The organism is Brooklawnia propionicigenes (genome assembly GCF_030297015.1).
GTDB classification, from domain to species: Bacteria; Actinomycetota; Actinomycetes; order Propionibacteriales; family Propionibacteriaceae; genus Brooklawnia; species Brooklawnia propionicigenes.
Genome location: NZ_AP028056.1, coordinates 1785594 through 1899244, shown reverse-complemented (window position 1 = coordinate 1899244; position 113651 = coordinate 1785594). Strand labels below are relative to the sequence as shown.

Here is a 113651-nt window from a genome sequence, read left to right as displayed (position 1 = left end):
CGCGCGGGAAGGTCGGCGTCCTCGTCTCCTGCGGCGCGGCGGTGATCTGCGGCGCGAGCGTGACGCTCATCAACTTCTTCTGGAACGTCGGCCAGTCCGTCTGACCCACCCTGTCGTCGAGAGTGCTGGTGTTCGTAATGGGCGTGTGCGATGTTCCCGTGATCTCCTCGGTCTGCGATGCCGTCGGCGAAGGAGCCGCGTCTCTGGTCGCGGCCCCGTTCGACTGGCTCGCCCAGGCGATGGGCGCCGCCGCCGGGTGGCTGTTCGAGGCGGTCTGGTCGGTCTTCGACACCACGACCCTGGTGGATGTCACCAAGCCCGGCTACATCGCCGTCTACAACCTGCTGTTCGGCATCGCGGTCTTCGTGATGCTGATCTTCTTCTGCCTCCAACTCATTACCGGTCTGATCCGCCGCGACCCCACCGCCCTCACCCGCGCCGCCCTGGGGCTGGCGAAGTCGGTCCTCGGGTCGTTCGTGGTCATCACGCTCACGGCGCTGCTGCTGGAAGTGATCGATCAGTTGTGCATCGGGATCGTGCAGGCAGCCGGCGAGACCACTGAGTCGATGGGCGACAAGATCGCCCTCCTCGCCGCAGGCCTGGTCGGCATCAATACCGCCGCTCCCGGCGTCGGTGCGATCATCACGATCTTCATGGCCGGGCTTGCGATCACCGCCGCCGCGATTGTGTGGCTGTCCCTCCTCGTCAGGAAAGCTCTCTTGCTGGTGGCGGTCGTGTTCGCGCCGCTTGCGTTCAGCGGCGCATCCTGGGATGCCTCGCGGGGGTGGATCGGGAAGTGGGCGATGTTCGTCGTCGCGCTGATCTGTTCCAAGCTCGTGCTCGTCGTGATGTTCCTCGTCGCGATCACCCAGGTCTCTGCACCGATCGATGCTGACCTCGCCTCGGTCAGCGATCCCATCGCGGGGATCGTGCTGATGGCGATGGCCGCATTCGCGCCCTATCTCACCTACAAGTTCATCGCGTTCGTCGGGTTCGACATGTACCACGCAATCGGCTCCGAGCAGGACGCCAAGAGCGCACTCAACCGGCCAATCCCGGTCCCGACCAAGCCGCAAGGTGGCGGTGACCCGAAGAAGGTACTCGACGGAACCAGCAGCGGCGGGAACGCGGGCGGAGGCTCCGGTGGAGGAAGTAGCACACCGCCACCGCCGAAGACCCCAGCGCCGGCACCCGCCGCGAGCGGCGGAGGCGCCGCCGGTGGTGGAGCAGCAGCAGGCGGGAGCAGTGCAGCCGCAGCCGGTCCCGTGGCAGCAGGGGTGGTGATCGGAGCGAGTGTCGCCAAGGGTGCCGCGACCGCCGGGCCGAAGGCCGGAACCGCGCTGGGTGTCCAGGGCGAGCACGCCGCCGACGCCGCCGCGCAGACACCGCCACCGCCCGCAGCCTCACCTGCGGCACCACCGTCGAGCCTGGCACCACGACCGCCGAGCACCGACCCGTCACCGCCGCCGAAGCAGCCCCCTGCGCCCGCGCCACGCCCACCGAAGGAGTAGACGATGAGCAGCACGAACCACGACCACCCGACCGCGGGCGAACTCGTGCCGGTGAAGTTCTCCCGCCTCACCCGCCGTGGTGTCCTTCTCGGCCTGTCGCTGACCCAGCTCATCACGCTTGCCATCGGCGGAGCCACGCTCATCGGCGCGTTCTACGCCGGCGGCGGGATGCTCCTCGCCTACACCGCGCCCATCTGGGTACTTGCCGCAGCCCTGACCTGGATACCCATCGCAGGCCGTCCCATCGTGGAGTGGCTACCCATCGCCTGCTGGTGGCTGTGGCGCACCACCGGCGGCCAACTGCTGTACCGGCTCAGGATCGTCGTCCCGCGCCCTGTCGGCACCCTCGCACTGCCCGGCGACATGGCGCGACTGCGCGAGTACACCGACCCCGACACCAGCGCCGGCATGATCCACGACCCCCACGCCGCCACGTTGACCGTCGTGTGCGAGGTCACCCATCCCGCGTTCGTGCTCCTCGATCCCGGCGAGCAGGAACGCCGCGTCAGCTCCTGGGGCCGCGTCCTGGCCACCGTCTGCCGTTCCGGGCGGATCGCGACGCTGCAAGTCCTCGAACGCACCCTCCCGGACTCCGGCACCGGACTGGCCGAATGGTGGGCCACCCACGGCACCCCGGACGGCTCGTGGGCGGCCGACACCTACGCCGAACTCATCGACCGCGCCGGGCCCGCCGGCGAACGACACGCCACCACGCTCTCGCTGTCACTGGACATGAAGACCAGTGCCCGTCAGATCAGGACCGCTGGCGGCGGGATACGCGGTGCCGCCGCCGTGCTGCGCCAGGAGATGAACACCCTCGTCGCCGCGCTCCGCTCCGCCGACCTCTCGCCGTCCGGGTGGCTGACACCGGGGCAGATCGCGGTGATGCTGCGCTCGGCCTACGACCCCGCCATCGCCGCCACGCTGGAACGCCACGGGAGGCTCGGCCAGTCGCTTGCGACTGCGGGGCCGGTTGCCGTCACCGAGACCTGGGGCAGGTTGCGCACCGACTCCGCTCACCATGCGGTGCTCTGGGTCAGCGAGTGGCCGCGGTCGCTGGTGTATCCGGGGTTCCTGTCGCCGGTGTTGCTGTCCACTGGCATCCAGCGATCGTTCTCGCTGATCTGCACCCCGATGCGCTCCGATGCTGCCGCTCGCGACATCCGCAAGAAGAAGGTCGAGCACATCTCCGACCAGGCCCAGCGCGCGAAGATCGGCCAGATCGAAGATGCCTCCCAGACCGCCGAGTACCACGACGTGCTCCAACAAGAAGCCGATCTCACCGCCGGACACGGCATCCTTCGCTACACCGGCCTCATCGCCGTCTCCGCACCCACCGTCGAAGAACTCGACGCAGCCGTTGCCGCCATCGAGCAAGCCGCGATCCAGGCATCCTGTGAGACCCGGCTCCTCGTCGGACAGCAAGCCGCCGCGTTCACCGCCGCCGCGCTCCCGCTCTGCCGCCGGGTCTAGGTCAACCGCCACCGCCGCGGCGTGACCCGACCCCTGCTCCGGGGATCAGGCTCGCGCCTCGATGAACCGAAGCATCGAAACAGGAACCGGCGCGTCTGGGGTTCGTGGCAGATCGACCACGGGAAGCACCAGGGACACGTCTGCGAGGTCGTCGACCCCGAGTTCTAGCCAGTCCGTGCAGTCGGCATGTGGCAAAGCGCTCACCAGCTGGCCATCCGCGAGCAGCAAGCTGAACGGAGGGAAGTGAATCACGGCAGAGATTGTCGGTGTGGTCGTTGTCGTCCATTCATCGTCCCTTCCACCATCCCGCGACAGCTTTACGGCCAAGCCCTCGTGTGCTCCCTCAAGGACCGCCGCCGCTCCGTCCGGCGCGATCGCCGCCAAGAGCCGGATGCCCTCTGGCGCTGGGGCTGCGACTCCATGCCGCACGGCCCCGACCAGGTCAGGGTGTGAATCGATGAGTTTCGGAGTCAGCGCTGTCATGCCCGCGAGCGCGGAGCGGATGAATCGGCCCGGGCGAACCTCGTTGAGCTTTCCTTCAATATGAGTCCGCTCGCCCTTCCATTGGGAGTGGAGCAGGTTGACTGCAAAGGTGTAGGCCCACCGAATGTACTCGTCATCCCAAGGGGATGTGGCTGCCCGGCAAGGTTCGCAATGCGCATACAGGCTGGCGCCACCGAGTCGTGGACGCCCGTGGGCAAGTCGGTTGCCTGCTGTCGTGCCGCCCCAAGAGAAGCTCCCATTGTTGAATGCAGCTCTCGGTGGCACGTGTGCCTTGGTGAGTCTTGCCCGGGCCCCGCACAGCGCGCACTTGCCGCTCCTTGCCCGCCCACCCGTCGGCCGGAAGCCTTCCTGCTCACTCATGCCTGCACTCGCGCAATCTCTAGGCGTCGATGGCGGAGTCTGCTGTGGCAAGTCCTTCAATCGCTGTCGGGGCCGAAACAGCGTGGGGCGTTCTTTCGGAGAGAGCCGCCGCCAGGCTGTCGATGTCTTCGTGCTCCGCGGCGTCGGGGAACATCCAATGCAGATCGCGCTCCTCTGTGGCCACGTCGATAGTGGGTCGGACGCCCGCTCCGCGGTGCGAGCGACCGCGTACATTCCGCACGTCATCCAGGGAGTAGATCGGGCCGAGTTCGCCTCGCTTTAGGAGGTTCCCTGGGTTAGCGGTGACGATCCGTCGGTCAGTCACCGCTACGAACGTGCTCGACGCGAGCTTCTCAACGATGGCACTGGCTCTTCCTGGCGCGAGCGCATCCCAGGTCGCATCAACCCTTCTGGCGAGAATGGCCGGCACGACGCCAGCGAAGTTGTGAGTTCCCATTTCGTATGGGAAGGCCACGCTGCGAAGCGTCTCGCCATCCTCAAGGAACCACCGAAGGATATGCAGATACGGATCGAGTTCAAGCCCTTCGGGTGCGCATACCGCCGCTGGTACTGCTGGCATCTCGACTGCTGGCTGGAGCATGTTGGCCAAAGGGTCGATCGCTTCGAGGAGCTGCCTGCAAGTGAGTTGAGAAGCCTTGGCGTCTTTTCGCTTCTTCGTGAGAGGCACGGTGGCGCGGCCGGGGAGTTCGGCGATGATCCGCAACTCGCGGACGAGCGACTCGGTCAGCGATCGGATTTCGGAGAGCGACTCGTCGATCTCGACGGGAGTGTTCCGGGCGATCCGGTCGAAGAGCTGCGCTTCGCTCTCGTCGTTGGTGCTTCGTGTTCTGGCGAGGGCGGCCCGGACAGCCTGGTACTCCGCGTGGGTCTTGAGTGAGCTGAGAAGCGCGTAGGTATCGAAGACGATTGCTTCGGCGTTGGATTCGAGGTACTGGCGGCGAGCGCGACTGTCCAACTTCCCGAGTTCCTGGACATGGCCTGCCACGTTCTTGCGGTATAGCTTCAATTGCTTGCGGATGTTGGGACCGCTGGGAGCGATGGGCTCCCAGACAGAGTCTGTGATGGCGTCGAGTTCGCGGGTCTCCTTGACTGCCTCATCGACGGACTCCGCCAGCCCTTCAAGCTCTGCCCATTGCTCGTTTCGGATGGCCTTGAGCGTCTGCGTCGTGAGCTGGATGTTGGAGCGGACGAGGCCGGAAATCTCGCCGAGCTGCATTTGGAGCGCGATCATGGCGACGGCCGGGCCGATAGCTGCGATCGCCGTGGCGGCCGTCATGGAGGCTGGGATGAATCGCGCCTGGGCGACCAGTTCACCGTTCTTGAAGATCGCCCCGAGCTTGGCGCCGTCCTTTGCTGCCATCTCCCCGCCGCTCTTCAACAGAGATAGCGTCGCATCGTTGACGCGGAAGAGGCCTTGCGCGCTCGATACAGCCTCTGCGACGTTCCCGACGATCGTGCCTGCGTTGCCGAAGGAGCCGAGAGCGGTGGAGAGCTGAGCGCGGTCGAAGGACGGCACCATGTCAAGGCTGATGAGTTCAAGACCGTCGGGGACTTCGCCGAATACGACTGCGACGCCTGGCGTCACCTCGACGAGGGTCGTGGACGCTGCGAGCTCAAGCGCGTCGGACCTGACCTGACCATCCTCTGCGGTCTGCCTGCCAACGGCGTCATCATTACCGGACTCGTCGCGCGGGTCGTCCATGTGGCTCTCCTTCTCGCCGGTGACTGCCTCGTGCCTCCCTCCGACGCCTCCATCAAGTATGTCAGCCGCCTTCGACAGCGCCTGGGTCATCGCAGCACACCTCCTGGTCACACGACTTGCGAGGAGGCCGACCATGCCCACGTTCTTCGATTCGACTGCCGATGCCGCTGAGGCGTCCGAAGCCTTGCGCGGACTCACTCACGCGAGCCGGGGGTTCGATCAGCCAGCCGAGATGTATGGGGTTATCGGTGACCTGTCCTCGGGGATGCGGTCGCTGCGGCAGGCGCTCGACCAGATCGCTGATGTTCACGAGCGCAAGGCCGCGCACGCCTTCAACGACGCCGGCAGCCACGAGGCAGGAGTGCGGGACGCGCTCGCCACTGCGGAGGAGTTGCGTCAGGCCGCGAGTCTCGTCGACCGGGCGTATGACCGGCTCGCGGAGGGGTTCATCGCTGCGGGGCGGATCGCTTGGCATCCCGAGCCCGCCGTCGAGGAGGCCGCGCCGTCGCGGTGGGTCAGCGTGGTGTTCCTCCAGGGCGAAGAGGCCGACCGGCCATTGCGCATCCTCGGCGAGCTGGGCCATGTCGATGCGGTGGACTTCCTCGCGCAGTGGGACTACGGCGACGAGACCACGCAGGCCGCGCTGGAGAACGGATACGTCTACGACGAGCCCGGCGAGGGAACAAACGACCGGGTGGCGCTCTCGGGCGACTACGCCCTGGTCGTCAACCCGCACGTCGGCTACGTCTCGTTGCTGCGCCGCTACACCGAACCGGAGGCAGAGACCCAGGCCGCCGAACAGATCGAGCCCGAGCCGGTGCAGGGTGGGCCGGAACTGCTGGTGTCGCACTCGTCGCCGGGCGCCCCAGAGCGGGCCGACCTGCCCGCGCCGAAGCGAGACGGGTCGTGGTTCGAGCCGGCCAAGATCACGGCGGTCAAGCAGGCGCGGGGGCTGGTGCGGTGACCGAGGATCGCGCGCGGCTGCACACTGCCGTTCTGGTGGCACCGTCGAAGGAGCGGCGCAAGCTCCGCAAGCAGCGCCGCAAGGCCGAGGCGAGGCTCCACGCCGAGCAGCACAGGACCGCGATCGCCGCCGCGAAGGCGAAGGCTGAGCAGGAGCGCGCCGAGCGCCGCGCGACGATCTACCTGCCGAAGGCGGGCGAGTCCGGTGCTGCGCGGCTGCGCACCCCAGGTCGGTTTCATCTGACGCGGCATCAGGACACGTCGGCGACACTGGCGGGCGCGTACCCGTTCGTCGCCGAGGGCGGTCTCGGCGCCGACGGCGTGTTCGTCGGCCAAGACCTCTACTCGGGCGGGAGCTTCGTCTACGACCCGTGGGTGCTCTACGCACGCGGCATCATCACCGCACCCAACGTGGTGCTGGCCGGGATCGTCGGCTCCGGCAAGTCATCGCTGGCCAAGTCCCTCTACACGCGGTCGCTACCGTTCGGGCGGCGCGTGTACGTTCCCGGCGATCCAAAGGGCGAACACACCGCCGTCGCCAACGCCGTCGGCGGACGCGCCATCGTCCTCGGCCACGGACTCAACACTCGCCTGAATCCACTCGACGAAGGCCACCGGCCCAGCGGACTCTCGGATGAGCAGTGGGCCTCGACCGTCGCTGCGCGACGCCGTGACCTGATCGGCGCCCTCGCGGAGACCGTGCTCGCGCGCGGCTTGTCGCCGTTGGAGCACACCGCGATCGACATCGCCCTGACTCAGACGGTGCGGGAGAACGACGTGCCGATCCTGCCGATGGTCGTTGATCGCATCCTCGCCCCGAGTGCGGATGCCGACGGCAGGTTGGCCGAGGACGGCAGGCTTGTCGGCCATGCGCTGCGCCGCCTCGTGGCCGGTGACCTGGCCGGGCTGTTCGATGGGCCTTCGACGGTCGCGTTCGATCCGTCGTTGCCGATGATCTCGCTCGATCTCTCGCGGGTCACCGAGAACTCGACGCTCATTTCGGTGTTGATGACGTGCTCGTCGGCGTGGATGGAGTCTGCGCTGCTCGACCCGAACGGTGGGCAGCGGTGGGTGATCTACGACGAGGCCTGGCGGCTCATGTCCCACCCGGCTCTGTTGCGGCGGATGGATGCGCACTGGCGACTCGCCAGGCACTACGGGATCGCGAACATGCTGATCTTCCACAAGCTCACCGACCTCGACAACGTGGGCGACCAGGGCTCCGCCATGCGCTCGCTGGCCAACTCACTGCTTGCGAACGCCGAGACGCGGATCGTGTACCGGCAGGAGTCCGACCAACTCGGACCGACCGCTACCGCTCTCGGCCTGACCGGCACCGAGCAGCAGCTCTTGCCAAACCTCGGCGTCGGACAAGGCCTATGGCGGATCAAGGCCAGAAGCTTCGTCTGCCAACACCAACTCCACCCCGACGAACTCGCACTATTCGACACCAGCACCCGTGCAGCCGGAGGCCACCGATGAACCTCAATGGCCCACGCCGATCCACCACGACCGACGACGAGAACACGGCTCCCGTCGAGCTGCCGCATGTCCTCGTGACCGTCGCCGAAGACGGCACCCTCGCCGCGATGGTCGATGGGACACCGTTCGCGTCGCCGGACGGGAGCGCTTGGACGCGGGCGACGTTCGGGCCGCTCATGGATGCCATCACCAAGGACCGCACCATCGCGGTCCGGGTCGAAGTGCGCGAGAACGATGGCAGCGTCTTCCCCGACATCCTCCGCACCCGCAAGCCCCGACGCGCAGCGGCACCGACCGAGAACCCGGTGCCGGAGACTCGTCGGAGCCGTCACGCCCGACGGATGCCGCGCTTGGCCGAGGTCACCGCGGGCGGGTTCGTCCCCGGCGAGGATGTCGCCGTCGCGACGATCGACTCCCACACCGACGCCACCGGAACCGGCGAAACCCGGACGCTCATTGACCTCGACGACCTGCCGGACGGCACACACGAGGTGATCCTGTTCGGGCGCATCTCGGGCACGCTCGCGGTGCGGCGGCTGACATGAACCAGCGGCAAGCCGCGGGCATGGGCGACGAACTCACCAACGCCGCCCTCATTGGCCTGATCGGCATGTTCGGGATCGCTCTCGCCCTCCGCGCCGCTGGTAGCGTCGCCGCGTTCCTCACCGGCACACCGCAACCAGACGCCGGCGCAGCGGCGGGGCTCGCCGTACTGTTCAACCCCGGCGATCCAGCGACCGCGCTCGGTGCCGACGGACTCAACCCGGTCGTCTACTGGCTTGTCAGCACGGCACTGCTCGGCGGACTCGCTGCCGGGATCGTCTGGGTGTGGATCGTGCTGCGCCGCCACACGCGGAAGACAGAGACCGACCCGCACCGACTGGCGGGGATCGCGACCAGCCACGAGGTCAAGACCGCCGCATCCGCGAAAGCACTGCTTCACCGCGCGGCCACGCTGCGGCCCTCCTTGGAGTCGCCAGCACCGCAGGATGTCGGCTACCTGCTCGGTGCCAGTCGTGGAACGAAGGTCTGGGCATCGGTCGAAGACTCGATCCTGCTGATCGGCCCGCCCCGCTCAGGCAAGGGCCTGCATGTCGTCATCAACGCGATCCTCGACGCACCCGGAGCGGTCGTCACCACCAGCACCAGGCCCGATAACCTCACCGCCACCCTCCGCGACCGACGCCGCAAGGGCGGGCCGGTCGCCGTGTTCGACCCGCAACACCTCGCCGAGGACATCCCCGCCGGGCTGCGCTGGTCGCCCATTCGCGGGTGCGACGATCCGCTGACCGCGATGATCCGCGCCAACGGCCTCGCCGCCGCCACAGGCCTCAGTGCTGGCGGGGTCGAGTCCGGCGGGTTCTGGGAGGGCAAGACCCGCACAGCACTCCAGAGCCTGCTGCACGCTGCCGCGCTCGACGGCCGCCAGCCGGCCGAGCTGTTCAGGTGGACTCTTGATCCCAGCGCGGCGTCGGAGGCCGTCGCGATCCTCAACTCGCACCCGAACGCCGCGATGGGCTGGGACGACTCGCTAGCCGCGATGATCGACGCCGACCCCAAGACCCGCGACAGCATCTGGCAAGGCGTCTCCCTCGCGCTCGCAGCCCTCGCCGACCCGCGCGTGCTCGATGCTGTCACGCCAGGACCGCACGAACACTTCGACCCCGAGACCTTCCTCACCGAGCAAGGCACCCTCTACCTGCTCGCCACCGGTGCCGGAGCGGGAGCCTCCGCGTCGCTGGTCGCGGCGTTCGTCGAAGACCTCATCGAAACCGCCCGCCGACTCGCCGCACGCTCACCGGGAGCCCGGCTCGACCCGCCGCTGTTGCTCGCGCTCGACGAGATCGGAAACCTCGCGCCGCTGCCGTCACTGCCGACGCTCATGGCCGAAGGTGGCGGCACCGGGATCACGACCATGCCGGTCTTGCAGTCCCTCGCCCAGGCTCGCGACAGGTGGAGTGAGCATCAGGCCGGCGCGATCTGGGACGCCAGCATCGTCAAGATCATCCTCGGCGGCGCATCCAACAGCCGTGACCTCCAAGACCTCTCCACGCTCATCGGAGAGCGCGACGAGTACACCGACAGCGTGACCCTCGGCGACCACGGCACCCGCTCGAATCAGCGCTCGATCCGCCGCGTCCCGATCCTGCCGCCAGACCGCATCCGAACACTGCCGTTCGGCACCGGCATCACGATGCTGCGCTCTGCGCCGCCCATCGTCACCGACCTGCGCGCCTGGCCGACCCGGCCCGACGCAGCGCAGCTCCGCACTGACCGCGACGAACTCGAAGCGCTTCTGCGCCACCGTCCCGCCTCCTGACGACGCTTGGAAGCTCCAGTGCACCTGCCTGACAGAGCGACCCACACGCAGTTGGTCGCCCGAGTCAGGAGGAGGCCATCATGGCCATTCACACCCAGGAATCGCTGTCAGGCTTCATCGCTTCGGAGCCGTTGCTCACCGAGACGGCAAAGGGAGACGCCAGGTTCTTCGCCCGTATCGGCAAGGAGCACTTCCGCCGCGAGGACGACGGCTCGTTCACGCAGACCGAGACGACCTACCACCACTTGGTGATGTTCGGGCGTTCCGCTGAGCACGCGCACGCGAGCTTCGCCCAGGGCGACAACTTCGTCGCCGAGGGCTACACGCGGCCGGTCAACTACGAGCGCAACGGTCAGGCAATCGAGGGCGAAGAGTTCGTCGCCAAGAAGATCGGCCACGACGCCGCGCGAACCCGCTACGAGGTCGACCGGACGCCGCGCAATGGAGTGGGCCGGGACGCAGCAACGTACGAGCCGACGCAGCGAGCAGCGACCGCGGCGCACGCCCCGGTCAGCATGTGAGTTCGGGAGTCGAAGCACCATGAACGATCAGCATGAGATGGATGAGCCGGACGTCTTCGACGGACCGCCCCGTGTCACGAACGCGGACATGCCCGAACCGCCGCACCCCGTGAACTGGAACCTGCTGACGGCGCACGAGCTGGAGCAGGAATGGCTCGCGCTGAACCGGTGGGTTGACTGGCTGCGGCGCACCTATGGCCTCCCGGTCGCGGTGGTGCCGCCGTTCTGGCACCACCACCCGGAGATGGTCTGGGAGCTGTCGGCGCTGCACCTGCATTGGCTCGCGGCCTACGACCCCGAGCAGAACGCATCCGCGCCGCTCGGTTGGCACCGCGACTTCGCCGACGCTCGAGAGCGGCTTCGCTACTGGGTCACGGCCTGCGGCACTCGTGGGGACCGCGACCGCCCGACCCGGCAAGCTGCGTGGCCCGGTGAGGACCCGGCACCCACGATCCAGGACTTCACCTTCACCGACCGGGACGCCGAGTTCGTCGAGTTCGTCATCGCCCAAGTCCGCAAGCGCCAGGAGGCCGAAGACGAGTTCTTCGCCGGCCTGGACGACGACGAAGCGCAGTAGACCGATGAGCCGCTACGCCAAGAAGACCGACCGTCGCCCCTACGAGGAGCGGTCGTTCTCCGTCCGGGCCGTCCACCGCGAACGCGCCGACCTGCACAAGCTCGCCGAGGTTCTCATCCGGCTGACATTGCAGGAGACCGGCGAGAGCCGCGCGGCCCGCGCGGCCGAGCGGGTGCCCGACACCTACCGGGCGGCGCCGGATGGCCTGGCCGCCTCTGAAGCCGCCCGGTAGAATGAACTGTGCAAGCCTCGCGATGCGGGGTGTTGTGGCCTAAACCTCGCCGCTCGGCGGGCAACACGCACCGAGACCATCGGGTCTCGCCCTACAGCCTTCGACGGCTGCTCTCACGATCAACACCCCTCCCACCAACAGTGGGAGCGCGAGGGTCGAACCGCGTGAGAGTGAGCCCCCGATGACCACCATTGCCGACGATCCGGCAGCCAGCCTCATCGACCCGCCCAAGACTGCGGCTGCCGCCGTGTCGTACCTGCGGGTCTCCACCCGCGAGCAGGCCGAGAAGGGCGGGACCGACGAAGGCTTCTCGATCCCTGCCCAGCGCGAAGCGACCCGGCGTAAGGCCGAACAGCTCGGCGCCGGCATCGTCGAGGAGTTCGTCGACGCGGGAGCCTCAGCCAAGTCGTCCGACCGGCCCGAGCTGATGCGGATGATCCAGTATGTCAAGGCCAACAAGGTCGCGTACTGCATCGTTCACAAGGTCGACCGGCTCGCCCGCAACCGCGCCGACGACGTGAGTATCCACCTCGCACTCCAACAGTGCGGGGTTATGCTCGTGTCTGCGTCCGAGAACATCGACGAGACCCCCTCCGGGATGCTGCTGCACGGCATCATGTCCACCATCGCCGAGTTCTACTCCCGCAACCTCGCCACCGAGGTCGCCAAAGGCATGAACCAGAAGGCCATCGGCGGCGGCACGAACGGGCGCGCGCCCATCGGCTACTTGAACGTCCGCAAGCGCGACGAGCTCGGGCGCGAAGTCCGCACCATCGAGCTCGATCCCGAGCGAGCACCGATGATCGAGTGGGCGTTCAAGGCGTACGCCTCGGGCAACTGGAGCGTCAGCCAACTCCACGACGAACTCACCTCGCGCGGGCTGCGCAGCCTGCCCACGCCGAAGAGGCCGGCGAAGCCTCTGGCGGTATCCACCATCCATCGGCTCCTGACCAACCCGTACTACAAGGGCGATGTCATCTACAGGGGCACCCGCTACAAGGGAAGCCACCCGGCACTCGTGCCAGCCGAGGTCTGGTACCAGGTACAGTCCGTGCTCACCGCGCACCAGTGCGCCGTCGAGGCAACCCAAGTCCACGGCCACTACCTCAAAGGCACCATCCACTGCGGCCAGTGCGGCTCCCGGCTCATCGTCTCCAACGCGAAGAACCGCCACGGCAACGTCTACTGCTACTTCGTGTGCTCCGGTCGGCACTCCAAGCGCACCGACTGCACACGCCAGGCGATGCTCATCGAAGACGTCGAGAAGCTCGTCGAGGACTACTACACCCGCGTCCAGATCACGCCCGCCCAGCAGGACGCCCTCGCGGGCATGCTCCACCACGAGTTCGACCGGCTCATGGCCGTCGAAACCGAGGAACTGGAACGCCTCACCACCAACCGTGACCGGCTCGAAAGCGAGCAGGACCGCCTCATGCAAGCGCACTACGCCGACGCGATCCCGCTCTCCGTGCTCAAGCGCGAGCAGGACCGCATCGTCGCCGAACTCAACCAAGTGACCCGCCGCATCGACGCCCACTTCGGCGACTACGCCGACGCCCGAGCCCACCTCGACGACGCCCTCGGCCTACTCGCCAACTGCGCCGACATCTACACCCGCTGCGACGACACCAACCGGCGCCTGTGCAACCAGGCCTTCTTCACCAAGGTCTTCATCGACGAGGACAACGAGCTGCGCGTCGAGCACAACCAGCCCTTCGAGATGCTCCTCGATCCGCAGGTCAACGCCAACGCCCTGTCCTGGGCCGCAGACGCGAACAAGGCCCGAACCTCGACCAACGTTTCCGTTGGCAAGGGTTCGAGCCTTGTGCGTGCGGTGGAGCATAGGGGATTCGAACCCCTGACCTTCTCATTGCGAACGAGACGCGCTACCAACTGCGCCAATGCCCCAGGACCGTTTTTGCGGTACCCGTAGATGGTACACGACCTCGTCCCTGACCCCAAAGCGACGCCCGCCGGCGAGATTTCCGCACCTCGGCGACGGCCGCAAGGCCACTCGGTACCTCTGCCGAGCAGGCTCGACAGGACTACTCGCCGATCGCCGGAGGCAACTCGTCCCGAGCATCGTCGCGCCCACGGACGGGCCGCTCCGCGGTGACCGGAACACCCAGCTCGCTGGATGCAACCGGCGCGGCCAAGTCGATCGTCCGCACTGAACGCGGCAGAAGCGGCCGCGAAACGTAGGTCGTCGGCGTCACCGGGATCGGATCCCACAGCGACCCGAGGGACTCACCGATCGAGCCGGCCAGGTCGATCGAACGTTCGGTCTCGGTCTTCGGTTCAGCTTCGTCCCGGGCAGTGTGAGACGGATCGCCGATCACGATGGTCATCTCCTCGTCGCCGAACATGAGTTCCTCACGCTCGGCTTCGAGCATGCGGTCGATGGTCACCACACTGATGCGGCTGAGGATCATCCAGCCGATCAGCAGGACGACCGGTAGCACGACCCACCAGTGCGAGATCGGCAGCACGAACGGCGCCACCACACCGACCACCAGCATCGCCAGATGCACCAGCAGGCCGACCTTGCGGCGCCGCATCGCGGTATGGGAGATCTTGCGCAGATCACGCCGGGCGGCCCGCCGGGTGTGCGGGGTCGAAACCTGGGCGCCCGAATCGGTCAAGAAGCCCTGTTCCGGCTGGCCACTACGCCGAATAACGCGCATCGAGTCGGCGAACTCATCGATCGTCCGTTCGTCGATGCGGCTGCCCTGGTCGTGCTGCCCAAGGTATTGGGGCACAAGAATGATCAGCCACACGACAACGATTGCCCCGAAGATCACTCCTGTCATCACGCGACCCAAACTAGGGCCCAGTGCGCGGGCCGTCAGCCAGGCGCGCCGCGCATATCGCAGCTTTACGACCCGAGTTTGATCTTCATGGTGTGAGCCTCGGCAGCCGGCCGTCGGGCAGCAACCGGTTCAGCAGTCCGCCGGGCACCTCTTCGCGGTTGAGGGCGAAGACCCGGTGATCACGCCAATCGCCGTTGATGTGCAGAAATCGTGGACGCAGCCCCTCTTCACGGAAGCCGAGTTTGGCCACCACGCGCAGGCTGGGCGCGTTCTCCGGGCGAATGCAGATCTCGATGCGATGCAGCCGCATCACCTGCCAGCAGTAGTCGCAAGCCAACGCGACCGCAGCCGGGACGAATCCGCGTCCGGCGTGGTTGCGATCGATCCAATAGCCGATCACCCCCGAGCGCGCCGAACCGGCGAGGATGTTCGAGACGGTCAGCTGTCCGATCAGCCGCGTCCGGCCGACCTGGGTCGGGGCGCCGGGCCACCCCGGGTCGACCGCCAGCGCCCAGGGCAGCACACTGTCCGCCTTGGCCTGCGCGGTCGTGCGTCGCAACCAGGCGCGGTAGGGCATCGGCTCATAGCGCGCGTCCGGGGGCAGCGTGGCGTCCCACTCATGCGTCCACGCGTGGTTGGCCGCCCGTAGCTGGTCCCAGGCCCGTTCGTCGCGTCGGACGAGCGGACGCAGGACCACCGCGCCGACCCGGATCGCGACCGGCCAGCTGTGCTCGGACGGCAAGACCACGCCGGTCGGCCAGCCGGCAATCGGGGTATCGGACGCACCCGGTTCAGTCATCGAGAAGCCAGCAGCCCACGCGCTCGCCGAGCGAGACCGTGGGGCCCTTCTCGTCCAAGACGACCAGCGCGTCCGCGCTCACCAGGTCGCTCAGCCGTGGGTGTTCGGGATTGCCCAAGGGGACGACGACATTCTCGCCCTGCTGTTCACGCACGGCCCCCAGCCGCACCGTGACGACGCCTTCGCGTCCGTGCAGTTCGCCGCCGGTTAGGCAATTCACCGTTGCCTGGGTGACCACTGGGGCACCCATCAGCTTGCGGATCAACGGCCGCACGAAGAACTGATAGCCGATGTACGAGGCCACGGGCTCGTCGGGCAACAGCACCAGCGGGATCTCGTCCTCACCGACTACGGCGAAGCCGATGCGTCCGCCGGGTTCGAGAGCGACATCGGCGAGATCCATCAGGCCCATCGACGCCACCACCCGGCACAGCTGCGTCGATTCGGAAAGCTCGCCCGAGACCACCACGATGTCAGCGCGGATCAGCTGGTCACTGATCAGATCCTGCAGCTCACGGTCAGTACCGTTCGCATTGCCGACCCGCCACACCTGGGCACCGTCTGCCTTGATGGCCGCCGCCAGCAACGGCGACTCCACGTCCGCGCGCTGGGGATCGTCCGCGGCGACGCTGAGCACCACCACCCTCGGACGCGGTCGCGCCAGCACCCGGTCGATCCCGGCCAGGGCCAGCAGAGCGCTGCTCCGGGCGTCCAGGCGCTGTCCCGAACGCATGATCGGCACCCCCGCACGGGCCTCGGAGCCGGTCCAGCGGACATGATCGCCAGACTTCACCGGGCGCGTCACCGACAACGTGGTGCCGTTGAGCTCGGCGTCGGACTCGGCGATGACGGCATCGGCGCCGGCGGGCAACGGCTGGCCGGCGTGCACCGGGACCGCCGATCCGACCTTGAAGACCTTGTCGTCGTCACGCAGCCGCAGCTTGGCCCCGCCCGGCTCGTCGGCGCCCGACAGATCGTCGGCGCGCACCGCGAAACCTGCGACGGCCACCAGGTCATCATCGGGCAGGTTGTGGTCGGCGATGATGTCCTCACAGACCGCGGTCCCCCAGGCGTCCAGCAGGTACATGCCGAAGGCAGGCAGCGGGGTGATCAGCGACAACAGGTAGTCGCGTTCGTCGGCGACGCTGCGGCGTCCTCGCGCATCGGTGCCCGGAGGGTCGGGCAGCGTGGCGGCAGGCTCGGGCTCGACCGGCACACTGACTTCGATGGCTTCGCTGCGGCGTTTGAACAAGCGCATGGCCCTACGATAGGTGAATGCCCTCCCGACCGGACGCAGCCTCCCCCGTCCGTGACCGAATCCGCGCCGAGATCCGGCGGCAGCGAGCGGCCCGGCCTACCGAACAACAGCTGGCGGACGACCGTCTGCGCGACACCCGGGTGCTGGCGTTGGTGTCCGAACTGCTCGGTGATCAGGGACGCGATGCCATCGTGGCCTGCTATCTGTCGCGCAGTGGCGAACCGGGCACGGCGGACCTGGTCGCCGCGCTGGCCGATACGCATCGGGTGCTGGTGCCGAAGCTCACCACCTATGACAGAGGCCGGCCGCGGCGCGAACCGGACTGGACGTGGTTCGAGGGACCTGATCACCTTGTCGAGGGGGTATTGGGGATTCCCGATCCGGTCGGTCCGGGTCTGGGCTCGCGCGTGCTCGGCGAGGCGAAGATCGTGATCGCGGCGGCATTGTGCGCGGGCGGCGATGGTAGCCGGATGGGCACCGGGGGTGGCTGGTTCGACCGGGCGCTGGTGCACCGGCGTGCGGGGGTGCCGGTGATCGCGCTGCTCAACGATGACGAGATCCGAACCGTGCCGCAGGAGCCGCACGATCAGCCGGTCGATTGGCTTGTCACGCCGACGCGCACGATCCGAACCTCAGTTGCGCGGGCGGCCGATTAGCCCGGTTGCCACCGCAGATTCGCGGCAACCGGACAGCAACCACAACGGACACGGGAATGCTGCATCCGGTTCGAGGCGTTATCATTGGCAATCGGAGATGTCGAGTGCTAGCACCGTCAGGCACCCGTCCCCGAACGGACCACATCGAAAGCTGATCAGATGCCTACTTACCAGTACCGCTGCCAGGCCTGTCACAACGATCTCGAGGCCTTTCAGAAGTTCACTGATGACCCCTTGACGATCTGCCCGGATTGCGGCGGGTCGCTGCGCAAGGTCTTCAACGCGGTCGGCATCGTCTTCAAGGGTTCCGGCTTCTACGCCACGGATTCGCGCAAGGCATCCAGCGTCGCGTCCCCGGCCTCCAGCAACAGCCCGACCCCGGTCGCGGCCGAGTCGAGCACCTCGTCGGCCGCCGCGGCCTCGTCCTCGAGCGGCTCTACGGCCAAGGATTCAGCGGCCGCCTGAGGCCCGGAGTTCCGGTAGCTGCGAGCCGACGCCCGACGCCCCCGGGCCTCTCGCTCTAATCCCCGGCACCTCCGCTTTTCCGACCTGACACCGGTACTCCGGGCTGACTCAACCCCGGTACCGGCTCGACTCAAGCACTCCTGTAGTTCTCGAACCGGCACGCCTGAGCACTGGATTCACCTCTGGTGAGTTCCGTCCCCCAACTCGGGTTCACCGAGTTGTCCACAGCGGGCAGAAATCTTGACCGATTTCGTGCCCGCTTACCAATCCTTGGGATATGAATCCCACTGAACTGCTCACCCGCCTGACGCGGTTCGCCAAGTGGCACCGCCGCGGGTTGGGTGTCCTGGCAGCGACGATCTGCCTTTTCGCGAGCCTGTCCGCGCTCGCCCCCGCGCGGCCGGAGTCCAGCCCGGTTGTGGTCGCGGCTCGCGCGCTATCGGCCGGCAGCACGCTGGCCGAAGCTGATCTTCAGGTGATCCAGCTTCCGATGGAGTTGATGCCCGACCAGGCACTCCACGATCCCGCCGAGGCGATCGGACGAATACTGACCGGCAGTCTCACGCGGGGCAGCGTTGTGACCAGCGCGAACATGCTGAACGGACGCGAAACCAGCAGCGGCGATGAACGGCTGGTCCCGTTCCGGGTACCGGATGCTGCCACAGTGGCGCTCTTGCAGGTGGGCGACCGTATCACCGTGGTGGGCTCCACGATGGACGGCGGCGTGGTCGATCTCGCCACCGATGTGCGGGTCGCCGCCCTGCCGGTGTCACAGAGCAGCGGCCTGGGTGGTGGCGAATCCGGTGGGCTGGTCGTGGTTGCTGCGAACGCCGAGACCGCCGCGCGGTTGGCGGCTGCGTCCAGCCAGATGCGGATGGCCATCGTCATGCAGTGATGCCCCGGACGAGGCGTCGCCGCCCGATCGGGCGCAGGCCGGAATATGGCCATCGTCATGCAGATGCCATGGATGAGGCGTCGCCGCACGATCGGGTGCGGGCCGGAGCGTCGACTCCCTCGGCCCACGCCGAGGGGCCGATTTCTGCTCGCCGCGAACATCAAAGACCTTGAGACAACGCATTCGTGTGGTTAGGCATACCTATAGTTATTGGCGTCCAAAGCAACAGGTGACGCCGCCCCGGCGGCGCGAATCCCACTCCAAGAGGTATCTATGCAGGGCTTCAAAGATTTCATCATGCGAGGCAATCTCATCGAGTTGGCTGTCGCATTCATCATGGGCGCTGCCTTCAACAGCGTCGTTCAGTCGTTCACCAATATCGTCCTGAGCCTGATCTCTCTGGTTCTTGGTGGCCCGCCGAACTTCGATGACTGGCAGCCTGGCGGCATCCCGTTCGGGCCGTTCGTGACTCAGCTGGTCGGCTTCGTGCTGGTCGCCGCTGTCGTCTACTTCGCCCTGGTGCTGCCCGTCAACAAGCTGCGAGAGCACATGGACACAACCAAGGAAGAAGAAGCTTCGGCGGCAACTGAGGCTGAGCTTCTGACCGAGATCCGCGATCTGCTCGCGAGCAACAAGGTCTAGGCTTCACGCTTCACTGATTCGAGGGGCGCGTTCCTACGGGACGTGCCCCTCTTTCGCGCCGGTTCGGCTGTTCAAATTCGGCCGTTCAGACTCGGCCATTCAGACTCGGCCGTTCAGACCCGACTGTTCAGACCCGGCCGTTCAGATGATGTGCCGGCGCCAGGGTGGGCTCACGCGGTCAGAGGCTGCTCTCGTGGTAGTTCCCATCGGATGTGATGATCGCCAGCATCGTTCCGGTGCCCAGCAGCTCATAAATACCGTAGTAACTCACCATTTGCGGGTCGAATCCGCTGGCCGCCAAGCCGTCAGCCATCGCGCTGCGGATGTCCGCAGCGCTCAGCGCGGCCGGGTCGAACGGCTGCTGAGCGTCATAGTCGACCGTCTGCTGCCCGTAACCGTCACAGCGGAAACTCCGCACCTGGCCGGTGGCTGCGTCCTGGCCGGCACGAAGATAGCTGACCATGCAGGTGGTTCCATCGGCGAGCACCCATGGGCCTCCCTCGGCGCGGGCCGTGTCGCCGCGCGGTGACGCCGGACCGGGCAGGCTGATCTGATAGGCGCGCTGATTCGGCAGCGCCGCGGACACCTCGGCCAGCAGCCGGTCGATGCCCTCGACACTGGCCAGATCGATATCTGCGGAGGCGGGCTCGCCACCTCGCAGCGATGTCGCGGTGAGCCGGCCATCACACGTTGAGTCGGCGACCAACGCCCCGGTCGCAGCTACGAACACGGCCAGCTGGGGATCCAGGTCGCACGACTGCGCGACAGAAGCAAGCTGGGCATCCAGCGCATCGAAGTCGACCGCGTCCGGGCGGCTGGCACCGACCACCGATGGCTGGACGACGCGATCGCCGGCCCCCGATTGCGTCCACCAGATCTCGGTCCCGTCGACACGCACCGCGACCTGGATGTCGTGGGCATCCGGAGTCAGTACCAGGCGGGTGAACACGGATTGACCGGCGCCGTCGAGAATGGACTCGACCGCCCGCTGGGTCGGATGGGCCGCTGGGCCGAACGCTGTGCACCCGCACAACAGGGCTACCGCGGCAGCACCGGCGAACCCCTTCCGCGACACGCAGCCCACCTTGTCAGCCCACATTTCCGTGATGAGGTGGGCGCTCCTGCAGCAGGGCTCGATCATGGGTGCTGAGTGGCATCGAGCTGTCGCGCAGTCGTACCTCGGCGCCGACGGAGAGCTCCCCGGCGACCGCCCAGCTGGCGGTCAGCAGCTGCGCGGCACCGACAGTGCCGCGCAGGTCTGCCGGTACCGGGAAGGGCCAGGGATGTCCGGCCTGGATGGCAGCTTCCCGCACTGCGGCGATCCGGTCGGTGGTCCAGCCAGCGGCCCTGAGAGCATCAGCAATTCGGGCGGGCTGCGTGGCGTCGGCTCCCGGACGACCCGATGGCAGGGCGTCCTCGCCAGTCAGCGAACGCGCCACCAGGCCGGCCAATTCTGCTTCGCTCATGGGAAGAAACCTACCTGCACCGGCGACGAGTCCGCGCTGCCTGGTTGATGGGTCGGATTATCTGCGGGGCCCGCAGCTAACTAGACCCAACTACCTGGGTCAGTAGCAGGATGGAGCTATGGAAATCTCACCATTCGTCCTGGGTCTGCCCAAAGTCGAGTTGCATGTGCACATCGAAGGCACCCTCGAACCGGAACTGAAATTCGAGTTGGCGCAACGAAACGGGATCAAGCTCCCTTTCGATACGCCCGAGCAGGTGCGGGCGTCCTACAAGTTCGATGATCTGACCTCGTTCCTGGACGCTTACTACGACGGCATGAGCGTGTTGCAGACCGCCGAGGACTTCTACGCCCTCGCGATGGCCTACTTCCGCAAGGTGGCGCCGCAGAATCTGCGCTATGCCGAAATCTTCTTCGATCCACAGGCGCACACCTCGCGCGGCGTCCCGTTCAACACCGTGATCACGGGGCTCCGGCGGGCACAGATAGAAGCCGAGCAGCAGCTCGGCATCACGTCCGCGCTGATCATGTGCTTTCTACGCGATTTCCAGCCCGAGTACGCGATGGCAACGCTGCTGGAATCGCTGCCCTACCGCAGGTGGATCCTGGGCGTGGGCCTCGACTCGGACGAGAACGGCAACCCGCCGTCGAAGTTCGCGTCCGTGTTCGCGAGGGCGAAGGCCGAAGGCTATCTGCTGACGATGCACTGCGACGTCGATATCCCCGGCTCGATCGAGCACATCGCCACCGTGATCAAGGAGATCGGGGTGGCGCGCATCGACCACGGCACCAACATTGTCGAGGATCCGGAGCTGGTGAGGCTGATCGCAGAACGCGGCATCGGCTTGACCTCTTGCCCGATCTCGAACACCTGGGTGTCGGACGGCTCGAAGGTTGCGCTGATCAAGCAGCTGGCCGGGGAGGGCGTCAAGGTGACCGTGAACTCGGACGATCCCGCGTACTTCGGTGGTTACATCGCGGAGAACTACCAGCGGGTGGCCGACGAGGGTGATGTCTCGAACGAGTTCCTTACCCAGCTTGCGCGCAACGCCGTGGACATCTCCTGGGCTCCGGCGGTGTTGAAGGCACAGCTGCGCGGCGAGATCGACAGCTACGCAGAGTGGGCCTGATCCGCTGATCGGCAGCGTCCCCTCCTCGCGGATCGGAGGCAGGGGGCGCAGGCTGGGCATCCCGCGCAAGCCCCGGGATGCCCAGCGTCGGGCTCCCGTCCGTCAAAGCTTCTCGGCGGCCCCGATGAGCTGATTCAGCAGTCCATTGAGGTCCCCGGCACGCCGTGGACCCGGGACAACGGTGCCATCGGGAGCGAACTCGGTGAAGTTCGACAGCGACGCCTGAGCACGAACGTCGAACATCGAGAAGTTCGCGACGATCTGGCGCCACTGCTCCACGGCCCGGACGCCCTCGGCCGACCCGTACGACACGAAGCCAATTGCCTTGCCCACCCATTCGGGTCCGAGCAGGTCGACCGCGTTCTTGAATGCGCCGGGCACGCCATGGTTGTACTCGGGCGTCACGAAGACATAGGCATCGCAGGCGTCGATGGCCGCGCTCCAGCGGCGCACGTTCTCCAAGTCGTATTGCCGCTTGGCCGCGGCCGGCAGCGTGCTTGACGTCAGCAGGGGCAGATCGAACTCCTTCACGTCGATCAGCTCGAACGTGGCGTCTTCGCGCTTGGACGCCTCGTCCAACACCCATTGGCCAACGTGGATGCCCTTGCGTCCCTCTCGGATCGAACCGACGACGATCCCCACCTTCATGCTGAAACCTCCATGTGCGTGTCGATACAGCCATTCAATCGCGTGGACGAAGCACTCGCGGCAGAACTCTCCCTACGCGACGGCGCAGGATCGGGATTCGCCCCGTCACAGGAGACAAGATGGCGCACAATCCCGCCGGGCGGCGAGCCTGTGCCGCCAGTCACACATACACGCAATGGACATGTCCGCCAGATGTGTTCAAATCTGGCTGACATTTGAACACATCGGCTACCCATCTCTACGCCGGCGCGAGCGAGTCCGCTCAATCCGCCCTTCACTTGGCGGAACAGGTGCCGGAGACACGAGACCTGCTGGAAACAGCCATTCGTAGGGCCTCGCAAGGATGCCTGCCGCCGATATGGCCACCTTACTCAACCGGCAACCATCATCTGACTAGTGTTTTTATTGGCGGCCCCAGCAGGAATCGAACCTGCGACACAAGGTTTAGGAAACCTCTGCTCTATCCCCTGAGCTATGGGGCCATACCGAACGCAGCTAAGCGTAGACCCAGACGCCGACTCGGCCAACCCTTCGTCCGCAATCTGCCGCTCGCGACGGCGAGTCTCCGGGAATCGGGACGAGCGATTCGTCCCGATGGGGAGGGCCGAGACCGGCCGCAATAGGCGCCCGGCGGGCGATCAACAGCGCGTCCGGCCCCCTCGAAGATGGGCCGTCAGAGGCCGTCAGACCAAGATCATTTCTTCCTTGGCAACTTTGTCCACGGCGCCTTGCATTCAGTCCCGCATAGGTTATTGTTGGTGACGAAAGCGGTTGCCGCCGATGATTTGTCTCCTGGGGGTGGGTAGACGGCTTCGGCCTCTCGTGCGGCAGCCGCTTTCCTTATGCCCCGAAATGAGGGGACGCACCCCCTGGCCAATACCTCCCGCGAAGACCCGACCCACCGGGCGCAAAGAACAGCGCCGCAGACGGTCATCCCTGGTCCGCGGCGCTTTCGTCAGAGCCTCTTCTTATCCGGTCCCTCGGCCTTGTCAGATCCCTTTCGCCAGGCTCCCCGGCCTAGTCAGGTCCCTTGGCGATCAGTGCGCGACAGCCTCCTTGTCGGCTACCCACAGCCCGCCCGCGATCGCTTTGTCGACCCGGACCCGCCCCTCGGGGCCCCTGATCTCGACGGCTGAATGGACCTCCACCGCCGAAATCGCCACATCGGGCACCACACCGACATCCTTGAGCCCGGTCAGCGCCATCTCGTCGGCCTGGACGAACTCGCTCAGCCGCACCAGGTTGAAACTCTGCACCTCGCCGGTCACGACCTCGGCCAGCGCGACCACACCCTCCCGGAAGACCTCCGGATGAAGTTCACCTTCAAGCGATGGGATCGGACAGCCATAGGGCGACAGCTGCGGCGAGTTCAGCAGCACGGTGAGCCGCTCCTCGATGGCATCACCGAAGACATGCTCCAGCTTGCAGGCCTCCTCGTGCACGATCGAGTAGTCGAGTCCGATGATGTCCGACAACATCCGCTCGGCCAACCGGTGCTTGCGCATCACCTTGCGGGCACGCTCCCAGCCGATCTCGCTGAGCTCAATGCGCCGGTTGTCCTGCACCGTCAGCAGCCCATCGCGCTCCAGCCGGGCCACGGTCTGGCTCACGGTCGGACCCGACTGATGCAGCCGCTCGACGATCCTCGCACGTAGTGGCTCGATGCCTTCTTCGTGAAGCTCGAGGATGGTGCGCAGATACATCTCCGGGGTATCGATCAGATCGTTCATTCGGGCCCTCCTGGTTAGCTGAAAGCCTAACCGACTGCCACGCTTAGCATGGCCTAACATAACGTCTCCGCCAAGGCATAGCATGGCGCAATGAGCATGGATTTCCCAACTGCTCGCCGCGTCAGCGTCGCCACCGGAAGGTTGCCCGGCTGGATCGAGCGATTCGAATCCCGCCATGGAACCGTCACCTCAACCATTCTGCCCGGCGCGATATTCCTGCAGGCCGCCGATGACGCTCGAGCACGCCTGATCAACCGTTGGGAACCACTCGACCCGGCCACAAGCCTGCCGGACGCGCTGGCCCAGCTCGTCCGCCCGCGTCGCGTCGCGGTGCTGTTGGTGCGCAAAGCTGCCAGCGCCGTGGGCGTGGCCGACGGCGACGAGTTGATCGTCCATCGCACCTCCCGGCACTACGTGCAATCGCGGACGAAGGCCGGCGGCTGGTCGCAGCAGCGTTATGCCCGCCGCCGCGCCAATCAGACTCGCTTCGCCTACCAACAAGCCGCGGACGATGCCGCCGAAGTCCTACTGCCCCGACTCGACGGCTGTGAGGCGCTGATCACCGGTGGCGACAAGACCGCCGTGGCCGATGTGCTCGCCGATCCGCGGCTGTCCGGGTTGGCGCGGCTGCCCCACGGCGTGCCACTGCTTGCGGTACCGGACGCCCGGCTGAACGTGCTGGCGGAAGCGGTCCGACAGGCCCGCAGCATCCCGATCGACCTGGACGCCACCGCGATCGCCGACGCCGGGCCCGACCGTCCGGCCGCCGACAGCGCCGAATAGCCTAGTGACGCCGCCGGTAATGCTTCGACGGCGGCTTGCTCGTCAGGTAGGCGATTCCCCCGGCAACCACCGACACCAGCGCGGCGATAGCCAACGCACCGTACCTGCCTCGCCCGCCCCCGGACTTGCCGGCCTGGGTTTCCGAATCTGTGGGAGCAGAGGTCGTCTCGGCCTCCTCGACCGCCGTCGTCGGGGCCTCGGTGGGCTCAGCGACGGTCGCGGTGCCCGGCGGAGTCGAGGGTGCCTCACCGACATCGGCCATCGTCGTCGGCGCGGTGACCTCCAGCAGCCGGTCGTCGTTGCGGCTGCCCAGCACCAGTCCCGTGGCGTCGAGGCTTGTGGTGACGGATTCTCCTTGCGGTTGCGCGGGCGCCACCTCAGCCGCCGTCACCGCATAATCCATCATGTCGAAGGTCAGCACACTGTTATAGGTGCGCAGCACGGCAGTGGATCCGTCCGTGAAGACGCCATCGGTCACCCAATCGGGTGCGTCAGCCACCCGCTCCAGGGTCAGCTCGGCGAGCGTCCCGGGCGCTTCGACGTAGTAGAGCCCGCCCGGCGATCCCTTGGTGACGATCCAGATGTTGCCGCGCGGCGAGACCATCATGGTCATCGCGTCGTGCGCGCCGTCCGGATAGTGCAGCGTCCACTGGGTGAAGGCCGCGGATGTGCCGTAGTCCATCGAATTGAGACGGTAGACGGTGACCGCTGAGCGGGCGCCACCGACATCGCCGACGTAAAGCGCGCCGTCGAACATGGCGAGGGCCTCCACGCCGGTCGGAGCGGCAGCGTAGCTCACCTCACCTGCGGTCGATCCGTCCGGGTTGATGGCCTGCACCGCACCCGAACCGGCAGCCGTCCAATAGACATCCCTCGCCGGATCGGCGGCCAACGCGCCCGAAGCGCTCAAGCTGGGGTCGGCCAACGTAATGACATCGCCCGGACTTGCAGCGGCCGGAGCAGCCATTCCGAAGACCAGCAGCGATGCCGCAGCACAGGCCAGTGGCGGCTGAACCCTTGCCATCGGCGCTCCTGTCCATTGAGTACCCGCGACAGTCTAGCTAACCCTCAGCCCCGCCAGTACAGCAGACCGCCGTATCGCGCGCTACTGAGACTGTTCAGCGACTAACCTCATGACATGGGACGGTTGTCGCAGTTTGCGATCGGAATCACCGAACTACGTGACATGTTCGGGGCTGAACCCGAACTGGCCAGCCGGCTACGGCAGATCGCGGCTGCCGACTTCCCTGCCCCTGCCGACCCCCATGGCCGCCGCCGCAAGCTGCTGGGACGCGTCGGCCCGGCGATGAAAAGGCCCATCGATCCGCCGACGGTGCCCCATCGTCCGGCCCCGCCCGATGTCGAGGCTCTGCTGACCGCCCACGCCATCGGGCCCGAGCGGCAGGGCTACGCCTGGCAGATCGTTCTTGCCTGGCTGGGCGAGTTGAGCTGGGGACGCCTGGACCTCGACGTCGACGAACGTGAGATGTCGGATCTGGAATTCGACCTGGCCACCGCCGGACTGCCGAGCCAGTTCGCCTTGGAGAAGCTGCTGCAGGGCGACCCGCAGATCCCGCTTTTTCCCTTGCCAGGGCAGCGTTGGGGATACGCCAAACATGCCCATGTGCTCGCCACCCGGCAGGCCATCGACGAGATCGCCGACGGCCTGGACGCCAAGACCGCCGCCGCGGTGCGTCCCTTCCGGCAGTTCTTGGACGACTACCCCGCCTGGACGGACCAGGCGAAGCAGCAGGGGCGCCCGGCCCCAGATCTGGTCGTGACCTGGATGCCGTGACGCCCCTGATTCAGCCTGCCGGCCCGTTCACCGACCGGTCGTCGTCGTCTTCGCCATTGATCAGGCGAAGGCGCCGGTGATCAGGCCCTGCATGAAGTAGATCGCGAACAGCGCCGCAACGATCCACATCAGCACGTGGACCCTGGCAGCCTTGCCCTGGAAGATCTTCATCACCACGAACATGATGAAGCCCGCGCCGATACCGACGGTGATCGAGTAGGTGAACGGCATGAAGGCGATCGTGACGAACGCCGGCAGCGCGATCTCGATATCACTCCACGGGATCTCGGTGACCTGGGTCATCATCAGGAAGCCGACGACCACCAGCACCGGGGCGACGGCTTCGGAAGGCACCATGTTGACGATCGGGGTGATGAACAGCGCCACCAAGAAGCCGACGCCGGTGACGATGGACGCGATGCCCGTCCGGGCACCCTCGGCGACACCGGCGGTCGACTCGACATAGCTGGTGTTGCTGGAGACCGAGGCGGCACCGCCGGCCAGGGCGGCCAGCGAGTCGACGAGCAGGATCTCGCGCAGGTGCGGCGGCTCGCCGGCCTTGTTCAGGATGCCGCCCTCGGCACCGACCGCCACGACCGTGCCCATGGTGTCGAAGAAGTCGGCGAGCAGCAGGCTGAAGACCAGCATCGACGCGGTCAGCACGCTGGCCACCGTCACAGTGCCGTCAGTGGCGAAACCACCGAAGACGTCGACCTTGCCCAGCAGCGAAAGATCGGGGCTGGCGAACGCCTGCCAGCCCGGGAACGCCGGAACGTTCAGCGCCCAGCCGGTCGCATGGTCGGGCGAGACCGCACCGATCTTCGCAGCGGCCTCCAAGATCACGGCCAGCACCGTGCCGCCGAAGATAGCCCACAGCATGGCACCACGGACCTTACGCATGTACAGCACCGCCAGCACCACGAAGGTCGCGACGAAGACGAAGATCGGCCAGCCGACGAGCGAGCCGTTGACGCCCAACTGCACCAGGGGGCTGCCGGGGCGAACGATGCCCGCATCCGCCAGGCCGACGAACGTGATGAACAGGCCGATACCGACACTGATCGCGGTGCGAAGGCTCGGCGGCACCGCGCGGAAGACCGCCTCACGGAAGCCGGTGAGCACCAGAATGGTGACCAGGATGCCTTCGCAGACCACCAGTCCCATCGCCTGCGGCCAGGTCATCTGCGGCGCGACCACGTAGGCGAGCATCGCGTTGAGGCCAAGGCCCGTCGCGATGCCGATCGGGAAGCGTCCGACGACACCCATGAGGATCGTCATCAGCCCTGCCACCAGGGCAGTTGCTGCCGCCACCATCGCGATCGACTGGCCGACCGCGGCCGAGTCGACGATCGTCTGGGCAGCATCGGTGAATTTCGGTGCACCCGAAACCAGATTGCCGTTCTTGTCGGTTGCCGTCCCGACGATCAGCGGGTTCAGCGCGATGATGTAGGCCATAGTGAAGAAGGTCACCAAGCCGCCGCGCACCTCGCGGGAAACAGATGAGCCTCTTTGAGTGATTTCGAACCAACGGTCCAAGCCTGATTTCTGTTGATCGCCGCTGGCGATCGGAGCACCCTGTGCCGATGTGGTGGTCATAGCGTCATGCTAAACATGTGGAAACTGTCCATAAGATAGGGTCCATGACCGATAATCCGCCTGTAACAAGTCAGGAATCTGCTAAGCGTTCGCTGGAAGAACGCCTGCAACAGGCGCCGGTGAAGCCGGTTCCCGACGATGGGGTGCGGGTCTTCTCTATCGGGACGGCGTTTTTCGTCGTCGGTTACGTCGCCCTGCAACTGGCACGGGTCCGCTGGGGGGTCCCCGACTGGTGGTACACGGTCGCCCTGACCGGCATCGGGATCGGACTCATCGCGATCGGTTATTGCGCCTGGCGACGCAAGAAACGCGCCAAGGACGCAGCACACGGCATTCCTGCACCCACACCGTGATCGTTCTCCACGGCGTGCGACGGTGACCGACGCGGACGATCAGCCGAGCGATCTGGTCAGTCGAACACGACGATCAGCCGAGCGATCTGCTCCGTAGAGCAATACGGTCAGTCGAACAGCGAGTGGTCGATGCTGATGGTGTCGAAGACCGGCTCCGGCAGGCGGGCGACCCGCTCGTCCGCAACGAGATCAGAATGGCCGCCGCAGCCATGATCGATCGAGACCACCCGCGCATCGTAGGGGGAGTATTCGTTGGCGCAGGCGCCGAACAGGCGTCCGAGCGATCCTCCCAGCCGGACGAAGTAGCCGCAGGTCACGCACTGTCCGGGCGCCTGCTTGGCGGCCGGGCTGCCGGGTCCGGCGTCCGAATCCAGCCAGCGTTCGGCGGCCTCTTCGCGTCCGATCGGTGACAGGACGCGCTCCCGCCCCAGTCCGAGTTCGCTGACCACCGCGCGGGTCTGGGCCCACTCGGCCGGATCGCTGTCGGCGGCCAGCTCGCCGCCGCCGTAGCCGGGCTCCAGCCGGGGATCGTTGTCGGGGGTCGGCAGCAGCGTGCCCGGGGTGACATCACCGGGCATCAGCCGCTCGGCCCACGGCACCCACACCGGGGCCAGCAACGACTCGTCGCTGGGCAGCAGGACCACCTCGTTGACCGTGGCGTAACGGGCGCGCGAGGCACGAGTCATCGTCACCGCCCAGTGCCAGCCGTAGTAGCCGGGATGCGGGCAGTCGAACAGATGCGTCGCCTGCCGAGCACCGGCCTCGACCTTGCTGCCGAGGTAGTCGCCGACGCCGAAATCACCGGCCGCCTCGACAGCCGCGTCTCGAGCCGCGTCGAGGGAATCCGCGATTATTTGGTCTATTTCGCTCATAGCTCCAGCTCATCCGCAACGGCCCGCAGCATTCCAGCCACCTTCGCCGACTGCTGCGCGTTGGGATATCGTCCGTGCCGGTAGCCGTTGCCGAGGGCATCCAGCACCTTGATCAGATCTTCGAACATCACCGCGAGCTGCTCCGGCTTCTTGCGGGAAGCCTTCGACAGGGACGGCGGCAACTCGACCAGCTGAACCGACAGTGCCTGCTCACCTTTGCGTCCTTGAATCAAGCCGAATTCGACCTTCTGGCCGGTCTTCAGCGCAGTCACTCCCTGGGGCAGAGCGTCGGCGCGTACGTATACGTCGCCACCGCCGTCTTTGGCGATGAAGCCGAAGCCCTTGTCTGCGTCGTAGAAACGCACCTTGCCGCTGGGCACCGCAACCTCTCTCATTACTCGCATTCGGCACGGGTAGGGTAACCCGCGTCCATCACAGGATACCTGTCTGAGCAATCGGCGCGCACCCAGCTGGGGGCAGAACCAGCACGGCCCCACCGCGGCCTGATCCGATCTGGGCTCTTCCGCCCAGCGCGAGCACCGACAGGGTTGTCGTCCGGGCTTCTAGACTGGACGCCATGACGCAGGTGACTTCGACTTTCTTGGCAGGTGAGGACGAGCAGCCCGGCCAGCCGTTCGGCTTCGCCAGCCCGGCGGCTCCCCCGCTGTCGACGTCCGAGCCGCCGCGCGCGGTGACGCCTGGGCCGGTGGCACCGCCGCAGGATTTCGCCCCGCCGGCACAGCAGGTGGCGCCGCTGGACCAGATTGCCCCTGCCCCCGCCGATCGGCGCGACCCACACGAACCGCTGCTCGATGCGTTGCCGCCCGAGGCGGTCAGTGCCTGGGACCCGACCCAGCCGGTTCCGGGCAGCGCGACCAGCGATGCGCTCAATGCGGCGTCCGAACCGGACACTGCGTTGAGCCCCCAGCAACTCGGCTCGCTGCCGCCGCCTTCAGGCCTGCCCGTCGGAGCCCAGCCCTGGCCCGCTCCGGTCGGCACCGCTCAGCCGCAGCCGGGCGTTGGGGCACCGCCGGGCGCAGGGGCACAGCCGGGCGTTGGGGCACCGCCGGCCGGCCCGCAGACCATGCGTCCGGTCGCGCAGTCGCCCTATCCGACCGGGCCGTCCCCTTATCCGGCCAATCCGTATGCACCCGCGCCGTCGCCCTATGGACCGAATCCGTACGCGACGGGCTCGTATTCCCAAGACGGCTACTACCCGGCGCCCGGCGGCCCCAGTCGACCGCCCGCTCAGGAGGTTCCCCAGATCACCGGCTGGCTGATCGGGCTGCTGTTCGTCGGCATGCTGTGGAGTGGGCTGGCGCCGTGGGCGCTGCTGGGTGCGGGCATCCTGGCCGCGACCAACAATGTGCCCGGGCGGATCATGTTGCTGGTCTGTGCCGCCTTCACGCTGGTGGTGGCCTTCTTCTGGTTCCAGGGCTACTTCTATATCGACCAGTTGCAGAGCACGGCGCGGCTGCTCTGCTTCGTCTGCCTGGTCGGGCTGGCCATCACGATGCGTAACAAACCGCAGCGGCGGTACTAGCGGTGGGTTCGGACGCTTCGTCGGCCGCGACCGCTCACACGCTTGCCCGGCTCGGCGAGGACGAGTTGCGGGTGCTGGTGGCGCTCGCGGCCGGTGCCGACCCGTCGGCATTGCCCGAGTTCGAAGCCCTCGATGTGGCAGCTGTTGCCGATGAATTGCGTCGTCAGGGCCTTATCACGCAGACCGGGATGGCGGTCACCGATGCGGTGGCGCGGGCCCTGGGGCCATTCCCGGCAGGCCTTGCGCCGATCAGCGCCGAACCACTGGACGAGGCCACCATCACCGAGGCGCTCGGCCGGATAGGCGACGACGACCGCCGGGTCCTCGAACGGCTGGTCTGGGGTCCACCCCAAGGCACGGTCGGCAACGCGCAACGCGCGGTGACCTGGCCGGACGCCGCCTCCCCGATCGACCGGCTGCTGGCATTGCGACTGCTGCGTCCCGTCGATGAGCGCACCGTGATCCTGCCGCGCGAGGTCGCCCTGGTATTGCGGGGCGGGCGGATCTTCGACGAAAACGGCGAACGTCCCGCGTTGCCTCGCGTTCAGGCGGCGAGCACTGATCGCCGGCCGGCGGGGGCCGCTGGTGCGTTCGGCGAACGGCAGTCCACGGACTGGCGTCCGGTCTTGGACACAGCCGCCCAGAGTGACCTGTGGGTGCAGCTGGCGTACGCCGAAGAAGACGGGACGCTGACCAGCGCGATCGTCCGGGTGCTTTTCGTGGCACACGGCTCGGCCTATCTGGTGCGCCGGGCCGGAGCACGGCTGACAGTCCCGACCGGCAGGATTATCTCGGCACAGACACTGGAGCCCGTCGTCATCAACGACCCGCCGCTCGAGCAGAGGAACTGAGCGACGCCCCGAGTCCCGCGCCGAAGTCCGATCTGCTCAGCGATGGCCTAGGCGCACCGGGACGGTGGACTCCTCGACATCCCCGAAATCGATGAGCTGGGTGGCGATCGTGGCCGCGATCAGGCGGGGCAGTTCGACGGGCCAGACGATCTTACCCACCAGATCGGCCACGGTGAACCATCCGAATCCGGCGGCCATGGTCACCTTCTCCTCGGCTGTGAACCCGGCGGTGTCCGGCTCATAGCGAGCCGGCAGATCGAGGACGAAGAAGTCCTCCCGCTGCACCAGAACCTGATCCGAGTAGCCATGATGCACGACTCGGCGGGCGACCGGCCCGAAGAAATCGCCCGGATCGACCAGCAGACCGGTCTCCTCGGCCAGTTCGCGGGCGGCCGCCTGCGCGAAGCTCTCACCGATGTCCAGACCGCCACCCGGAGTCACCCACCACTGCGACCCCGGGATACCCGGATCGCAATCGGAAGCGAGCAACACACGTCCTTCGGCACGCACGACCACCCGGGCCGCCTGACGCCTGCGCACGCGGCGCTGAGGCGGCGGAACCGCGACCATCGGGCGACGATCTGGATTGTTCATGGGTCCAGGCTAGACGCGAAGCCGCGGCCGCCTGACCATCGCCCAGCCTGTGCATCGTGGAGCACTCGATGCCGAAGCCGAGACTGCCGCTGTCCACGGCGCGTCCGACCCGCACCTTTGACGTCCCGGGGGCGACGCCTGCCGACCGGCTTGCCCGACCATCAGGTTGGTTCCAGCTAGCTGGCCCGCCGGACATGCTCGGAGTCCAGCAGGATTCGCCAGCCGCGCACCAGCGACGGATCCACGTCGGCCGCGAACGAGCCTCCGGTGCGCACCTGGGGACCCACCTGGAAGGCCCGCACCCCGGCCCGGCTCAGCCAGGCGACATGCTCGGGCACCAGTCCCCCGCCGGCCAGGATCAGCCGGGCATCCTCGGGATCGGCTCGGGCCCGCAAGACCAGATCGTCCAACCCGATCTCCAGGCCGCGGCTGGACCCTGCGGTCAGGATCTGATCGAGTCCGCGCATACCCCTCAACCGCGCCCAGGCCTCGTCCATGTCGAGGCAGCGGTCGATCGCGTGGTCGAAGGTCCACGGCCAGTAGCCGTCGTCGGTCAACGCCGCGACGATCTCGGTGTCGACCTGCGAGTAGCCATCCAAGAATCCGAGGACGAAGCCCTCGGCGCCGTCGCTCAGGTAGTTCGACGCCAGCCCACGCAGCCGGGTCACTTCGCCACCGTCGGACCGGTAGCCATCGCGCAGCCGCAGCAGCGGCCGGATCGGGATCGTGCAGGCGTCCCGCACACGCCGGAACGCTGCCGGTTCGGGGCAGCGTCCCTGCCCGGTCAGCTCGCCGACCATCATCAGCCGGTCGGCGCCGCCTTCTTCCGCGCGCCGGGCATCGTCGGCAGTGAGGACGACCACCTCCAACAGGCCAGACATGTCACCATGATGCACTGTCAGCGCGCAGACCGACGCGCGACACCCCCGGGCTTCGGGCTCGTCGGCCGCGCGCACCTCCACCGCACTCCGACCAAGACCCGGCGGCGGCCGGTGGACGCGGGGACGGGCATGCAGGAGGGGGACGGCTCCCGAAGGAACCGTCCCCCTACTGAGGCAATCAGGACTGATCGCGGATCAGTACATTCCGCCCATCTCGTCGCCACCGGCGGGCATCGCGGGAGCCTTTTCGGGCTTGTCGGCGATAACAGCCTCGGTGGTCAGGAACAGACCGGCGATCGACGCCGCGTTGGCCAGTGCCGAGCGGGTGACCTTGGTCGGATCCAGGATGCCGGCCTTGACCATATGCACGTACTCGCCGGTGGCCGCGTTCAGGCCCTCGCCGGCCGGAAGGCTCCTGACCTTCTCAGCCACGACGCCGCCTTCGAGACCGGCGTTGGCGGCGATCTGCTTCAGCGGCGCGGCGGCTGCGTACAGCACGATCTGCGCACCGATCTGCTCGTCGGCGCTGAGGCCCTCGAGGTTGGCGTTCTTGGCGGCCTGAATCAGGGCCACACCGCCACCGGGCAGCACGCCCTCTTCGACGGCAGCCTTCGCGTTGCGGACGGCGTCCTCGATGCGGTGCTTGCGCTCCTTCATCTCGACCTCGGTCGCAGCGCCGACCTTGATCACTGCGACGCCGCCGACCAGCTTGGCCAGCCGCTCCTGCAGCTTCTCGCGGTCGTAGTCGGAGTCGGAGTTCTCGATCTCGGTGCGGATCTGCTTGATCCGGCCCTGGATCTGCTCCTTGTCGCCGGCGCCTTCGACGATCGTGGTGTCGTCCTTGGTGATGGTCACCAGGCGGGCCCGGCCGAGCATGTCGAGCTCGGCGTGGTCCAGCGACAGACCAACGGTCTCGCTGATGACCTGGCCACCGGTGAGCACCGCGATGTCGGCCAGGATGGCCTTGCGGCGATCGCCGAAGCCCGGAGCCTTGACGGCGACCGACTTGAAGGTGCCACGCAGCTTGTTGACGACCAGGCCGGCCAGGGCCTCGCCATCGACGTCCTCAGCGATGACCAGCAGCGAACGGCCGGTCTGCTGCACCTTCTCGAGCACGGGCAGCAGGTCCTTCAACGAGGAGACCTTGCCGTCCACGATCAGGATGTAGGGATCCTCGAGGGTGGCTTCCATGCGCTCCGGATCGGTTACGAAGTAGCCGGAGATGTAGCCCTTGTCGAAGTTCATGCCCTCGGTGAGCTCGAGCTCCATGCCGAAGGTGTTGGACTCGTCGACGGTAATGACGCCTTCCTTGCCGACCTTGTCCATGGCCTCGGCGATGATCTCGCCGACGCTGGAGTCGCCGGCGGAGATGGAGGCAGTCTGAGCGATCTGCTCCTTGGTCTCGACCTCGGTCGACATGGCGGCCAGCTGAGCGATGATCGCGGTCACGGCCTTGTCGATGCCGCGCTTCAACTCGATCGGGTTGGCGCCGGCGGTCACATTACGCAGCCCCTGGTGCACCATCGCCTGAGCGAGAACGGTGGCGGTCGTGGTGCCGTCTCCGGCAACGTCGTCGGTCTTCTTGGCGACCTCTTTGACCAGCTCAGCGCCGATCTTCTCGAAGGGATCGGAAAGCTCGATCTCCTTAGCGATGGACACGCCATCGTTGGTGATCGTGGGGGCGCCCCACGACTTCTCCAGGACGACATTGCGTCCCTTCGGCCCAAGGGTGACCTTGACGGCATCGGCCAAGGTGTTCATGCCCTTCTCGAGAGCCTTACGGGCTTCCGAGTCGAATTCAATGAGTTTTGCCATGGTTCTGTGGAAAATCCTTTGGCATCAGGGGCCAGGCCCCGTTGGTTGTCTAGTGGTCGCTACGACTCATGGCTGCCGATGCCCGCGACGGACGACCTGAAGGTCTCACCCGCACCACGACTCGAAGCGGTGGCACTCCTCGTGTTGGAGTGCCAAATTCATTATTAGCACTCGGGCCCCGAGAGTGCAAACAATCGGGGCGGCCAACAGGCAGGCCATAGGCTGAACCCATGGCCACCAGCCGCAACCACCAGCTGCGCGCGATCGCCAACTGGGTGAACCTGTCGACGCCGCTGGGCTTCGCCGTGGCACTGGCAGGACGCGCGCGTCCGCGTCGAGGTCCGGCCGGCCTGTGGATCGCCGAAGGCTATCGTCTGGGATTTCCGGTTGCCGGGGCGTTCACCATCGGCTGCGTGGTGATCGTCCCCGGTGGCACGATCGACCGGCTGCTGGCTCGGCATCCCAGGATCGTGGAGCACGAGGCGGCGCATGCCACGCAGTGGGCGGTCTTCCTCGGGTTGCCGTTCCTGCCGTGCTATCTGGCCGCCGCGGCGTGGTCGAAGTGGCGCACCGGAACCGGGTACGCGTCCAATGTGTTCGAAGTGAGGGCCGATCTTGCCAGCGGCGGCTATCCGGTAGCCGGAGAGCGACCTCGTCCGGACCGGAAGGCCTGAATCATCAGCGATTGGCGAGCCTGGAGGCCGAGCGGGTGCGCTGGCGCTGCTCGCGCAGCCGGCGGAGCCGCTTGACCAGCAATGGGTCGTGTTCGAGAGCCTCGGGACGATCGATCAGCGCATTGAGCAGCTGGTAGTAGCGCGCCGCCGAGAGGTTGAATCGCTCCCGGATCTCGGTTTCCTTGGGAGCTCGGGCCTGCCACCAGCTCTTCTCGAAATCCAGGATGGCCATCTCGCGCTCGGTCAACGACCGGGCCTGCGGATTGAGATTGTGCGCTGCTTCGACCATGCGGCGATTCTACAACCGGGAATCACACCGATGTGATTACCTGCGCGCATCGGTGTCCGGACGCTGGGCCTCGGCGCTCGGGTAGCTTGCACAACGGTGCTCGGGCGGCTTGAATGACGATGCTCGGGCGGCTTGCTGGCCGATGCTCGGGTCGCACAGATCGGCGCTCAGCGTGGCTCCTGGCGGCAACCCGAATGGCCGTGACACGGACGCGATGAGTAGGATGGGTGATTGCTTGGTCACACAAGCGCAGCCGTCACCCCATCGGCGGCAGCCTGTGCAAGGCGGAACGTATCTATACAGGGAGGTGGGATGCATCCGCTGACCGGAAGCATCAAGCGCTACGACTGGGGATCGCCCGACGCGATTCCCGCCATTCTAGGCATTCACCCGGACGGACGTCCGCTGGCGGAATACTGGTTGGGCGCGCACCCGAGCGATCCCGCGACGATCGATGGCCATCTCCGGCTCGACGAGGCCATCAAGCAACACCCGTGCCTGGTCGGTGATTCGGCCCGGCTGGAGTTCGGCGGGCATCTGCCGTACCTGATGAAACTGCTGTCGGCCGGGCGTCCTCTCAGCCTGCAGGCGCATCCGAACCGGATGGATGCGCGGGCGGGTTTCGAGCGTGAGAACCAGGCCGACATCCCACTCGACGCGCCCGAGCGCACCTTCAAGGACCCATGGGACAAGCCCGAGCTGATTGTCGCGCTCACTCAGTTCGATGCCCTGGCCGGTTTCCGCGATCCCGCCCTGACTTCGGCACTCTTCTCGCGCCTGGGCATCAGCCCGGTGTCCGAGCAGGTCTTCGCGCCGCTGCGCCACCGGGGCGGACGAGCCGGGCTGGCCGAGGTTTTCATGAACTGCCTGGTCTTGGACGATGACCTCAAGGCAGCGGTCACCGATGTGGTGGCTGCTGCGGTCAACCACACCGACGACGAAGGCGAGCTGGGCGAGTTCGCGCGCACCGCAGTGCTGCTGGACGAGCATTTCCCCGGCGACCCGAGCCTGCTCGCGGCGCTGATGCTGACCCGGCACACTCTGCAGCCCGGCGAAGCCCTCTACCTGCAGCCGGGGGTCTTACACTCCTATCTGAGCGGCACCGGCGTGGAGGTGATGGGCAACTCCGACAACGTCTTGCGCGGTGGCCTCACATCGAAGCACATCGACCCGTCCGCGCTGGCACAGGTCGTGACCTTCACCACCGAGCCGATCCCGGCGATGCTGCCCGAGCAGGAGCTGCCCGGACTGTGGCGCTACCCGACCGACGAGCGCGCGTTCGTGTGCTGGCGGCTCGACCTCGTCCCCGGACGCATGATCGAACTGCCCGGCGAGCTGTCCGGTCGGATACTGCTGGCCACCAGCGGTGAGATCGGTGTCTCCCAGGGCCAGGACGGACTCGTTCTCAAGCACGGCCAGGCGGCCTTCCTGGAGGCCGGCTGCCAGGCCAAGGTCAGCGGCAACGGCCAGGGCTTCCTGACCGCCACCGGCCTGGACGCCTGATCCCTGGCCTGGTCCATCGGCACCGGCCCAGTTCGCTGGCTGTCCACCCCGCTCGCCGTGCAGTTCGCTCGCCGTAAGTGAGTTCGCTCGCGTTCCAACAGAAGCAAACTGCTCTACGGCGAGCGTTTGCTACCGACGGCGAGCGGTTAGTACCGACGGCGAGCGTCTGCCCCGCCCCTCGTCCAATTCGCTCGCCATAAGTAAGTTCGCTCGCGTTCCAACAGAAGCGAACTGCTCTACGGCGAGCGGTTTGTACGGACGGCGAGCGCCTTGTACCGACGGCGAGCGTCTGCCCCATCCCTCGTCCAGTTCGCTCGCCATAAGTGAGTTCGCTCGCGTTCCAACGGAAGCAAACTGCTCTACGGCGAGCGCCTAGTACCGACGGCGAGCGTTTGGGATGAACGGCGAGCGCCTAGTACCGACGGCGAGCGAACTGGCGGAGGATTGCTGGAACAGAGCCAATGGCACATGACTGATGGCACACAACTGATGAAACACAGCTGACGGAACAGAGCCCCCGGAGGGAGTCGAACCCTCGACCTTCCGCTTACAAGGCGGGTGCTCTGGCCGCTGAGCTACGGAGGCGTGCGCCCAAGAAAGGCGCTTGACTATTCTGCCCGGACGACGCCCCTGCGCGAAATCCGGCCCGATCGCAAAATGAGCAAACTAAGCACGCTCCAACTGGAGATCAGCGTCCGAGACAGCTTGCTGCTGGCGTCGGGTGAACAGCACCGACACGATCACTCCGCTGGCCAGGGTGACCAGTCCCGCAACCCAGACGGGCAGCTCCGATGGCGCGTTCATCTGCAGGGCGGCAAACAATACCGGCAGGCCGATCACGAGGGTACAAAGCTTCCCGACGCTCTCCAGTGCTCTGCGGCGCCTGTGGTTCGGAGTCTGACTCTGTGGGGTTCCCATGGGAAAACGTTAAGCCAACTCTCAGCATGTTTACGCCATTGACACGGCATTTCGGGGGATGCCCGGGAGAACCCTGAGAATCTCAGCCCTTGCGGCTACTGCGCATGAAGGTAAGCGCGACCACGGCGACCACCAGCGCGATGGCGACGTAGTTGGCGAACTTGCTGTAGAACTCCAGCACCTTGACCGCCGGCTCCCCAACCAGATAGCCGAACGAGAAGAACCCGATCAGCCACAGCAGGCAGGACGCGAAGTCGAGCATCATGAACTTCTTCCAGCTCATCCCCTGTGCCCCGGCCAGCACGAAGATGACCGCGGTCAGCGGCAATGGAATCGGCACATAGGCGACGAACATGCCCACCCAGCCGAGCTTGTTGGCCCAGCGTTCTGCCCGGGCGTAGTTGCGTGCGGCGCGCTGCGACTTGCCGGCCCACACCTCGATCATGCCGCGTCCCCACAGTTTGCCGGCCCACCAGTACGTCCAGTCCAGCTTGATCGACATCAACGTGCCCAGCAGGATCGGCCAGACGAACGGCAGATCGGTTCCGACCCGGACCACCGACCCGAGCAGCGTGGTACCCGATCGAGAACCCAGCAGCCCGACCAGCCAGGGCAGCCGGTCGGGTGAACCCAGCAGCCACGCCCGCAAGGGCAACATCGCGAGGCTGAAGAGACCCAGGAAGCCGATCCACGACATGCAGGCGATATCGGTGCGCGTCGGCTTACGCCGCCACGGCATACCCGGATCGTCCCACCATTCGCGCTCGGGCTGTTTGTCACCGGCCGCATCGGGCCGGACCGCTTCTCCGGGCAGCGCGCCGGCGTCAACCGGGTCGACAGGCTCGTCGTGCCGGGAGATCTCTGTCGGACGCTCATCAGCCACCCAGCGAGCTTACCTGGCACTCGTGCACGGCTGGACCGTCCCAAACCTCTAGGCTGACTCCATGAGCGATCAGACCACGGCATTCGCCGAACTGCTGCAGATCAACGAACGAATAGGGCAGGCAGAATCCGACGCCGACAAGGCCTGGTTCGAGCACCTGCTGCACGAACGGTTCACCATGCGCCGCCCCAGCGGCCCCCTGTCGACCAAGGCCGACTTCATCTCGGGCCTGGCCACCGGCGCCAAACGCCAGACCACGATGCTCGATCTCGAACTGCACGGACGCTACCGCGCCACCGCCCGCTGCACCGTCGAGAAATGGGCGCTGGCCGACCCCGAGGCCGTCCAGATCTTCGACAATCTGCGGGTCTTCATCCGCGAAAACGGACGCTGGCAGCTGATCACCTGGCTGGCCGAACCCATCTGATCCGCCCCTCCCGCGCCGCCGGCACGGATTCGATATGCGAAACGACTTTGCAATACCCCGCAACCATGGCATCCTGTCCGGGAGGACGAGGTAGTCCTTCGTCCTTCTACCACGGATCGTTGGGCACGTTCCTGCCCATAGAAAGGATGGTGGCACAGGCATGGCCACAGTCAGTTTCCGAGAAGCAGTACGCATCTATCCCGGAGCCGATCACCCCGCAGTCAATCACCTGAACCTCGAAATCGGTGACGGCGAGTTCATGGTGCTCGTCGGCCCTTCAGGTTGCGGCAAGTCGACCTCACTGCGAATGCTCGCCGGGCTCGAGGAGGTCAACTCGGGTTCGGTATGGATCGGCGATCGGGACGTCACCGACCTGCCCCCCAAAGACCGCGACATCGCGATGGTCTTCCAGAACTACGCGCTGTATCCGCACATGACCGTCGCCGACAACATGGGCTTCGCGCTGAAGATGCAGGGCGTCGCCAAGGACGAGCGCGATCGCCGTGTGCAGGAGGCAGCAACCCTGCTCGGCCTGACCGAACTACTCGCCCGCAAGCCGAAGAACCTGTCGGGTGGCCAGCGTCAGCGCGTCGCGATGGGTCGCGCGATCGTCCGTAATCCTCAGGTCTTCTTGATGGACGAGCCGCTGTCGAACCTGGACGCCAAGCTGCGCGTCCAGACCCGCACCCAGATCGCGGCCCTGCAGTCGCGGCTGGGAGTCACCACCGTCTATGTCACCCACGACCAGGTCGAGGCCATGACGATGGGCGATCGGGTGGCCGTCATGAAGGACGGCCTGCTGCAGCAGGTCGACAACCCGCTGGTGCTCTACGATCGCCCGGCTAACCTCTTCGTGGCCGGCTTCATCGGTTCACCCGCGATGAACCTCATCAAGGCCGACATCGTCGATGGTGGGGCGTCGGTCACCGGTCATGTCATCCCGATCGACCGCGCGGTGCTCGACAAGGCGACCGGCAACACGGTGATCGTCGGCATTCGTCCGGAATCCTTCGAACTGTCCAGCGACACGGGCATCGGCATGCACATCTCGGTCGTCGAGGAGACCGGCGCCGACTCCTACCTGTACGGCACCCTCACCGAGAACGAGGACGCCGCGCTGGCCGGCAACGAACCGCAGATCGTCGCCCGCGTCACCACCCGGACCCCACCGACGCGCGGTGATGCCGTCAACCTGCGCGTCGATCCGGCCGCGGTGCATGTCTTCGACACCGAAACAGGAGCCCGCCTTTCCTGATCGGTTCCTCATCGATCCAGAGCAGACGGCCGCGGACGCACAGCGCCACCGGCCGGTCTGCCAAGGCGGTACTTAGTGGCAAACAGCGGGGCTCTCGGCAACGGGAGCCCCGCTGATCATTGCTCTGCGTGGTCGGTCGGAGCGCTATCTTGGCAGCCATGGACCCGACGATCTCCCAGCTCGGACGCGGACTTCGCGCCGGTCTCGATTCCGATACCGCGTTCTCTTCGATCGTGCCCCCGATCTATCTGGGCACGAACTACGCATTCGCGGGGCTGAACAACCCGCCCAGGTACGACTACAGCCGCTCGGGCAACCCGACCCGCGACCTGCTGGGTGAGGCGATCGCCACCTTGGAGGGCGGCGCCACCGGCGTCATCACGTCGTCGGGCCTGTCGGCGCTGACACTGTGCTTCACCGCGCTGGTCAAGGCCGGTGGACGCGTCGTCGCCCCGCACGACTGTTACGGCGGCACCTGGCGGCTGCTCAATCATCTGGCCGGGCTCGGTCATTTCACGGTCGACTACGTCAATCAGACCGACCCGCAGGAGCTGGCCGCCGCGCTGGAGACACCGGCCGACCTGGTCCTGATCGAAACCCCGTCCAATCCCCTGCTGCGGTTGGTCGATCTCCAACCGACCATCGAGACGGTGCATGCCGCGGGCGCGCTGGCGGTGGCCGACAACACCTTCTGCTCGCCGCTGCGGCAGCGCCCGATCGAGTTCGGCGCCGATGTGGTCGTGCATTCGACGACGAAATTCATCAACGGCCACTCCGACGTGGTGGGCGGCGCCGTCGTCGCCGCGGACGAGGATCTCGGTGAGCATCTGAAGTTCTGGGCGAATGTCATCGGGGTCACCGCGGGGGCGTTCGATTCCTGGCTGGCGTTGCGCGGGCTGCGCACCCTGGACGCGCGGGTGCGCGTCCACGACGCGAACGCCGCCGAGATCGTGGCTACACTGGCCGGCCATCCGGCGGTGACGGCGGTCTACTACCCCGGACTGGCCGAGCACCCGGGTCACGAGATCGCGGCCCGCCAGCAAGACAGCTTCGGTTCGATGATCAGCTTCGAGGTCGTCGGCGGCCTGGCCGGCGCCACCGCCTTCTGCCGGGGCCTGCGGGTCTTCGACATCGCCGAATCGCTGGGCGGGGTCGAATCGCTGATCGCGCATCCGGCGTCCATGACCCATGCCTCAATGACCCCCGAGGTGCAGCTGGCCGCCGGCATCACCCCGGCGCTGCTGCGACTGTCGGCGGGCATCGAGCCGGCCGGCGATCTGGTGGCGGACGTGCGCGACGGCCTGGAGCGAGCTCTCAAGGTCGATCAGTAGGCTGGAGGGCGTGCCCAGGTTCTTGTCCGCCACGCCGAACGTGCAGTTGCTCCCGCTTCCGTGGGATACGCCGTTGGCCGATTGGCCCGAAGAGAATCTCGTCGCGCTGCCCCGAGGCATCTCACGCCATGTTGTGCGGTTCATCGGAGTCGGCGACGAAGTGCTCGCCGCGAAGGAAGTCAACGAGGATCTGGCCCTGCACGAATACCGGCTGTTGCACGATCTGGGCCGGCTACAGACGCCGGCGGTCGAGCCGGTCGGTGTGATCAGCGCCCGCCGCGACGCCGAGGGCCAGCCCCTCGATCCGATCCTGCTCACCAAACACCTCCAGTTCGCGCTGCCCTACCGGTCGCTGTTCACCCCCGGCGTCCGCAATGAGACGGTCTCCCGGCTGCTGGACGCCATGGTCGTGCTGCTGGCGCGGCTGCACCTGATCGGACTGATGTGGGGCGACGTCTCACTGTCGAACATCTTGTTCCGGCGCGACGCCGGTGAGTTCGCCGCCTATCTGGTCGACGCCGAGACCGGTGAACTGCACGACAAGCTGACCGACGGCCAGCGCCAGCACGATCTGTCGATCGCCCGGGTCAACATCTTCGGCGACTTCTGCGACCTCGAGGCTGGCGGGCTGCTCGACGAGTCGCTGGATCCGCTCACCATGGTCGAGACCATCGATGCACGCTACAACGAGCTCTGGAACGAGCTGACCGGCGCCGAGGAGTTCAGCGGCTCCGAGCTGCACCGCATCGAGGGCCGCGTCCGCCGGCTCAACGCGCTCGGTTTCGACATCGCCGAACTCGACATCAACACCTCGGCCGACGGCCGGACCGTCCGCATCCAGCCGAAGGTCGTGGACGCCGGCCACCACTCCCGCCGGCTGCTGCGGCTCACCGGGCTGGACACCGAGGAGAACCAGGCTCGCCGGCTGCTCAATGATCTCGACACCTACCGCATGCGCCGCGGGCTTCAGGGGCTGGACGAGGCGGTCGCCGCCCACCGGTGGCTGACCGACTTCTTCGAGCCGGTAGTCAATTCGATCCCGACCGACATGATGGGCAAACGCGATCCGGCGCAGATCTACCACGAACTGCTGGACTACCGCTGGTATCAAGCCCAGCGCGAGCACCGCGATGTGCCGCTGCTGGAAGCTGCCCAGGGCTACATCCGTGACGTACTGGCGAACCTGCCGGACGAGGCGATGATCTCGATGGGGCCTGGCGTGCGGACGCTGGCCAACCCGTACGATCCCTCGCTCGGCTTCCAGGACGATCCGCTCAGCGAGCAGCTTCCCCCGGTGATCGACCCCTGGGAAGCCGAGGCCGATCAGATCGACCCGGCAGAGGCATCACATTTTGATATCGATGCCCTGCGGGCGCGCGCCAAGGACAACCCGGCCTAGTCTTCGTCCAGATCGTCTTCGTCGACTTCATCGGAGTCATCGGCGGCGAAGTCGTCCTCGTCCAGGTCATCCTCGTCGGCTTCGTCCGAGTCATCGGCGGCCGTTGTCGCCGCCGGGCTCGCCAGCATCGCAGCCATCGCATCGGAATCGAGAGTGAACCAGCCGCCCGTGCTGACCACCGTCGCCGCCGACGCAGTGATCTCGAAACCGCCGGCAGCCTCGCCGGCCGTATCGTCCGGCTCTTCGAAGAACGGATCGTACTCTTCGCCGGGGACGATCGGGCGTGGGCCGGAGTCCACGCTGGCGCGCACTTGGTCACCGATCGAACTGGTGCGCGGACGATGCTTACGGATCTGAGCCATGATTCCTCCACTGAAGTATTGAATTCAGCGTCTGCGAGCATAGTCGGCGGCCCTGAGCGTGCGCGACAGGCCCACGGTTGACAAGTAAACTCCACCCTGTGAGCTTTCATCTCTTCGACGAACGTATCGGCGCGGTCACCGAGTTCATCCCCCTGAACCCGGGAAAGGTGTCGATCTACCACTGCGGTCTGACGGTGCAGTCGGCCCCGCATCTGGGACATATCCGCAAGGAGGTCGTCTTCGACGTGCTGCGGCGCTGGCTCACTGCCGAGGGCTTCGAGGTGAAGGTGGTGGCGAACGTCACCGACATCGACGACAAGATCCTCGCCAAGTCCGCCGCCTTGGGCATGGAGTGGTACGAACTGGCCTATTCGGTCGAGCTCGAGTTGCACCGTGCCTATCAGGCGCTCGGCTGCTTGCCGCCCAGCTACGAGCCGCGCGCCACCGGGCACATCCCCGAGATGATCGAGCTGATCAAGAAACTCATCGGACGCGACCACGCCTACGTGGCCGAAGACGGCTCCGGCGACGTCTACTTCGACGTGCATTCCTGGCCCGACTACGGCGAACTGTCGAATCAACGGATCGAGGACATGGCTCCGGCCGCCGACGCCGATCCCCGCGGCAAGCACGATCCGCGCGATTTCGCGCTGTGGAAGGGCACCAAGCCCGACGAACCGACGACTGCGTCGTGGCCTGCCCCGTGGGGAGCCGGGCGTCCGGGCTGGCATCTGGAATGCTCGGCGATGAGCCTGAAGTATCTGGGCGCCGAGTTCGACATTCACGGGGGCGGCCTGGATCTGCGCTTCCCTCATCATGAGAACGAGTTGGCCCAGTCCCGGGCGGCCGGGTACGGATTCGCCCGCTACTGGATGCACAACGCCTTCGTGACGATGGCCGGCGAGAAGATGAGCAAGTCGCTGGGCAACGGCACGGTGGTCACCGAGGTCACCCAGCAGTACCCGGCCCGCGCGGTGCGGCTCTACCTGGCCGCCCCGCACTACCGGTCGGCCGTCGAATTCAGCCCAACCTCTTTGGACGAGGCGAGCGCGCAGCTGGAACGCATCGATTCCTTCTTGGAGCGGGCCGGCGCGAGCGGCGAGTTCGTCTTCGACTTCAGCCAGCTGCCCACCGCCTTCGTCGAGGCCATGGACGACGACCTGGGCACCCCGGCTGCCGTCGCGGTGATCTTCGAGGCCGTCCGGCAGGGCAACCGCTATCTGGACGCCGGCGACAAGCAGGCCGCCGAGCTGACGCTCACCCAGGTGCGCGCGATGCTGCATGTGCTCGGACTGGAGCCCTTCGACCCGGCCTGGGCGGGATCGCACGACGGCAGCGACCTCGCCGACATCGTGGACGGACTCGTCCAACTGCTACTGGAACAACGCGCACAGGCACGTGCGCGCAAGGACTGGGCGGCTGCCGACGCGATCCGCGATCAGCTCACCGCGCTCGGCCTGACAATTGCGGATACCGCCGATGGCGCCCGCTGGAGCCGGTGAGGAGACATCGTGGCGACAGAACGCAAAGTAGGGTCGGGCGGGCGGCGCAAACGTGGCCTGGCCGGACGCGGGCCCACCCCCAAGGCGGAGGACCGCGTCTACCACAAGGCCTATAAGGGCAAGTCAACCGGAACTTCGGGATCGCAGTCGGGGAAGAGTGGCGCGAACCGCAGCCGCGCGCAGGGCAAGGGCGCGGGTGCCGACTGGGTGGTCGGACGCAACCCGGTGCTGGAGGCGATGACCGCCGGCCTACCAATCAAGACCGCCTACGTGGCCGAAGGGGCCGAGCGCGACGACCGGCTCAATGAGATCTTCCGCTACGCGGCCGAGCATTCGATCTCGCTGCTGCAGACCACCCGCGCCGAACTCGACCGGCTCACCGGCGGAGCCGTGCACCAGGGCGTGGCGCTGCAACTGCCCAGCTACGAGTACGCGTATCCGGGTGATCTGATCGCCGATGCGGTCAACGACGAGACCCGCGCCGGGCTGCTGGTGGCCCTCGACGGGATCACCGACCCGCACAACCTGGGCGCGATCGTCCGGTCGGCGGCCGCGTTCGGGGCGCACGGCGTCATCATCCCCGAGCGCCGCAGCGCCTCGGTGACCGCGGTGGTGTGGAAATCGTCCGCGGGCGCGCTCGCCCGGGTTCCGGTGGCGAAGGCCACCAACTTGAACCGGGTGCTTCAGGACGCCGCCAAGGCCGGCTTCACGGTGGTGGGGCTGGCCGGCGAGGGCGAGACCGACATCGCCGGCGTGCCGGGTGCCGACGGCCCGGTGCTGCTGGTCGTCGGATCCGAGGGTGCCGGGCTCGCCCGGCTGACCCGCGAGCGCTGCGATGTGCTGGCCCGGATCCCGATCGCCAGCGAGGTGGAGAGCCTGAATGCCTCGGTGGCCGCGTCCATCTCGCTGTACGAAGTGGCCCGCTCCCGGGGTGACTTCACCGACTGAGCCCGGCCGGCACACGGCCCGGACCGCTCCCGCAGCACCCGCAGCGGCAGCCTTGGCGACTGCGGCCGGGCGCCTGCTGCGAAGGGCAGCATTGGCTGTCGGCGACCTCCCCAAATCTCACTCCCAGCCAATATTTGATATGATTTCTCGCAGCGAAACGGTTCGACGGATGCCGATGCAGCTATCCGTGGCATGACCTTGGGGGATGATGAGGATGGCGTCCGATGACGCAGTTCTGGTGCTGAACAACGCCGATGATGTCGCGGTGGCGCGTCGCAAACTCCTTCCGGGCGAGATCCTGTCGGTCGGCGACGCCCGGATCCCGGTGCTCGATGTCATTCCGCTGGGTCACAAGATCGCCTTGCACGACGTCGCCGAGGCCGAGCCGGTCACCAAGTACGGCTATCAGATCGGTGTCGCGCTGCAGCCCATCAAGGCCGGACAGCACGTCCATGTGCACAATCTGATCTTCTCGAGCCACCACAAGCCGAAGGCCTCCGACCTCGACCACCATGCCTGGACGCCGCCGGCCACACCGGAACGAACCACCTTCATGGGGGTGCGCCGCAACGACGGCACCACCGCAACCCGCAACTACATTGCGGTGTTGTCGACGGTGAACTGCTCGGCCAACGTCTGCGAGATCGTCGCCAACGAGGCCGTCCGCCGCGGCCTGCTGGACGATTACCCGAACATCGACGGGGTCATCCCGCTGGTTCATGGGATGGGCTGCGGGATGGCCACCAATGGCCTGGACCTGCTGCAGCGCACCCTCGCCGGTTTCGCCACTCACCCCAACGTCAGCGGGGTGGTGGTCATCGGCCTGGGCTGCGAGGTCAATCAGGTCGATCTGATGATCAAGCAGATCCACACCCGCCGCGGTGTCGCCCAGGAACGCATGACCATCCAGGCCACCGGCGGCACCCGCGCGACCGTGGAAGCGGCCCTGGAAGGCATCAAGAAGATGCTGCCGGGGGTCAATGACTCGTTCGTGCGCACCGAGCGTCCGGTCAGCGAGCTGGTGCTCGGGCTCAACTGTGGCGGCTCCGACGGCTTGTCGGGGCTGACGGCCAATCCCGCGCTGGGCTACGCGTCCGACCTGATCGTCGCCCAGGGTGGACGATCGGTGCTCGCCGAGACCCCCGAGATCTACGGCGCGGAATCGCTGCTGGTGCACCGCTCGACCAGCGAGGCGACCTCGCGGCGCCTGATGGACAAGATCGCCTGGTGGGAGGACTACACCGCCAACCTCGGTGCCACCATGGACGCCAACCCGTCGCCGGGCAACAAGGCCGGGGGCATCACCACCATCTTGGAGAAGTCGCTCGGTGCGGTCGCCAAGTCGGGGCACGCTCCCTTGGAGGCGGTCTATGACTACGCCGCGCAGATCGACCAGCCCGGCCTGGGTTTCATGGACACCCCGGGCTACGACCCGGTGTCGGTGACCGGCCTGCTCGCCGGCGGCGCCAACCTGATCTGCTTCACCACCGGACGGGGCTCGGCACTGGGCACGGCGCCGGCGCCGACCCTCAAGGTGGCCACCAACAACGCCCTGGCAGCCCGGATGCCTGACGATATGGACATCAACTGCGGACCGATCTTCTCCGACGGTGTCGCCGTGGCCGAGAAGGGCCTCGAGATCTACAACGCGCTGCTCGATCTCGCCAGCGGCACCCCGTCGAGCAGTGAATCGCTCGGCTACGGACGCAATGAATTTCAGCCTTGGCATATCGGCGTCGTGATGTAATCGAAGGCGCCACCCCCGAACGAAAGGCAGAATGCGATGGCCCAGCCAAGAGTCAGGCCCCTGGAACGCAAGGTGCTGCGCGACACCGTCTACGAATCCCTGGTCGACATGCTCATGTCGGGTGCGCTGCTACCCGAAGCCCCGCTCAGCATCGACGGGCTCGCCAGCGAGCTGGCGGTCTCCCCCACTCCGGTGCGTGAGGCCCTGGTTCATCTCGAGCGTACCGGGCTGGTGACTCGCGCGCCCCTGCGCGGCTACCGGGTCGCACCGCCGCTGACCCCCGACCAGATCGCGCAGCTGTGCGACACCCGGCTGATCCTCGAGCCGGGCGCGCTCGCGCTGGCGTTCCGCCGGGTGCAGGAACTGAAGCCGGTGCTGGCCAAGGCGCACGCCAAGCATGTGAAGGCGGCCGGAGCGGTGGCGGGGATCGTCCCCGACAAGTCGACGATGAATGCCTACCGCGAGTATATGGACGCCGATTGGGGCTTCCACAACACCATCTTCCGGTTCACCGACAACGTCTACCTGCAGAACACCGCAGACCAGCTGCCAGCCCACATGCACCGGCTGCGTCAGTCGGTGCGGCGCGGCATCAATGACTCCGAGCTGGCGGTCGCCGAGCATGCGGCGGTCCTGGCGGCCGTGGAGGCCGAGGACCTGGTGGCGGCCCAGCAGGCGATGTACGACCACATCGCCAGCGTCAAGGAGCGCTCGCTTCGCGACGAGACCAGCCTCGACACGGTCGAGCCGGCAACCGCTGCGGGGCAATAAACAGCAGCGGCCGCAGCGGCTGGGGCGCGCGCCGGAAAGCGGCGCCCGGCGTGCAGCGCGCCACCGTAGCGCAGCGGTAGACTAAGGGGGCGTTTCGTCCCCTTCTATCTGGAGTGCCCGTGACCGACTCTGCTGCCCTCGCCACCACCGCCTACCAAGCAATGCTGACCCTTGTCGGTCAGACCGAACCACGCATCGCCGAGGCGATCAAGGCTGAACTGCACGACCAGCGGCATTCGCTGAAGCTCATTGCGTCCGAGAACTACGCGTCGCTGACGACGCTGCTGGGTCTGGGCACCTGGCTGTCGGACAAATACGCCGAAGGAACCATCGGTCACCGCTTCTACGCAGGCTGCCAGAACATCGACACCGTCGAGTCGGTGGCCGCCGAGCACGCTCGCGAACTGTTCGGCGCCGAGTACGCCTACGCCCAGCCGCATTCCGGCATCGACGCCAACCTGGTCGCCTACTGGGCGATCCTGTCGCACCTGGTCGAGCGTCCGGCTCTGGAGAAGTACCACGCGAAGACCGTCAACGACCTCGATCAGGCCGACTGGGACGAGCTGCGTTATGCGCTCGGCAACCAGCGGTTGATGGGCATGAGCCTGGACGCCGGCGGCCATCTCACGCACGGTTTCCGGCACAACATCTCCGGCAAGATGTTCGACCAGCGCAGCTACGGCACCGACCCGGTGACCGGGCTGCTCGACTACGACGCATTGCGCAAGCAGGCGAAGGAGTTCAAGCCGGCGATCCTGGTGGGCGGGTACTCCGCCTACCCGCGGCGCATCAACTTCGCCATCATGCGCGAGATCGCCGACGAGGTCGGCGCGGTGCTGATGGTGGACATGGCCCACTTCGCGGGGCTGGTGGCCGGCAAGGTGTTCACCGGGGACGAGAACCCGGTGCCGTTCGCCCAGATCGTCACCACCACCACCCACAAGTCGTTGCGCGGGCCGCGCGGCGGCATGGTGCTGGCCACCAAGGAATTCGCCGACGACGTGGATCGGGGCTGCCCGATGGTGCTCGGCGGACCACTGGGCAACATGATGGCCGGCAAGGCCGTCGCGCTGGCCGAAGCCCGGCAGCCCTCCTTCCAGGATTACGCCCAGCAGATCGCCGACAACGCCAAGGCCCTGGCCGAGGGGCTGCTGAAGCGCGGCGCGACGCTGGTGACCGGTGGCACCGACAACCACATCGTGCTGCTGGATGTGGCCAGCTCGTTCGGGCTGACCGGACGCCAGGCCGAGGGCGCGCTCATCGATTCGGGTGTGGTGACCAACCGCAACTCGATCCCGCGCGACCCGAACGGCGCCTGGTATACCTCGGGCATTCGGCTGGGCACCCCGGCGCTGACCAGCCGCGGTTTCACCACTTCCGATATGGATGTGGTCGCCGGGCTGATCGCCGACGCGCTGGCCGCCACCAAGCCCGTGATGACCTCGGCAGGCGCACCGGGCAAGGCGAAATACACGATCGCGGACGGTGTCGCCGAGCGCACCCAGGCCGCTGCGGACGAGCTGCTGGGCAACCATCCGCTGTACCCCGGCTTGGAGCTGTGAGCAGGTAGGCAGAGTCGACTGCCAAGCGATCCTGGTTCGGTTATCGCTTGGCAGTTCGATAGATTGCCTACATGCTCTTGTCCGATCGCGACATCTGCGCTCAGGTCCAGGCGGGACGTGTCAGCCTCGATCCCTGGGACGCAGCCATGGTGCAGCCCGCCAGCATCGATGTCCGGCTCGACCGGTATTTCCGCATCTTCGAGAATCATCGATACGATGCGATCGACCCGGCCGCCGACCAGTCGGAACTGACCAGGATGGTCTCCCCCGACGGTGACGAGCCCTTCGTCCTGCATCCTGGTGAGTTCGCGCTGGGGGCCACCTATGAGTATGTGACCCTGCCCGACGACATCGCGGCCCGCCTGGAGGGCAAGTCGTCGCTGGGTCGGCTGGGGCTGCTCACCCACTCGACTGCGGGGTTCATCGATCCGGGGTTCTCGGGCCATGTCACCCTCGAGCTCAGCAATATGGCCACGCTGCCGATCAAGCTGTACCCGGGCATGAAGGTCGGCCAGCTGTGCTTCTTCCAGCTGAGCTCGCCGGCGGCCCACCCCTATGGCTCCGCCGGCGTCGGCTCGCACTACCAGGGCCAGCGCGGGCCCACCGCCAGCCGCTCGCACCTGCATTTCTCGCGGATTCCGGTGCCGCACAACCCCGATCTGGAGGGCTGATCGCCGCAACCCCGATCGTGGGTCGGGTTATCCGCGGGGCCTGCAGACAGCCCTACCCAACTTCCGGGTCTGGCTCCTCGCCCGCGATAAACCGGCCCCGGATCATGCGATCGGTGCGTGAATCGCCTGCGGTCAGCGCGACAGCCGGCCCATCAGGGAACTTGCCACGGCGATGCCCACGACGCCAGCCACGATCAGCACCGTGAGATCGGCGAGGTAGTTCGTCGGCTGGCCCAACAGCAGTCCGCGCAGCATCGACACCTCGTAGCTCATCGGATTCACCCGCGCCAGCACCTGCACCCAGCTCGGCATCATCTCGATCGGGTAAAGGGCGTTGGAAGCGAAGAACAGCGGCATCGTGATCGCCTGCCCGATACCCATCAGCCGATCCCGGTGCAGGACCAGCCCGGCGATGCACAGCGACAGGCAGCAGAAGAAGGCCGAGCCGAGCATCACGACCCCGCAGGCAGCCAGCCACTTCAACGGATTCAAGGTCAGGTCGACGCGAATGATCAACGCGAACGCGATCACCACCAGCGCGATCGCCACCGACCGGATACCGGCCGCGAATGCCTTGCCCGCCGCCAGAGCGACCCGCGGGGTGGGAGTGACCAGCAGCTTCGCCAGGATTCCGGCGTCACGCTCCCAGATGATCTGGATGCCGTAGAAGATCGCCACGAACATGCCCGACTGCGCGATGACCCCCGGACTCATGAAGGCCAGGTAGGACACGTCACCGGTCGGGATCGCCCGGACACGGGAGAACGTGGTGCCAAAGATGCCCAGCCACAGGATGGGTTGAATCGCGCGGGTGAACAGCTCGGTGCGGTCATGGCTCAGCTTCTGCAGTTCGACCAGGCAGAAGGTGATGATGCGCGAGAACGTCACCCGGATGGTCGCGAGCGGCCCGCGGCTAACCCAGACGTCCGGCGGTACGGCGGCCTTGACGGACACTGGCCAGTCCTCCCTCACTGTCGTCGTTCAGATCGGCACCGGCATAGTGCCGGAAGACATCTTCCAAGGTGGCTCGCGGGCCGACGGCACGCTTCAGGTCGTCCGGGCTGCCCAGCGCCGAGAGTCGTCCGCGGTTCATCATCGCGATCCGATCGCACAACATGTCGGCCTCTTCCATGTAATGCGTGGTGAGCAGCACCGTCATGCCGAACTCCTCGCGCATCTGACGGACATGGCCCCACACGCTGTCACGGGCGACCGGATCGAGGCCGACGGTCGGCTCGTCCAGCACGAGCAGTGCCGGACGATTCACCAGCGCCTGGGCGAGTTCGAGTCGACGCACCATCCCGCCCGAATAGGTGGAGGCCAGCCGGTCGGCGGATTCGGTCAGCTGCATCATCTCGAGCACCGCATCCACTCTGGCCCGGCGTTCGCGGCGGGGAATGTCGAAGAGCCTGGCGAACCATTCGACGTTCTCGCGTCCGGTCAGGGCACTCTCGATGGACAGTTGCTGAGGCACATAACCCATCAGCGCGCGCACCGCCATCGGGTGGTGGGCGACATCATGACCGAAGACCCGCACCGATCCGGTCTGGACGGGCAGCAGGGTGTTGATCAGCCGGATCGTGGTGGTCTTGCCGGCGCCGTTCGGTCCCAGCAGGCCGAAGCACTCCCCGTGCGCCACGGTGAGACTGAGGTCGTCCACGGCGATGTGCGGGGCATGCTTGCGTGCCCGGAAGACATGAGTCAGATGCTCGATCTCCACCGCGTCGGAATCCATTGAGGCGCCTCTTCTCTCGTGCTCTATCAACGGTAGACCGCCGCTCGCCGAAAACCAGCTCGCCTCCGTTGGAACGCGAGCGTGACGATTCAGTGGCGTCGCGGTGGCTCACCCCGGAGCGACTGCCGGCCCGGGAGCGAACCGATTGCCGGGTGCCGGAGCACGGGATCACCGGCGCCCGGAACGACCCCCGGGAAGGCCCGCTTACTGGGGGGCCAGCAGCGAGATGGTCTGCGCATCGCCCAGATCGATGGCGCCGCCGATCACCAGGTCGATGCTCTGGCCTTGCACCAGGTGCACCGAGCGGCCGTCCGGGAAGACCACGATGGTGCCGTTGGTGGAGTTCATATCGGTCACCTCGAAGCGGCCATTCTTCGGCGCAATCCGCAGATGGGTACGGCTGATGTCATGGTTGGGGCTCGGCACGCGCAGCAGCTGCTCGCCCGAATCGCTCGCGGGCGCCCGGCCGATCAACATCGGGCCGGTCAGCGCGACACGCTCGCCGGCCGCGGTCAGCAGAATGGCTGCCGGCAGGTGCGCGGCCGGCGGCGGGGGCTGGAGGCCCGCGAAGCCCGCGGCGCCCCAGGGGCCGGTGGTTCCCGACGAGCCGAGTGGCTGGCCGGCGGCACCCATGAACTGCCCGGGTTCGGCGTCCGGCTCCTGACCGGGAGCGTAAGGGGGACGCTGGCCGAGCACCTGCGTGGGTTCGCGGCCGACCGCGGCAGGGATCTCCGGCATCGGCGGAAGTTCGGGCTCCGGGGCGGACGACACCGCGGGTTCGGCCGCGATCTCGGGCTCGATCACGGTCGCGAAGGCAGGCGGGGGCGGCGGGACGATGGGTTCGGAATACTCCGGCGCCCGGACCACGGGCTCGGAGTACTCGGGTGCCCGGAACACCGGCTCGGAATACTGCGGTGCCGCGTCGATGGTCTCCTCGGCCGCGTAGGTTGCCCGTTCCTCGGCCTGATGCTGGTCAGCGTGCGGCTGGTCGGGCCGAGGCTCGTCGGTGTCCGGCTGGTCGGTCCGCGGCCGGTGGACGCCTTCGCTCCGGGCGGCGGCGACATCGGCCTCCGGTTCGGAATCAGGGAAGACCGGCGGCACGATCAGCCGTTCGCCGAAGACCGAGTCGTAGAGGTTCACCGAGTTCTCCACCGGAGCGAACGTCGGCTCATCTGCAGCCGCAGGTGCCGGGGCGACCGCAGGTGCTTGGACGACCGCAGGTGCCGGGGCGACCACGGGTTGGGGTGCGACGGCAGGTGCCGGGGCGACCACGGTTGGGGGAACAGCTGCACGCTCGGGAACGACGGCTGGTTCCGGAGCAGCCGCAGGATGGGAAGCGGCGGCGGGTTCAGCGGCCGCGGCCGGCGAGCCGGCGGCCACGGGCTGGGCGTCCAAGTAGACCGAGGCGGCCTGCACCGCGCCGACGACCAGCGGCAGCTCCAGCAGATCACCGGAGCCGGCCGTATCGTCCAGCGGCAGCTGCACCGACCGCGCGCTGAGGGTGGTCTCGTACCAGGTGCGCGCGCCGGCACCCGAGGCGAGCTCGGCATCGGTGGCAGCATCGAAGACCGTCAGCGAGCCACGCAGCAGGCAGTGCAGCCGATCGTCGTCCCAAAAGAAGACTCCGAGATTGGGCATCTGATCAAGTCCGTGACTGGTCAGCGTCGTGACGATTTCGCCGATCGAGGCGCAGTCGAGCAGCTGGGCCCACAGGCGAGCGATGAAACCGGCGGCGCTGCTGGGTGCGGGTTCCAAGACGACCATCGAGGTCGGTCCGCTCAGCACCGTCCATCGTCCATGAACATAGCTGGCACGCCACGCACCGTAGGGGGTCTTCATCGCGTTCTCCTCCCGATGGCCAAACTCACGGCCTCCTGCAAGCCTGACAGTTTCGGGACGCGCGGGCAATCATCCTCGCCGGTAAGCCATCCGGTGGACGATGCCGTCTCCGATCGATTGCACCAGCTGGACGATCGCGATGAGCACGATGACCGCCACCAGCAGCACCTCGCCATTGAATCGCTGATAGCCGTACCGGATGGCGAAGTCACCGACGCCGCCGCCACCGATGGCACCGGCCATCGTCGAATAGCCGATCAGGGTGACCAGCGTGAGCGTGGCGCCCGAGATCAGACCGGGCAGCGACTCGGGGAGCAGCACCTTGCGGACGATCTGCCAGGTATTGGCGCCCATCACCTGGGCGGCTTCGATCTTGCCTGGCGCGACTTCGCGCATGGCCGACTCGACGACCCGGGCATAGAACGGGATCGCCCCCACCGACAGCGGCACCACTGCCGCGGTCGGGCCGTAGGCGGTGCCGACCAGCCAGCGGGTGAAGCTGAGCAAGGCGATCATCAAGATCAGGAAGGGCAGCGAGCGAGCGATGTTCACGATCGCGCCGACCACCTGATAGATCACCGGCTGCGGGTTCAGTCCGTCGGGCGAACTGAGTCGCAGGACGACCCCCAGCGCAAGGCCGAGCACCGTGACGATGACGAATGAGGCGCCGACCATCCATGCGGTCTGACCGAGCGCGTGCATGAGTTCGGGGAATGCCTCGATCCAGCTGGCCTTCTTCATAGCCGCGCGCTCACTTCCCGCTCGATCAGGTACTGGTGGACCGCGGCCCGGTCGTAGAAACCGTCGGGGTGGGTCAGCGCGACGCGCAGGCGTCCGACTTTCTGACCCGCGATCCAGTCGACCGATCCCCCGAGGATGGCGACATCCAACCCGAAATGCCTGGTCAAACCCGAAATGATCGGCTCGGCCGTGTGGCTGCCGGTGAATGTCAGCACCATTGAGCGCTGCTCGGGGTCCAGCGCCGGATCGCCGGTGGGCAGCAGGATGTCGGCGAGCTGGGAGTTGGGATCGGCCACCAACTCCAGTAGCGGGCCCTGCTCCACGATGCGTCCGTTCGCCATCAGGGCGGCGGAGTCGCAGATACGGCGCACCACTTCGGACTCGTGGGTGATCAGCACCACGGTCACTCCGGTCTCCTGGTTGATGCGTTTGAGCAGATCGAGGATCTGCTCCGTGGTGGCGGGATCGAGAGCGCTGGTGGCTTCATCACAGAAGAGCACCTGCGGGCCGGCGGCCAGCGCGCGGGCAATACCGACGCGCTGCTTCTGGCCGCCGGACAGCTGAGAGGGATAGGAGCCGGCCCGATCGCTCAGTCCCACCAGCTCCAGTAGTTCGTCCACCCTCGCCTTGCGCTGGAGACCCGAGATGCCCTGGATCTCCAGCGGAAAAGCGATGTTGGCGGCGGCGGTGCGGCTGCCCAGCAGGTTGAAGTGCTGGAAGATCATCCCCATCCGGTGCCGCATCTGGCGGAGTTGGGGCCGGTTGAGCGAGGTGAGCTCGATACCGGCGACTTCCACTGAACCTGACGTTGGACGCTCGAGTGCGGTGAGGCAGCGCATCAGCGTCGTCTTACCTGCACCACTGCGTCCGAGGATGCCGAAGATGCCGCCGTCGGGCACGTGCAGGCTGACGTCCTGCACGGCCGCGACGGCCTTGTCACCTTTGCCGTAGACCTTCGTCAGGTTAGTGACAGTGATCATCGGCTCAGCCGTTCACCGGCAGCACACTGCCCTGGTAGTTGTCGACGATGAACTTCGCGAGCTCAGGCGATTCGAGAGCCTCGGCCAGCTTCTGGACGCGCGGGTCGTCCTTCATGGTCTCCTTGGTGACCAGCACGTTGGCGTACGGGTTGCCCTCGGCGGACTCGAGGATCAGCGCGTCGTTGGCCGGGACCAGACCGGCTTCCAGCGCGTAGTTGCCGTTGACGATCGACAAGGTCACGGCCGGGTCGTCGAGAGAGGCGGCCAGTTGCGGGCGGTCGATCTTGACGAAGGAGATGTTCTTCGGGTTCTCGGTGACGTTGGCGTCGGTGATCTGCGAGTAGTCGAGGTTCGGATCGTTGCGGTCGACGTTCAGCTTGATCAGTCCGGCGTCCTCCAGCAGGAACAGGCCACGGGCCTGGTTGGTGGCGTCGGCCGGGATGGCGATCACGGCGTTCTCGGGGACGTCGGTCAGCGAGGTGACCTTCTTGGAGTACAGGCCGAGCGGCTCGACGTGCACGGTCGCGACGGGGACGAGGTCGGAGCCGGGATGGTTGGCGTTCCAGTCGTTCAGGTAGGGCACATGCTGGAAGAAGTTGGCGTCCATGTCGCCGGCCTCCGTCAGCTGATTGACATCCACGTCACCGGAGATCTCGGTGACATCGACCTTGACGTCGCCCAGCAGGCCCAGGGTCTCGGCCTCGCGGATGAGCTCCGCGTGAGGGATCACGTCGGCCATCACCTTGAGCGGCTGGGAGGGGTCGGCGGAGCCATCGCCGCTCGACGAGCCACCGCAGGCAGCCATTGAGGTGAGCAGCGTGGCAGCCAGCGTGGCTGTCAGCAGGTTACGAAGTCGCATGGGGTAAATCCTATTCATCGGGTTCAGCGGAGGTTTGATCGTCCAGCAGCACGGTCCGCAGCGATCTCTGCGCAATGAGAAACATCAATCGCTGCAACTCCGGCTGGGAGGAGCGATCGGTCCGTGCTGTCAACGTGGCATTCGCCGGCAGCACATGGGCATCATCAGGACGGTGCAGCGGTTGCTGCTCGTGCTGATAATCGGACCCACGTGCTCGAGGCTACTTCACTTCGCGTTGCCGGCCCAACGGCGGCGGCAGGCTGTTATCGCACTGTGACCAGCGCCGCGCGCCGTCACGTGTCGCACTGTGACCAGCAGGGCGCGCTGTCACGCCCGCGGCGCGAGCCCTCTCGGAGGCCTCCCAACTGCCGCATGTTAGCCTGTCGTCGTCATGGTGGAGCCGGATGAGTCAAACAGTCGCCACGTCCTCTGACTGGGGGCGCGTGCAGGCGCGTCCTGGGTTCCGGACGATGGTCTTCGCGATCCTGCTGGTGCTGCTCGTCGCCGCCTTCATCTACGGCGTCGGTACCGGCAGCATCCCGCTGAGCCCCGAGCAGGTGCTCCAAGGAATCTTCGGGCCGGACGACTACGAGTGGCATCGCGTCGTCTGGGATATCCGGCTGCCGCGGGTGCTGCTGGCAGCGATGGTCGGCGCCAACCTGGCCACCTCGGGTGTGATTCTGCAGGCGATCATGGGCAACCCGCTCGCCGACCCCGGCATCATCGGTGTCTCCTCGGGTGCAGGCCTGTTCGGCATCATCATTCTGCTGGCCTTTCCGAGCATGTATCTGATGGTGCCGCTGTTCGCCTTCGTCGGCGCGATGCTGGCCTGCATCGTCATCTACGTGCTCGCCTGGAAAGGCGGCATCCAGCCGATGCGCATCATCTTGGCCGGTGTGGCCGTGTCCACGCTGTGCGGCGCCGGGATCTCCGCGGTCATGGTGCTCCACGCCGACCGGCTGCAGAACGCGCTGCTGTTCATGAATGGCTCGTTGTCGATGCGTGGCTGGGGTGAGGTGCGCACGCTGTGGCCGTACTGCCTGCTGGCGCTGGCTGCCGCGCTGTTCTGCGTGCGCAGGCTGGACGTCATCGTCCTCGGCGATGATGTCGCGCGCTCCATGGGCATGAATGTGCAGGCGAACCGCATCCTGTTGACCGCGATCGCCGCTTTGCTGGCGGCCAGCGCGGTCAGTGCCGTGGGCCTGCTCGGCTTCGTCGGGCTGATCGTCCCGCACATCATGCGGATGATCCTCGGCACCAACCACGCCTTCCTGGTGCCCGGCTCGATTCTGTTCGGCGCCACCCTGGTGATGTTCAGCGACACCCTTGCGCGCACGCTGTTCAGCCCGATCGAGATCCCCGTCGGCATCGCGATGGCCGTGCTCGGCGTCCCGTTCTTCCTCTTCTTGTTGAGGAGGGCGATGTGAGTGCCCCGATCCTGAGCGCCCGCGAGGTGCGCTTGAACCTGGGTGGGCATGAGATCCTGCACGGCATCAGCCTCGATTTCGAGCCGCACCGCATCCATGCGATTCTCGGTCCCAACGGCTGCGGCAAGACCACGCTCATCAAGGCGTTGTGCGGCGCCACCAAGCTCAGTCACGGCGAGGTCCGGTTGGACGGTGAGTCGATCAGCCGGCTGAGCGCGTCCGCCATGGCACGCAAGATGGCGGTGGTCTGGCAGGGCGGTCACATCACCGGTGATATCACTGTGCGTCGCCTGGTGAGCTACGGACGCTACGCGCATCTGCCCTGGTGGCAGCTTCGTCCACCGGCCCACGATCAGGCGGTCGAGCAGGCGATGGCACGCACCGGCGTACTGCCGATGGCCGAGCGGCGGGTGGAAACACTGTCGGGCGGCGAGCGTCAACGGGTCTGGCTGGCGGCGGCCCTGGCGCAGGAGCCGCAGCTGCTGCTGCTCGACGAGCCCACCACCTACCTCGACATCGCGCACCAGATCGACATCCTGGAGCTGGTACGTGACCTCAACCAGACCATGGGGCTGACCGTCATCGCCGTGCTGCACGACCTCACCCAAGCCGCCCGCTACTGCGACCACTGCGTGGTGATGGGTGATGGACGCGTCCTGCGCCAAGGCTCGCCCGACCAAGCGCTGTCGTGGTCGGCGGTCGCCCAAGACTTCGCAGTCGACTCATGGGTTACCCACGACCCGGACGGTCAGCGTCCGGTCATTCAGCCCAGGAGACGAATGCGGGATACCGACCCGGAAACGTGGCCTTCTACGATGCCGGCCGAACTGCACCACAAGCAGCGATGAAGATCGTCGTGATCACATCCGACAACCCAATATGTCCGTAACACAAGGAGAAACCCAATGAAACGAATTCTCGTCTCGGTCGCGGCCGCGGCCCTGATCGGGGTGGCCGCGACGGGCTGCGGCTCGTCGGCCGACTCCGGCGTCAGCGCCTCGGCGGAGCCGGCATCGGCAGCCACCGGCGTCAGCGCCGCTGCCTCGTCCAGCGTGGCGGCCGCGCCGGGCGCCACTCTCACCGAGCAGGACGGCAAGCTGGTGGACCGGGACCCGCAGGCCGGTGTCGTGGAAGGCACCGGTTTCGACATCACCATCGATCCAGCCGCCCAGACGGCACTGTTCCAGACGATCGATCCTTCGACGGGCGACGCTTTCCAGAACTCGGCGCTGTTCGACTATGCCAACGGCACCTTTGTCCGGCACGTCTTCGTGTCGGCGACCGGCTCCGCCTACGTCTACACCTGCGATCTGGCCACGGGCGAACTGCAGATGGTTCAGAACGCTGCGGGCGAAGACGTCAGCGAGGCCGTCAGGGGCCAGGGCCGCTGGGAGAGCGCCGGAAGCGGTTCGGCAACCCAGCGCGCCGATATCGAGAAGTACTTCGAGGCTCGTTACGGCATGACCGTCGAGCAGGCTGCGACGGCCTGACCAGCGGGCCTGTTGCACTATCCGGCCAACAAAGGGTCAGTCGCGGTTGCGGCTGGCCCTTCGTGGTTTCTTGCTGCGCGGGACGAGGTGGCTGGCGCTGAAGCCAGCCCCTGGCATTTCGGCTGAGTGCCCCGCCAATCCAGGGGACGAAATGGCTGGCGCTGAAGGTCGGCCCACAGGCCCGGATGGCCCGGGCCCTAGACTGAGCCCGTGCGCAATGTGGTGATTCTCGGCAGTACCGGATCGATCGGAACCCAGGCCATCGACGTCATCTCGGCCAGGCCGGAGCAGTTCAACGTGGTCGGCCTGTCCGCCGGAGGAACCTCGCTCGGCTTGCTGGTCGAGCAGGCGAGACTCTTGCGGCCCGAGGTCGTCGCGGTCGCTTCCACGACGGCAGCGGCGGAATTGCGCGAGCGGCTACCAGGCATTCAGGTCTGGGAGGGCGCGGATGCGTCCACCCGGTTGGCCGCCTACGACAGGGCCGACGTGGTGCTCAATGCGATCACCGGCGCGGCCGGCCTCGAACCCACCCTGGCGACGCTCGCGGCAGGCATCACGCTGGCGCTGGCGAACAAGGAGTCGTTGGTCATCGGCGGCCGGTTGGTGACCGAGGCGGCCGCGCCGGGCCAGATCGTGGCGGTCGATTCGGAGCATTCGGCCTTCGCGCAGGCGTTACGCGCCGGACGCAAGTCCGAGGTGCGCCGGCTCATCCTCACCGCTTCCGGCGGGCCGTTTCGTGGACGCAGCCGCGCGGAGCTGAGCGGCGTCACCCCCGATGAGGCGATGGCGCACCCGACCTGGGCGATGGGCCGGGTGATCACGATCAATTCGTCCACGCTCGTCAACAAGGGTTTGGAGTTGCTGGAGGCGGGATTGTTGTACGACGTGCCGCTGGACGCGATTCAGGTGGTCGTCCACCCGCAGTCGATGGTGCATTCAATGGTCGAGTACGTCGACGGCTCGACGATCGCGCAGTGCTCGCCACCCGATATGCGGTTGCCGATCGCGCTCGGGCTGACCTGGCCCGACCGGGTGCCGGACGCCGCGCCCGCTTTCGACTGGACGAAGGCGTCCGCCTGGACGTTCGAGCCGCTGGACGACGAGGCTTTCCCCGCAGTCGAACTGGCCCGCCGGGTCGGCAACGCCGGTGGTGTCGCGCCGGCCGTGTACAACGGCGCCAACGAGGTCTGCGTCGACGCCTTCTGCGCCGGCAAGCTGGCATTCACCGGCATCGTGGACGTCATCACCGCCTGCGTCGACCGGCTACTGGGCCCCGACGGCCCCGACTTCGGCGAACTGTCCGTCCCCGGTGTGCTGGCCGCCGACGCCTGGGCCCGCGAGACCGCCGCCGAACTCATCGCCTCGCGGTAGTCGCCCCTGGGCGCTCGCCGAGCGAACGACCCCGGGGATCCGCTGGGGACCCCGGAGTGTTACCGTGATCGCGCATCATTCCCGATGGTCAAGGGGCAGGGCCGGCCCGGGCTGACTCTGTTCCGGAAAGAGCTACCTTGAAGAACCGGACGTATTCCTGGGCCTTTCGAGTTCTGGGCGCACTCGCCGCATTGACGCTGACAGTCGGCTGCGGAGCCGCAGCCCCGACCTCCTCGGGATCGGTCTCGAACGGCAGTCAGCCGGCCGGCACGGCGACCGCCACTCCGGCCAGTGTCTCGGGCACCAGCTTTCCGATGACCGTCACCGACTTCACCGGGCACACGCAGACCTTCGAGCAGCAGCCGCAGCGGATCGCCGTCGTCTCGGGCACCCCGCTCAACATCTTCTATGACGCGGGCGGCACGGCCATTGCCGGGCCGAACCTCACCGAGAACATCCGGCTCACCGAAGACCGCGCCGACGAGATGCGCGCGCTGCCCCAATTGGGCCTGCCACGCACCATCGACAGCGAGGCCCTGGTCGGCCTCAACCCCGACCTGGTCATCACCCAGGCGGGCGCGCAGACCGCCCTCGACTCCCAGATGCAGCAGATGGGCATTCCGACCTTCACCACCTCGGTCAAGAACCTCGACGATCTGACTGCCGCCTACCAGGTCTTCGGTGCTCTGGCCGGCACCAGCGACCGGGCGTCCCAGCGCATCGAGAAGATCACCGCTGAGACGCAGGCAATCGTCGATCAGTGGCCGAGCGACGACGACCTCTCCGTGGTCATCTTGTTCGCCACCGCGCAGGGGCTCACGGTCAAGCTCGACAACTCGATCGCCGGGCAGATGACCTCCATGCTCGGCATCACCAACATCGCTTCGGCGATGACACCCGACAATCCCGGCTCCGAGACCACTACCTTGGACATCGAAGCGATCGTGCAGGCTCAGCCCGACTACGTGCTGGTCACCAGCATGTTCAACAGCAACGACGAGGCCAAGGCCAGCCTGGAGCAACAGTTCGCATCCAATCCGGCCTGGCAGGCGGTGGACGCGGTCCGCAACGGCAAGATCGTCTACCTGCCGCAGCAGTACTTCTTGTACAACGCAGGCCCGCACTATGCGGATGCAGCCCGTTACCTGGCCGCCAGCCTGCGCCCCGACGTCTACGGCAGCCCCGCCGAATCCGCCTGAGTCCTGCTGCACTCCTGACCCCGACCCGGAGCACCATCACCCCAAGAAAACGCGCCAAACCAAGCTCCACACAAGGCGAGTGGCCCGGTCCCCCGAAGGAGACCGGGCCACTCGCCCATTCAGATCAGTTCAGATCCCAGCGATCAGTCACTGCTGATCCATGGCAGCCTTGGCGGCGGCGAAGCGGGCGATCGGGACGCGGAACGGCGAGCAGGACACGTAGTTCAGCCCGACGGTCTGCAGGAAGTCGATCGAATCCGGATCTCCACCGTGCTCGCCACAGACACCGCACTTCAGCTTCGGGTTGTGGCTGCGGCCCTTGTCGACGCCCATCCGCACCAGCTGGCCGACACCCTCGGTGTCGATCGTCTCGAACGGGTTGTGCGGCAGCACCCCGTCAGCCACGTAGGCGGTCAAGAAGCCGTTCTCGGCGTCGTCGCGGCTGATACCCAAGGTGGTCTGGGTCAGGTCGTTGGTGCCGAAGCTGAAGAAGTCGGCATGCTCGGCGATCTTGTCGGCGATCAGAGCAGCACGCGGCAACTCGATCATGGTGCCGATCGTGTAGTCGAGTTCCTTGCCGGCGGCGGCCAGTTCGTCCTTCACCGTGCGGTCGACGATCTCGCGCTGGGTGATGATCTCGGTCTCCAGGCCCACCAGCGGGATCATGATCTCCACACCTACGGTCTCACCCTCGCGGTCCAGCACGGCCAGCGCGGCGCGGATGATCGCGCGGGTCTGCATCTCGGGGATCTCCGGGTAGAGCATCGCCAACCGGCAGCCGCGGGTGCCCAGCATCGGGTTCTGCTCGTGCAGCTTCTTCACCTGAGCCAGCGTGGCCCGCTCCTTGGCCAGCGTCTCGGCGTCGCCACCGGTAAGCTCCAGCTCCTGGACCTTGAGCGCCTGGTCGAGGTAGTTCGGCAGGAACTCGTGCAGCGGCGGGTCGAGCAGCCGGACGGTGACCGGCAGGCCCTTCATCGCGGTGAAGATGCCCTCGAAGTCGGACTGCTGCATCGGCAGGATCTTCTCCAGGGCGGTCGCGCGCTGCTCGGCGTTCTCGGCGAGGATCATCTCGCGCACCGCAGGCAGCCGATCGGCGGCCATGAACATGTGCTCGGTGCGGCACAGGCCGATACCCTCGGCACCCAGCTCACGAGCCTTGGACGCATCCTCGAAGTTGTCGGCATTGGCGCGCACGCCCATCGTCCGCACCTCGTCGGCCCAGGCGACGACCCGCTGGAAGTCCTCGTTGATGCGCGGCGGGATCAGCTTGAGGGCCTCGCCGAAGACCTCACCGGTCGAGCCGTTCAAGGTGACGACATCGCCCTCGTTGAAGACGTGATCGCCGATGGTCAACTTCTTGCCTTCGACGTCGATCTTGATCGTGGTCGCACCGGCCACACATGGCTTGCCGAAGCCGCGGGCGACAACCGCCGCGTGGCTGGTCATGCCGCCGTGGGCGGTCAGCACACCCTGGGCCACCAACACGCCATGGATGTCGTCCGGAGTGGTCTCGTAGCGAACCAGGACGACAGCCTCGCCCTTCTCGCCCTTCTCGGCCGCGGTATCGGCATCGAAGACGAGCCCACCGACGGCGGCACCCGGCGAGGCGGGCAGGCCCTTGGTGATCGGCTTGGCGGTGTTCGACGGATCGATCGCCGGGTGCAGCAGCTGATCGAGCTGAGCGGGCTCGATGCGCCGCAGCGCCTCGGCCTTGTCGATGACGCCCTCGTCCACCAGGTCGGAGGCGATCTTCAGCGCAGCGGCAGCGGTGCGCTTGCCGTTGCGGGTCTGCAGCATGTACAGCTTGCCGTTCTCGATGGTGAACTCGAGATCCTGCATGTCCTTGTAATGGCCTTCAAGCCGAGCCATGGTGTCGAGCAGCTCGTGGTAGGCCTCGGGCAGCACCTCTTCCATCTCGGAAAGATGCCGCGGGGTGCGGATACCCGCGACGACATCCTCGCCCTGCGCGTTGGTCAGGAACTCGCCGTAGATCCCCTTCTCGCCGGTGGATGGGTTGCGAGTGAAGCAGACGCCGGTAGCCGAGGTCTCGCCACGGTTGCCGAAGACCATCTGCATGACGTTGACGGCGGTGCCCAGGTCACGGGAGATGTTGTTGGCCTTGCGGTAGACCTCCGCGCGGGGGTTGCCCCAGCTGCGGAAGACCGCGTCGACCGCACGGTAGAGCTGCTCGACCGGGTCGGTGGTCCAAGCGCCGCCCAGTGCCTCGTCCGAGATCTGCTTGAACTCGGCGACGAGTTCCTTGAGGTCCTCGGCGGTGAGGTCGGTATCGCCCTCGACACCCTTCTCAGCCTTCTTGGCAGACAGCGCATCTTCGTACAGATGACCCGAAATACCCTCGACGACCTCGCCGTACATCTGAATGAAGCGGCGGTAGCAGTCCCAGGCGAAGCGCTCGTTGTCGGCCTCGGCGGCAACGGCCGCGACGGTGTCGTCGCTGATGCCCAGGTTGAGGATGGTGTCCATCATGCCGGGCATCGACACCACGGCGCCCGAGCGGACCGAAACCAGCAACGGATTGTCCTTGCCACCGAGCGTGCGCCCGGTGCGCTCCTCGAAACGCTTGAGCCCCTCGGCGATCTGCTCGCGCAGGCCGTCGGGCCACTCGCCGTTGTTGTTCATCGTCTCCACGCAAGCCGCAGTCGTGACGGTGAAGCCGTCGGGCACGGGAACGCCCAGCCGCATCATCTCCGCGACGCCGGCGCCTTTACCACCGAGGATGGGCTTCATCGACGCGTCGCCCTCGGAAATGTCGTAGATAAACTTCTCAGTCACTGCTGAAATCTCCTTTGACTAGCAAAATCGTGCGGGGACGGGGGGTCCATGACACGCGATGGAGCACCGATCATTGGTGCTCGCACCTCTTTATTCTGCCTTCTCGGACAGACAAGTGGAAACCAGCCGCCATTTTTCTTGAATTGAACGTTTATCGCCCGGCTGCGACGCTACGGCTTCAGCCGCAGACTCCCGGGCAGACGCCGAAGATGTGTCCCGGCCTTGCGGGCGCGTCCCTCGACGATGTCGGTGACCCTGGCCGCGGCCTCCTCCAAGGCCAGCCCGGTGGTGTCGATCACCGGGCAGCCGAGTTGGCGCTGGATGCGGCCGACCTCGTCGAGCTCGTCATAGATCTTCGCCAGATCGGCATAGCCGCCGTCCTTGGTGCCATACCCGCCCAGCGATTTCACCCGCCGCGAACGGATCTGAAGCAGTCGTTCGGCATCGATCGTCAGCCCGACGATACGCCAGCGCTCGATCTGGAAGAGCTCGTCCGGCGGCTTGATGCCCGGCACCAGCGGCACATTGACGGTCTTGTACCCCACGTATCCCAGGTAGAGCGACAGCGGGGTCTTACCGGAGCGAGAGGCGCCCACCAGGCAGATATCGCACTCCCGGAGAGTCTCGGGCATCACCCCGTCGTCATTGCGGACCGCGAATTCCATCGCACTGATCCGGTCGAAATAGTCGGCCTCGACCGCAACCGGACGCATCACGACCTCGTCGGCCGCCGACCCGGTGGTCTGGCCGATTGCCCGCAGGGTGTCGCCCAGCAGATCTGCGCATTCGATCTGCTTGTCGTCGCAGTAGCGCCTGACCATCTCGGCCATCTCCCGCTTCACCAGGGTGAACAGGATGACCACGCGGCAGTCCGGCTCGGCAGCGCGCGCCGCGGTGATGCGGTCGAAGACTCCCAGCAGGGCGTCGGCGTCCTTCACTCTGGGGTGGCGGACGATGGAGAACTGGGTCTGCGGGAATTGCGCCTGGGCCGCTCGGGCCAGACGTGCTGCGGTCTCACCCGAACTGTCGGCGATGACGTGGATGCTCAAACGGTGGTTGGCCAGCATGGCCGACAGGTTATCGTACGGACACATGGACCCCGTCGACCGCATCATCGTGGCCAATTCACCGGCCGCTGCCCGCCATCTGCTGATCGTCGACGCGCCGGGACTGGTCGATGAGGCGCTGCTGCGCGCGGATCGGGTCAGCGCGTGGTGCGACGACATCCGCGATGCGGCACTGGTGCGCGACGACGTGCTGATCGACCGGCTCGACGCGACCACTCTCGACGGCGTCGACCTGGTCTGGATGCGGCTGCCCCGCGCCCTGGGTGCCCTGGACGAATACAGCGAGCTGATCGCGAGCCATGCCGCTGATGATGTTCAGGTGATCGCCGGCGGCCGCGAGAAGCACCTGAACCGCTCCATGAACAGCACGCTGGCAGGCCATTTCACCTCGGTATCGGCGAGCCTCGGGCAACAGAAATCGCGAGCCCTGAGGGCGTCCGGGCCGCGGCATGGCGACCCGGTGTGGCCACGCCACAAGACCATCACCGTCGGTGGCGAGCAGCTCGAGATGTGGTGGCATGGCGCCACCTTCGCCGCGGGCCGCGTGGACGACGGCACCCGGCTGCTCATCGACCACCTCGATCGGGTCGCCGACGCCGATCGCTACCTCGACCTGGGCTGCGGTTCGGGGCTGCTGGCCACCCTCATCGCACGTGCCCATCCCGACTCCGACGTGGACGCCACCGACACCAGCTGGGCGGCTGTCGATTCGACGCGCCGCACCGCGGCCGGAACCGGCGTGCGCACCCACTGGGCAGCCGATCTCGGCGATTTCGCCGACCAGGACCTGGACGTCATCGTCTGCAACCCGCCCTTTCACCGTGGTGCCGCGAAGGACTCCGCACCGACCATCGCACTGTTCGAGCAAGCGGCCCGGGCTCTGGCCGACGGCGGCGAGTTCTGGTGCGTCTTCAACTCGCACCTGCCGTGGAAGGCACATCTGTCGAGACTGATCGGAGCAACCACGCTGGTGGCCCAGAATCCCGGCTTCACGCTCACCCGCAGCCTGCGGCGCCGGGAGGATCATGGGCAGCCCTGACTTCGCAGCAGCCCAGGACGCGGCACGGCGTGCCGGCCAGTTCACCAAGACACTCGCCTGGGCGCTTGGCGTCACCGAGCAGGCGGTGCGCGACGCCCGACAGGCCCACCTCGGGCTCGTGCAGGATGCGGCCCGCGAGCAGATCGATCGCATGGACATCGATTCGCTGCGAGAGGTCACCTCGGCCACCAGCCTCTATCTCGCGCCGCTGCGCGCCGCCGGCATCACCACCGTGGGACAGGTGCAGCGGACCCCCGATGCCGTGCTGCGCAGGCTGCCCGGGATGGGCACCGCGCGTATCCGGGCCATTCGAACCGCGACCCAGGCGGTCTGGGAAGCCGCCGTCGCTGCTCAGCCGGTCATGCTGGATCCCGCTGCCCGCACGCCCTTCAGCAGCAGGCTGGTCTGCGCTTTGGCCACGACCCTGCACTCGCGCGAGGCCGCTGTCGCGGTCGGACGCTGGCAGGACGACCGGCAGCCCGAACTCGCCGATCTGCTGGCGCAGACCACCCCGGCGCGCAGCCGGATACGTTGGCTGTTCAGCTCCTCACAGCGCAGACTCGCTGCCACTACGGCAGGTCGGCGCCTGCTCGAGCTGATCGGCGACGGCACGCGACTTGCTGCGGCGTTCGAACAGATCAGCGCGTCCTCGCGCATCAGCATCGCCCAGGCCTGGCAGCTGTTCGAGCGAGATGCCGCGCAGTTCTATGCAGAGCTGGAACGGCTGACCGGCGCCGGCGCTCCGGGGGCGGCGGTGACCGGCGGGTTGGCGGCGGCCATCGTCACGCGGGTCGAGCGTCAGCCTCTTGATCTCTCGCTGCTGCGCGGATCGCTGCGCGCCTACCAGGATTTCGGCGCTCGCTTCATCCTGGCTCAACGCCGAGTGATAATCGGCGACGAGATGGGCTTGGGCAAGACCTTCCAGGTGATCGCTGCGATGACTCATCTGGCAGCAGCCGAAGACGCCACCCATTTCGTCGTGGTATGCCCGGCGTCGGTGACGATCAACTGGCAGCGCGAGATCCTGCAGCACAGCCTGCTCACCCCCTATCTGGCACACGGCGAGCAGCGCGACCAGGTACTCCACGACTGGGCGTCCAGCAGCCGCTCGGTGCTGATCACCACCTACGAGACCCTGCGGTCGCTGGACTGGCCCCCGGTGCAGGCATCGATGGTGACCATCGATGAGGCGCACTACATCAAGAACCCGGCCACCAAACGGACGCAGGCCTGCGCGCGGCTGATATCGGCCAGCCCGTATGTGGCTTTGCTGAGCGGCACGCCCATGGAGAACCGGGTGGACGAGTTCGTCGAGCTGATTCGCCTCGTCCAGCCCGAGTTGCTCAGCAGTCTGGACCGCCCTCGCCTGCGGCTGGGGCCGAGAGCATTTCGTCGCGCGGTGGCGGCGGTCTATCTGCGTCGCAGCCAATCCGATGTGCTGATGGAACTGCCCGAACGCATCGACACCGACGACTGGGTGCATCTGGGCAGCGACGAGATGCACGCCTACCGCGCGGCTGTTGAGGCAGGCAACTGGATGGCGATGCGGCAGGCCGGGTTTCGTGGCAGATCGCCCGAGAAACTGGAGCGCCTGCTGGATCTGTGCGCCGAGGCAGGCGCCAACGGCCGCAAGGTGGTCGTCTTCTCGTATTTCCTGGATGTCCTCGAACGTGTCTGCCGGGAGCTGGGGCCGCTGGCGGCAGGCCCGATCACCGGGGCTGTTCCGGCACGACGACGCCAGGAGGTCCTCGACGAGTTCAGTTCGACCGACCACCTTCAGGTCCTGGTGGCCCAGATACAGGTGGGAGGAATCGGCCTCAACATTCAGTCCGCCGCCGTCGTCGTGCTCTGCGAACCGCAGTTGAAGCCGAGCACCGAGGCACAGGCCATCGCTCGCGTCCACCGCATGGGACAGATCCACCGGGTCGAGGTGCACCGGCTCTGCGCCGCCGACAGCATCGACGAACGCATCATCGCACTGCTGGTCGACAAGCAGCGGGCCTTCGACGACTTCGCCGCGCACAGTGCACTGGCCGCAGCCTCATCGGACGCGACCAACCCCAGCCGCGACGCGCTCGCAAGACAGCTGATAGCGGCCGAACAGGCCCGGCTGGGGATCTGAGCCGGGCACATCGTGGGCTGCAACCGCCGAAATAGGCGCGCTGTCGGGCCGGCAATTCGAATCGCGGGGCATGCTTGATGACATGCCCACCTGGCTCCAGCCGACATCCCCGGCAATATTGATCATCATCGTCGCGCTGCTGCTCGCCACCTTGGGGTGGACGCTCGTCTGGTTGCCGACTCATCGGCATCCCCGCCGGCATCACGCGATCGGCCAGCAATCCATCGCGGTGCTGGTGAGCATCGCCTTGTCGCTGATGCTGGCCTTCGTCGTACTCAATCAGCAGAACAGCTGGTTCACCACCTGGTCGAGCATGGGTGGGGTCGGCGATCTCAGCCACAGCGAGACCGTCGGCGATCCGACACCGACCAGCCAAGACCCCATCGCGTGGCAGACCGGCACTCCCACCGACCTGCAGGCCGACCCGCGCAGCAATCCTGCCTTCGGGGAGCAGAGCTGGGTCGATCCGGCGCCCGAAGGGCAGTACTTGACGGTGTCGATCCCCGGCCCGGCCAGCGGGCATACCTCCTCGGCGTTGGTCTGGCTGCCGCCGTCGTATCTGGATCATCCGGAGCGCTTCTATCCGGTGCTGATCGGGTTCCCGGGACTGCCCGGCTCGATCAATGCGGTCGCCGACGGTCTGCACCCCGACGAGCTCATCACGTCATTGAGTTCCCAGGGTCAGTTGCGCGAGAGCATCGTGGTGATTCCCGACGTCTTCCCGGACAATGTCGATACCGAATGCGTGGACGCCTCCGACGGCTCGATCCTCATGGAGACCTTCGTCACTCGCGATGTCGTCGGCTGGATCCGGACGAACCTGCGAGCCGATTCCGATCGCGCCGGCTGGACGACCATCGGATACAGCGCGGGCGGCTTCTGCTCGTCCATGCTCACCATGCGCCACCCGGACATCTTCGGTTCAAGCATCAATATGTCTGGATACTTCGTGGCCGGTTTCGAAGGACCCAAGCTGCGCGAAGATGGCGATACCACCTATGACCTGACCGTTCTCGCCCAGACCGATCCACCCGACGTCGATCTGTGGTTCTACGCCGCGAAGGATGACCAGATGGCCTACGAAGCATGGCAGAGCTTCAATTCCGTCGTCCAACCGCCCACCTCACTGACCACCGAACTCGTGGAGAGCGGCGGTCACACGACCCAGGTGTGGGCGGCCGGGTTGGCGCCCGGGCTGAAGTGGCTGGGCCAGACCCAGCCCCACTTCGCATGGCAGGCAGCATGAACACGCCGGCTGCCGACACTGCGGCAGGCCCCGCCCGTAGCCAACGGTTGGCGAACGCGATCACGGGGGTTTACGCCATCGCGACCCTGGTCGCCTTGCTGATGTGGCTGAGCCGCCGGGTCTTCGCCAATCATCTGCGTCTCAGCTGGGCCGAGATGGCCTTCTGGACGGCCAATATCCCGGCGACGCCATCGATCGTCTCGTTCACCGGGCTCGGACTGCTGACTGTCGGCCTGCTGTACCACAAGCGTCTTGCCCTGTGGATCGTGATTGTGATGCAGATCATCGGCGGCGCGTGGGCCGGCGTGGGCATCGTGATGATCACCGCGGTGTCGAACGAGCCGGAGATCTTGGCCAGACGCGACGAGGTGCTGCCGCTGCTGGTCGTCTCGGTGGCCATCGCGGTGCTGACGATCCCGATACTGGTGCGGCTGCGGCCGGCCTTCCCTGCCCGGGTGCCACCGGGTTCGTGGGCGGCCGCTCTCGGCGTGCTGGGCGGCGGCCTGGTGCTGGCGATAGCCGCCACCGAGGCGCTGGTGCTGATCTGGCCGGGAGCCAGCGGCCCGGCCTGGCAGCAGACGGTGACCGCGCTGATGCATGCCGTCGGCATGACCCCGCCGCACTCCTGGAACGTCCACGTCGCCCATCTGGTGCCGCAGATCGCCTCACTGATCATGGCGATCGCGCTGGTCGCGGCCACCATCATCTTCCTGCGCTCGTCCAGATCCGATGAACAGTGGAACCCGGACTCCGCACTGACCGCCCGCCGGATGATCGCCCGGTACGGCGACAGCGACTCGCTCAGCTACTTCAATACTCGCGGCGACAAGCTGCTGCACTTCTCCCCCGACGGAAAGGCGGCGGTGGCCTACCGGGTGGTCGCCGGGGTCTGCCTGGCATCCAGTGACCCGCTCGGCGACCCGCACTCGTGGCCGCAGGCGATCACCACCTGGCAGGACGAGGCGCGCCGCTACGGCTGGGTCCCGGCCGTGTTGTCGTGCAGCGAAGCAGGCGCCCGCTCGTACAACAAGGTGCTCGGCTACGGCATTCTGCAGCTGGGGGATGAGGCGATCCTCACCACAGAGCGATTCCGGCTCGACTCGACCGCGATGACCGAGGTGCGGCGCTCGGTGAACCGGGCCCGCCGCGACGGGCTGACCGTCCGTATCACGCACACCGCAGACCTGGAGGCCGACGAACTGGCGGCGATCGGCAAGGCAGCCGACGAATGGCGCGAGGGCGATGAACGCGGCTTCTCCATGGCGCTCGGGCGTTTCGGCGATCCAGCCGACGGTCGCACGGTGGTGGCCACCGTGCACGATCCGGCCGGCACGATGGTGGCGCTGCAGAGCTTCGTGCCATGGGGACGCCGCGGACTGTCGCTGGATCTGATGCGCCGCAGCCCGGATGCGCCGAACGGCACCAACGATTTCCTGGTCGCCGAGTTGATGAGCTGGTGCGGCGACCACGGCATCGAGCATGTCTCGCTGAACTTCGCGTTCTTCCGGCAGGTCTTCGCCGAAGCAGAAGACGTCGCTGCCCCCGCCTACCGCAAGGTGAACTCGCAAGTGCTGGGCCTGCTCGATCGGTTCTGGCAGATTCAGAGCCTGTACCGAGCGAACTCCAAGTACAACCCGCAATGGACGCCCCGCTATGTCGCGCTGGCCAATCCCTTGACCATCCTGCAAGTGGCCGTCGCCTGCCTGATCGCCGAGGGCTTCCTGCGGGTGCCGTTCATGAAGTCTCAGCAGCCCGACAAGCTCGAGTTCACCACCGAGCAACTCGCCGAGCTGGAACAGATCGAGACCCCGCCGCCGCCGGAGACCGACCTGCATTCACGGGGATCCGACCAGACCCGGCAGCGGCTGACACATCTGGCCGCGCTCGAGGCGGCCGGGCGGCCCGGGTACCCGGTGGGCCACCGGACATCGGTCTGGCTGTCGTCCCTGAAACCGGGTGCTGCCGGGGCCGATGGGCGGCCGGTGGCCGGACGGGTGCGCCGCATCCGCGATCACGGCGGAGTCTGTTTCGCAGACCTGACCGACCACGGTGTCAACCTGCAGCTGTTGCTCGACGCCCAGACGCTCGGACGCGACCAGGTACACCAGTTCGCTCAGCTGGTCGATTCCGGTGACATCATCGACGCCACGGGCAAACCCGGGCAATCCCGCAACGGCACCGCGTCCCTGCTGGTCACCGGGTGGACGATGCTCGCCAAGGCGGTGCATCCGGTGCCCTGGCAGGGACTGGCCGACCCGCAGACGCGGGCACGCAACCGCTCGCTCGATCTGCTCATCAATCCGTCCGAGCTCGATCTGCTGCTGGCCCGCAGCCGGGGCATCGCGGCGGTGCGGCAGACCCTGCTGGACGAGGGATTCTCCGAGGTCGAGACGCCGATTCTGGGTACCACCAACGGCGGGGCGACTGCTCGTCCCTTCCGCACGCACATCAACGCCTACGACACCGATCTGGTGCTGCGCATCGCGCCCGAACTGCCCCTGAAACGGCTGCTGGTGGCCGGCATGGGCCCGATCTTCGAGATCGGACGCAACTTCCGCAACGAGGGCGTCGACAACACCCACAATCCGGAGTTCACCGTGGTGGAGGCCTACCAACCGCTGGCCGACTACGTCGATATGCGGCTGCTCACCCAGCGGATCATCCAGAATGCCGCCATCGCCGTGCACGGGAGCGCGATGCTGCCGCTGCGTGATGCGAATGGCTCGCTGAAGCTGACCGATGTCAGCGGTGACTGGCCGGTCGTGCCGGTCTCGGAGGCCGTCTCGGCCAAGCTCGGCCGCCAGGTCAGCATTCATACCGATCTGGACGATCTGATCGAGATCGCCCGCAATCTGAACATCGACCTGAAGGAGGGGCTCGGTCCGGGCGCGGTGCTGGAGGAGATCTACGGTGTGCTGGTCGAGAAGACGACGGTCTTTCCCACCTTCTACACCGACTTCCCGGAGGAGAGCTCGCCGCTGACCGCCCGGCATCGCAGCAAGCCGGGGCTGGTGGAACGCTGGGATCTGGTGGCCGGTGGCATGGAGCTGGGCACTGCGTACTCCGAGCTGGCCGATCCGCTGATCCAGCGTTCCCGGCTGGCCGAGCAATCCTGGTTGGCCGCGCAGGGCGACCCGGAAGCGATGGAGATCGACGAGGACTTCCTCAGCGCACTGGAGCTCGGTATGCCGCCGACCGGCGGACTGGGCATCGGCCTGGACCGGCTGATCATGGCGATCACCGGCAGCACCATCCGTCAGGTCCTGACCTTCCCCTTCGTCAAACCGGTCGGACGCTGACCGCCTCGTCCGTGCCAACCGCTGCCGGGGGCGGGGCTGCAGACCCCACTGCTTACAACCGCTTAGGTGCACCTAAGCTAGGACGATGACTCACAGGCCAACGACATCGCGCCGGCGCCCGCGCAGATCTACCGCGGCGCGCGGCTGGCTGCCGAACCAGCACGGCGCGTGGGCGATGCTGATCGTCCCCTTCATCGTCGGCGTGGTCCTGAGATCGCGGGCCGGCGAGCCTGGGGGTGCGTGGCTCATCCCGCTGGCCGCGGCTGAATTCGCCGCCTACTTCGCCTTCAACGCGCTCGGATTGTGGCTGCACGCCGCCCCGGCACGCCGCGCCGGATTTCGTCCGGCACTGATCACGTACACGGCGATCACCGCGGTCACCGCGGTCCTGGTGATCGTCCTCGGTGGCCGGCCACTGCTGGGCTGGTTGCCGGTCGCCCTGCCGCTGATGGCCTGGGCGATCTGGCAGGCCTCCCGCAAACAGGACCGCTCGGTCACCAGCGGGTTGGCGACCGTCGCACTGGCCGTGGGGATGGGAGTGGTGATCCGATTCACCAGTCCATCGCAGATCGTGTCCAGTCCCGAAGACGCGCTGCGCGATATCGCCGTCTTCGTCGCGCTCTTCGGCTACTACGCGGGCACGGTCTGGCATGTGAAGTCCCTCATCCGCGAGTGGGGAAACCGGCAGGCAAGACGCGACTCCATCATCTGGCACGTCGCGTTCATGGCGCTGACCACTGCCGCAGCGGCGGCAAAGCTGCTGACCCCGGCCTGGCCGGTCTTTTTCGCGGTCTGCACCGCCCGCACCTGGTGGCTGTCCGCGCCGCCCGCCACCCGGTCCACCTCCAACAGCACCACCCAGTCCATCTCCGGCAGCACCACCCAGTTCCCACCGCACTCCGCCACAGCCGCCGAGACCCGCCGCGTCACCGTGCCGCCCGCGACCGACCCCCCGCCGCGGCGTCCCCGGCCGCTGCAGATCGGCCTACTGGAGATCGCGATGAGCCTCGCTGCCCTGGTCATCGCGATCAGCTGAGCGACCCGCACCTCACTTTTCGGACGAACGCCGACCGCCCGGCCCCACGCGCCGCATCGGCCCGCTAGCGTAGTGTCCGTGCCACGATTCGAACCGTTCAACGCCATTCGCTACGCCTCGAACGTCAACTGGGACGAGGTCATCGCCCCGCCCTACGATGTGCTCTCCGACGACGACGTCATCGAGCTCGGCCGCCGAAGTCGGCACAACATCACCTGGATCGACGTGCCGCGCGGTGGCTCCGACCGCTACAAGGTGGCCGCCTACCTGCTCTGGGAGTGGCTCGAGAAGGGCATCCTGGAGCGCGATTCCGAACCGTCATTCACCATCTACCGGATGGACACGGTCGACGCCACCGGTACCCAGCGCACCATCTCGGGCGTCCTGGGTGGCCTCGAAGTCGTGGACGAGGGCGCCGGCGGCGTGTTGCCGCACGAGAAGACCACGAAGAAGGCCAGCACCGACCGCCTCGACCTGACCATCGCAACCGCAGCCAACCTCTCCCCGGTGTGGGGGCTGTCACTGGCGTCCGGCCTGACGGCAGCATTGGCCGAGCCCGGCGAGCCGATCGGCCAGATCGAGGTCGACGGAGTCGTCCACCGCGCCGAACGAGTGACCGACCCCGACCGCATCGCGGCCATCCGGCAAATCATCGGCTCCGACGACGTGCTGATCGCCGACGGCCACCACCGCTATGGCGTCTCCAGGGTCTACCGCGACATGGTTCGCAAGGCGACCGGGCGCAAGGACACCGCCGCCGAACTGACCTTGACCTTCATCAACGAGTTGGTGGACGACCAGCTGTCGATCGAGGCCATCCACCGTATCTACGACGGCTTGTCCTTCGACGAACTGAAGAATGCCCTGTCGGGCAGCTTCACCATCGAACCGATGACCGAGCCGCTCAGCCCGGCGACCCTCGCCCAGATGGTGGAGACCGAACGCCTGGTGCTGCTGGACCCCAAGGGTGAGCCCAGCTGGTTGGTGGCGCGTCCGGGAGCATTCAACGGCGTGCGCGCGCTCGACGGAGCCTGGCTGGAACACGCGCTGTCGGGCAGCAAGGCCCAGGTCAGCTACCAGCACGGCCTGGACGAAGTACTCGCCGAACTCGACAACGCGGGCACCGGGCCGTTCGGCGGGCACGCCGGAGCGGTGCTGATCCGTCCGACCTCGCTGGCCGAGATCGAGCGGACTGCTCGTGAGGGGCTGCTGATGCCTCCGAAGTCCACCTTCTTCACCCCGAAACTGCGCACCGGTCTGGTCATCCGGCCCACGCAACGTCTCCCGCGCTAGCCCGGGACCGACCCCCTGATCACCAGCCAGATCCAAACCGATAACCTTTTAGCCGTAGGTTTTTCGACAGGAGGAGCAATGTCAGCTCGCATCGCGAACCCAGCGTTCGCCGCCAAGGTCATGAGCGCCGCAGACGCCGCGGCCCTCATCCACCCCGGGGCCTCGATCGGCTTCTCCGGGTTCACCGGCTCGGGGTACCCGAAGGAGATCCCCGGTGCCCTGGCCGCGCGCATCACCGAGGCGCGCTCGCGCGGCGAGGACTTCACCATCAAGGCGTTCACGGGCGCCTCGACGGCGCCCGAGCTGGACGGTGTGCTCGCAGACACCGGTGGCATGGCTTTCCGCACCCCGTACCAGTCCGACCCGCACCTGCGGGCCAAGATCAACGACGGTACGACCAACTACTGCGACATCCACCTGTCGCACCTCCAGAAGCTCATCAACATGGGCTTCTTCGGCTCGCTGGACTTCGCGGTGATCGAGGCCACGGCCATCACCGAGGAGGGCGACATCATCCCTAGCTCCTCCATCGGCAACAACCGCACCTACCTCGATATCGCTGACAAGATCATCATCGAGGTCAACTCCTGGCAGACCGATGATCTCTACGGCCTGCACGACGTCTACTACGGCATGGACATCAAGGCTCGCCGCGAGCCGATCCCGATCAATCACCCCGGTGACATCATCGGGCGTCCGACCTTCCGGGTTGATCCGAGCAAGGTCGTCGCCGTCGTCGAGACCAACGACCCCGACCGCAACACGCCGTTCAAGCCGCTGGACGATGACTCCCGCGCGATCGCGGCCCATCTGCTCAACTTCTTCGACATGGAGGTCAAGGCGCACCGGATGCCCTCGACCCTGTGGCCGCTGCAGTCGGGCGTCGGCAACATCGCGAATGCCGTTCTCGCAGGCCTGATGGACGCGCCGTACGAGCACATGACCAGCTACACCGAGGTCATCCAGGATGGCATGATCGAGCTGATCGACGCCGGCAAGATCGATGTGGCCTCGGCGACCGCGTTCTCACTGTCGCCCACCATGGCCCATCACATGAATGATCATGCCAAGGAGTACCACGGCAAGATCATTCTGCGCCCGCAGGACGTGTCGAACCACCCCGAGGTGATCCGCCGCCAGTTCGTCATCGCCACCAACGGCATGATCGAGGCCGACATCTACGGCAACGTCAACTCGACCCACATCATGGGCACCAAGATGATGAACGGCATCGGCGGCTCGGGTGACTTCGCCCGCAACGCCGGCTACTCGATCTTCGTCAGCCCGTCGCTGGCCAAGGGCGGCAACATCTCCGCGATCGTGCCGATGGTTAGCCACGTCGACCACACCGAGCACGATGTCATGGTCATCATCACCGAGCAGGGGCTGGCGGATCTGCGCGGCCTGGCCCCGCGGCAGCGCGTCAAGCTGATCATCGAGAACTGTGCCCATCCGGACTACCGCGAGCAGCTGTGGGATTACTACAAGGAGGCGCTGTCGGTCAGCAAGGGCATTCACACCCCGCATGTGTTGTCCAAGGCGCTCAGCTGGCATGAGAACCTGCTCGAGACCGGCACGATGAAGATCGACAAGGCAGCCGGTGCCGCGGGCCCGGCCGCCCGGGCTCAGAGCGCTTCGCAGGAGGCCGCCGAGAAGGCCGCCGGCGCTGCCGAGGAAGCCAAGAAGGCCGCTGCTCAAGCTGCTGACGCCGCCGATCGCGCGACCGCTGCCGCGGCCGCGGCGAAGGACGCTGCCGTCAAGTGAGTGCGGCTCGCCGGCCTGGCTGTTTCAGGCCTCAGTGAGGTTCGCCGCTTTGAAAGGGGTGGACGCGACGTAGTTCGCGTCCACCCCTTTCTCTTGTTCGCGCATGCGAGTGACTGATCTTCTTCACTTGCGGGGTTAGATCGATCCAAACCGGCCGATTCGACGGTTTTGGGCCCAACTGAAGAAGATCAGTCACGCCCTGGCGTCTCAACCGATCAGGTGATCGCGCAACTGCGAGACCGTGTCGACGACGGCGACATGCGGCTGAGCGCGCAGCGCGGCGGGGCTGCCAGCGCCCCAGGTGACACCGATCCCGTCCATGCCGGCAGCTGCGGCGGCCTGCAGATCGTAAATGGCGTCCCCGATATAGAGGCTGCCTTCGACGGGGGCGTCCAGTGCGGCCAGTCCGGTGAGCAGCGGCGTCGGATCCGGCTTGTGACGATCGGTATCGTCCATCGCGCAGGCCAGCACCATCTCGCTGGGCAGCCCGGCCAGCTGCATGCCGGTCAGTACGTTCCGGCGACGCTTGGATGTGACCACCCCGGTGCGGATGCCGGCATCCACCAGCTCCTGCGCCAACTCCGAGATGCCGTCGTACTGCCTCACTGCGTTGGCCAGCGTCGCCGCGTTGTGGCTGAGGTAGACGTCCTCGAGCTCGGCGGCGTTCGCGGGATCCTCGTCGGCGAAGACGTCGGCCAGGGTGCGGCCGATCCACGGCAGGATCTCCGAGCGGACGACCTGGCGTCCGGAGACCGTCTGCCAGGTGTAGATGTAGCTGGCCACGATTCCGTCGATCGTATTGAGCAGGGTGCCATCAAAATCGAAGAGGACGACGGGCCATCGCGGTGCGGGACTCATGGCGGCCAGCTTATCGTCCGGCCTGTCTCCCCCATTCTCGTGCTCGCGCTCACGCCGTCGTCACCAGCTGACCTCGCGGCGCCAAACCCCCTGCCGGCTGGCCGGGCCCCCGCTGCCGCGGAGTCCACGCCGTGCGAGTGCGGCTAGTCTGGAGCGCGAACGTGCACGATCGCGGACGCGCCGTGGGCAGGAGACAGTCGATGACCGAGCAGCATGGCACCTATCACCCGACCCGTCGCGCTGCCGACCCCATCGACACCGATGCGACCGCTTCCGGCCCGACCGGCGCCGACCAGAACGCCTCCGACCTGACCGGCGCCGACCAGACCGCCATCGACCCGGCCGCGACTGACCTGACCTATACCGACCCAACCGCTTCCGACCCAACCGCCACCGGGCCGACCGCCACCGAGCCAGCCAACACCAACCCGACCCCCGCGGGGCCCGCTAGCGATCCGGAGAGCGCCGCCCCAGCCAGGCAGCAAGCGCCGGGCACGGATACCGCCCCCAGCGAGGGTCTTGGTGATGCGCCTGAGGAGCCGATCGTCTCGCTGCCCCCGATCGCGGCCGAACTGGCCGGCTATCCGTTGAGCAAGCGAACCGGGGAGCCCAGGCGTCCACCCGTGATCGTGGGCGCGGTGGCCGCCTTCACCTGCTCAGCCGTGGTGGCTGTGGTCACCTACTGGTGGTACTGGTGGGTGGCGATCCACATCGAGAACTTCGCAACCAGTTCGAAACTGATCGAATTGTTCGATCCGCGTCCGGGCTCGGGCAGCTCGGTGGTGCTGGTCTGCGTGATGGCCATCATCGGCGTCATCATGACCGCCGGGCCCGCCCTGGCCGGATACAACGCCTGGCACGGTGCCTTGTGGAGCCGCTTCGCCGGGTTCGCGGCGTGCGCGACGAGCCTGCTCGCCTTCTTCATGATCCCGTGGTCGTGGCTGGCGTTGATCTTCGCCGCGATCGGCACCGGCCTGATCTGGTTGCCGCAGGCCAAACGGTACTTCGACGCCTATGATCACTTCGCCAATCCGCCGCGTCCGGCCATCGTGCCGAAGACGAAGGTGGCCTACGGTCCGGCACCACGGTTCCGCTGATGCGCTGGAGCGATTTCGAGTCGCTGGCCCGGCTGGCCGGCAGGCTGCTGCACGACAACACCTCGGCGACCAAGACCGCAGCCATTCGGACGACAAGCCAGGCGCCCACCGCGCGGCCGGCCGCCGGCACCGGGCAACCCGCCGCGGACTTCGACGGCCTGCCCGAGATGCGCTACCAGGCGAAGGGGCCGGGGGGCTTCGCGTCCGGGCAGATGGTCTGGACATGGATCGCGTACGAGGAAGACCCGAGCCAGGGCAAGGACCGGCCGGTCCTGCTGATCGGCGCGCACAGCGGCTGGCTGCTCGGCCTGCCCGCGACCAGCCAGGACCACGACCGGGACGCCGAGCAGGAGCGCCGTGCCGGCCGCTACTGGGTCGAGATCGGCTCGGGCGAGTGGGACAAGCAGCGCCGCGTCAGCGAGGTGCGCACCGACCGCATCGTCCGGATCGACCCGGCGTACGTGCGCCGAGCGAGTGGGAGCGTGAGCGCCGCGGTCTTCCAGAAGGTCGCCGCCGAGGTCCGCGAGCACTGGGACGACTGACTGCCGGCTGCCGAAGATTCGGCTTGTCACATCGACAAGCCGATTCAATCCCGACAGCGAACCGCCGACGCATCCCAACCAGGACGCAGCATCCGCGCGAATGCGCTAGACTCTCAACCGCGTCGTTGCCTCAACGCCCTGCGGGCGTAGCTCAATGGTAGAGCGCCAGCTTCCCAAGCTGGACACGCGGGTTCGATTCCCGTCGCCCGCTCCACCTAGTCAGACATGGAATCCGCCGCCTCAACGCCAGACCGTGATAGGGCGTGAGATAGCCAAGTTGATAGCCGCGATCGATATCCCAGCCAGGCGCGTCCCGCCGGCCTAAGCCGACGGCGAAACCCTCCCCTGCGCTTGGGCATCCCCACGACAATGAAGCCATGGCCAGTATCACGTTAGCTTCTCAGCCCATCTCCACCGTCGGCGAACTCCCCGCGGTGGGCACTCCCGCGCCCGCGGTGGAACTCGTCGGCTCAGATCTGAGCACCATCACCCTGGACGATTTCGCCGGCAAGCGCATCGTCTTGAACATCTTCCCGAGCCTGGACACCGGCATCTGCGCCATGAGCATCCGCAAGTTCAACGAACTCGCTGCCGGACTCGACAACACCGTCGTCCTCGCCATCAGCAAGGACCTGCCGTTCGCGGCGGGGCGTTTCTGCGCCGCCGAAGGCATCGACAACGTGATCACCGCCTCCGCGTTCCGTTCCAGCTTCGGCGAGGACTATGGGGTGACCATCGCCGACGGCTCGATGGCCGGTCTGCTCGCCCGTTCGGTGGTGGTCATCGACACCGACGGCACGATCAGCTACACCCAGCTGGTGCCCGAGATCAAGACCGAACCCGACTACGACGCCGCGATCGCCGCGCTCGGCTGATCGGACGACGCGCCGAGCCGCCGTCGACCAATCCGTTCAACGTCCGGCCTGTTTGTGCCGGACGTTGAACGGCTGACTCCCAGTTGAGACGATGGAGGTATGACCGGTCAGCCGATGAACGACGAGCCGCAGTTCCGCCAGCCCGAGAACAGTGAGCGGAACATCCAGGACGCCCACCACGCCGATGATCTGGTACTTCCACAAACGAATCCCCAAGCCGTCGCACCGACGCACTATCTGACGAATTCGGTCAGCGCCGTGCTCGGCACCAAACAGCGCGACGGCGCGTGGATCGTGCCACCGAGCCTGACGGTCAATTCGACACTGGGCACGGTGAAACTCGACATGCGTGAGGCGGTCTTCGAGTCGCTCAACGTCGTCATCGACCTCAGCTGCTTCATGGGCGATGTGAAGATCTGGGTGCCCAAAGGCACCGTCATCGTCGACGAGACCCGCACCTTCGGGTCGGACATCAAGCTGAAGAAGCTCAGCCCACCCCAGCCCGGCAGCCCGAAGCTCACCCTGACAGGCACCCTCGTTTTCGGTGAAGTGATCGTCTACGGCAGCAAACACATCACCTTGAGCGACCGCATCCAGGGCAACTTCTGAGATGGACAGATCCCAGGTCGCCCTGTTCGCTCCTCCCACCGAAGCCTGGACGCCGGTGTCTGCCCGCTACGCAAGTCTGCGCCGGTTGCTGTCGGCGATCAGCTGGCTGATCCTGGCGCTGATTATCATCGCTCCGCAAGCCATCACCCTGCTGGTTTTCGAGCAGGCTCCGCGCCAGCTGTACTGGGCCCTGATCGCCAGCATCGCGATCTGCGCCGGGCTCGCCATCTGGCGCTTCTGGCGCCAGGGTGCGATCGCTCGGTCCTGGGCGTACGCCGAACGCGAATCCGATCTCTACATCAAGTCGGGCATCTTCAACCGGCGACTGACGGTCGTACCGTACGGCCGCATGCAGGCCGTCAACATCTCGGCGGGCCCGCTGGATCGTGCCTTCAAGGTGGCCACGGTGGCGTTGGTAACAGCCTCCGCGCAGTCGGACGCCGTCATCCCCGGCCTCGATCCCGACGCGGCCGCCGCGCTGCGTGACCGGCTCACCGAACGCGGCGAGATGCAGGCGACCGGGCTGTGAGCAGCACCGATCCGGGTCCCGGATACCAGGACGGGTCTGTCGGTCCTGACCAGCCGGTTCGCCCCGACCAACCAGTTCACCTCGACCAGCCGCTTCGTCCCGACCAACCGGTTCGCCCTGACCAGCCGCTTCGTCCCGACCAACCGGTTCGGCCCGACCAACCAGTCCACCTCAACCAGCCGGTTCGCCCTGACCAACCGGTTCACCCTGACCAACTGGTTCAACCCGGCCCGCCCTCGCAGACCGGCGAGCCCCACCAGGCTGGGACGCCGTCCGGACCACAATCCGGATATGCCCCGGTCCTGGAGCATCCGCATCCACTGACCCCGATCGCCAAGAGCTGGATCGCGTTGCTGGCGGTCGGCTACTTCATTCTGCGCGACGTCCCGGACATCCTCCGGCAGGCCCAGGCCGGCGGCTGGCAGACCATCGCCACCTACTGGTATGTTCCGGCAGGCATCCTCGTGCTCGTGCTTGCCGTCTCACTGGGGGCCGGCTATCTGGCATGGCGCTTCACCAGCTTCATCATCGACGACGAGCAGGTGCGCATCGAGCACAACTTCATCTCGCAGCGCTCGGAGAAGATCGCCTTCACCAAGATTCAGTCGGTGGACGTCACCCAGCCGCTGATCGCCCGGCTGCTGGGCCTGGCGGCGCTGCGCATCGACGTGGGCGGCGGCGGCTCGAATGCAACCATCGAGTACCTCTCCCGCAAGCGCGCCTACCAGCTGCGCGATTACCTGATCACCCGCGCGCACGGCACCCGCACCACCGTGGCCGAGGCGGCGCAGGTTCCCGTCGGCACCGCGTTCACCGACGCCTCCCCGGCTGATCGCCGGATCGTGACCGTGCCACCGGCGCGACTGCTGGCGTCCATGGTGGTCACCAATTCGACGGTATTCCTACTGATTCTGATCGCCGGGGTGGTCGGCTGGTCGATCTGGAACGACCAGCCGATCGGTCTGCTGTCGACATCGATCCTGCTGCCGTGGCTGCTCGCGATGGGTGCGATGGTGCTCAACCGGTTGCGCAACGAGTGGAACTTCGTCCTCAGCATGACCCCGGACGGCGGGCTGCGCACCGCGTCGGGCCTCACCTCGCTGACCAGCCAGACGATCCCCCGCAACCGGGTGCAGGCCGTCGACATCAGCCAGCCGCTGCTGTGGCGGGCCTTCGGTTGGTACCGGGTCCGCATCGATGTGCTCGGCCTGCCCAGTGAATCCAGTGAGCATGTCCCGGCGAACCTGCTGCTGCCGGTCGGGCCGGGCGCCGACGTCGATGTCGTCTTGCGCACCCTGTGGCCCAGGCTGAACATGCCCGCGATCAGGATGCATCCGATCCCCCAGCGTGCACGCTGGCTGCGCTGGTTGGACGCGCAGACCTACTTCTGGGGCTACGACGATCGGGTGCTGGTCGCCGCGGGCGGGCTGCTGCGCAGGCGCACGTCGATCGTCCCGCATGCCCGGGTGCAGTCGGTGCGCATCCGGCAAGGAGTCATCCAGCGGCGATTGGGGCTGGCCGATGTGCAGGCACACACCACACCGGGCCCGGTCGATGTGGTCTGCCAGCATCTGGATCAGGCCGATGCCCGGGCATTGGCGATGAGCGAGCTGGACCGGATGCGAGCCGCCCGTTCGAATCCCGAGCTGTCACTGCTGCACCTGCCCGACCAACCCCCGTGGATCGTGGGCCCAGCGGCACAGCCGTCACCGCCCGGACCGCAACCCGGCCAGCCGCCCTCGGCAGGTCAGCCGGTTCAGGGCCGCTGAGTTCAGAGGTTCAGGACCGCCGAGTTCAGAACTGCCGAATCCAGAACCATCGAGTTCAGAACCATCGAGTTCAGAACCGCCGAGTTCAGGACTGGTGAGCCTGCCGAGCGCTCCAGGCCGAGGAGACCATCTCGTCCAGGGTGTAGCGCATCTTCCAGTCGATATCGCGCGCCGCCGCGTCGCCGTTGGCGACGATCCGGGCGGGGTCTCCGGGTCGCCGGGCCGCGATCTCCGGAGTGAAATCGACGCCGGTGACCCGGGCGATCGCCGACATGATCTCGGCGACGCTGGAACCGTCCCCGCTGCCCAGGTTGTAGGCGACCTGCAGGCCCGTGCCGGCGGCCATCGCTTTCGCGGCGGCGACATGCGAGATCGCCAGGTCCGCGACATGCACATAGTCACGCACGCAGGTGCCGTCCGGGGTCGGGTAGTCGTCGCCGAAGATCTTCGGGGTGCGGCCGGCGAGCAGCGCGTCGAAGACGATCGGGAACAAGTTGTGCGGGCTGGTGTCGTAGAGGGCGTCCGAACCGGAGCCGACCACGTTGAAGTAGCGCAGATTCGTGTAGCGCCACTGCGGATCGACCTTGGCGATGTCGCCGGCCAGCCACTCGCCGATCAGCTTGGTCTGACCGTACGGCGACTCGGGGGCGGTCGGGGTCTGTTCGGTGACCTGATCGACGTCCGGGGTGCCGTAGACCGACGCCGAGCTGGAGAAGACGTAGTTGTGCACCCCGACCGACTGCATCGCCCGCAGCAGCGAGACGGTTCCGGTGACGTTCTGGTCGTAGGTGTGCAGCGGCCTGCTGACGCTCACGCCCGCGTACTTGAAACCGGCGAGATGGACGACACCTTCGCACGCATTCTCGGTGAGAGTCCGGGTGACCAGGTCGGTATCGAGGATCGTTCCCTGAACGAAGACCACGCCCTTGGGGACGAAGTCGGCGTGCCCGCTCGACAGATCATCGATCACGACCGGGGTGATCCCGGCGTCCAGGAATGCTTGCACCACATGCGAACCGATGTATCCGGCTCCGCCGGTGACCAGCCAACTCATTCTCGTCCTCTCCGTTGGGGTACTGCTTGGTGGGGGATGCTCCTTGCGAGCCTAGCTGTTGCTGAGCGTCCCAGCGGTCTCGGCGGCCCAGTAGCTGAACAGCCCGGTCGCGTTCAGCGACGCCAGATAGCTCTCGTCGGTCGCCGGATCGATCCAGATGACATTCCCGCCGATCCGCGGATACTCCGTGGTCGGTGCATAGCTGGTGGCCAGCAGCACCAGCGGCACCACCGGCAGCCAGTCGGCGGGCTCGCCGGGGTGTTGGGGCAGCTCCAGGCTGAGCGACAGCGATTTGTCGGTCACCAGGATCTGCACGAGTGGCGCCACTTCTGCGTCGTCCGGGTCGAATGTGCCCTCGTAGCGTGCGCGGTCGATGACCATCTGCTGGACGACGGCCGCGGTCCGCGCGGCATGACGGATCCGGGCCTGACTCCTGGCCGGCTCATCGAGCGAGTCGAGACCGGGCATCATCTCCTCGACGATCTCGGCCGCGGTGTCCGCGTAGACGGTGCTGCCATCATGCAGCATCATCGCGTGCGTCCACTCACCGCCGGAGGGACGGACCGGATTGAATCCATGACAGGACGCGTGGTGGTCTCGGAACTTCATCCCATCAGCCTAGTCGCCGCGTCCGTGGTCGGATCATCGGCGTCGGCGGGGGTGAGCCGGCGCGGCCGGGCAGAGCACAGGCCCCGGAGCTGACTGAACGAGTCACGGCTCCGGGGCCTGTGTGGTGGAACTATCGGCGATCGCTGCTCGAGGCCGGCTTCAGCGGCCCGGCAGGGCGAGCCGGGGATGGTAGAACCGTCCCTGGGCAACGTTTCCGGTCGAACCGGCGGAGAAGATCCGCCGTCCTTGCGATTCGTGCTGCTCGACCAGCCGGCGCACCAGCTCGGTCATGTCGTCCATGCGGCGCTGAGCTTCCTCGAGTTCGGATTGCAGTGCGAGGATCCGGCGGATCCCGGTGAGGTTGATGCCTTCCTGGGAGAGCCGCTGGATCAGCCGCAGCCGCTGGATATCGCGCGGCGAATAACGCCGCCCGCCGCCCTTGGTGCGGCTCGCGATGACCAGCCCGAGCCGGTCGTACTGCCGCAGGGTCTGCGGATGCATCTCGGCCAGGGAAGCTGCTACCGAAATACTGAAGATCGGGCCGTCGGGGTCCATGACCTCGGGCAGCATCCCCGCACTCATCGGTTGCTCGCCAACAGATCCGCGCGCGGATTCGACTGGTGCGCCACATCGGTGAAGGTGCGCAGCGCCTGCTGGGCCTCGTCATTCAGCATCGGCGGCACCTGCACCTCGATCGTGGCGAGCAGGTCACCCTTCTGGCCGTTGCCCTTGGCGACACCGCGACCACGCACCCGGAAGGTGCGTCCGTTCGGGGTCCCTGCGGGCACCCGCAGTTTGACGCTGCCGCCGCCCAGGGTCGGCACCTCGATCTCGGCGCCCAGCGCGGCCTCGGTGAAGGTGACCGGCACGGTGACCGTGATGTTGTCGCCGTTGCGCCCGAAGATCGGGTGCGGACGCACGTGCACGATCACATACAGATCGCCGTTGGGGCCACCGTTCTCGCCGGGAGAACCCTTGCCCTTGATGCGGATCTTCTGCCCGTCCGAGACCCCTTCGGGGATCCGGACCTGCATGGTGCGCCGGCTCTGTGCCCGGCCGCTGCCGTGACAGACCTCGCAGGGATCGTCCACGATCAGGCCACGGCCGTGGCATTCGCTGCACGGCTCGGTCATCTGGAACAGACCACCCGCGCTCGCCTGCTGAACGCCCGAGCCCTGACAGGTCGGGCAGACCCGCGGCGACGTGCCGGCTTTCGCGCCGGTGCCGTGGCAGGCCTGGCAGGCTTCCTCACTGACCATCTGGACGCCGACCGTGGCTCCCTCGACAGCTTGGTTGAAGCCGATGGTGACTTCGCCCTCGATGTCGGCGCCGCGGCGCGGTGAACGGGTCTGCGTCCGTCTGGCCGACGACGTGCCGCCCGCCTGGCCGAACAGATTGCCGAGCAGATCACCCAGACCTGCGTCGCCCACGTTGGTACGGAAGACGTTCTCGCCGCCCATCCCGCCGGAGGCACTGGGCCCAGGCCCGGGACGCTGGAAGCGGAAGCCGCCCGATCCGAACAAGCTGCGCTGTTCGTCGTACTCGGCGCGCTTGCTCGGATCGCTCAGCACATCGTGGGCCTCGGAGGCTTCCTTGAAGCGCTGCTCGGCCTTCTTGTCGCCGGGGTGCTGGTCAGGATGGTTCTCGCGGGCGATCTTACGGAACGCCTTCTTGATCTGTTCAGGCTTGGCGTCCTTGGGGACACCGAGGATCTTGTAGTAATCCTTCTCCATCCAGTCTTTTTGGCTCATCGCCCTACCTCCTTTCCAGTCTGGTCACGTCACTCGGCCGGTACCGAGACGACCACGCGCGCCGGACGAACCACCTGATCGTTGATGCGGAAGCCGTTCTGCATGACCTCACGCACGACCATCTCGGTGACGTTCGGGTCGGGCACCTGCATCAGGGCTTCGTGCAGCCGCGGGTCGAACTCATCGCCCGGAGCACCGAACGACTCGAGTCCATACACCTTGGTGACCTTGGACAGTTCGTCCGCAGTCAGCTTGAAGCCTCCGGTCAGCTCGCCTTGCTTCTCGGCCGCGGTGATCGAATCGAAGACCGGCAGTAGGTCGCGCAGCAGCGCTTCGATACCACCTTGACGGGCCAGTGCGCGATCACGGTCGACGCGCCTCTTGTAGTTGACGTACTCGGCATGGACACGCTGCAGGTCCTCGGTGCGCTCGGCAGCCAGGGCCTTCAGCTGAGCGATCTGCTCGTCACTGCCGGGGGCGGCGCCGGAGGCGGCCCCGGCATCAGCCGGAGCCGCCTGGCCAGCGTCATCCGAGGTCAGGCCAGCCTGCTCGCCGGCCTCGTCAAGAAGCTCGTCGGGCTTGGCTGCCTGGTCCACGGGTTCACTCATGAATGATCAGTCCTTCTTCTCATCGTCGACGATCTCGGCGTCCACCACGTCGTCATCGTTTTCGCCGCTGTTCTCGGCGGAACCCTCGGCGCCCGCGGAAGCCTGAGCAGCCTGCTCAGCCTGTGCGGCCTGGTAGACAGCCTGCCCCATGGCGGCCGACTTCTTGTTGAGATCCTCCATGGCGGAACGAACCTCATCATCGTTGTCGGTACCCTTCAGGGCTTCCTTCAGGGCGGCCAAGGCCTCAGTGACCGGGGTCTTGACGTCGTCGGGGATCTTGTCGCCGCTCTCCTCGAGGATCTTCTCGGTGCGGAAGCTCAGCGCGTCGGCCTCGTTACGCATATCGACGCTCTCGCGACGCTTGCGGTCGGCCTCCTCGTTCGCCTCGGCATCCTTGACCATCTTGTCGATCTCGTCCTTGCCCAGCGCCGAACCGCCGGTGACAGTCATCGACTGCTCCTTGCCGGTGGCCATGTCCTTCGCGTAGACGTGGACGATGCCGTTGGCGTCGATGTCGAAGGTGACCTCGATCTGCGGCAGTCCGCGCGGAGCGGGCATCAGGCCGGTCAGTTCGAAGTTGCCCAGCGACTTGTTGTCCCGAGCGAACTGACGTTCGCCCTGGTAGACCTGGATCATCACCGAAGGCTGATTGTCCTCGGCGGTGGTGAAGATCTCGGAACGCTTGGTCGGGATCGTGGTGTTGCGCTCGATGATCTTGGTCATCACGCCACCCTTGGTCTCAATGCCCAAGCTCAGCGGAGTGACATCCAGCAGCAGAACATCCTTGACCTCGCCCTTCAGCACACCAGCCTGCAGGGACGCGCCGAGCGCGACGACCTCGTCCGGGTTGACCGACTTGTTCGGCTCCTTGCCGCCGGACAGTTCGCGGACCAGATCCTGCACAGCAGGCATACGCGTCGAGCCGCCGACCAGAATGATCTGATCGATCTTCGAAACCGAGACCTTGGCGTCCGACAGCACCGCGTTGAACGGGCCCTTGCAGCGATCCAGCAGATCCTGGGTCATGCGCTGGAACTCGGCGCGGGTCAGCTTCTCCTCAAGATGCAACGGGCCCTCGGCACCAGCGGTGATGTAGGGCAGGTTGATCTCGGTGCTCTGTACCTGGCTGAGCTCGATCTTGGCGCGCTCCGCAGCTTCCTTCAGCCGCTGGCCGGCCATCTTGTCCTTCGACAGGTCGATGCCGTTCTTGTTCTTGAACTGGGTCACCAGCCAGTCGATGATGCGCTGATCCCAGTCGTCGCCGCCCAGTCGCGGGTCACCCTTGGTCGCCTTGACCTCGAAAACGCCCTCGCTGATATCCAGCAGGGAGACATCGAAGGTGCCACCACCAAGGTCGAAGACCAGAACCGTCTGCTCCTGATCGGCCTTGTCCAGGCCGTATGCCAGGGCAGCCGCGGTGGGCTCGTTGATAATCCGGTCGACGGTCAGCCCGGCGATCTCGCCGGCTTCCTTGGTGGCCTGACGTTCGGCATCGCCGAAGTAGGCGGGCACGGTGATGACAGCGTTGGTGATGGTCTCACCCAGGTAGGCCTCGGCGTCCCTCTTCAGCTTCTGCAGCACGAAGCCGCTGATCTGCTGCGGACGATAGGTCTTGCCGTCGATTTCGGTGGTCCAATTGGTGCCCATGTGACGCTTGACCGAGCGGATCGTCCGGTCCGGGTTGGTCACGGCCTGCCGCTTGGCGACCTCACCAACCAGAACTTCACCACCCTTGGCGAACGCCACTACTGACGGCGTGGTACGCGAACCCTCAGCGTTGGGGACAACGGTGGGTTCGCCACCTTCCAGCACCGCGACAACCGAGTTCGTGGTGCCGAGGTCGATGCCAACTGCACGAGCCATGTTGTTTTCCTCCTGTTGCGTCCCGGGTGGGACGCTCCTGTTCTTTCGTTAAGCTTCTTGTGGCTCACGTCCGAGCGAGCCGCGTCATGACCATGAGTCTAACGCACTCAACTTTGACCTTGAGTCCACCTGACTCAACTATGGAGATGCTGGGGTTATTCCAGGGATCGCAGGGGTTCGTCAAGAAAACGCCGCTGGACGAGTTCATCAGGGGCAAAGGCGGGCGTGATAGGGGTTTGTCCATGAACCGTGACGCGCAGCAGGTACCGGCGCCGTCGTCGGGCGGACGCCCGGCCGCCCTGCTCGACCGGATCTTCGGCGAGCCCCGGCCACTGCGGACGCTCGACCTGCTGCCACCGGATCAGCCGTTGCGCCCGGTGCCGCCCATCCGGCGCTGGCGGTACAACGGTTTGGTCCGGCTGCTGGCCTTCGCCGCGATCCTGGTCGTGGGCGCAATCGTGGTGGGCTTCGGCGCCACGGTCGTCCTGAACTCGCTGGGGATGTCCACCGACGCCATCCTGGACCGCTTCGCCGGCCTGGTGCAGGTGACGGCGATCGTCGGCGTGGTGCTGGCGTACTGGCTGGTCGGACGCTTCGTCGAGCAGCGGCGCCCGCTGTTCGAACTGGCTGCTTCCCGGGCAGGGCGGGGTCTGCTCTGCGGGTTGGGGCTCGGCGTGGTGCTGATGCTCGGCTGCGCCACGCTGCTCGGTGTGCTGGGAGTGTTCCGGATCGAGGGTTTCAATGCCGGCTACTCACCGTGGGCGGCACTGCTCAGTCTCGGATTCTCGGCGGCGATCACCGAGGAGATCGCCTTCCGCGGCATCTTGTTCAGGCTCGTCGAGGGCACCTTGGGCAGCTGGATCGCGATAGCCGTCAGCGCGCTGGTCTTCGGTGCGGCCCATCTGGGCAATCCGGAGGCGACCTGGTTCGGGGCGATCGGGATCGCGCTGGAGGCCGGGGTGCTGTTCGCGGCGCTGTACGCGTTCACCCGCAGCCTGTGGACGGTCATGGGGCTGCATTTCGCCTGGAACGTAGTGCAGGGGCCGGTGCTGGGCATCGTGGTCTCGGGCTCGTCTGCGCAGGGCAACGGCTTCGTCCAGTCGTCGCTGACTGGGCCGGCATGGCTGAGCGGCGGGCAGTTCGGGATCGAGGCGTCCGCAGTGACCATCGTCGTGCTCACCGCGCTGGGCGGATGGCTGCTGGTCGAGCTGGCGCGGCGGGGCCTGATCGTCCAACCGTTCTGGGTGCGGCACCGGCTGCTGGGCCAGCGGCCGGACTTGGGTCGGGTTGTCCGCGACCCCCGCGGATAACCCTACCCAGCCTGGGGCTGCGAGCCGTCGGCCTGCCGTTCCTGCCGGATGCGCGTGCGCAGATTCGACAGGTGCAGCGCCATCGCTGCTTGTGCCGCGTCGGGATTGCGGTTGCCCAGCGCCTGGATGATGGCGCGGTGCTCGACGAGGGTCAGCTCATGATCGGTGACGACCGCCTGGTCGAAGGACCGGAACCGCTGCACGTGGCTACCCATGGCCTCCAGGGCCGACGCCAGATAATAGTTGCCGGATGCCCGGGCGATGTGAGCGTGGAAATCGTGATCGGCATCCAGGAATGCCCGGAAGCCTTCGAAGTCGGGATCCGTGCTCCGCTCGCGCTGACAGTTCCAGGTGGCCTCCAGCTTGCTCATCAGGAGGTCGTCCACGTTCGAGGCGGCCAGCCAGGCGGTCTTCGTCTCGATGGTGAGCCGTGCCTCGAACAGGTCGTCCAACTGGGTGATGCCCGGGCGCGGGGAAACCCGGAAGCCCTTGTTGTTCTCGCGCACCACCAGCCCACTGGCGCTGGCGCGCACCAGCGCCTCTCGAACCGGGGTGGCGGATACTCCCAGGCTCTCGGCCAGCGAGTGAATGCGCAGCGGCTGCAGCGGCTTCACCTGGCCGCTGAGTACCAGATCGACCAGGCTGTCGTAGACCTGGCCGGCCAGTCCCAGCGGGTGTTCCATGAACATCACCCCGGGAAGCGCATCATCCTCGATGGCCATACCCGCTCCTCCTACCGTCCAGAGGCCGAAATGAATTGTACGCGATCCCATCATCTGCCATCGCCACCGCTGCTCTTCGCCGGACCGGCGGGCAGGGTCTCGCGCCGTGACCACGCCCGCTGTCGGCACCGGTTCCGACGGCGCGATCGGCGGCTCGGGGCTGCCATGACACGGACGCTCTCGGCTGACCTTCACCAGAGCCACTGCGTGCTGGGAAACGGCTGACCCGGCGGCGGCTTGGCCGATAGCATTACCGCATGACATCAGCATCCCAGCCTGTACTCGGTATTGACATCGGCGGATCCGGCATCAAGGGTGCCCCCGTCGACCTCGCGACCGGTACCTTGAGTGCGGACCGTCTCCGCATCCCAACCCCGAAGAAGTCCACCCCGAAGGCCTGCGCGGACGTGGTGGCTCAGATCGTCGAGAAGTTCGCCGACCAACTCGGTGACGGTCCGATCGGCATCGCCATACCCGCCCCCGTCGTGCACGGCAGCGTCCCAATGATCGCGAATCTGCACTCGTCGTGGGTCGGAGTGAACGCCGAGCAGCTGTTCAGTGATCGGCTCGGACGTCAGACTGTGCTGATCAACGATGCGGACGCGGCCGGCCTGGCCGAGGTGCACTTCGGTGCCGCCAAGGACCACCCCGGGCTGGTCATCATGACGACGCTGGGTACCGGCATCGGCACCTCGTTGATCATGGACGGCACGCTGGTGCCCAACACCGAACTCGGGCATATCGAGATCGACGGCATCGATGCCGAGACCAAGGCGTCGGCTAATGCGAAGGCCCTGGAGCACCTCAGCTATCCCCGCTGGTCGAAGCGGCTGCAGAAGTATTACTCGACGATGGAGCGGTACTTCTGGCCCGACCTCTTCGTGGTCGGCGGAGGGGTGTCGAAGAACCACGAGAAGTTCTTGCCGCTGCTCAGCCTGCGGACCCCGATCGTGCCGGCGCAGTTGCTCAATCAGGCCGGCATCGTCGGCGCTGCGGTCGCCGCCGACACACTGACGGACAAGCAGAACTGACCGCTGGTTTGAGGTAGCCGCAGCACGCCGATCCGACGCACCATCCGGTCGCCCGGCACGGCTCAAACGGACGGTGGGCTGTTCCCGGGCGGGGCTACATCCGCTCGGGAGCGACGATTCCCAACAGACCGAGGCCGGTGGCCAGTACCTGCTTGGTCGCGGCGACCAGCGCCAGCCGGGAGGTCTGAACCTCACCCTCGCTCTTGAGCACCGGGCACTTCTCGTAGAAGGTCGAGAACTTGGTAGCCAGCTCGAACAGGTAGGTGCACAGCTTGTGCGGGGTCAACTCGTCGGCCACCGCCTGCACGGTCTCCCCGAAACGAGTCAGCCACAAGGCGAGTTCCTGCTCGGCCGGCTCGTCCAGCACCGTGACGATGCTCCAGGTCAGCTCCCGAGCGGCGGCTTCGCGCAGGATGCCCGCGCACCGCGAGTGCGCGTACTGCAGATAGGGTCCGGTGTCGCCGGTGGTCTGGGTCATCCGCTCCGCGTCGAAGACGTAGTCCTTATGCAGGCTGTTCGACAGGTCGGCGTACTTGATCGCGGCCAGCGCGATCTCGGGGGACGCATGCTCCTCGGCGGCGTCCAGGAGGCTTTCGAGGGTGACGGCGCCGCCGTCACGAGTCTTGATCGGGGTGCCGCCGGGCCCCAGCACCATGCCGAAGCCGACGTGCTGCGCCTGCACATCGTCCGGCAGGTATCCGGCCATCCGGGCGACGGCGAAGACCAGCTGAAAGTGGTGTGCCTGCCGGGCGTCGGTGACGTAGATGATGCGTTCGGCACCCAGCTCGTTCACCCGGAAGCGGATCGCGGCCACATCTGTGGCGTCGTAGCCGTAGCCCCCGGTCGAGTTGCGGATGATCGCCGGAGCGTCGAAGCCGTCCACGAAGACCACCAGGGCCCCGCCGTCCTGGACGGCGATGCCGCGGGCCTCCAGATCATCGGCGACCTGGCCGAGCATCTCGTTGTAGGCGGACTCCCCCGCCACGTCCTCGTCGGTGAGCAGCACATTCATCCGCTGGTAGGTGCGGTTGAACCCGGCCAGCGAGATCTTGATCAGGCGCTGCCACGAGGCCCTGGTCTCCGGATCGCCCGATTGCAGCTTCACGACCCGCTCGCGGGCGCGTTCGGCGAACGCCTCGTCCTCATTGAGATGGGTGTTGGCGCGCCGGTAGAGCGCTTCGGCGCCGGGCAGATCGAGGGTGTCCAGATCGAGCATCTCGTCGGTGACCTGCTCGATCAGCATGCCGAACTGCCGTCCCCAGTCACCGATGTGGTTCTGGGCGAGCACTCGGTTTCCCTGGGCGCTCAGCACCCGGTTGAAACAGTCGCCGATGATGGTCGACCGCAGGTGACCGACGTGCATCTGCTTGGCCACGTTCGGTGACGAGTAGTCGATGACGACCGTCTTGGGGTCGTCGACCCAGGCGATCCCGGCATGCGGGTCAGCCAGCTGCTGGTCGACGGCGTGGGCCAGCACATCGGTGCGCAGCCGGAAGTTGATGAAACCGGGCCCGGCGATCTCGGGGGGCTCGCACAGATCGTCCAGATTAAGGGCGCCGACGATGCGCTGGGCTACGTCGCGCGGTTTGGCGCCTTCCTGCTTGGCCAGTCGCAACGCGACATTCGACTGGAAGTGACCGAATTGCGGCTTGGTGGCTGGACGCAGCTCCGGGTCGGCCCCGGCAACCGCTTCGATCCGCTCGGAGAGAATCGAGGGCAGTGAAGACATGCCGCCTATTGTCTCACCTCTTCACGGATGGGCCGGAATCGTCCGTCTGCGGGCTAACGATGCCGGGCCAAGGCTTCGTCCACTGCGGGATCGTAGATGAGGGTGCCGACATCGGTCTTCATCACCACGTCGACGATCATCTTGATGTTGGCGATCAGCTCGCGGCGTTCGTAGCTGCGCCAGGTCGCGTTCTTGGGTGTCTCGTCGTCGCCGACGCCGATGGCATCCACGCCGACCATCCGGCAGGTGGCGACGGTGCGCGGCACATGGTAGCTCTGCGAAATGACCGTCAGCTGGGTCACCCCGAAGATTCCCTTGGCCCGCACGCATGACGAGTAGGAGGAGTTGCCGCCTTCGTCCTCGACGATGTCGAGCGGATCGACGCCGTTCTCCTCGAGGTAGGCGCGCATCACGGCCGGCTCATCGTCGCTGGTGCTGCCCGACACGATGAAAACGGTGATCTTGCCCTGCTCCCACAGCTGCAACGCCAGGTCGAGCCGGGCCTTCAGATAACCGGAGGGCCGACCGTTCAGGGTCGCCGCACCCATCACCAGTCCGACGTCGTTGGAGGGTGCCTCATCCGCGCTGGTCCAGGTGCGCCCGAATGACAGCACCTGGACGAGGGCCCATGGCCCTCCCACGACGAGCAGAGCGATCAGGAGCAGGGCGAGCAGCGCGCGCCAAAGTTTGCGCATGGGGCCAACCCTACGTGGCTTGGTCAAAGACCAGGCCTGATTGCGCTGTCAGGATCGCAGACCGCAGGGATCAGATCCGATGATCGCGGTAGAAGCCGATCAGGTTCTGGGTGGACGTATCCTGGCGAGCCAATGCCTCGTCGTCCCCGGTCACCGCCGGCGCGATCTCCATGGCGAGTTGCTTGCCCAACTCGACGCCCCACTGATCGAACGAGTTGATGCCCCAGACGACCCCCTCGACGAAGGTGATGTGCTCGTAGAGGGCGATCAGCTCACCGACGACCCGCGGGCTGATCTCGGCGGCCATGATCGATGTGGTCGGCTTGTTGCCCGGGAAGACCCGCGCCTCGACGATCGCCTCACGGGTGCCTTCGGCGCGCACCTCGTCGGCGGTCTTGCCGAAGGCGAGGGCCGCGGTCTGCGCGAAGAAGTTGGACAAGAAGAGCGCGTGCACGTCGACCCCGCCTTCGCGCAGCGCGTGCGCGGGGTTCACGGCGGCGATGAAGTCGGCCGGAATCACCTTGGTCCCCTGGTGAATCAGCTGGTAGAAGGCGTGCTGACCGTTGGTGCCCGGCTCACCCCAGAAGACCTCGCCGGTCTGGGTGGTGACCGGTGAGGCATCCCAGCGGGTGCGCTTGCCGTTGGATTCCATGGTGAGTTGCTGCAGGTAGGCGGCGAAGCGGTGCAGGTACTGCGCATACGGCAGCACGGCGTGCGACTGGGCGTCGTAGAAGTTGTTGTACCAGACGTTGAGCAGACCCATCAGCACCGGCAGGTTCTCGGAGAAGTCCGCGGTGCGGAAGTGTTCGTCCATGGCGTGGAAGCCCGCCAGGACGCTCTGCCAGTTTTCCGGCCCGATCGCGATGACATCGGCCAGGCCGACTGCCGAGTCGACCGAGTAGCGGCCGCCGACCCAGTCCCAGAACCCGAAGGCGTTCTGCGGATCGATGCCGAACTCGGCAACCTTCTCGAGGTTGGTCGATACGGCCACGAAATGCCGGCGGATGGCCTCGGCCCGGGCCTCGTCCGTGTTGTCGATGATGCCACTGGTCTGCAGCGAGTTCAGCAGCCAGTTCTTGGCCATCCGGGCGTTGGTCATGGTCTCCAAGGTGGTGAAGGTCTTGGACGCCACGATGAACAGCACGGTCTCGGGGTCGACGTCATGGGTGGTCTCGTAGATGTCGGCAGGATCGATATTGCTGACGAAGCGGCACTCGAGGCCGGGCTGCTGGTAGGGCTTGAGCGCCTCGTAAACCATGACGGGGCCCAGATCGGAGCCACCGATTCCGATGTTGACGATGGTGCGGATCGGCTTGCCGGTGATGCCCACCCACTCGCCGGAGCGGATCTGGTCGGCCAGGACGTACATGCGGTCGAGCACTTCGTGCACCTGCTGGACGACATCCACGCCGTCAACGATCAAGGAGGCGTCGCGCGGCAGCCGCAACGCCGTGTGCAGCACCGAACGGTTCTCGGTGGTGTTGATCCGCTCGCCGGCGAACATCGCCTCACGGCGGCCGGCAAGGTCGACCTGCTCGGCGAGCCGGACGAGTGCATCCTTGATCTCGTCGGTCAGGTAGTTCTTGGACAGATCCGCATAGAGATCGGCAGCGGCGAGCGAGAACCGCTGGGCCCGGTCGGGATCGTCGGCGAACCAGGCGCGGAAATCAACATTCAGATCGTCATGCAGCCGGGCGAGTTCCGCCCAGGCGGGAGTGGCAGTCGCATCAACGGGAGTACGCATAGGCCAAGCTTATGGGTTTTGGCCTACCAGTGGCGAGACGGCCAGCGGGAATTCCCACCGGCCCCGAGCCGGCTCAGGCCACCCGGCGCATTGCGGTGATGTCGTACCCGCTGATCGAGCTGACGATGACACCGATGCCGTAGTCGGCTGCATGCACCATCTGACCGTTGCCGATGTACATGCCGACGTGGCCGCCGCCGTAGGAGATGATCAGGTCGCCGGGCTGCAGTGCCGAGGTCGATGACACCGCGGTGCCGGCCGACATCATGGCGCCGCTGGTGCGGGGCAGGCTGACGCCCATCGCGGAGTAGGAGTAAACCATCAAACCCGAGCAGTCGAAGGCGTTCGGGCCGGTGGCACCCCACGAGTAGGCCTTGCCGACCTGGGCGAGCGCGATCGAGACAGCGCCGGAGGCGGTGCTGCTCGCCGAGCCGGCGATGGCCGCGGTGTCGGCTGTCGAGGTGGCGGCGGATGTGGACGCCGAACCGGTGGTCTGGCTGGCCGCGCTGCTGGCGGCAGCCGCTGCGGCGGCCGCTTCCTCAGCCTGCCGGGCCGCTTCGGCCTGCCGGGCTTCCTCAGCCTGGCGAGCCTCTTCAGCCTGCCGGGCCTCCTCAGCCTGGCGAGCCTCTTCGGCCTGGCGAGCTTCCTCGGCCTGACGGGCCGCCTCGGCCTGCCGGGCCTCTTCGGCATTGCGGGCATCCTGCTCGGTGACGGGATCGACGAGCGTGGTCCGGTCGGCGCTGCGCGAGATCGGCGTGGTGGTCTGCAACGCCGGTTCGGCGGCGGTGACCGTGCTCGACAGATTCGGGACGATGAGTGCCGCGCTGGCGGTTGCCACTGCGGCTGCACCCATCAGGCCACGCTGCAGGCGGGAATGCAGGCCGCGCGGCTTGGGCTTGATGGTGGTGATGGCGGCAAGCTGACGGGTGCTGGTCAGCGGTTCGTCCGGCTCGAAACTCAGCGGCGCATCGATCGCGCGGGTGGCTCGCGCGGCGGACACGCTGAGCAGCGTGTCGTCCACGAGCTCCAGGGGTGGCGTCGGCATGGCGCGCCGCGCGCAGGACTGCTGAATGCTGTCCGTGGCGTCGACGACCGGGTCGAGCAGTGCCCTTCGTGCGCTCATTTATCAATCCTTAAGGTTGCGATGTGCCGTGGTCAGCGTACCGTGACATGCACGTGGTCGTAATGATTCGCGGTGGGAGATCCGCGATCTTCCATCATGGTGAAGCCAGCGCTGGGGGCCCAGTTACCCCACATGCTCTGTTGATAGATGACGTATTCGACGTTCAGCGAGCTTGAGTTGGCGACCAGCCAGTTGGCGATCTGCCAACCTGCGTCGCCGCTGATCATGATGTCAATGGCCTGGCCAGCGCCATGATCATCGGCTGAGTTGCGCCAGCCACCGTACGAGGTGACATTGGGGAACTGCGCGCACACGGCCAGGAAGGTGGCATAGGCCTGAGAGGTGAGCCCAAGGCCGGATCCGTCGAACGAGCAGCTGCCACCAGTTGCCACGGCCGGGGCCGACGAGGTGGCGGTAGTGGCCGATGTCCCTGCTGGGGACGGGCTCTGCTTGGCGGCCTCGGCGGCTGTCTGCTCGGCAGCCACGCGCTGTTCTTCGGCCACCCGGGCGGCTTCGGCAGCCGCGGCGGCCTCCTCGGCCTGACGGGCCTCCTCGGCCTGGCGCGCTGCTTCGGCTTCGGCAGCCGCCTTCGCGTTGGCCAAGGTGACCGGGTTGATGGCTTCTTCGGTGCGGTCGAGGCCGCGGGAGATGGTCTCCTCGCTAGTCGGCGCCGGTTGGGCGGTCACGACGCTGACGGCGCTGGGGGTGAGCAGGATGGCGGATGCGGTGGCCACGGCGGCGGCTCCGAACAGCCCGCGGCGCAGCCGCTGACCCTTCACGGCCGGCCTCGCCGAGACGGCACCGGTGACCTTCGGCAGCTGGCGGGTGCTGCCGAGAGCTTCGTCCGGCTCGAAACTGATAGGGGCCGAGATGGCTCGGCGGGCCGCAGAAACACTGACCGGTGAGTCGTCAACGATGACGGCTTCGTCGGCTACCCCCCGACGCGCGGACGCGTAGGTGAAGACGGGGGTGATGGGGTCGTCGATCTCAGTGCCCGGGTCGAGGATGGCTCGGCGTGCTGTCACTGATTCTCCCAAGGGATTGTCTGTCATTCCTGAGAAGAATCTTAAGGATCTTCTCAGGAGAACACAAGTTGTCAGGGGAATCTGCTCAGAAAAGATTCAGAAAGGGCCGTCCGGACGGCTAGCTGCGGGTTCGGGTGGCCTCGACGATCGGACGAGCACGAGAGCGCAACGCACTCAGATCGCCGCGATGCAGGGCGTCCCCGATGAGCCTGTCGGCCAGGCACACCGCCACCGCTCCGGCACCCAGCCAAGCCTTGACCTCGTGCACCGACTCGGCCCCGCGGGCCAGCACTGCGATGTCGGGCAGCAGGGCGGCCAGCTGCGCCGGGTAGCTCGTGCCGAGCACCCCGGCCGGGACGACCTGGACCGCGGCCGCATCCGGTTGCTTCCAGGCGTTGGCGATCTCGGTCGGAGTGAGCGCGGCCGGGCACTGCGGGATCTGGGCGGCGGCGAGCTCTGAGCGGAGCTGGTCGTCGTCAGCCAGGGTGAGGGCGAAGGCGGCCTGCTCAGATACCGCCCACTGCGCGTCCGCGGGGGTGCGCAGGTCATGGGTCCCGACCTGCAGCCGGCGTCCGAACACGCGGCGCAGCATGGACGGGGTCAACCGCTGACCCGGACTGAGGCTGAGGATCGGCAGACCTTCCTCGATGAGGACCTCGACCGGGGCGACCGCCTCGTCCAGGGTGCAGCCGGGCAGCAGCACAATGGCCCTGGTCTCGACGAGTCCGGCAGGCAGTTCGACGCGTGGGTTCACGGCATCAATCATGGATCAGAAGGTGAAGCTGCCCCACAGCAGGACGGCCAGCAGCAGCCCGACCGCCAGATTCACGACCGTGGCCGCGGCGAAGACGAGCACCGGCTTCCAGCCCGCTTCCTTCAGCGAACCGAAGCTGAACTCCAGGCCGATGCTGACGAACGCCAGGATCAGGAACCAGGTGCGCAGCTCGTTGGCGACGCCGATTGCGGAAGCGGCGAAGGTGGGATCGGCGTTGGACGCGAAGATGGTCGCCACGACGGAGGCGATCAGGAAGCCGAGCACGAACTTCGGGAAGCTGCGCCACAAGGTGATCAGCGTCGGAGCCGAGGTATCGCCGGCCTCGCGCTGGGTCTTGACGGTGAAGTACATCGTCAGCAGCACGGCGACCACACCGAGCAGCGCGTTCTGGGTGACCTTGACGATGGTCGCGATCTGCAGCGGCTGCTCACCGGCCATCGTGCCCGCGGCGGTGACGGCTGCGGTGGTGTCGATATTGCCGCCGATCCAGGCGCCGGTGACCGCGGGGCTGAGCCCGAGCAGCCCGGAGGCCCAGGGCAGCAGGAAGATCATCGGAACCGCGAAGGCGATCACCAGCGAGGCCGTGTAGGCGAGTTGCTCCTTCTTGGCCTGTACTGCGCCCGCGGCGGCGACGGCGGCCGAGACGCCGCAGATCGAGATCGCCGAGCTCAGCAGGGCGCGGAGTTTGTCGTCCAGCCCGAGCACGCCGGAGAACCACCAGGTGAACAAGAAGACGGCGGTGATCAGCAGACAGGCCTGGACGATGGCGGGCACCGCGGCCTTCGCGATGACCGCGAAGTTGATGGAGGCGCCGAGCAGGACCAGGCCGGTCTTGATCAGGAACTCGGTGCGGAAGGCCCTCGACATCTTCTTCCGCAGGCCCAGCGCGGACAAGATCGCGTTGGCGGCGAAGCCGACGAGGATCGCATAGACGGGGAACTCGATCGACTTCGCGATCTGGCCGAAGCCGGTGCCCTTGGTAGCGGCCGGCACCCATTCGGTCAGGGAGTGGACGAGGAAGCCGAGGCCCAACAGCACGACGACGCCGAGGATCGTCCAGACGACGGTGTGTTGTCCGGCCTGCGGCGCGGCGGACTCGGTGGGAGCTGTCTCGGTGGGGGCGGCGGACGCGGAGTCGGTGGCTATCGATGCGTCGGCAGCGGCGTTATTGTCGCTCACGGGAGCAGCCCCTCGGGGATGATGCCGGTCAGGCACAAGGCAAGCAGGATCAACCCGACGGCGAAAGCCAACCAGTCTTCGCTGATTGAGAACTTGCCATCGGCGTTCGGCGCTTGCGTCTGGGATGCACCAGGTTTGCTGGCCACGGAAACTCCTCAATCGCCGGATGGAATCTGCGACCATCCTAAGGGCCGGCTGCCGGCCGCACCGCCCATCAGCGCTTGCGGTCGCCGTATCGTCACCGGCTGTTCACTCGGTGCGTGTTCCCGCATTGCCCGCTGGTCGAGCCCTGCGCCCTCGTCCGCGAGCCCCTCGTCCCTCGTCGCCGTGACAGAATCGTCCATATGCCCGAGCAACCCAGCCTTTCCCTGCTTCTGGACGAATTGGGCCCCCGCCCCGCGCCGGACGACATCTACACGGCCTTCGAAGACTGGACCATGCGTCAGGGCATGACGCTCTATCCCCACCAGGCGGATGCGCTGCTGGCGACCGTGACCGGCGCGAACACGATCATCACCACCCCGACCGGGTCCGGAAAATCGCTGATCGCCACCGCGGCGCATGTCGCGACGCTGGCCAATCGCGGTCGCGTCTACTACACAGCGCCCATCAAGGCCCTTGTCAGCGAGAAGTTCTTCAGCTGGGTGGACGATTTCGGCCCCGATCTGGTCGGCATGGTCACCGGCGACGCCTCGGTGAATCCGGATGCGCCGATCATCTGCTGCACCGCCGAGATCCTGGCCAATATCGCGCTGCGCGAAGGCGACCAGGCCGACGTACAGATGGTGGTGGCCGACGAGTACCACTTCATCGCCGACCCCGACCGCGGCTGGGCGTGGCAGGTCGCCACCAGCGAATTGCCGCAGGCCCAGTTCATGCTCATGAGCGCCACCCTGGGCGATGTCAGCGACCTGGCGGCGAAGCTGACCGAGCGCACCGGACGTCCGACCGAGATCATCGCGCAGGCCGAGCGTCCGGTGCCGCTGGTCTTCACATGGTCGATGACCCCGCTGCCCGAGACCCTCACCGAACTCATTCACACCGGCAGTGCACCTATATATCTGGTGCATCCCAGCCAGGCCGCCGCGACCGAGCAGGCCCAGGGCCTGATGAGCATGAAGCTCGTCGACACGGCACAGCGCCATGCCATTGTGGAAGCGATCGGAGGCTTCCGGTTCGCCCGCGGTTTCGGCGCGACGCTGTCGCGGATGCTGCGGTCGGGGATCGGCGTCCATCACGCCGGCATGCTGCCGAAGTACCGGCGGCTGGTCGAGACACTCACTCAGCAGGGACTGCTGAAGGTGATCTGTGGCACCGACACGCTCGGCGTCGGCATCAATGTGCCGATCAGAACGGTGGTCTTCACCACACTCACCAAGTTCGATGGACGTCGCCAAAGGATCCTGCGAGCCCGCGAGTTTCACCAGATTGCCGGACGTGCCGGGCGTCCGGGCTTCGATCCGGTCGGCAATGTGGTCGTGCAGGCGCCCGAATACCAGATCGAGAACGCCCGGCTGCTGGCGAAATTCGCCGGCGACGAGAGGAAGCTCAAGTCGGTGCGCCGCAAGAAGCCGGCCGAGGGTCAGGTCAACTACACCGAGGCCAGCTTCGAGAAGCTGATCGCCTCGGCCCCCGAGACACTGCATGCCCGGCTGGAAGTCACCCATTCGATGCTGCTCAATCTGCTGCACCGCGATGAGGAGACCGGCGCGGCGCTGACCCGCATCATCGAAGAGGCGATTCCCGATCCCGCCCAGCAACGTAAGCAGTTGCGCCGGGCCGTGGCGCTGGGGCGCTCCTTGCTGGAGGCCGGGGTGGTCGTCCGGCGGGCGACCCCCACCCCGGGCGGGCGGCGTTATGATCTTGCGCCCGGTCTGCAGGACGATTTCGCGCTCAACCAACCGCTCAGTGCCTTCGCGATGGCCGCGCTCGAGATGCTCGACGATCAAGCCGGGGACTACGCGCTCGACGTTGTCAGCGTGATCGAGGCGACGCTGGAGGATCCGATGGCGATCCTGATCGCGCAGGAGAAGAAGGCCCGCGGTGAGACGATCGCCGAGCTGAAGGCGGAGGGCTACGAGTACGAAGAGCGGCAGGCGATCCTGGAAGAGGTGAGCTGGCCCAAGCCCCTTGCCGACGAGCTGTCGGCGGTACATCTGGCGATGGCCAAGACCCACCCGTGGCTGGTCGAGCATCCGCTGCGGCCCAAGTCGATTGTCCGCGATATGACTCAACGGGCGATGACGTTCAGCGAGTATGTGGCGTTCTACAAGCTGCAACGCAGCGAAGGCCTGCTGCTGCGCTACCTCTCGGACGCCTGGCGGGCGCTGCGCCAGACCGTTCCCGCGTCTTTCCACAGCGAGGAGTTGGACGATCTGATCGCCTGGCTGGGCGAACTGATCCGGGCCACCGACTCCAGCCTGGTGGACGAATGGGAGGCCCTGGCCAATCCCGCCGACACCCAGGCGCGCGAACAGGCGATGGCCGGGCGGCCGCGGCCGCTCACCGGCAATCTGCGGGCGTTCACCGCGCTGGTGCGCAATGCGATCTTCCGCCGGGTGCTGCTGGCCGCCGATGACGACGTCGATGGTCTCGCCGCCTTGGACGCCGACGACCCCGATGTCACGTTCACCGCCGACGACTGGGATTCCGCGCTGGGAGAGTACTGGGACGAGCACGACGAGCTCGGTACCGCGGCCGATGCCCGATCGCCGCAGCTGTTCATCATCGAGGGCCGCGACACCCGCCGCTGGCAGGTGCGCCAGATCATCGATGACCCGGACGAGAACCACGACTGGCAGATCCGCGCCGAGGTGGACCTGGATGCCAGCGATGAGTCCGGTGAACTCGCGTTGCACGTGGTCAATTTCGGGCGCATCGACGGCCCAGGGCTCTAGCCAGGATCATTGGGTACTTCTATCCGGCGTATGGCACTACAGGAGTCCCCAATAACCGTCGAATGCCAGTCGGCAGCATGAACAGGGCGTGAAATCGCCCTGCCAACCCAGGCCACGGAGGACCCCGGCCACTTCGGCGGCGACTTCGCACGGGGAGTTGTAACACTGGTCCCATCCGTATCGCAGCGTCGCGATTCCTCGTCTGGCGTGGTAGTTGTCGCGATCCATGTCACGAAAGGCATCCGGCCCATCGTGGCCGGGCCGTCCGTCGAGTTCGACGACGAGGCCTTCCGGATAGTAGATGTCGCGCCGATATCGACCACCGCGCACCTGGCGTCTGCCAGGGGGTATGCCGTGAGGCCGTTCCACCTGGCGCAGATAGACGACCTCCAGAGGGCTTTCGGCTCCCTGGCCGACATCCGCGAGGACATCGGCGAGCTGGGCCCTTCTGGGATGCCGCGGCATTGTCTCCAGCACGTCGCGCAGACCCTGCACGCTTGCCTTCCTGCTGCCGATCGCCAGCGTCGCCCAGTGGATCGCGCGTTCGGGCTCCGAGGCGCACAGATCGATGATGGCCCGCTCCACCCGCAGCCGGGCTGGTTCACCCACCGCACGAAAGGGCACCCTGGTCCGGGAGAACTCCCACCAGCCCGAACTGGGCTGCCGCCTTGCTTCGTGTGGCAGCACGATCGAGATCGGCAGCTCCTCCTCACTGATCAGCCCCGCCAGCCTCAGGGCAGCACGCCCGCCAATGGCCGCGTCACAACCGCCGAGGAACTGCCCAGCCCAGGCCAATGACATCCACTCCGGCTGCAGATCATGGGTGAGATAGATGCCTCGCGAGAGCCGTGTCCACAGGCCCTTGTCCATGAGCGTGCGAACCGTTGACTGGGACACGCCGTGCCCGCAAATCTGCTCCCAGGTCAGCACGCCGGCCTGTGCGCGCGCCAGATCTCTCAGCGACTCGGGCAAAGCAGGCTGGGTGGGCATAGTCAAAGTCTGAGCTATCGAGACAGCCCCTCGCTGACCGTTGGATTCTCCTGTGGATAACTCCCTGCCATTGGTCAGATTGCGCTCGTTGAAGCCTCCAAACGCCGAGGTAGCCGGTGCAGAGCACCCGATGAGGGCATACTGGGTGCGCTTATATGCCGCATGGGACTACAGGAGTCCCCAATGTTCAGGCTCACCTTCTGAGGGCGGCACCATCGCCCGGGGCGAGGCACCGCGGACGCACGCCACGAGCCCAGCTCTTGAGTTGCCGATTCTCCGCAGACGTGTGCTAGGCTTCTCAAGCTGGTTCCGCAAGGGACCGTATGCGCGAGTGGCGGAATGGCAGACGCGCTGGCTTCAGGTGCCAGTGCCCTATACGGGCGTGGAGGTTCAACTCCTCTCTCGCGCACAACGATGTATGGTCCCCTGACTACATCAAATCCCCTCTGACAAGGACTTCGGTCCTTATCAGTTGTGGACTCTCATGGACACGGATGGCCTTGAGAGGCCTCCCATTCCCCACGTATTCCCCACGACATCCGGGGCGTGGGGAACGTCGTTGGCGTCGCCCAGTGTCCACCCGACCGTCCGCCGGTAGATCCCCGGGAGGGCGCCCACCCACGACGGGCAACCGAGTAGAGCCACGGGTCAGTTCCGTGGCCCTGTTCGGTTGTGCCCGGGGTTGATCAACCGTCCCTAGAACAGGGTGGGCGCGAGTGCGACGGCGAGGGGCGCGGACGTCTTGACTGGGTGGCAGGGTTCGTGGAGTTCGGGTGCGAGCCGGCCCCAGGCGAGGCCGCAGACGCGCAGCAGTTCGTCCAGGCTGGCGGCGGATGTGCGTTGCGCCATGTCGAGGGTGATGTGCGCGCACGCGACGGCGTCGTGGACGGCGTCGTGGTGTTGATCGAGTGGGATCCCGGCCGCGGTAGCGACGGCCTCCAGAGTGTGTTCGGGCAGGTCGTAGCAGCGCCGTGCCATCAGCAGGGAGCAGCCGAAGTCCAGGGTCGGCCAGTCGTAGCCGCAGTGGCTGGTCGCGTCCCGGATCACCGCGATGTCGAAGGCTGCGTTGTGGGCCACGACGGGCAGTCCGGCGAGTCGTTTCTCGATGTCGGGCCAGAGCCGTTCGAAGGTGGGTTGGCCCTCCACGTCGCGTTCGACGATGCCGTGCACCTGGGTGCAGTCCGGGTCGAACCAGCCGCGGCCGTAGGGTGGTTGCATCAGGGTTCCCCACGTGGCCTCGACCCGACCGTCTCGGACGAGGGCCAGGCCGACCTGGCAGGGGGATCCCGGACGCCGGTTCGCGGTCTCGAAATCGATGGCAACGAACTCCAGACTCATCGAGTGCCTCCCGCGGTGCCGTCCACCATCGATCCTTCTGTCAGAAGGTCCTGACGAAAGGATAGCGCCGTGTTGGCTGGAGTCGCCACTGCTGGCGATACTGGTGGAGGGAGGTCCCAATGGAACAACGAATGGCCGTCGCGGCGGTGGCCGAGGCTGCTGCAGGTGTCGAACGGGCACAGGCGCTGCTGGAGGCCACGGTCGTGCTGGCCCGGGAAGCCGGCGCGACGTGGGCCCAGATCGGCGACGCGGCCGGAATGAGCCGGCAATCCGCGCACGAACGATGGGGTTGCATTCCGCGCAGGGGATGCCCGCGCACCGACTGCGGATGCCCGGACCACGCCGTTGACGCCTGCGATTGCGGGCATGGCCCGGGACGCGGACGCCGCCGGCCCGTCGAGGTCCGACTGGTTGAACCAACTGAGGCCGACAGGCCGTGACGGTGCGCGCCGATCCTGTTTTCGACCCGACGTCGCACGTCAGGCTATCCTGACATATGCTGCGCTTGGCAGGCCGAAATTGCCTGTCGCCACCCGCTGGTGGACGCGCAGTATCTGACAGGAGCAGCATGAAGATCGCCATCACCGCCGAGACCGATGCCGGACTGGATGCCCGGGTGGCAGGCCATTTCGGCCAGGCCCCCCACTTCGTGCTGGTCGACGTCGTCGATGGGCTCATCACGACGGCAGACACCCTAGCCAATCCGTTGCAGGCAGGCCACCAGCCCGGGGAGGTTCCGGCGTTCATCCGTTCGCACGGCGCGGACGTGATGGTGAGCGGAGGCATGGGGGTCCGGGCGATCCGGATCTTCGAACACGTGGGGATCACGGCGGCGACGGGGGCCGCCGGGACCGTCGGTCAGGCCGTGACGGACTACCTCGCGGGGAGACTGACAGGGGCGTCTCCCTGCGCCGACAGCCTGGCGCACCATCATGACTCGTCCCCGGCCTGAGGCGCTGCTACCCCACTCGGCCTCACCTCAACCACCGAACTCGACAGTCCAACCATCACACCGGAAAGCACCACCATGAACGACGCTGCTGTAAGTACCGGGATCCCGCGGATCGGCGATCCGGCCCCCGCTTTCACCGCTGTGACCACGCAGGGCGAGATCACGTTCCCAGCCGACTACGCCGGCAGCTGGGTGATCTTCTTCAGCCACCCGGCCGACTTCACCCCCGTGTGCACGTCCGAGTTCATGACGTTCGCCACGATGGAGGACGAGTTCACCGCCTTGAACACCAAGCTGGTCGGCCTGTCGATCGACGGCCTCTACAGCCACATCGCATGGCTCCGCACGATCAAGGACAAGATCGAGTTCAAGGGCATGAAGGACGTCGAGGTCACCTTCCCCCTCATCGAGGACATCACGATGGAGATCGCCCGCAAGTACGGGATGATCATGCCCGGCGAGGACAGCACCAAGGCCGTACGCGCCGTGTTCGTCGTCGATCCCCAAGGGATCATCCGCACGATCATCTACTACCCGCTGAGCCTGGGCCGCAACTTCGACGAACTCAAGCGCGTGATCATCGCCCTGCAGACCGCCGACGCCCTCGCGGTCGCAACCCCCGCCGACTGGCGTCCCGGCGATGCCGTCATCGTCCCGACCGCGGGCTCCTGCGGCACCGCCAAGGACCGCATGGAAGGCAAAGAGGAAGGCGTCACCTGCGTCGACTGGTTCTTCTGCACCAAGGACGTCTCTGAGGAAGCAGTCTTCGCCGCCATCACCAAATAGCGGAACCCCAAGTGGGTGGCCCGCCCATCGGGCCACCCACCCCACCCGAAGGAAACACATGACCACACAGATCATCTGCATCCCCGTCGCCGACGACGGGCAGGTCGGCCACAGCTGGGGCAAGGCCCGCACTCTGGCCGTCGCCACAGTCCAGGACGGAACCATTACCTCCTGGCACACCCAAACCGTCGACTGGGACGTCTCCAAGGCCCAGGGCACAGAAGGCGCCCACCACGCCCGCGTCGCCCGATTCATCAAGGACAACGCAGTCACCGACGTCCTCGCCCGCCACATGGGCGACGACATGCAGAACATGCTCACCAAACTGGGGGCACGCGTCCACCAAGGCGCGGCAGGCGATGCCCGTGCTGCCGTCACCTCGCTCTAGCCGCCCGAAGACACCCACCAGACATGAACGCGACGACCACCAGCCAGACGACACCCCCAACCATCAAGCCTCTGATGGTTGGGGGCAGAATCCTGCCGATGACCAGATGGGGTGACCCAGTCATGCATGCCAGCACGCGGCAGGTCACCGAGTTCAACGAGGGACTCCACATGCTGGTGCGCGACATGTTCGCCACCATGAGGGCATCCGAAGGAGTCGGGTTGGCCGCCACACAAGTGGGAGTCGATCTGGCGCTGTTCATCTTCAGTTGCCCCGACGAGGACGCACACATCCGGCACGGCGCAGTGTGCAATCCGGTCCTGAGCCTTCCCGAAGGGAAGGATCGTCGTCTCGACGTGGCAGCCGAAGGGTGCCTTTCGCTGCCCGGCGCCTTCCATCCGTTGGCTCGGCCTGACCGTGCCGTCTGCACTGGAGTCGATCCCTTCGGCGAACCTGTCACTGTGATCGGCACCGGACTCCTGGCCCGATGCCTGCAACACGAAACAGACCACCTGAAGGGCATCGTCTTCGGCGACCGACTCCCGAACCGAGCCCGACGTGACCTGTACAAGCAACACCAGTCAGTAGCTCATCACTACCCCAACGAGTGGCCCACCACAACGAAAGACCCACAGCAACCCACCCCCGGCCAACAGGCCACGATGTAAGGACGAGCAATGCCACGGCCATCGGCAACGAGCACCGTGGCGTCGGCCCCGATGGGGTCATCGGAGGAGTCGAGCACTGGGCCCGCAATCGCTCGAACCATCCTGCAACTTCACCAGTCCGACATCCCCGGCACACGCGGTCACGACAAACCGGTCGTACCCTCGAACCAAGGGGGGTGATATGGGTGAACACGCGGCGCTCGCGGGGCTTGACTGTTCTCATGTTGATGCTGGTTTTGTTGGCTGTGGTTCACAGCTACCACGGCATAGGCATGCCACCCCAAGAGCAGGCTGGGGGTACGCCAACTCCCATCGAGACTCCCGCGTTGGTTGAAGCCCCCGAACCTGATCGATCTCGTCCGCTCGGCAAGCTCGAGGCGGGCGAGTGGGTCAGCACGGAGTGGGGTGGCGTCCGCTGCGAATACCCCGCATCGCCGCGCGCGCGGCAGATTGCCGCAACCCTGCAGTCCCGCATCGTCGGGTACGTAGCCGTCGAAGGCCGCGACATTGGCTTCGCGGTGCATGACCATTCCGCAGACGTGGTTTGCAGCTTCCATCCGGACGTCACGTTCGAGATGGCGAGCATCGTGAAGGTCGCCACGGTTGCCAGCCTGCTGAACCAGCGAGGTCTTGCCGGCCTCAGCGCCGCCGAGCTTGACTGGGCGCGGGCTGCCATCGTTTGGTCGGACAACGATGCGCATGACATCCTATGGGGCCTGACCGGTGGTGAGGAAGGACTACGGATGCTGGCCGCTGCCGGCGGTCTCACCCAAACGACGCCGGGCCCTGATGGCATGTGGGGCCTTGGCACAACCACCGCCGCAGATCAGCTTCGGCTGATGGACGCGCTGGTGTCGGGCACGCTGCTCGGCCTGGACGAGACGCAGTACCTGCTCGGCCTGATGCGCCAAGTGGTACCCGAACAAACCTGGGGAATCATCACGCAGGCCCCTCCCAACGCCGTCATCGCCGTGAAGAACGGTTGGTTGGACGTGCAACACTGGGCCCCCGATGGCAGATACCTGACCACCACCTGGACGGTGAACTCGATCGGCTACATCCAGAGTCCAGAGGTGAACTACACACTCGCCATCCTGAGCAGCGGGCATGACAGCGAGGAATCTGGCCGCAACTATGTCGAGGAGGTCGTGGCCTGGGTGGCGTCCGTGCTCACGGCTGACTGAATCTGGCTCGGTCAACTGTCGGAGGCGGTGTCGTGGCCCAAGCACCCCCGGAAGCGCCGCGACCATGCCCAGCGAGCCGATCAGGGTCCATCCTGCCCCGGCCTCGGGCGGAGGCCCGGCAGAGGGTGGCCCTCTCGTCAAGGTGACTGGCAGCACAATCATATGACTGCTACAGTGGTCACGTGCGATTTGATGAAGCGTTCGGGGGCCTCCTCCCTGGTGCGCGTGGCGCGGTGCTCGCGGCGCTGCTTCGGACGGGGACTCCGCTGACAGGCCGACAAGTACACGCGCTCGTCCGCGACCAACACAGCCTATGGTCCGTGCAGCAGTCGCTCGCCTCCCTCGTCGGGCTCGGCGTGGTGAACAGCCGAACCGTGGGGCGCGCGATGGTCCACACGATCAACGAGGACCACTACACGATCCAGCCCCTGCGCGTCCTCCTCGATCCAGTGACGGCGCTGCGGGAGGCGGTCCGTGGCGTGGTGGGCTCGAACGTCGATGCGGTGATCCTGTTCGGGTCGGTGGCGCGCGGCGAGGCGACCGCCGACAGCGACGTCGACCTGGTCGTCCTCGCCTCCCCGGACTGGGACGACCGAACCGAACTCGAGGACGTGGTGAGCGCCCGGCTCGGCAACGACTGCGATGTCCTGGTGTTCACCCCTGAGGAGTTCAGCCGACTCGCGGCCACCGGCGAGGAGCCCGTTGTGGCGGACATCCTCTCCGACGGGGTCCTCCTGCTCGGTTCGTTCCCGCAGGCCGATGCTGGTGCGGCATGATGGCCACCCTCGAGCAACGCAATCACGCACGCAGTTACCTGAAGAAGGCTGAGGAGTACTTGGCCTCCGCCGAAGCCAACCTGCAAGCCGGGCGCTACACCGTGGCTGCGGGTGACGCGATCCACGCCGGTATCTGCGCCAAGGACGCCATCGTCACCGAACTCACCGGCACAACCACCAAGGGCAAGGACCACGCACAGGCCGCGAAAGAACTGCGGCAAGCGCTGGGTCAACGACCGGACGCGGCCAGCACAGAGAAGGCACTCCGCGAACTCATCTCCAGCAAGGCCGACGTCGAGTACGGCGTCACCCTCATCCCGGCCGTGAAGGCTGAAGCACTCCTTCGTCGAGCGCGGAGCCTCGTCGAACTCGCAATCCGCATCGTCCGCCTCAACGGGTAAGACCCCGCGCCGAACATCCTGCATTGCCTACTGCTGCGCTGGGTACGGTGTGGCGGGTGGTACAGAGTCCTGGGTCCTGCTTTGCAGCTGCGCCCGGAGGACGAATTACTGGATGTCGGCTGCGGGTCGGGAGCGTTCCTTGCCCAGGAGGCCCAACAGGTTCGTCGCGTGGCGGGCGTGGACCTCCCCGACGTCCAGATCGATCTGGCTCGTCGCCGGCTGGCCCAGAGAATCGCGGACGGCAACGCAGGCGACTTAAGCCGCGAAATGCAAATCCTAGAAGCCGACAACTGCAGGACAGCCAGGCCGAGTGATGCGGAGCGCTCCAGTCGGCAGATCCATCCACCCGGCAGCGCGGAGGTTTGCAGCCCTCCAAACGACTACGCACAGGCTATGCAAGTCATCAACATTCGATCGTTTACGCTTGTCAATGCCATGTGGTCGAGAGGTTCAACTCCTCTCTCGCGCACTTCTTTGTGTCCGGTCATGACCAGGGCAAATGCCAGTTGACTAGGGCTTTCGCCCGATCCAGGGCCGGTTCACATGTACTCACAAAGGCCTATCCGGGGTCGTTTCTGCACCACGTTGCGGCACGTGCCCCACGGAAGTGGCGACAACCAAGAATTCCTCTCGCGTCCCAGAGCGCAGCCTCTCTCGTGTTTCGATACCCCGTGGGGTGTCGGGGTGCCCCTGACGACGGTCGAAAACTAGGCCACTGGCGCCGTGCGAGTGCCACGGAAGGCCGCACACGGAGGGACTCCTCACTGGCCTCGAGGTCGTGCCGCGCCGCCGCAGCGAGTACCAGGGCACCGTTCTTGACGACATGGACATCGATGCCGTCCTGTCCCGTCGACCCCAGGTCGCCCTCGTCGACGAACTCGCGCACACCAACATCCCGGGATCGCGCAACGAGAAACGCTGGCAGGACATCCACGAGTTGCTCGACGCCGGGATCGACGTCATCTCCACCGTCAACATCCAGCAC

General features: G+C 66.5%; 109 protein-coding genes, 5 tRNA genes and 2 pseudogenes (2 of these 116 cut by a window edge). 66 read left to right on the top strand and 50 right to left on the bottom strand.

Annotation, left to right across the window (positions count from 1 at the left end; genetic code table 11):
* The 3 genes in view from QUE25_RS08635 to QUE25_RS08625 are tightly spaced (at most 18 nt apart) and all read left to right on the top strand, a layout consistent with a single transcriptional unit that may run on beyond the window.
* Positions 1 to 104 carry the 3' portion of a DUF6112 family protein gene (locus QUE25_RS08635; RefSeq protein WP_340312686.1) on the top strand. It extends 217 nt beyond the left edge of the window, so only the last 104 of its 321 coding nucleotides appear in the window; its start codon lies beyond the left edge, outside the window; its stop codon occupies positions 102 to 104.
* An 18-nt stretch (positions 105 to 122) separates the two neighbouring features.
* Positions 123 to 1511 (top strand): conjugal transfer protein TrbL, encoded by a 1389-nt coding sequence (locus QUE25_RS08630; protein WP_425332699.1) that lies wholly within the window; start codon positions 123 to 125, stop codon positions 1509 to 1511.
* Between the two features lie 3 nt (positions 1512 to 1514).
* A complete protein-coding gene (locus QUE25_RS08625) occupies positions 1515 to 2984 on the top strand; it encodes a PrgI family protein (protein ID WP_034224873.1) in 1470 nt (489 codons plus the stop codon).
* 45 nt (positions 2985 to 3029) lie between these two features.
* Here the strand turns inward: QUE25_RS08625 and QUE25_RS08620 are convergent, their stop codons facing one another.
* Positions 3030 to 3236, bottom strand: coding sequence for a hypothetical protein (locus QUE25_RS08620; RefSeq protein ID WP_286264055.1), 207 nt, complete (start codon positions 3234 to 3236; stop codon positions 3030 to 3032).
* A gap of 631 nt (positions 3237 to 3867) precedes the next feature.
* Positions 3868 to 5661: a hypothetical protein gene (locus QUE25_RS08615; protein WP_198303545.1), complete on the bottom strand. Its 1794-nt coding sequence runs from the start codon at positions 5659 to 5661 to the stop codon at positions 3868 to 3870.
* Positions 5662 to 5704: 43 nt separating this feature from the next.
* Here QUE25_RS08615 and QUE25_RS08610 point away from each other — a divergent pair, with 43 nt between their 5' ends.
* From QUE25_RS08610 to QUE25_RS08575, 8 genes and pseudogenes are all read left to right on the top strand, one after another.
* Positions 5705 to 6535, top strand: coding sequence for a hypothetical protein (locus tag QUE25_RS08610; protein ID WP_286264050.1), 831 nt, complete (start codon positions 5705 to 5707; stop codon positions 6533 to 6535).
* Complete coding sequence (locus QUE25_RS08605; protein WP_286264048.1) at positions 6532 to 8016, top strand: ATP-binding protein; 1485 nt, start codon at positions 6532 to 6534, stop codon at positions 8014 to 8016. Before QUE25_RS08610 ends, QUE25_RS08605 begins: the two co-directional genes overlap by 4 nt.
* A complete protein-coding gene (locus QUE25_RS08600) occupies positions 8013 to 8561 on the top strand; it encodes a hypothetical protein (protein WP_286264046.1) in 549 nt (182 codons plus the stop codon). Before QUE25_RS08605 ends, QUE25_RS08600 begins: the two co-directional genes overlap by 4 nt.
* Positions 8558 to 10336 (top strand): type IV secretory system conjugative DNA transfer family protein, encoded by a 1779-nt coding sequence (locus QUE25_RS08595; protein WP_286264045.1) that lies wholly within the window; start codon positions 8558 to 8560, stop codon positions 10334 to 10336. Before QUE25_RS08600 ends, QUE25_RS08595 begins: the two co-directional genes overlap by 4 nt.
* Positions 10337 to 10416: 80 nt before the next feature.
* A complete protein-coding gene (locus QUE25_RS08590) occupies positions 10417 to 10857 on the top strand; it encodes a single-stranded DNA-binding protein (RefSeq protein ID WP_034224863.1) in 441 nt (146 codons plus the stop codon).
* Positions 10858 to 10876: 19 nt separating this feature from the next.
* The gene (locus QUE25_RS08585; protein WP_425332698.1) at positions 10877 to 11434 is read left to right on the top strand and encodes a hypothetical protein; all 558 of its coding nucleotides are present in this window, start codon (positions 10877 to 10879) and stop codon (positions 11432 to 11434) included.
* Between the two features lie 4 nt (positions 11435 to 11438).
* Positions 11439 to 11666 carry a hypothetical protein gene (locus QUE25_RS08580; protein WP_034224858.1) on the top strand — a complete coding sequence of 76 codons (228 nt, stop codon included), beginning with the start codon at positions 11439 to 11441 and terminating at the stop codon, positions 11664 to 11666.
* Between the two features lie 181 nt (positions 11667 to 11847).
* Positions 11848 to 12888, top strand: a pseudogene (locus QUE25_RS08575) (recombinase family protein); the annotation flags it as partial.
* A 363-nt stretch (positions 12889 to 13251) separates the two neighbouring features.
* On the opposite strand, the gene QUE25_RS08570 reads toward QUE25_RS08575, so the two are convergent.
* The 5 genes from QUE25_RS08570 to QUE25_RS08550 all read right to left on the bottom strand — a co-directional run bounded on the left by QUE25_RS08570 (position 13252) and on the right by QUE25_RS08550 (position 16533).
* Entirely contained in the window at positions 13252 to 13509 is a 258-nt protein-coding gene (locus QUE25_RS08570) for a hypothetical protein (RefSeq protein ID WP_286264031.1), read from the bottom strand.
* Positions 13502 to 13574 (bottom strand) — tRNA-Ala (locus QUE25_RS08565). The genes QUE25_RS08570 and QUE25_RS08565 overlap by 8 nt, the downstream gene beginning before the upstream one ends.
* Before the next feature lie 137 nt (positions 13575 to 13711).
* Complete coding sequence (locus tag QUE25_RS08560; RefSeq protein WP_286264028.1) at positions 13712 to 14479, bottom strand: hypothetical protein; 768 nt, start codon at positions 14477 to 14479, stop codon at positions 13712 to 13714.
* An 82-nt stretch (positions 14480 to 14561) separates the two neighbouring features.
* Positions 14562 to 15188, bottom strand: a complete 627-nt coding sequence (locus QUE25_RS08555; protein WP_286268526.1) for a GNAT family N-acetyltransferase — start codon at positions 15186 to 15188, stop codon at positions 14562 to 14564.
* A gap of 79 nt (positions 15189 to 15267) precedes the next feature.
* Positions 15268 to 16533, bottom strand: coding sequence for a molybdopterin molybdotransferase MoeA (locus QUE25_RS08550; protein WP_286264026.1), 1266 nt, complete (start codon positions 16531 to 16533; stop codon positions 15268 to 15270).
* A 17-nt stretch (positions 16534 to 16550) separates the two neighbouring features.
* Here QUE25_RS08550 and QUE25_RS08545 point away from each other — a divergent pair, with 17 nt between their 5' ends.
* From QUE25_RS08545 to mscL, 4 genes are all read left to right on the top strand, one after another.
* The gene (locus tag QUE25_RS08545) at positions 16551 to 17189 is read left to right on the top strand and encodes a 5-formyltetrahydrofolate cyclo-ligase (protein ID WP_286264024.1); all 639 of its coding nucleotides are present in this window, start codon (positions 16551 to 16553) and stop codon (positions 17187 to 17189) included.
* A gap of 159 nt (positions 17190 to 17348) precedes the next feature.
* On the top strand, positions 17349 to 17654 hold the full coding sequence (locus tag QUE25_RS08540; RefSeq protein ID WP_286264022.1) for an FmdB family zinc ribbon protein: 306 nt from the start codon (positions 17349 to 17351) through the stop codon (positions 17652 to 17654).
* A gap of 277 nt (positions 17655 to 17931) precedes the next feature.
* Positions 17932 to 18549: an SAF domain-containing protein gene (locus QUE25_RS08535; RefSeq protein WP_286264020.1), complete on the top strand. Its 618-nt coding sequence runs from the start codon at positions 17932 to 17934 to the stop codon at positions 18547 to 18549.
* 273 nt (positions 18550 to 18822) lie between these two features.
* A complete protein-coding gene (gene mscL, locus QUE25_RS08530) occupies positions 18823 to 19191 on the top strand; it encodes a large conductance mechanosensitive channel protein MscL (protein WP_286264017.1) in 369 nt (122 codons plus the stop codon).
* A gap of 178 nt (positions 19192 to 19369) precedes the next feature.
* Here mscL and QUE25_RS08525 read toward each other — a convergent pair whose 3' ends face one another.
* Positions 19370 to 20266: a hypothetical protein gene (locus QUE25_RS08525; protein ID WP_286264016.1), complete on the bottom strand. Its 897-nt coding sequence runs from the start codon at positions 20264 to 20266 to the stop codon at positions 19370 to 19372.
* 13 nt (positions 20267 to 20279) lie between these two features.
* The gene (locus QUE25_RS08520; RefSeq protein ID WP_286264014.1) at positions 20280 to 20657 is read right to left on the bottom strand and encodes a hypothetical protein; all 378 of its coding nucleotides are present in this window, start codon (positions 20655 to 20657) and stop codon (positions 20280 to 20282) included.
* 118 nt (positions 20658 to 20775) lie between these two features.
* Here QUE25_RS08520 and add point away from each other — a divergent pair, with 118 nt between their 5' ends.
* Entirely contained in the window at positions 20776 to 21786 is a 1011-nt protein-coding gene (gene add / locus QUE25_RS08515; protein WP_286264012.1) for an adenosine deaminase, read from the top strand.
* 102 nt (positions 21787 to 21888) lie between these two features.
* Here the strand turns inward: add and QUE25_RS08510 are convergent, their stop codons facing one another.
* The 3 genes from QUE25_RS08510 to QUE25_RS08500 form a co-directional block, all read right to left on the bottom strand.
* Positions 21889 to 22434 (bottom strand): NADPH-dependent FMN reductase, encoded by a 546-nt coding sequence (locus QUE25_RS08510; protein WP_286264011.1) that lies wholly within the window; start codon positions 22432 to 22434, stop codon positions 21889 to 21891.
* 406 nt (positions 22435 to 22840) lie between these two features.
* Positions 22841 to 22916, bottom strand: a tRNA-Arg gene (locus tag QUE25_RS08505).
* A 555-nt stretch (positions 22917 to 23471) separates the two neighbouring features.
* Positions 23472 to 24164 carry a metal-dependent transcriptional regulator gene (locus QUE25_RS08500; RefSeq protein WP_286264009.1) on the bottom strand — a complete coding sequence of 231 codons (693 nt, stop codon included), beginning with the start codon at positions 24162 to 24164 and terminating at the stop codon, positions 23472 to 23474.
* A 90-nt stretch (positions 24165 to 24254) separates the two neighbouring features.
* Here QUE25_RS08500 and QUE25_RS08495 point away from each other — a divergent pair, with 90 nt between their 5' ends.
* Positions 24255 to 24947, top strand: coding sequence for an acVLRF1 family peptidyl-tRNA hydrolase (locus QUE25_RS08495; RefSeq protein WP_286264007.1), 693 nt, complete (start codon positions 24255 to 24257; stop codon positions 24945 to 24947).
* Position 24948: 1 nt separating this feature from the next.
* Here QUE25_RS08495 and QUE25_RS08490 read toward each other — a convergent pair whose 3' ends face one another.
* A complete protein-coding gene (locus tag QUE25_RS08490; RefSeq protein WP_286264005.1) occupies positions 24949 to 25971 on the bottom strand; it encodes an NHL repeat-containing protein in 1023 nt (340 codons plus the stop codon).
* A 114-nt stretch (positions 25972 to 26085) separates the two neighbouring features.
* Between QUE25_RS08490 and QUE25_RS08485 the strand changes: the two genes are divergently transcribed.
* A complete protein-coding gene (locus QUE25_RS08485; RefSeq protein ID WP_286264003.1) occupies positions 26086 to 26742 on the top strand; it encodes a hypothetical protein in 657 nt (218 codons plus the stop codon).
* Positions 26743 to 26802: 60 nt separating this feature from the next.
* On the opposite strand, the gene QUE25_RS08480 is transcribed toward QUE25_RS08485, so the two are convergent.
* A complete protein-coding gene (locus QUE25_RS08480) occupies positions 26803 to 28338 on the bottom strand; it encodes an NCS2 family permease (RefSeq protein WP_286264001.1) in 1536 nt (511 codons plus the stop codon).
* A 44-nt stretch (positions 28339 to 28382) separates the two neighbouring features.
* Between QUE25_RS08480 and QUE25_RS08475 the strand changes: the two genes are divergently transcribed.
* Positions 28383 to 28691 carry a hypothetical protein gene (locus tag QUE25_RS08475; RefSeq protein WP_286263999.1) on the top strand — a complete coding sequence of 103 codons (309 nt, stop codon included), beginning with the start codon at positions 28383 to 28385 and terminating at the stop codon, positions 28689 to 28691.
* Between the two features lie 107 nt (positions 28692 to 28798).
* On the opposite strand, the gene QUE25_RS08470 is transcribed toward QUE25_RS08475, so the two are convergent.
* Positions 28799 to 29563, bottom strand: coding sequence for a DUF3027 domain-containing protein (locus QUE25_RS08470; protein WP_286263997.1), 765 nt, complete (start codon positions 29561 to 29563; stop codon positions 28799 to 28801).
* Positions 29560 to 29943, bottom strand: a complete 384-nt coding sequence (locus tag QUE25_RS08465) for a cold-shock protein (RefSeq protein WP_286268525.1) — start codon at positions 29941 to 29943, stop codon at positions 29560 to 29562. The genes QUE25_RS08470 and QUE25_RS08465 overlap by 4 nt, the downstream gene beginning before the upstream one ends.
* Positions 29944 to 30140: 197 nt before the next feature.
* On the opposite strand from QUE25_RS08465, the gene QUE25_RS08460 reads away from it, so the two are divergent.
* A complete protein-coding gene (locus QUE25_RS08460) occupies positions 30141 to 31106 on the top strand; it encodes a hypothetical protein (RefSeq protein WP_286263995.1) in 966 nt (321 codons plus the stop codon).
* 2 nt (positions 31107 to 31108) lie between these two features.
* Positions 31109 to 31957 (top strand): hypothetical protein, encoded by an 849-nt coding sequence (locus tag QUE25_RS08455; protein WP_286263992.1) that lies wholly within the window; start codon positions 31109 to 31111, stop codon positions 31955 to 31957.
* Between the two features lie 36 nt (positions 31958 to 31993).
* Here the strand turns inward: QUE25_RS08455 and QUE25_RS08450 are convergent, their stop codons facing one another.
* The 3 genes from QUE25_RS08450 to groL all read right to left on the bottom strand — a co-directional run bounded on the left by QUE25_RS08450 (position 31994) and on the right by groL (position 35247).
* Positions 31994 to 32551 carry an NUDIX hydrolase gene (locus QUE25_RS08450; RefSeq protein ID WP_286263990.1) on the bottom strand — a complete coding sequence of 186 codons (558 nt, stop codon included), beginning with the start codon at positions 32549 to 32551 and terminating at the stop codon, positions 31994 to 31996.
* Positions 32552 to 32727: 176 nt separating this feature from the next.
* Positions 32728 to 33432, bottom strand: a complete 705-nt coding sequence (locus QUE25_RS08445; RefSeq protein ID WP_286263988.1) for a copper homeostasis protein CutC — start codon at positions 33430 to 33432, stop codon at positions 32728 to 32730.
* Between the two features lie 195 nt (positions 33433 to 33627).
* Positions 33628 to 35247, bottom strand: coding sequence for a chaperonin GroEL (groL, locus tag QUE25_RS08440; RefSeq protein ID WP_286263986.1), 1620 nt, complete (start codon positions 35245 to 35247; stop codon positions 33628 to 33630).
* Between the two features lie 230 nt (positions 35248 to 35477).
* Here groL and QUE25_RS08435 point away from each other — a divergent pair, with 230 nt between their 5' ends.
* Positions 35478 to 35921 carry a hypothetical protein gene (locus QUE25_RS08435; protein WP_286263984.1) on the top strand — a complete coding sequence of 148 codons (444 nt, stop codon included), beginning with the start codon at positions 35478 to 35480 and terminating at the stop codon, positions 35919 to 35921.
* A gap of 4 nt (positions 35922 to 35925) precedes the next feature.
* Here the strand turns inward: QUE25_RS08435 and QUE25_RS08430 are convergent, their stop codons facing one another.
* Positions 35926 to 36210 (bottom strand): DUF3263 domain-containing protein, encoded by a 285-nt coding sequence (locus QUE25_RS08430; protein ID WP_286263982.1) that lies wholly within the window; start codon positions 36208 to 36210, stop codon positions 35926 to 35928.
* A gap of 312 nt (positions 36211 to 36522) precedes the next feature.
* On the opposite strand from QUE25_RS08430, the gene manA reads away from it, so the two are divergent.
* On the top strand, positions 36523 to 37713 hold the full coding sequence (manA, locus tag QUE25_RS08425; RefSeq protein WP_286263980.1) for a mannose-6-phosphate isomerase, class I: 1191 nt from the start codon (positions 36523 to 36525) through the stop codon (positions 37711 to 37713).
* A gap of 512 nt (positions 37714 to 38225) precedes the next feature.
* On the opposite strand, the gene QUE25_RS08420 is transcribed toward manA, so the two are convergent.
* The 3 genes from QUE25_RS08420 to QUE25_RS08410 form a co-directional block, all read right to left on the bottom strand.
* Positions 38226 to 38298 (bottom strand) — tRNA-Thr (locus QUE25_RS08420).
* 81 nt (positions 38299 to 38379) lie between these two features.
* On the bottom strand, positions 38380 to 38517 hold the full coding sequence (locus tag QUE25_RS08415; RefSeq protein ID WP_286263979.1) for a hypothetical protein: 138 nt from the start codon (positions 38515 to 38517) through the stop codon (positions 38380 to 38382).
* Between the two features lie 196 nt (positions 38518 to 38713).
* A complete protein-coding gene (locus QUE25_RS08410; protein ID WP_286263977.1) occupies positions 38714 to 39514 on the bottom strand; it encodes a DedA family protein in 801 nt (266 codons plus the stop codon).
* Between the two features lie 61 nt (positions 39515 to 39575).
* On the opposite strand from QUE25_RS08410, the gene QUE25_RS08405 reads away from it, so the two are divergent.
* From QUE25_RS08405 to QUE25_RS08390, 4 genes are all read left to right on the top strand, one after another.
* Positions 39576 to 39941 carry a nuclear transport factor 2 family protein gene (locus tag QUE25_RS08405; protein ID WP_286263975.1) on the top strand — a complete coding sequence of 122 codons (366 nt, stop codon included), beginning with the start codon at positions 39576 to 39578 and terminating at the stop codon, positions 39939 to 39941.
* Positions 39942 to 40101: 160 nt separating this feature from the next.
* Positions 40102 to 41196, top strand: coding sequence for an ABC transporter ATP-binding protein (locus tag QUE25_RS08400; protein WP_286263973.1), 1095 nt, complete (start codon positions 40102 to 40104; stop codon positions 41194 to 41196).
* 158 nt (positions 41197 to 41354) lie between these two features.
* Complete coding sequence (gene metB, locus QUE25_RS08395) at positions 41355 to 42527, top strand: cystathionine gamma-synthase (RefSeq protein WP_286263970.1); 1173 nt, start codon at positions 41355 to 41357, stop codon at positions 42525 to 42527.
* Between the two features lie 10 nt (positions 42528 to 42537).
* A complete protein-coding gene (locus QUE25_RS08390) occupies positions 42538 to 43926 on the top strand; it encodes a DUF4032 domain-containing protein (protein WP_286263968.1) in 1389 nt (462 codons plus the stop codon).
* Here the strand turns inward: QUE25_RS08390 and QUE25_RS08385 are convergent.
* Positions 43923 to 44288 carry a hypothetical protein gene (locus QUE25_RS08385; protein ID WP_286263966.1) on the bottom strand — a complete coding sequence of 122 codons (366 nt, stop codon included), beginning with the start codon at positions 44286 to 44288 and terminating at the stop codon, positions 43923 to 43925. The two genes, QUE25_RS08390 and QUE25_RS08385, sit on opposite strands and share 4 nt — an antisense overlap.
* Positions 44289 to 44386: 98 nt before the next feature.
* On the opposite strand from QUE25_RS08385, the gene cysS reads away from it, so the two are divergent.
* The 6 genes from cysS (at position 44387) to dcd (ending at position 51489) form a co-directional block, all read left to right on the top strand.
* Positions 44387 to 45790: a cysteine--tRNA ligase gene (gene cysS, locus QUE25_RS08380; RefSeq protein ID WP_286263964.1), complete on the top strand. Its 1404-nt coding sequence runs from the start codon at positions 44387 to 44389 to the stop codon at positions 45788 to 45790.
* A gap of 9 nt (positions 45791 to 45799) precedes the next feature.
* Positions 45800 to 46738, top strand: a complete 939-nt coding sequence (rlmB, locus tag QUE25_RS08375; RefSeq protein WP_286263963.1) for a 23S rRNA (guanosine(2251)-2'-O)-methyltransferase RlmB — start codon at positions 45800 to 45802, stop codon at positions 46736 to 46738.
* Positions 46739 to 46952: 214 nt separating this feature from the next.
* Positions 46953 to 48485, top strand: a complete 1533-nt coding sequence (locus QUE25_RS08370; RefSeq protein ID WP_286263961.1) for a UxaA family hydrolase — start codon at positions 46953 to 46955, stop codon at positions 48483 to 48485.
* 36 nt (positions 48486 to 48521) lie between these two features.
* Positions 48522 to 49256, top strand: coding sequence for a GntR family transcriptional regulator (locus QUE25_RS08365; protein ID WP_286263960.1), 735 nt, complete (start codon positions 48522 to 48524; stop codon positions 49254 to 49256).
* A gap of 119 nt (positions 49257 to 49375) precedes the next feature.
* Positions 49376 to 50818: a glycine hydroxymethyltransferase gene (locus QUE25_RS08360; protein WP_286263958.1), complete on the top strand. Its 1443-nt coding sequence runs from the start codon at positions 49376 to 49378 to the stop codon at positions 50816 to 50818.
* Between the two features lie 71 nt (positions 50819 to 50889).
* Positions 50890 to 51489, top strand: a complete 600-nt coding sequence (dcd, locus tag QUE25_RS08355; protein ID WP_286263956.1) for a dCTP deaminase — start codon at positions 50890 to 50892, stop codon at positions 51487 to 51489.
* 132 nt (positions 51490 to 51621) lie between these two features.
* On the opposite strand, the gene QUE25_RS08350 is transcribed toward dcd, so the two are convergent.
* The 6 genes from QUE25_RS08350 to QUE25_RS08325 form a co-directional block, all read right to left on the bottom strand.
* On the bottom strand, positions 51622 to 52443 hold the full coding sequence (locus tag QUE25_RS08350; RefSeq protein WP_286263952.1) for an ABC transporter permease: 822 nt from the start codon (positions 52441 to 52443) through the stop codon (positions 51622 to 51624).
* Positions 52403 to 53224 carry an ABC transporter ATP-binding protein gene (locus tag QUE25_RS08345; RefSeq protein ID WP_286263950.1) on the bottom strand — a complete coding sequence of 274 codons (822 nt, stop codon included), beginning with the start codon at positions 53222 to 53224 and terminating at the stop codon, positions 52403 to 52405. The genes QUE25_RS08350 and QUE25_RS08345 overlap by 41 nt, the downstream gene beginning before the upstream one ends.
* 204 nt (positions 53225 to 53428) lie before the next feature.
* Positions 53429 to 55063, bottom strand: coding sequence for an FHA domain-containing protein (locus tag QUE25_RS08340; RefSeq protein WP_286263948.1), 1635 nt, complete (start codon positions 55061 to 55063; stop codon positions 53429 to 53431).
* 69 nt (positions 55064 to 55132) lie between these two features.
* On the bottom strand, positions 55133 to 55804 hold the full coding sequence (locus tag QUE25_RS08335; RefSeq protein ID WP_286263947.1) for a methionine ABC transporter permease: 672 nt from the start codon (positions 55802 to 55804) through the stop codon (positions 55133 to 55135).
* Entirely contained in the window at positions 55801 to 56784 is a 984-nt protein-coding gene (locus QUE25_RS08330; RefSeq protein WP_286263945.1) for a methionine ABC transporter ATP-binding protein, read from the bottom strand. The genes QUE25_RS08335 and QUE25_RS08330 overlap by 4 nt, the downstream gene beginning before the upstream one ends.
* Before the next feature lie 4 nt (positions 56785 to 56788).
* Positions 56789 to 57643 carry a MetQ/NlpA family ABC transporter substrate-binding protein gene (locus tag QUE25_RS08325; RefSeq protein WP_286263943.1) on the bottom strand — a complete coding sequence of 285 codons (855 nt, stop codon included), beginning with the start codon at positions 57641 to 57643 and terminating at the stop codon, positions 56789 to 56791.
* 404 nt (positions 57644 to 58047) lie between these two features.
* Here QUE25_RS08325 and QUE25_RS08320 point away from each other — a divergent pair, with 404 nt between their 5' ends.
* From QUE25_RS08320 to QUE25_RS08300, 5 genes are all read left to right on the top strand, one after another.
* Positions 58048 to 59070, top strand: coding sequence for a FecCD family ABC transporter permease (locus QUE25_RS08320; RefSeq protein ID WP_425332697.1), 1023 nt, complete (start codon positions 58048 to 58050; stop codon positions 59068 to 59070).
* Entirely contained in the window at positions 59067 to 59918 is an 852-nt protein-coding gene (locus QUE25_RS08315; RefSeq protein ID WP_286263941.1) for an ABC transporter ATP-binding protein, read from the top strand. The genes QUE25_RS08320 and QUE25_RS08315 overlap by 4 nt, the downstream gene beginning before the upstream one ends.
* 57 nt (positions 59919 to 59975) lie before the next feature.
* Positions 59976 to 60560, top strand: a complete 585-nt coding sequence (locus QUE25_RS08310; RefSeq protein WP_286263939.1) for a hypothetical protein — start codon at positions 59976 to 59978, stop codon at positions 60558 to 60560.
* Between the two features lie 210 nt (positions 60561 to 60770).
* Positions 60771 to 61931 carry a 1-deoxy-D-xylulose-5-phosphate reductoisomerase gene (dxr, locus tag QUE25_RS08305; protein ID WP_286263937.1) on the top strand — a complete coding sequence of 387 codons (1161 nt, stop codon included), beginning with the start codon at positions 60771 to 60773 and terminating at the stop codon, positions 61929 to 61931.
* A 137-nt stretch (positions 61932 to 62068) separates the two neighbouring features.
* A complete protein-coding gene (locus QUE25_RS08300) occupies positions 62069 to 63130 on the top strand; it encodes an ABC transporter substrate-binding protein (protein WP_286263936.1) in 1062 nt (353 codons plus the stop codon).
* Positions 63131 to 63277: 147 nt separating this feature from the next.
* Here the strand turns inward: QUE25_RS08300 and ppdK are convergent, their stop codons facing one another.
* Both ppdK and QUE25_RS08290 read right to left on the bottom strand, forming a co-directional pair.
* A complete protein-coding gene (ppdK, locus tag QUE25_RS08295) occupies positions 63278 to 65923 on the bottom strand; it encodes a pyruvate, phosphate dikinase (RefSeq protein WP_286263934.1) in 2646 nt (881 codons plus the stop codon).
* Positions 65924 to 66093: 170 nt separating this feature from the next.
* A complete protein-coding gene (locus QUE25_RS08290) occupies positions 66094 to 66987 on the bottom strand; it encodes a pyruvate, water dikinase regulatory protein (protein WP_286268524.1) in 894 nt (297 codons plus the stop codon).
* 28 nt (positions 66988 to 67015) lie between these two features.
* Here QUE25_RS08290 and QUE25_RS08285 point away from each other — a divergent pair, with 28 nt between their 5' ends.
* The 7 genes and pseudogenes from QUE25_RS08285 to scpC all read left to right on the top strand — a co-directional run.
* Entirely contained in the window at positions 67016 to 68029 is a 1014-nt protein-coding gene (locus QUE25_RS08285; protein ID WP_286263933.1) for a class I SAM-dependent methyltransferase, read from the top strand.
* Complete coding sequence (locus QUE25_RS08280; protein WP_286263931.1) at positions 68016 to 70151, top strand: DEAD/DEAH box helicase; 2136 nt, start codon at positions 68016 to 68018, stop codon at positions 70149 to 70151. Before QUE25_RS08285 ends, QUE25_RS08280 begins: the two co-directional genes overlap by 14 nt.
* 82 nt (positions 70152 to 70233) lie before the next feature.
* Positions 70234 to 71397 carry an alpha/beta hydrolase gene (locus tag QUE25_RS08275; RefSeq protein WP_286263930.1) on the top strand — a complete coding sequence of 388 codons (1164 nt, stop codon included), beginning with the start codon at positions 70234 to 70236 and terminating at the stop codon, positions 71395 to 71397.
* Positions 71394 to 74696, top strand: coding sequence for a bifunctional lysylphosphatidylglycerol synthetase/lysine--tRNA ligase LysX (lysX, locus tag QUE25_RS08270; protein ID WP_286263928.1), 3303 nt, complete (start codon positions 71394 to 71396; stop codon positions 74694 to 74696). Before QUE25_RS08275 ends, lysX begins: the two co-directional genes overlap by 4 nt.
* Positions 74697 to 74781: 85 nt before the next feature.
* A complete protein-coding gene (locus QUE25_RS08265) occupies positions 74782 to 75732 on the top strand; it encodes a YwiC-like family protein (protein WP_286263926.1) in 951 nt (316 codons plus the stop codon).
* Positions 75733 to 75810: 78 nt separating this feature from the next.
* Positions 75811 to 77025 carry a DUF1015 family protein gene (locus QUE25_RS08260; protein ID WP_286263924.1) on the top strand — a complete coding sequence of 405 codons (1215 nt, stop codon included), beginning with the start codon at positions 75811 to 75813 and terminating at the stop codon, positions 77023 to 77025.
* 78 nt (positions 77026 to 77103) lie between these two features.
* Positions 77104 to 78615 (top strand): annotated as a pseudogene (gene scpC / locus QUE25_RS08255) (succinyl-CoA:acetate CoA-transferase ScpC); the annotation flags it as partial.
* Between the two features lie 381 nt (positions 78616 to 78996).
* On the opposite strand, the gene QUE25_RS08250 reads toward scpC, so the two are convergent.
* Entirely contained in the window at positions 78997 to 79647 is a 651-nt protein-coding gene (locus QUE25_RS08250; RefSeq protein ID WP_286263922.1) for an HAD family hydrolase, read from the bottom strand.
* 200 nt (positions 79648 to 79847) lie between these two features.
* Between QUE25_RS08250 and QUE25_RS08245 the strand changes: the two genes are divergently transcribed.
* From QUE25_RS08245 to QUE25_RS08215, 7 genes are all read left to right on the top strand, one after another.
* Positions 79848 to 80744 (top strand): hypothetical protein, encoded by an 897-nt coding sequence (locus QUE25_RS08245; protein WP_286263921.1) that lies wholly within the window; start codon positions 79848 to 79850, stop codon positions 80742 to 80744.
* Positions 80744 to 81286, top strand: a complete 543-nt coding sequence (locus tag QUE25_RS08240) for a type II toxin-antitoxin system PemK/MazF family toxin (protein WP_286263919.1) — start codon at positions 80744 to 80746, stop codon at positions 81284 to 81286. Before QUE25_RS08245 ends, QUE25_RS08240 begins: the two co-directional genes overlap by 1 nt.
* A 140-nt stretch (positions 81287 to 81426) precedes the next feature.
* Positions 81427 to 81500, top strand: a tRNA-Gly gene (locus QUE25_RS08235).
* Between the two features lie 163 nt (positions 81501 to 81663).
* Positions 81664 to 82161 (top strand): thiol peroxidase, encoded by a 498-nt coding sequence (gene tpx, locus QUE25_RS08230; protein ID WP_286263917.1) that lies wholly within the window; start codon positions 81664 to 81666, stop codon positions 82159 to 82161.
* A 99-nt stretch (positions 82162 to 82260) separates the two neighbouring features.
* A complete protein-coding gene (locus tag QUE25_RS08225; RefSeq protein ID WP_286263915.1) occupies positions 82261 to 82770 on the top strand; it encodes a LiaF domain-containing protein in 510 nt (169 codons plus the stop codon).
* Position 82771: 1 nt separating this feature from the next.
* The gene (locus QUE25_RS08220; RefSeq protein ID WP_286263912.1) at positions 82772 to 83299 is read left to right on the top strand and encodes a PH domain-containing protein; all 528 of its coding nucleotides are present in this window, start codon (positions 82772 to 82774) and stop codon (positions 83297 to 83299) included.
* A complete protein-coding gene (locus QUE25_RS08215; RefSeq protein ID WP_286263910.1) occupies positions 83296 to 85068 on the top strand; it encodes a PH domain-containing protein in 1773 nt (590 codons plus the stop codon). The genes QUE25_RS08220 and QUE25_RS08215 overlap by 4 nt, the downstream gene beginning before the upstream one ends.
* Before the next feature lie 85 nt (positions 85069 to 85153).
* On the opposite strand, the gene galE is transcribed toward QUE25_RS08215, so the two are convergent.
* The 6 genes from galE to dnaK all read right to left on the bottom strand — a co-directional run bounded on the left by galE (position 85154) and on the right by dnaK (position 90953).
* Entirely contained in the window at positions 85154 to 86122 is a 969-nt protein-coding gene (galE, locus tag QUE25_RS08210; protein ID WP_286263908.1) for a UDP-glucose 4-epimerase GalE, read from the bottom strand.
* Positions 86123 to 86173: 51 nt separating this feature from the next.
* The gene (locus QUE25_RS08205; RefSeq protein WP_286263906.1) at positions 86174 to 86731 is read right to left on the bottom strand and encodes a hypothetical protein; all 558 of its coding nucleotides are present in this window, start codon (positions 86729 to 86731) and stop codon (positions 86174 to 86176) included.
* 159 nt (positions 86732 to 86890) lie between these two features.
* Entirely contained in the window at positions 86891 to 87313 is a 423-nt protein-coding gene (locus tag QUE25_RS08200; protein ID WP_286263904.1) for a heat shock protein transcriptional repressor HspR, read from the bottom strand.
* Positions 87310 to 88482, bottom strand: coding sequence for a molecular chaperone DnaJ (dnaJ, locus tag QUE25_RS08195; RefSeq protein ID WP_286263903.1), 1173 nt, complete (start codon positions 88480 to 88482; stop codon positions 87310 to 87312). The genes QUE25_RS08200 and dnaJ overlap by 4 nt, the downstream gene beginning before the upstream one ends.
* A 29-nt stretch (positions 88483 to 88511) precedes the next feature.
* A complete protein-coding gene (locus QUE25_RS08190) occupies positions 88512 to 89090 on the bottom strand; it encodes a nucleotide exchange factor GrpE (protein ID WP_340312684.1) in 579 nt (192 codons plus the stop codon).
* A gap of 6 nt (positions 89091 to 89096) precedes the next feature.
* Complete coding sequence (gene dnaK / locus QUE25_RS08185; RefSeq protein WP_286263900.1) at positions 89097 to 90953, bottom strand: molecular chaperone DnaK; 1857 nt, start codon at positions 90951 to 90953, stop codon at positions 89097 to 89099.
* 242 nt (positions 90954 to 91195) lie between these two features.
* Here dnaK and QUE25_RS08180 point away from each other — a divergent pair, with 242 nt between their 5' ends.
* Positions 91196 to 92263 carry a CPBP family intramembrane glutamic endopeptidase gene (locus QUE25_RS08180; protein WP_286263898.1) on the top strand — a complete coding sequence of 356 codons (1068 nt, stop codon included), beginning with the start codon at positions 91196 to 91198 and terminating at the stop codon, positions 92261 to 92263.
* Positions 92264 to 92265: 2 nt separating this feature from the next.
* Here QUE25_RS08180 and QUE25_RS08175 read toward each other — a convergent pair whose 3' ends face one another.
* Positions 92266 to 92985: a GntR family transcriptional regulator gene (locus tag QUE25_RS08175; RefSeq protein WP_286263896.1), complete on the bottom strand. Its 720-nt coding sequence runs from the start codon at positions 92983 to 92985 to the stop codon at positions 92266 to 92268.
* 257 nt (positions 92986 to 93242) lie between these two features.
* On the opposite strand from QUE25_RS08175, the gene ppgK reads away from it, so the two are divergent.
* A complete protein-coding gene (gene ppgK / locus QUE25_RS08170; RefSeq protein WP_286263893.1) occupies positions 93243 to 94016 on the top strand; it encodes a polyphosphate--glucose phosphotransferase in 774 nt (257 codons plus the stop codon).
* A gap of 94 nt (positions 94017 to 94110) precedes the next feature.
* Here ppgK and argS read toward each other — a convergent pair whose 3' ends face one another.
* From argS to QUE25_RS08130, 8 genes are all read right to left on the bottom strand, one after another.
* Positions 94111 to 95745 (bottom strand): arginine--tRNA ligase, encoded by a 1635-nt coding sequence (argS, locus tag QUE25_RS08165; RefSeq protein ID WP_286263892.1) that lies wholly within the window; start codon positions 95743 to 95745, stop codon positions 94111 to 94113.
* Between the two features lie 53 nt (positions 95746 to 95798).
* On the bottom strand, positions 95799 to 96440 hold the full coding sequence (locus QUE25_RS08160; RefSeq protein ID WP_286263889.1) for a SanA/YdcF family protein: 642 nt from the start codon (positions 96438 to 96440) through the stop codon (positions 95799 to 95801).
* A 70-nt stretch (positions 96441 to 96510) separates the two neighbouring features.
* Positions 96511 to 98184 carry a glucose-6-phosphate isomerase gene (pgi, locus tag QUE25_RS08155; protein WP_286263885.1) on the bottom strand — a complete coding sequence of 558 codons (1674 nt, stop codon included), beginning with the start codon at positions 98182 to 98184 and terminating at the stop codon, positions 96511 to 96513.
* 73 nt (positions 98185 to 98257) lie between these two features.
* On the bottom strand, positions 98258 to 99307 hold the full coding sequence (locus tag QUE25_RS08150; RefSeq protein ID WP_286263883.1) for a C40 family peptidase: 1050 nt from the start codon (positions 99305 to 99307) through the stop codon (positions 98258 to 98260).
* Positions 99308 to 99339: 32 nt separating this feature from the next.
* Positions 99340 to 100332 carry a VldE C-terminal domain-containing protein gene (locus QUE25_RS08145; RefSeq protein ID WP_286263880.1) on the bottom strand — a complete coding sequence of 331 codons (993 nt, stop codon included), beginning with the start codon at positions 100330 to 100332 and terminating at the stop codon, positions 99340 to 99342.
* Positions 100333 to 100450: 118 nt separating this feature from the next.
* Entirely contained in the window at positions 100451 to 101098 is a 648-nt protein-coding gene (locus QUE25_RS08140) for a bifunctional 4-hydroxy-2-oxoglutarate aldolase/2-dehydro-3-deoxy-phosphogluconate aldolase (RefSeq protein ID WP_286263877.1), read from the bottom strand.
* Between the two features lie 3 nt (positions 101099 to 101101).
* Entirely contained in the window at positions 101102 to 102286 is a 1185-nt protein-coding gene (locus QUE25_RS08135; RefSeq protein ID WP_286263872.1) for a YeiH family protein, read from the bottom strand.
* A complete protein-coding gene (locus QUE25_RS08130) occupies positions 102283 to 102432 on the bottom strand; it encodes a hypothetical protein (protein WP_286263869.1) in 150 nt (49 codons plus the stop codon). The genes QUE25_RS08135 and QUE25_RS08130 overlap by 4 nt, the downstream gene beginning before the upstream one ends.
* Positions 102433 to 102630: 198 nt before the next feature.
* Between QUE25_RS08130 and QUE25_RS08125 the strand changes: the two genes are divergently transcribed.
* Positions 102631 to 105183: a DEAD/DEAH box helicase gene (locus tag QUE25_RS08125; RefSeq protein WP_286263866.1), complete on the top strand. Its 2553-nt coding sequence runs from the start codon at positions 102631 to 102633 to the stop codon at positions 105181 to 105183.
* Between the two features lie 36 nt (positions 105184 to 105219).
* Here QUE25_RS08125 and QUE25_RS08120 read toward each other — a convergent pair whose 3' ends face one another.
* Positions 105220 to 106173 carry a type IV toxin-antitoxin system AbiEi family antitoxin domain-containing protein gene (locus QUE25_RS08120; protein WP_286263862.1) on the bottom strand — a complete coding sequence of 318 codons (954 nt, stop codon included), beginning with the start codon at positions 106171 to 106173 and terminating at the stop codon, positions 105220 to 105222.
* A gap of 325 nt (positions 106174 to 106498) precedes the next feature.
* Between QUE25_RS08120 and QUE25_RS08115 the strand changes: the two genes are divergently transcribed.
* A tRNA-Leu gene (locus QUE25_RS08115) sits at positions 106499 to 106582 on the top strand.
* A 287-nt stretch (positions 106583 to 106869) separates the two neighbouring features.
* Here QUE25_RS08115 and QUE25_RS08110 read toward each other — a convergent pair.
* Positions 106870 to 107511, bottom strand: coding sequence for a 3'-5' exonuclease (locus QUE25_RS08110; protein ID WP_286263859.1), 642 nt, complete (start codon positions 107509 to 107511; stop codon positions 106870 to 106872).
* Positions 107512 to 107630: 119 nt separating this feature from the next.
* Between QUE25_RS08110 and QUE25_RS08105 the strand changes: the two genes are divergently transcribed.
* From QUE25_RS08105 to QUE25_RS08065, 10 genes are all read left to right on the top strand, one after another.
* Positions 107631 to 107951 carry a hypothetical protein gene (locus tag QUE25_RS08105; protein WP_286263858.1) on the top strand — a complete coding sequence of 107 codons (321 nt, stop codon included), beginning with the start codon at positions 107631 to 107633 and terminating at the stop codon, positions 107949 to 107951.
* 128 nt (positions 107952 to 108079) lie between these two features.
* On the top strand, positions 108080 to 108463 hold the full coding sequence (locus QUE25_RS08100) for a NifB/NifX family molybdenum-iron cluster-binding protein (protein WP_286263856.1): 384 nt from the start codon (positions 108080 to 108082) through the stop codon (positions 108461 to 108463).
* Between the two features lie 75 nt (positions 108464 to 108538).
* Positions 108539 to 109249: a peroxiredoxin gene (locus QUE25_RS08095; protein WP_286263853.1), complete on the top strand. Its 711-nt coding sequence runs from the start codon at positions 108539 to 108541 to the stop codon at positions 109247 to 109249.
* Between the two features lie 58 nt (positions 109250 to 109307).
* Positions 109308 to 109637, top strand: coding sequence for a NifB/NifX family molybdenum-iron cluster-binding protein (locus tag QUE25_RS08090; RefSeq protein WP_286263850.1), 330 nt, complete (start codon positions 109308 to 109310; stop codon positions 109635 to 109637).
* A gap of 23 nt (positions 109638 to 109660) precedes the next feature.
* Entirely contained in the window at positions 109661 to 110305 is a 645-nt protein-coding gene (def, locus tag QUE25_RS08085; protein WP_425332696.1) for a peptide deformylase, read from the top strand.
* Between the two features lie 221 nt (positions 110306 to 110526).
* Positions 110527 to 111489 (top strand): serine hydrolase, encoded by a 963-nt coding sequence (locus QUE25_RS08080; RefSeq protein WP_286263847.1) that lies wholly within the window; start codon positions 110527 to 110529, stop codon positions 111487 to 111489.
* A gap of 320 nt (positions 111490 to 111809) precedes the next feature.
* The gene (locus QUE25_RS08075; RefSeq protein ID WP_286263845.1) at positions 111810 to 112265 is read left to right on the top strand and encodes a nucleotidyltransferase domain-containing protein; all 456 of its coding nucleotides are present in this window, start codon (positions 111810 to 111812) and stop codon (positions 112263 to 112265) included.
* Complete coding sequence (locus QUE25_RS08070; protein WP_286263843.1) at positions 112265 to 112666, top strand: HEPN domain-containing protein; 402 nt, start codon at positions 112265 to 112267, stop codon at positions 112664 to 112666. Before QUE25_RS08075 ends, QUE25_RS08070 begins: the two co-directional genes overlap by 1 nt.
* Before the next feature lie 81 nt (positions 112667 to 112747).
* Entirely contained in the window at positions 112748 to 113176 is a 429-nt protein-coding gene (locus tag QUE25_RS14845; protein WP_425332695.1) for an SAM-dependent methyltransferase, read from the top strand.
* A gap of 205 nt (positions 113177 to 113381) precedes the next feature.
* A protein-coding gene (locus QUE25_RS08065) for an ATP-binding protein (RefSeq protein WP_286268521.1) crosses the window boundary here: on the top strand, positions 113382 to 113651 show its start. 2139 nt of this gene lie beyond the right edge of the window; only the first 270 of its 2409 coding nucleotides appear in the window; its start codon is at positions 113382 to 113384; its stop codon lies off the right edge, out of view.

Coding starts and splice junctions, on each gene's coding strand:
- QUE25_RS08625 (WP_034224873.1), top strand. CDS start 1,515: ATGAGCAGCACGAACCACGACCACCCGACCGCGGGCGAACTCGTGCCG.
- QUE25_RS08615 (WP_198303545.1), bottom strand. CDS start 5,661: ATGACCCAGGCGCTGTCGAAGGCGGCTGACATACTTGATGGAGGCGTC.
- QUE25_RS08610 (WP_286264050.1), top strand. CDS start 5,705: ATGCCCACGTTCTTCGATTCGACTGCCGATGCCGCTGAGGCGTCCGAA.
- QUE25_RS08600 (WP_286264046.1), top strand. CDS start 8,013: ATGAACCTCAATGGCCCACGCCGATCCACCACGACCGACGACGAGAAC.
- QUE25_RS08595 (WP_286264045.1), top strand. CDS start 8,558: ATGAACCAGCGGCAAGCCGCGGGCATGGGCGACGAACTCACCAACGCC.
- QUE25_RS08590 (WP_034224863.1), top strand. CDS start 10,417: ATGGCCATTCACACCCAGGAATCGCTGTCAGGCTTCATCGCTTCGGAG.
- QUE25_RS08585 (WP_425332698.1), top strand. CDS start 10,877: ATGAACGATCAGCATGAGATGGATGAGCCGGACGTCTTCGACGGACCG.
- QUE25_RS08580 (WP_034224858.1), top strand. CDS start 11,439: ATGAGCCGCTACGCCAAGAAGACCGACCGTCGCCCCTACGAGGAGCGG.
- QUE25_RS08570 (WP_286264031.1), bottom strand. CDS start 13,509: ATGCTCCACCGCACGCACAAGGCTCGAACCCTTGCCAACGGAAACGTT.
- QUE25_RS08550 (WP_286264026.1), bottom strand. CDS start 16,533: ATGCGCTTGTTCAAACGCCGCAGCGAAGCCATCGAAGTCAGTGTGCCG.
- QUE25_RS08545 (WP_286264024.1), top strand. CDS start 16,551: ATGCCCTCCCGACCGGACGCAGCCTCCCCCGTCCGTGACCGAATCCGC.
- QUE25_RS08540 (WP_286264022.1), top strand. CDS start 17,349: ATGCCTACTTACCAGTACCGCTGCCAGGCCTGTCACAACGATCTCGAG.
- QUE25_RS08535 (WP_286264020.1), top strand. CDS start 17,932: ATGAATCCCACTGAACTGCTCACCCGCCTGACGCGGTTCGCCAAGTGG.
- mscL (WP_286264017.1), top strand. CDS start 18,823: ATGCAGGGCTTCAAAGATTTCATCATGCGAGGCAATCTCATCGAGTTG.
- QUE25_RS08520 (WP_286264014.1), bottom strand. CDS start 20,657: ATGAGCGAAGCAGAATTGGCCGGCCTGGTGGCGCGTTCGCTGACTGGC.
- add (WP_286264012.1), top strand. CDS start 20,776: ATGGAAATCTCACCATTCGTCCTGGGTCTGCCCAAAGTCGAGTTGCAT.
- QUE25_RS08510 (WP_286264011.1), bottom strand. CDS start 22,434: ATGAAGGTGGGGATCGTCGTCGGTTCGATCCGAGAGGGACGCAAGGGC.
- QUE25_RS08500 (WP_286264009.1), bottom strand. CDS start 24,164: ATGAACGATCTGATCGATACCCCGGAGATGTATCTGCGCACCATCCTC.
- QUE25_RS08495 (WP_286264007.1), top strand. CDS start 24,255: ATGAGCATGGATTTCCCAACTGCTCGCCGCGTCAGCGTCGCCACCGGA.
- QUE25_RS08490 (WP_286264005.1), bottom strand. CDS start 25,971: ATGGCAAGGGTTCAGCCGCCACTGGCCTGTGCTGCGGCATCGCTGCTG.
- QUE25_RS08485 (WP_286264003.1), top strand. CDS start 26,086: ATGGGACGGTTGTCGCAGTTTGCGATCGGAATCACCGAACTACGTGAC.
- QUE25_RS08480 (WP_286264001.1), bottom strand. CDS start 28,338: ATGACCACCACATCGGCACAGGGTGCTCCGATCGCCAGCGGCGATCAA.
- QUE25_RS08475 (WP_286263999.1), top strand. CDS start 28,383: ATGACCGATAATCCGCCTGTAACAAGTCAGGAATCTGCTAAGCGTTCG.
- QUE25_RS08470 (WP_286263997.1), bottom strand. CDS start 29,563: ATGAGCGAAATAGACCAAATAATCGCGGATTCCCTCGACGCGGCTCGA.
- QUE25_RS08460 (WP_286263995.1), top strand. CDS start 30,141: ATGACGCAGGTGACTTCGACTTTCTTGGCAGGTGAGGACGAGCAGCCC.
- QUE25_RS08450 (WP_286263990.1), bottom strand. CDS start 32,551: ATGAACAATCCAGATCGTCGCCCGATGGTCGCGGTTCCGCCGCCTCAG.
- QUE25_RS08445 (WP_286263988.1), bottom strand. CDS start 33,432: ATGTCTGGCCTGTTGGAGGTGGTCGTCCTCACTGCCGACGATGCCCGG.
- groL (WP_286263986.1), bottom strand. CDS start 35,247: ATGGCAAAACTCATTGAATTCGACTCGGAAGCCCGTAAGGCTCTCGAG.
- QUE25_RS08435 (WP_286263984.1), top strand. CDS start 35,478: ATGGCCACCAGCCGCAACCACCAGCTGCGCGCGATCGCCAACTGGGTG.
- QUE25_RS08430 (WP_286263982.1), bottom strand. CDS start 36,210: ATGGTCGAAGCAGCGCACAATCTCAATCCGCAGGCCCGGTCGTTGACC.
- manA (WP_286263980.1), top strand. CDS start 36,523: ATGCATCCGCTGACCGGAAGCATCAAGCGCTACGACTGGGGATCGCCC.
- QUE25_RS08415 (WP_286263979.1), bottom strand. CDS start 38,517: ATGAACGCGCCATCGGAGCTGCCCGTCTGGGTTGCGGGACTGGTCACC.
- QUE25_RS08405 (WP_286263975.1), top strand. CDS start 39,576: ATGAGCGATCAGACCACGGCATTCGCCGAACTGCTGCAGATCAACGAA.
- QUE25_RS08400 (WP_286263973.1), top strand. CDS start 40,102: ATGGCCACAGTCAGTTTCCGAGAAGCAGTACGCATCTATCCCGGAGCC.
- metB (WP_286263970.1), top strand. CDS start 41,355: ATGGACCCGACGATCTCCCAGCTCGGACGCGGACTTCGCGCCGGTCTC.
- QUE25_RS08385 (WP_286263966.1), bottom strand. CDS start 44,288: ATGGCTCAGATCCGTAAGCATCGTCCGCGCACCAGTTCGATCGGTGAC.
- QUE25_RS08370 (WP_286263961.1), top strand. CDS start 46,953: ATGGCGTCCGATGACGCAGTTCTGGTGCTGAACAACGCCGATGATGTC.
- QUE25_RS08365 (WP_286263960.1), top strand. CDS start 48,522: ATGGCCCAGCCAAGAGTCAGGCCCCTGGAACGCAAGGTGCTGCGCGAC.
- dcd (WP_286263956.1), top strand. CDS start 50,890: ATGCTCTTGTCCGATCGCGACATCTGCGCTCAGGTCCAGGCGGGACGT.
- QUE25_RS08345 (WP_286263950.1), bottom strand. CDS start 53,224: ATGGATTCCGACGCGGTGGAGATCGAGCATCTGACTCATGTCTTCCGG.
- QUE25_RS08340 (WP_286263948.1), bottom strand. CDS start 55,063: ATGAAGACCCCCTACGGTGCGTGGCGTGCCAGCTATGTTCATGGACGA.
- QUE25_RS08335 (WP_286263947.1), bottom strand. CDS start 55,804: ATGAAGAAGGCCAGCTGGATCGAGGCATTCCCCGAACTCATGCACGCG.
- QUE25_RS08330 (WP_286263945.1), bottom strand. CDS start 56,784: ATGATCACTGTCACTAACCTGACGAAGGTCTACGGCAAAGGTGACAAG.
- QUE25_RS08325 (WP_286263943.1), bottom strand. CDS start 57,643: ATGCGACTTCGTAACCTGCTGACAGCCACGCTGGCTGCCACGCTGCTC.
- QUE25_RS08320 (WP_425332697.1), top strand. CDS start 58,048: ATGAGTCAAACAGTCGCCACGTCCTCTGACTGGGGGCGCGTGCAGGCG.
- QUE25_RS08310 (WP_286263939.1), top strand. CDS start 59,976: ATGAAACGAATTCTCGTCTCGGTCGCGGCCGCGGCCCTGATCGGGGTG.
- QUE25_RS08285 (WP_286263933.1), top strand. CDS start 67,016: ATGGACCCCGTCGACCGCATCATCGTGGCCAATTCACCGGCCGCTGCC.
- QUE25_RS08280 (WP_286263931.1), top strand. CDS start 68,016: ATGGGCAGCCCTGACTTCGCAGCAGCCCAGGACGCGGCACGGCGTGCC.
- QUE25_RS08275 (WP_286263930.1), top strand. CDS start 70,234: ATGCCCACCTGGCTCCAGCCGACATCCCCGGCAATATTGATCATCATC.
- lysX (WP_286263928.1), top strand. CDS start 71,394: ATGAACACGCCGGCTGCCGACACTGCGGCAGGCCCCGCCCGTAGCCAA.
- QUE25_RS08265 (WP_286263926.1), top strand. CDS start 74,782: ATGACTCACAGGCCAACGACATCGCGCCGGCGCCCGCGCAGATCTACC.
- QUE25_RS08250 (WP_286263922.1), bottom strand. CDS start 79,647: ATGAGTCCCGCACCGCGATGGCCCGTCGTCCTCTTCGATTTTGATGGC.
- QUE25_RS08245 (WP_286263921.1), top strand. CDS start 79,848: ATGACCGAGCAGCATGGCACCTATCACCCGACCCGTCGCGCTGCCGAC.
- QUE25_RS08240 (WP_286263919.1), top strand. CDS start 80,744: ATGCGCTGGAGCGATTTCGAGTCGCTGGCCCGGCTGGCCGGCAGGCTG.
- tpx (WP_286263917.1), top strand. CDS start 81,664: ATGGCCAGTATCACGTTAGCTTCTCAGCCCATCTCCACCGTCGGCGAA.
- QUE25_RS08225 (WP_286263915.1), top strand. CDS start 82,261: ATGACCGGTCAGCCGATGAACGACGAGCCGCAGTTCCGCCAGCCCGAG.
- QUE25_RS08220 (WP_286263912.1), top strand. CDS start 82,772: ATGGACAGATCCCAGGTCGCCCTGTTCGCTCCTCCCACCGAAGCCTGG.
- galE (WP_286263908.1), bottom strand. CDS start 86,122: ATGAGTTGGCTGGTCACCGGCGGAGCCGGATACATCGGTTCGCATGTG.
- QUE25_RS08205 (WP_286263906.1), bottom strand. CDS start 86,731: ATGAAGTTCCGAGACCACCACGCGTCCTGTCATGGATTCAATCCGGTC.
- QUE25_RS08200 (WP_286263904.1), bottom strand. CDS start 87,313: ATGAGTGCGGGGATGCTGCCCGAGGTCATGGACCCCGACGGCCCGATC.
- dnaJ (WP_286263903.1), bottom strand. CDS start 88,482: ATGAGCCAAAAAGACTGGATGGAGAAGGATTACTACAAGATCCTCGGT.
- QUE25_RS08190 (WP_340312684.1), bottom strand. CDS start 89,090: ATGAGTGAACCCGTGGACCAGGCAGCCAAGCCCGACGAGCTTCTTGAC.
- dnaK (WP_286263900.1), bottom strand. CDS start 90,953: ATGGCTCGTGCAGTTGGCATCGACCTCGGCACCACGAACTCGGTTGTC.
- QUE25_RS08180 (WP_286263898.1), top strand. CDS start 91,196: ATGAACCGTGACGCGCAGCAGGTACCGGCGCCGTCGTCGGGCGGACGC.
- QUE25_RS08175 (WP_286263896.1), bottom strand. CDS start 92,985: ATGGCCATCGAGGATGATGCGCTTCCCGGGGTGATGTTCATGGAACAC.
- ppgK (WP_286263893.1), top strand. CDS start 93,243: ATGACATCAGCATCCCAGCCTGTACTCGGTATTGACATCGGCGGATCC.
- argS (WP_286263892.1), bottom strand. CDS start 95,745: ATGTCTTCACTGCCCTCGATTCTCTCCGAGCGGATCGAAGCGGTTGCC.
- QUE25_RS08160 (WP_286263889.1), bottom strand. CDS start 96,440: ATGCGCAAACTTTGGCGCGCGCTGCTCGCCCTGCTCCTGATCGCTCTG.
- pgi (WP_286263885.1), bottom strand. CDS start 98,184: ATGCGTACTCCCGTTGATGCGACTGCCACTCCCGCCTGGGCGGAACTC.
- QUE25_RS08150 (WP_286263883.1), bottom strand. CDS start 99,307: ATGAGCGCACGAAGGGCACTGCTCGACCCGGTCGTCGACGCCACGGAC.
- QUE25_RS08140 (WP_286263877.1), bottom strand. CDS start 101,098: ATGATTGATGCCGTGAACCCACGCGTCGAACTGCCTGCCGGACTCGTC.
- QUE25_RS08125 (WP_286263866.1), top strand. CDS start 102,631: ATGCCCGAGCAACCCAGCCTTTCCCTGCTTCTGGACGAATTGGGCCCC.
- QUE25_RS08120 (WP_286263862.1), bottom strand. CDS start 106,173: ATGCCCACCCAGCCTGCTTTGCCCGAGTCGCTGAGAGATCTGGCGCGC.
- QUE25_RS08110 (WP_286263859.1), bottom strand. CDS start 107,511: ATGAGTCTGGAGTTCGTTGCCATCGATTTCGAGACCGCGAACCGGCGT.
- QUE25_RS08105 (WP_286263858.1), top strand. CDS start 107,631: ATGGAACAACGAATGGCCGTCGCGGCGGTGGCCGAGGCTGCTGCAGGT.
- QUE25_RS08100 (WP_286263856.1), top strand. CDS start 108,080: ATGAAGATCGCCATCACCGCCGAGACCGATGCCGGACTGGATGCCCGG.
- QUE25_RS08095 (WP_286263853.1), top strand. CDS start 108,539: ATGAACGACGCTGCTGTAAGTACCGGGATCCCGCGGATCGGCGATCCG.
- QUE25_RS08090 (WP_286263850.1), top strand. CDS start 109,308: ATGACCACACAGATCATCTGCATCCCCGTCGCCGACGACGGGCAGGTC.
- def (WP_425332696.1), top strand. CDS start 109,661: ATGAACGCGACGACCACCAGCCAGACGACACCCCCAACCATCAAGCCT.
- QUE25_RS08080 (WP_286263847.1), top strand. CDS start 110,527: ATGTTGATGCTGGTTTTGTTGGCTGTGGTTCACAGCTACCACGGCATA.
- QUE25_RS08070 (WP_286263843.1), top strand. CDS start 112,265: ATGGCCACCCTCGAGCAACGCAATCACGCACGCAGTTACCTGAAGAAG.